Origin of the sequence: Rhizobium sp. BK098 (assembly GCF_014193155.1) — a bacterium.
GTDB lineage: Bacteria > Pseudomonadota > Alphaproteobacteria > Rhizobiales > Rhizobiaceae > Rhizobium.
This window is the reverse complement of the sequence record NZ_JACHYY010000006.1, coordinates 168864-281814: the sequence shown is the minus strand read 5'-3', so window position 1 is coordinate 281814 and position 112951 is coordinate 168864. Positions and strand designations below refer to the sequence as shown.

Annotated in this window: 115 protein-coding genes and 1 pseudogene (2 of these 116 only partly in view); 66 read left to right on the top strand and 50 right to left on the bottom strand. The window is 60.7% G+C overall.

Features of this window, described 5'->3' with window-relative positions; genetic code table 11:
• On the bottom strand, positions 1-31 hold the beginning of the coding sequence (locus FHT73_RS17825) for a DMT family transporter (RefSeq protein WP_183713438.1). Its footprint begins 884 nt before the window's first position; 31 of the gene's 915 nt are visible here — the first part of the coding sequence; its start codon is at positions 29-31; the stop codon falls past the left edge of the window.
• A gap of 108 nt (positions 32-139) precedes the next feature.
• Here FHT73_RS17825 and FHT73_RS17820 point away from each other — a divergent pair, with 108 nt between their 5' ends.
• The gene (locus FHT73_RS17820) at positions 140-631 is read left to right on the top strand and encodes an Lrp/AsnC family transcriptional regulator (protein WP_112609466.1); all 492 of its coding nucleotides are present in this window, start codon (positions 140-142) and stop codon (positions 629-631) included.
• Here the strand turns inward: FHT73_RS17820 and FHT73_RS17815 are convergent.
• Together FHT73_RS17815 and dut are read right to left on the bottom strand one after the other, a co-directional pair.
• Entirely contained in the window at positions 603-1469 is an 867-nt protein-coding gene (locus FHT73_RS17815) for a GNAT family N-acetyltransferase (protein WP_246712151.1), read from the bottom strand. The genes FHT73_RS17820 and FHT73_RS17815 overlap by 29 nt on opposite strands.
• Positions 1470-1495: 26 nt before the next feature.
• On the bottom strand, positions 1496-1966 hold the full coding sequence (dut, locus tag FHT73_RS17810) for a dUTP diphosphatase (protein ID WP_183713433.1): 471 nt from the start codon (positions 1964-1966) through the stop codon (positions 1496-1498).
• A gap of 91 nt (positions 1967-2057) precedes the next feature.
• On the opposite strand from dut, the gene FHT73_RS17805 reads away from it, so the two are divergent.
• The 3 genes from FHT73_RS17805 (at position 2058) to tsaA (ending at position 5329) form a co-directional block, all read left to right on the top strand.
• On the top strand, positions 2058-3641 hold the full coding sequence (locus FHT73_RS17805; protein WP_112336731.1) for a peptide chain release factor 3: 1584 nt from the start codon (positions 2058-2060) through the stop codon (positions 3639-3641).
• Between the two features lie 108 nt (positions 3642-3749).
• Positions 3750-4775, top strand: coding sequence for an iron ABC transporter substrate-binding protein (locus tag FHT73_RS17800; RefSeq protein WP_183713428.1), 1026 nt, complete (start codon positions 3750-3752; stop codon positions 4773-4775).
• Positions 4776-4798: 23 nt separating this feature from the next.
• Positions 4799-5329: a tRNA (N6-threonylcarbamoyladenosine(37)-N6)-methyltransferase TrmO gene (gene tsaA / locus FHT73_RS17795; RefSeq protein WP_112336729.1), complete on the top strand. Its 531-nt coding sequence runs from the start codon at positions 4799-4801 to the stop codon at positions 5327-5329.
• A 52-nt stretch (positions 5330-5381) separates the two neighbouring features.
• Here the strand turns inward: tsaA and betC are convergent, their stop codons facing one another.
• Positions 5382-6896: a choline-sulfatase gene (gene betC / locus FHT73_RS17790; protein WP_183713425.1), complete on the bottom strand. Its 1515-nt coding sequence runs from the start codon at positions 6894-6896 to the stop codon at positions 5382-5384.
• A gap of 162 nt (positions 6897-7058) precedes the next feature.
• Here betC and FHT73_RS17785 point away from each other — a divergent pair, with 162 nt between their 5' ends.
• The gene (locus tag FHT73_RS17785; RefSeq protein WP_183713422.1) at positions 7059-7961 is read left to right on the top strand and encodes a LysR family transcriptional regulator; all 903 of its coding nucleotides are present in this window, start codon (positions 7059-7061) and stop codon (positions 7959-7961) included.
• 10 nt (positions 7962-7971) lie between these two features.
• Here FHT73_RS17785 and otsA read toward each other — a convergent pair whose 3' ends face one another.
• Complete coding sequence (gene otsA, locus FHT73_RS17780; protein ID WP_112609321.1) at positions 7972-9348, bottom strand: alpha,alpha-trehalose-phosphate synthase (UDP-forming); 1377 nt, start codon at positions 9346-9348, stop codon at positions 7972-7974.
• Positions 9349-9395: 47 nt separating this feature from the next.
• The gene (otsB, locus tag FHT73_RS17775; RefSeq protein WP_183713419.1) at positions 9396-10190 is read right to left on the bottom strand and encodes a trehalose-phosphatase; all 795 of its coding nucleotides are present in this window, start codon (positions 10188-10190) and stop codon (positions 9396-9398) included.
• A gap of 549 nt (positions 10191-10739) precedes the next feature.
• Here otsB and FHT73_RS17770 point away from each other — a divergent pair.
• Positions 10740-11555: a class II glutamine amidotransferase gene (locus FHT73_RS17770; protein WP_112336724.1), complete on the top strand. Its 816-nt coding sequence runs from the start codon at positions 10740-10742 to the stop codon at positions 11553-11555.
• Here the strand turns inward: FHT73_RS17770 and coaBC are convergent.
• Positions 11542-12753, bottom strand: coding sequence for a bifunctional phosphopantothenoylcysteine decarboxylase/phosphopantothenate--cysteine ligase CoaBC (coaBC, locus tag FHT73_RS17765; protein ID WP_183713416.1), 1212 nt, complete (start codon positions 12751-12753; stop codon positions 11542-11544). The two genes, FHT73_RS17770 and coaBC, sit on opposite strands and share 14 nt — an antisense overlap.
• A 213-nt stretch (positions 12754-12966) precedes the next feature.
• Between coaBC and FHT73_RS17760 the strand changes: the two genes are divergently transcribed.
• Positions 12967-13413, top strand: a complete 447-nt coding sequence (locus tag FHT73_RS17760; RefSeq protein WP_183713658.1) for an ester cyclase — start codon at positions 12967-12969, stop codon at positions 13411-13413.
• 140 nt (positions 13414-13553) lie between these two features.
• On the opposite strand, the gene FHT73_RS17755 is transcribed toward FHT73_RS17760, so the two are convergent.
• Entirely contained in the window at positions 13554-14318 is a 765-nt protein-coding gene (locus tag FHT73_RS17755; protein WP_183713413.1) for an SDR family oxidoreductase, read from the bottom strand.
• 119 nt (positions 14319-14437) lie between these two features.
• On the opposite strand from FHT73_RS17755, the gene FHT73_RS17750 reads away from it, so the two are divergent.
• Positions 14438-15343 carry a LysR family transcriptional regulator gene (locus tag FHT73_RS17750; RefSeq protein WP_112609333.1) on the top strand — a complete coding sequence of 302 codons (906 nt, stop codon included), beginning with the start codon at positions 14438-14440 and terminating at the stop codon, positions 15341-15343.
• Here the strand turns inward: FHT73_RS17750 and FHT73_RS17745 are convergent, their stop codons facing one another.
• The gene (locus FHT73_RS17745) at positions 15344-16219 is read right to left on the bottom strand and encodes a LysR family transcriptional regulator (protein ID WP_112609335.1); all 876 of its coding nucleotides are present in this window, start codon (positions 16217-16219) and stop codon (positions 15344-15346) included.
• A 98-nt stretch (positions 16220-16317) separates the two neighbouring features.
• On the opposite strand from FHT73_RS17745, the gene FHT73_RS17740 reads away from it, so the two are divergent.
• From FHT73_RS17740 to FHT73_RS17720, 5 genes are all read left to right on the top strand, one after another.
• On the top strand, positions 16318-17601 hold the full coding sequence (locus FHT73_RS17740) for an MFS transporter (protein ID WP_183713410.1): 1284 nt from the start codon (positions 16318-16320) through the stop codon (positions 17599-17601).
• Between the two features lie 15 nt (positions 17602-17616).
• Complete coding sequence (locus FHT73_RS17735) at positions 17617-18003, top strand: VOC family protein (RefSeq protein ID WP_183713407.1); 387 nt, start codon at positions 17617-17619, stop codon at positions 18001-18003.
• Between the two features lie 90 nt (positions 18004-18093).
• Positions 18094-18423, top strand: a complete 330-nt coding sequence (locus FHT73_RS17730; RefSeq protein ID WP_183713404.1) for a metalloregulator ArsR/SmtB family transcription factor — start codon at positions 18094-18096, stop codon at positions 18421-18423.
• Positions 18420-18902: an SRPBCC domain-containing protein gene (locus FHT73_RS17725; protein ID WP_183713401.1), complete on the top strand. Its 483-nt coding sequence runs from the start codon at positions 18420-18422 to the stop codon at positions 18900-18902. Before FHT73_RS17730 ends, FHT73_RS17725 begins: the two co-directional genes overlap by 4 nt.
• Before the next feature lie 5 nt (positions 18903-18907).
• Positions 18908-19312 (top strand): GFA family protein, encoded by a 405-nt coding sequence (locus FHT73_RS17720; RefSeq protein WP_183713398.1) that lies wholly within the window; start codon positions 18908-18910, stop codon positions 19310-19312.
• A gap of 9 nt (positions 19313-19321) precedes the next feature.
• Here the strand turns inward: FHT73_RS17720 and FHT73_RS17715 are convergent, their stop codons facing one another.
• From FHT73_RS17715 to ubiE, 9 genes are all read right to left on the bottom strand, one after another.
• Positions 19322-19990: a hypothetical protein gene (locus FHT73_RS17715; RefSeq protein ID WP_183713395.1), complete on the bottom strand. Its 669-nt coding sequence runs from the start codon at positions 19988-19990 to the stop codon at positions 19322-19324.
• 69 nt (positions 19991-20059) lie between these two features.
• Positions 20060-21721 carry a urocanate hydratase gene (locus FHT73_RS17710; RefSeq protein WP_183713392.1) on the bottom strand — a complete coding sequence of 554 codons (1662 nt, stop codon included), beginning with the start codon at positions 21719-21721 and terminating at the stop codon, positions 20060-20062.
• A gap of 198 nt (positions 21722-21919) precedes the next feature.
• The gene (locus FHT73_RS17705) at positions 21920-22249 is read right to left on the bottom strand and encodes a TfoX/Sxy family protein (protein ID WP_183713389.1); all 330 of its coding nucleotides are present in this window, start codon (positions 22247-22249) and stop codon (positions 21920-21922) included.
• Between the two features lie 18 nt (positions 22250-22267).
• Positions 22268-23368: a DUF917 family protein gene (locus tag FHT73_RS17700; protein ID WP_183713386.1), complete on the bottom strand. Its 1101-nt coding sequence runs from the start codon at positions 23366-23368 to the stop codon at positions 22268-22270.
• Positions 23369-23371: 3 nt separating this feature from the next.
• Positions 23372-24646 carry a Zn-dependent hydrolase gene (locus FHT73_RS17695; RefSeq protein ID WP_183713383.1) on the bottom strand — a complete coding sequence of 425 codons (1275 nt, stop codon included), beginning with the start codon at positions 24644-24646 and terminating at the stop codon, positions 23372-23374.
• Positions 24646-26028, bottom strand: coding sequence for an amidohydrolase family protein (locus FHT73_RS17690; protein ID WP_183713380.1), 1383 nt, complete (start codon positions 26026-26028; stop codon positions 24646-24648). Before FHT73_RS17690 ends, FHT73_RS17695 begins: the two co-directional genes overlap by 1 nt.
• A gap of 26 nt (positions 26029-26054) precedes the next feature.
• The gene (locus FHT73_RS17685) at positions 26055-27638 is read right to left on the bottom strand and encodes an aromatic amino acid lyase (RefSeq protein WP_183713378.1); all 1584 of its coding nucleotides are present in this window, start codon (positions 27636-27638) and stop codon (positions 26055-26057) included.
• Positions 27639-27847: 209 nt separating this feature from the next.
• Entirely contained in the window at positions 27848-29422 is a 1575-nt protein-coding gene (ubiB, locus tag FHT73_RS17680) for a 2-polyprenylphenol 6-hydroxylase (RefSeq protein WP_183713375.1), read from the bottom strand.
• Between the two features lie 62 nt (positions 29423-29484).
• The gene (gene ubiE, locus FHT73_RS17675; protein ID WP_112336705.1) at positions 29485-30261 is read right to left on the bottom strand and encodes a bifunctional demethylmenaquinone methyltransferase/2-methoxy-6-polyprenyl-1,4-benzoquinol methylase UbiE; all 777 of its coding nucleotides are present in this window, start codon (positions 30259-30261) and stop codon (positions 29485-29487) included.
• 142 nt (positions 30262-30403) lie between these two features.
• On the opposite strand from ubiE, the gene mutM reads away from it, so the two are divergent.
• The 4 genes from mutM to dnaA all read left to right on the top strand — a co-directional run bounded on the left by mutM (position 30404) and on the right by dnaA (position 34995).
• Positions 30404-31294: a bifunctional DNA-formamidopyrimidine glycosylase/DNA-(apurinic or apyrimidinic site) lyase gene (mutM, locus tag FHT73_RS17670; protein ID WP_183713372.1), complete on the top strand. Its 891-nt coding sequence runs from the start codon at positions 30404-30406 to the stop codon at positions 31292-31294.
• 35 nt (positions 31295-31329) lie between these two features.
• Positions 31330-32103, top strand: coding sequence for an enoyl-CoA hydratase (locus tag FHT73_RS17665; RefSeq protein ID WP_112336703.1), 774 nt, complete (start codon positions 31330-31332; stop codon positions 32101-32103).
• A 193-nt stretch (positions 32104-32296) separates the two neighbouring features.
• Positions 32297-32572 carry a 30S ribosomal protein S20 gene (rpsT, locus tag FHT73_RS17660; protein WP_015338590.1) on the top strand — a complete coding sequence of 92 codons (276 nt, stop codon included), beginning with the start codon at positions 32297-32299 and terminating at the stop codon, positions 32570-32572.
• An 872-nt stretch (positions 32573-33444) separates the two neighbouring features.
• Positions 33445-34995 (top strand): chromosomal replication initiator protein DnaA, encoded by a 1551-nt coding sequence (dnaA, locus tag FHT73_RS17655; RefSeq protein ID WP_112420100.1) that lies wholly within the window; start codon positions 33445-33447, stop codon positions 34993-34995.
• Positions 34996-35080: 85 nt separating this feature from the next.
• On the opposite strand, the gene gcvA is transcribed toward dnaA, so the two are convergent.
• The gene (gcvA, locus tag FHT73_RS17650) at positions 35081-35977 is read right to left on the bottom strand and encodes a transcriptional regulator GcvA (protein WP_183713369.1); all 897 of its coding nucleotides are present in this window, start codon (positions 35975-35977) and stop codon (positions 35081-35083) included.
• Between the two features lie 155 nt (positions 35978-36132).
• On the opposite strand from gcvA, the gene FHT73_RS17645 reads away from it, so the two are divergent.
• Complete coding sequence (locus FHT73_RS17645; protein ID WP_183713366.1) at positions 36133-37056, top strand: DMT family transporter; 924 nt, start codon at positions 36133-36135, stop codon at positions 37054-37056.
• 101 nt (positions 37057-37157) lie between these two features.
• Here FHT73_RS17645 and hemW read toward each other — a convergent pair whose 3' ends face one another.
• Genes hemW through rph form a run of 4 tightly spaced genes read right to left on the bottom strand, consistent with a single transcriptional unit; the run spans position 37158 to position 40170 of the window.
• Complete coding sequence (gene hemW, locus FHT73_RS17640) at positions 37158-38333, bottom strand: radical SAM family heme chaperone HemW (protein WP_183713655.1); 1176 nt, start codon at positions 38331-38333, stop codon at positions 37158-37160.
• Positions 38334-38369: 36 nt separating this feature from the next.
• Entirely contained in the window at positions 38370-39014 is a 645-nt protein-coding gene (rdgB, locus tag FHT73_RS17635) for an RdgB/HAM1 family non-canonical purine NTP pyrophosphatase (protein ID WP_183713363.1), read from the bottom strand.
• A gap of 11 nt (positions 39015-39025) precedes the next feature.
• Entirely contained in the window at positions 39026-39442 is a 417-nt protein-coding gene (locus FHT73_RS17630; protein ID WP_112336698.1) for a VOC family protein, read from the bottom strand.
• Between the two features lie 11 nt (positions 39443-39453).
• On the bottom strand, positions 39454-40170 hold the full coding sequence (gene rph / locus FHT73_RS17625; protein ID WP_015338597.1) for a ribonuclease PH: 717 nt from the start codon (positions 40168-40170) through the stop codon (positions 39454-39456).
• Between the two features lie 172 nt (positions 40171-40342).
• On the opposite strand from rph, the gene hrcA reads away from it, so the two are divergent.
• Positions 40343-41431, top strand: a complete 1089-nt coding sequence (hrcA, locus tag FHT73_RS17620; RefSeq protein ID WP_015338598.1) for a heat-inducible transcriptional repressor HrcA — start codon at positions 40343-40345, stop codon at positions 41429-41431.
• A 124-nt stretch (positions 41432-41555) separates the two neighbouring features.
• Here hrcA and FHT73_RS17615 read toward each other — a convergent pair whose 3' ends face one another.
• Positions 41556-41990, bottom strand: a complete 435-nt coding sequence (locus FHT73_RS17615; protein ID WP_183713360.1) for a GFA family protein — start codon at positions 41988-41990, stop codon at positions 41556-41558.
• A 213-nt stretch (positions 41991-42203) separates the two neighbouring features.
• Here FHT73_RS17615 and grpE point away from each other — a divergent pair, with 213 nt between their 5' ends.
• Complete coding sequence (gene grpE / locus FHT73_RS17610; RefSeq protein WP_015338600.1) at positions 42204-42845, top strand: nucleotide exchange factor GrpE; 642 nt, start codon at positions 42204-42206, stop codon at positions 42843-42845.
• Between the two features lie 92 nt (positions 42846-42937).
• Here grpE and ptsN read toward each other — a convergent pair whose 3' ends face one another.
• The 6 genes from ptsN to lptC all read right to left on the bottom strand — a co-directional run bounded on the left by ptsN (position 42938) and on the right by lptC (position 48231).
• Positions 42938-43402 carry a PTS IIA-like nitrogen regulatory protein PtsN gene (ptsN, locus tag FHT73_RS17605; RefSeq protein WP_015338601.1) on the bottom strand — a complete coding sequence of 155 codons (465 nt, stop codon included), beginning with the start codon at positions 43400-43402 and terminating at the stop codon, positions 42938-42940.
• An 88-nt stretch (positions 43403-43490) separates the two neighbouring features.
• Positions 43491-44066 (bottom strand): ribosome-associated translation inhibitor RaiA, encoded by a 576-nt coding sequence (gene raiA, locus FHT73_RS17600; RefSeq protein WP_015338602.1) that lies wholly within the window; start codon positions 44064-44066, stop codon positions 43491-43493.
• A gap of 250 nt (positions 44067-44316) precedes the next feature.
• Positions 44317-45876 (bottom strand): RNA polymerase factor sigma-54, encoded by a 1560-nt coding sequence (gene rpoN / locus FHT73_RS17595; protein WP_112609373.1) that lies wholly within the window; start codon positions 45874-45876, stop codon positions 44317-44319.
• 195 nt (positions 45877-46071) lie between these two features.
• On the bottom strand, positions 46072-46860 hold the full coding sequence (gene lptB, locus FHT73_RS17590) for an LPS export ABC transporter ATP-binding protein (protein ID WP_041677789.1): 789 nt from the start codon (positions 46858-46860) through the stop codon (positions 46072-46074).
• A gap of 37 nt (positions 46861-46897) precedes the next feature.
• A complete protein-coding gene (locus tag FHT73_RS17585) occupies positions 46898-47548 on the bottom strand; it encodes an LptA/OstA family protein (RefSeq protein WP_112336694.1) in 651 nt (216 codons plus the stop codon).
• Entirely contained in the window at positions 47545-48231 is a 687-nt protein-coding gene (lptC, locus tag FHT73_RS17580) for an LPS export ABC transporter periplasmic protein LptC (protein WP_112336693.1), read from the bottom strand. The genes FHT73_RS17585 and lptC overlap by 4 nt, the downstream gene beginning before the upstream one ends.
• Positions 48232-48555: 324 nt before the next feature.
• Between lptC and sppA the strand changes: the two genes are divergently transcribed.
• From sppA to FHT73_RS17565, 3 genes are all read left to right on the top strand, one after another.
• Positions 48556-49512, top strand: coding sequence for a signal peptide peptidase SppA (gene sppA / locus FHT73_RS17575; RefSeq protein ID WP_183713358.1), 957 nt, complete (start codon positions 48556-48558; stop codon positions 49510-49512).
• A gap of 26 nt (positions 49513-49538) precedes the next feature.
• The gene (locus tag FHT73_RS17570) at positions 49539-49847 is read left to right on the top strand and encodes an integration host factor subunit beta (protein ID WP_015338608.1); all 309 of its coding nucleotides are present in this window, start codon (positions 49539-49541) and stop codon (positions 49845-49847) included.
• Positions 49848-50014: 167 nt separating this feature from the next.
• Positions 50015-50347 (top strand): LapA family protein, encoded by a 333-nt coding sequence (locus FHT73_RS17565; protein ID WP_183713355.1) that lies wholly within the window; start codon positions 50015-50017, stop codon positions 50345-50347.
• Here FHT73_RS17565 and FHT73_RS17560 read toward each other — a convergent pair.
• Positions 50339-50797 carry a GNAT family N-acetyltransferase gene (locus FHT73_RS17560; RefSeq protein ID WP_183713352.1) on the bottom strand — a complete coding sequence of 153 codons (459 nt, stop codon included), beginning with the start codon at positions 50795-50797 and terminating at the stop codon, positions 50339-50341. The two genes, FHT73_RS17565 and FHT73_RS17560, sit on opposite strands and share 9 nt — an antisense overlap.
• A 36-nt stretch (positions 50798-50833) precedes the next feature.
• Positions 50834-51286, bottom strand: a complete 453-nt coding sequence (locus FHT73_RS17555; RefSeq protein ID WP_183713350.1) for a carbon monoxide dehydrogenase subunit G — start codon at positions 51284-51286, stop codon at positions 50834-50836.
• A gap of 112 nt (positions 51287-51398) precedes the next feature.
• On the opposite strand from FHT73_RS17555, the gene FHT73_RS17550 reads away from it, so the two are divergent.
• From FHT73_RS17550 to FHT73_RS17530, 5 genes are all read left to right on the top strand, one after another.
• On the top strand, positions 51399-52529 hold the full coding sequence (locus tag FHT73_RS17550) for a class I SAM-dependent methyltransferase (protein ID WP_112609383.1): 1131 nt from the start codon (positions 51399-51401) through the stop codon (positions 52527-52529).
• Positions 52526-53386 carry an RNA methyltransferase gene (locus FHT73_RS17545; RefSeq protein ID WP_112399616.1) on the top strand — a complete coding sequence of 287 codons (861 nt, stop codon included), beginning with the start codon at positions 52526-52528 and terminating at the stop codon, positions 53384-53386. The genes FHT73_RS17550 and FHT73_RS17545 overlap by 4 nt, the downstream gene beginning before the upstream one ends.
• A gap of 11 nt (positions 53387-53397) precedes the next feature.
• Positions 53398-53901 (top strand): signal peptidase II, encoded by a 504-nt coding sequence (lspA, locus tag FHT73_RS17540; RefSeq protein ID WP_183713651.1) that lies wholly within the window; start codon positions 53398-53400, stop codon positions 53899-53901.
• Positions 53902-53956: 55 nt separating this feature from the next.
• Positions 53957-56245 carry a PAS domain-containing hybrid sensor histidine kinase/response regulator gene (locus FHT73_RS17535; RefSeq protein WP_183713347.1) on the top strand — a complete coding sequence of 763 codons (2289 nt, stop codon included), beginning with the start codon at positions 53957-53959 and terminating at the stop codon, positions 56243-56245.
• Positions 56246-56476: 231 nt separating this feature from the next.
• Positions 56477-57355, top strand: coding sequence for a GNAT family N-acetyltransferase (locus FHT73_RS17530; RefSeq protein ID WP_112336685.1), 879 nt, complete (start codon positions 56477-56479; stop codon positions 57353-57355).
• Positions 57356-57373: 18 nt separating this feature from the next.
• On the opposite strand, the gene FHT73_RS17525 is transcribed toward FHT73_RS17530, so the two are convergent.
• Positions 57374-58783, bottom strand: a complete 1410-nt coding sequence (locus FHT73_RS17525) for an adenylate/guanylate cyclase domain-containing protein (protein ID WP_112420105.1) — start codon at positions 58781-58783, stop codon at positions 57374-57376.
• A 77-nt stretch (positions 58784-58860) separates the two neighbouring features.
• On the bottom strand, positions 58861-61149 hold the full coding sequence (locus tag FHT73_RS17520) for an NADP-dependent malic enzyme (RefSeq protein ID WP_183713343.1): 2289 nt from the start codon (positions 61147-61149) through the stop codon (positions 58861-58863).
• 113 nt (positions 61150-61262) lie between these two features.
• On the opposite strand from FHT73_RS17520, the gene mutS reads away from it, so the two are divergent.
• The 20 genes from mutS to FHT73_RS17420 all read left to right on the top strand — a co-directional run bounded on the left by mutS (position 61263) and on the right by FHT73_RS17420 (position 83147).
• Positions 61263-64004 carry a DNA mismatch repair protein MutS gene (mutS, locus tag FHT73_RS17515; RefSeq protein WP_183713340.1) on the top strand — a complete coding sequence of 914 codons (2742 nt, stop codon included), beginning with the start codon at positions 61263-61265 and terminating at the stop codon, positions 64002-64004.
• A gap of 28 nt (positions 64005-64032) precedes the next feature.
• Positions 64033-64326: a hypothetical protein gene (locus tag FHT73_RS17510; RefSeq protein ID WP_112336681.1), complete on the top strand. Its 294-nt coding sequence runs from the start codon at positions 64033-64035 to the stop codon at positions 64324-64326.
• A 118-nt stretch (positions 64327-64444) separates the two neighbouring features.
• A complete protein-coding gene (locus FHT73_RS17505) occupies positions 64445-67360 on the top strand; it encodes a [protein-PII] uridylyltransferase (RefSeq protein WP_112409802.1) in 2916 nt (971 codons plus the stop codon).
• The gene (gene murJ, locus FHT73_RS17500) at positions 67357-68958 is read left to right on the top strand and encodes a murein biosynthesis integral membrane protein MurJ (RefSeq protein WP_183713337.1); all 1602 of its coding nucleotides are present in this window, start codon (positions 67357-67359) and stop codon (positions 68956-68958) included. Before FHT73_RS17505 ends, murJ begins: the two co-directional genes overlap by 4 nt.
• A gap of 225 nt (positions 68959-69183) precedes the next feature.
• Positions 69184-69576 (top strand): VOC family protein, encoded by a 393-nt coding sequence (locus FHT73_RS17495; protein ID WP_112609399.1) that lies wholly within the window; start codon positions 69184-69186, stop codon positions 69574-69576.
• Positions 69577-69688: 112 nt separating this feature from the next.
• Complete coding sequence (gene trpS / locus FHT73_RS17490; RefSeq protein ID WP_183713334.1) at positions 69689-70753, top strand: tryptophan--tRNA ligase; 1065 nt, start codon at positions 69689-69691, stop codon at positions 70751-70753.
• Positions 70754-70823: 70 nt separating this feature from the next.
• Complete coding sequence (locus FHT73_RS17485) at positions 70824-71315, top strand: universal stress protein (protein ID WP_075855409.1); 492 nt, start codon at positions 70824-70826, stop codon at positions 71313-71315.
• 117 nt (positions 71316-71432) lie between these two features.
• Positions 71433-71999, top strand: coding sequence for a NifU family protein (locus tag FHT73_RS17480; RefSeq protein WP_183713331.1), 567 nt, complete (start codon positions 71433-71435; stop codon positions 71997-71999).
• A 26-nt stretch (positions 72000-72025) separates the two neighbouring features.
• Positions 72026-72682, top strand: a complete 657-nt coding sequence (gene tsaB, locus FHT73_RS17475; RefSeq protein WP_112413381.1) for a tRNA (adenosine(37)-N6)-threonylcarbamoyltransferase complex dimerization subunit type 1 TsaB — start codon at positions 72026-72028, stop codon at positions 72680-72682.
• A 2-nt stretch (positions 72683-72684) separates the two neighbouring features.
• Entirely contained in the window at positions 72685-73179 is a 495-nt protein-coding gene (locus tag FHT73_RS17470) for an N-acetyltransferase (RefSeq protein ID WP_183713328.1), read from the top strand.
• Positions 73180-73218: 39 nt separating this feature from the next.
• Positions 73219-73647, top strand: a complete 429-nt coding sequence (locus tag FHT73_RS17465; RefSeq protein ID WP_112336673.1) for a Fur family transcriptional regulator — start codon at positions 73219-73221, stop codon at positions 73645-73647.
• A 30-nt stretch (positions 73648-73677) separates the two neighbouring features.
• Positions 73678-74475 (top strand): lysophospholipid acyltransferase family protein, encoded by a 798-nt coding sequence (locus FHT73_RS17460; RefSeq protein WP_112420112.1) that lies wholly within the window; start codon positions 73678-73680, stop codon positions 74473-74475.
• Positions 74476-74536: 61 nt separating this feature from the next.
• Positions 74537-75949 carry a tRNA (N6-isopentenyl adenosine(37)-C2)-methylthiotransferase MiaB gene (gene miaB / locus FHT73_RS17455; RefSeq protein ID WP_112609405.1) on the top strand — a complete coding sequence of 471 codons (1413 nt, stop codon included), beginning with the start codon at positions 74537-74539 and terminating at the stop codon, positions 75947-75949.
• A 30-nt stretch (positions 75950-75979) separates the two neighbouring features.
• Positions 75980-77032, top strand: a complete 1053-nt coding sequence (locus tag FHT73_RS17450) for a PhoH family protein (protein ID WP_015338632.1) — start codon at positions 75980-75982, stop codon at positions 77030-77032.
• 18 nt (positions 77033-77050) lie between these two features.
• On the top strand, positions 77051-77557 hold the full coding sequence (gene ybeY / locus FHT73_RS17445; protein ID WP_183713325.1) for an rRNA maturation RNase YbeY: 507 nt from the start codon (positions 77051-77053) through the stop codon (positions 77555-77557).
• A 25-nt stretch (positions 77558-77582) separates the two neighbouring features.
• The gene (locus FHT73_RS17440; RefSeq protein ID WP_112336669.1) at positions 77583-78752 is read left to right on the top strand and encodes a hemolysin family protein; all 1170 of its coding nucleotides are present in this window, start codon (positions 77583-77585) and stop codon (positions 78750-78752) included.
• A 78-nt stretch (positions 78753-78830) separates the two neighbouring features.
• The gene (gene lnt / locus FHT73_RS17435; RefSeq protein WP_183713322.1) at positions 78831-80432 is read left to right on the top strand and encodes an apolipoprotein N-acyltransferase; all 1602 of its coding nucleotides are present in this window, start codon (positions 78831-78833) and stop codon (positions 80430-80432) included.
• 151 nt (positions 80433-80583) lie between these two features.
• On the top strand, positions 80584-81003 hold the full coding sequence (locus tag FHT73_RS17430) for a helix-turn-helix domain-containing protein (RefSeq protein WP_041677790.1): 420 nt from the start codon (positions 80584-80586) through the stop codon (positions 81001-81003).
• 192 nt (positions 81004-81195) lie between these two features.
• The gene (gene metK / locus FHT73_RS17425) at positions 81196-82449 is read left to right on the top strand and encodes a methionine adenosyltransferase (RefSeq protein ID WP_112336667.1); all 1254 of its coding nucleotides are present in this window, start codon (positions 81196-81198) and stop codon (positions 82447-82449) included.
• Entirely contained in the window at positions 82446-83147 is a 702-nt protein-coding gene (locus FHT73_RS17420) for a tRNA (guanosine(46)-N(7))-methyltransferase TrmB (RefSeq protein WP_183713319.1), read from the top strand. Before metK ends, FHT73_RS17420 begins: the two co-directional genes overlap by 4 nt.
• Positions 83148-83306: 159 nt before the next feature.
• On the opposite strand, the gene FHT73_RS17415 is transcribed toward FHT73_RS17420, so the two are convergent.
• Both FHT73_RS17415 and FHT73_RS17410 read right to left on the bottom strand, forming a co-directional pair.
• Positions 83307-83564 carry a DUF1150 family protein gene (locus FHT73_RS17415; protein ID WP_112336665.1) on the bottom strand — a complete coding sequence of 86 codons (258 nt, stop codon included), beginning with the start codon at positions 83562-83564 and terminating at the stop codon, positions 83307-83309.
• Between the two features lie 158 nt (positions 83565-83722).
• On the bottom strand, positions 83723-84154 hold the full coding sequence (locus FHT73_RS17410; RefSeq protein WP_112336664.1) for an Hsp20 family protein: 432 nt from the start codon (positions 84152-84154) through the stop codon (positions 83723-83725).
• 231 nt (positions 84155-84385) lie between these two features.
• Here FHT73_RS17410 and FHT73_RS17405 point away from each other — a divergent pair, with 231 nt between their 5' ends.
• Positions 84386-85330 (top strand): nucleoside hydrolase, encoded by a 945-nt coding sequence (locus tag FHT73_RS17405; RefSeq protein WP_183713316.1) that lies wholly within the window; start codon positions 84386-84388, stop codon positions 85328-85330.
• Between the two features lie 69 nt (positions 85331-85399).
• On the opposite strand, the gene FHT73_RS17400 is transcribed toward FHT73_RS17405, so the two are convergent.
• From FHT73_RS17400 to FHT73_RS17390, 3 genes are all read right to left on the bottom strand, one after another.
• Complete coding sequence (locus FHT73_RS17400; protein WP_183713314.1) at positions 85400-87745, bottom strand: methyl-accepting chemotaxis protein; 2346 nt, start codon at positions 87743-87745, stop codon at positions 85400-85402.
• A gap of 194 nt (positions 87746-87939) precedes the next feature.
• The gene (locus tag FHT73_RS17395) at positions 87940-88839 is read right to left on the bottom strand and encodes a ribokinase (RefSeq protein WP_112609413.1); all 900 of its coding nucleotides are present in this window, start codon (positions 88837-88839) and stop codon (positions 87940-87942) included.
• A 101-nt stretch (positions 88840-88940) separates the two neighbouring features.
• On the bottom strand, positions 88941-90119 hold the full coding sequence (locus FHT73_RS17390; protein ID WP_183713310.1) for a DNA recombination protein RmuC: 1179 nt from the start codon (positions 90117-90119) through the stop codon (positions 88941-88943).
• Positions 90120-90305: 186 nt separating this feature from the next.
• Between FHT73_RS17390 and def the strand changes: the two genes are divergently transcribed.
• From def to truA, 5 genes are all read left to right on the top strand, one after another.
• Complete coding sequence (gene def / locus FHT73_RS17385; protein WP_183713307.1) at positions 90306-90821, top strand: peptide deformylase; 516 nt, start codon at positions 90306-90308, stop codon at positions 90819-90821.
• A gap of 89 nt (positions 90822-90910) precedes the next feature.
• Positions 90911-91168 (top strand): hypothetical protein, encoded by a 258-nt coding sequence (locus FHT73_RS17380; RefSeq protein WP_183713304.1) that lies wholly within the window; start codon positions 90911-90913, stop codon positions 91166-91168.
• Complete coding sequence (locus FHT73_RS17375; RefSeq protein ID WP_183713301.1) at positions 91165-91587, top strand: type II toxin-antitoxin system VapC family toxin; 423 nt, start codon at positions 91165-91167, stop codon at positions 91585-91587. Before FHT73_RS17380 ends, FHT73_RS17375 begins: the two co-directional genes overlap by 4 nt.
• A gap of 71 nt (positions 91588-91658) precedes the next feature.
• A complete protein-coding gene (fmt, locus tag FHT73_RS17370) occupies positions 91659-92606 on the top strand; it encodes a methionyl-tRNA formyltransferase (RefSeq protein ID WP_183713298.1) in 948 nt (315 codons plus the stop codon).
• The gene (gene truA, locus FHT73_RS17365) at positions 92606-93409 is read left to right on the top strand and encodes a tRNA pseudouridine(38-40) synthase TruA (RefSeq protein WP_183713295.1); all 804 of its coding nucleotides are present in this window, start codon (positions 92606-92608) and stop codon (positions 93407-93409) included. Before fmt ends, truA begins: the two co-directional genes overlap by 1 nt.
• A 16-nt stretch (positions 93410-93425) precedes the next feature.
• On the opposite strand, the gene FHT73_RS17360 is transcribed toward truA, so the two are convergent.
• The 3 genes from FHT73_RS17360 to dapD form a co-directional block, all read right to left on the bottom strand.
• Positions 93426-94025 carry a hypothetical protein gene (locus tag FHT73_RS17360; RefSeq protein WP_183713293.1) on the bottom strand — a complete coding sequence of 200 codons (600 nt, stop codon included), beginning with the start codon at positions 94023-94025 and terminating at the stop codon, positions 93426-93428.
• The gene (dapE, locus tag FHT73_RS17355; RefSeq protein ID WP_183713291.1) at positions 94012-95205 is read right to left on the bottom strand and encodes a succinyl-diaminopimelate desuccinylase; all 1194 of its coding nucleotides are present in this window, start codon (positions 95203-95205) and stop codon (positions 94012-94014) included. Before dapE ends, FHT73_RS17360 begins: the two co-directional genes overlap by 14 nt.
• 158 nt (positions 95206-95363) lie before the next feature.
• Positions 95364-96221, bottom strand: coding sequence for a 2,3,4,5-tetrahydropyridine-2,6-dicarboxylate N-succinyltransferase (gene dapD / locus FHT73_RS17350; RefSeq protein ID WP_112336652.1), 858 nt, complete (start codon positions 96219-96221; stop codon positions 95364-95366).
• Between the two features lie 216 nt (positions 96222-96437).
• On the opposite strand from dapD, the gene FHT73_RS17345 reads away from it, so the two are divergent.
• Complete coding sequence (locus FHT73_RS17345) at positions 96438-97310, top strand: LOG family protein (RefSeq protein WP_183713288.1); 873 nt, start codon at positions 96438-96440, stop codon at positions 97308-97310.
• A 74-nt stretch (positions 97311-97384) separates the two neighbouring features.
• Here FHT73_RS17345 and FHT73_RS17340 read toward each other — a convergent pair whose 3' ends face one another.
• Together FHT73_RS17340 and FHT73_RS17335 are read right to left on the bottom strand one after the other, a co-directional pair.
• Positions 97385-98065, bottom strand: a complete 681-nt coding sequence (locus tag FHT73_RS17340) for an EF-hand domain-containing protein (protein WP_183713285.1) — start codon at positions 98063-98065, stop codon at positions 97385-97387.
• A gap of 113 nt (positions 98066-98178) precedes the next feature.
• Positions 98179-98883, bottom strand: a complete 705-nt coding sequence (locus FHT73_RS17335; RefSeq protein ID WP_132715706.1) for a pyrimidine 5'-nucleotidase — start codon at positions 98881-98883, stop codon at positions 98179-98181.
• 217 nt (positions 98884-99100) lie between these two features.
• Between FHT73_RS17335 and FHT73_RS17330 the strand changes: the two genes are divergently transcribed.
• On the top strand, positions 99101-99871 hold the full coding sequence (locus FHT73_RS17330; protein ID WP_112609428.1) for an isocitrate lyase/phosphoenolpyruvate mutase family protein: 771 nt from the start codon (positions 99101-99103) through the stop codon (positions 99869-99871).
• A 66-nt stretch (positions 99872-99937) separates the two neighbouring features.
• Here FHT73_RS17330 and argB read toward each other — a convergent pair whose 3' ends face one another.
• Positions 99938-100825, bottom strand: a complete 888-nt coding sequence (gene argB, locus FHT73_RS17325; RefSeq protein WP_095433831.1) for an acetylglutamate kinase — start codon at positions 100823-100825, stop codon at positions 99938-99940.
• Positions 100826-100903: 78 nt separating this feature from the next.
• Here argB and FHT73_RS17320 point away from each other — a divergent pair, with 78 nt between their 5' ends.
• The 4 genes from FHT73_RS17320 to FHT73_RS17305 all read left to right on the top strand — a co-directional run bounded on the left by FHT73_RS17320 (position 100904) and on the right by FHT73_RS17305 (position 103026).
• Positions 100904-101137 carry a hypothetical protein gene (locus tag FHT73_RS17320; protein WP_183713282.1) on the top strand — a complete coding sequence of 78 codons (234 nt, stop codon included), beginning with the start codon at positions 100904-100906 and terminating at the stop codon, positions 101135-101137.
• Positions 101110-101649, top strand: coding sequence for a sigma-70 family RNA polymerase sigma factor (locus FHT73_RS17315; RefSeq protein ID WP_183713279.1), 540 nt, complete (start codon positions 101110-101112; stop codon positions 101647-101649). The genes FHT73_RS17320 and FHT73_RS17315 overlap by 28 nt, the downstream gene beginning before the upstream one ends.
• Positions 101646-102359 (top strand): anti-sigma factor, encoded by a 714-nt coding sequence (locus tag FHT73_RS17310; RefSeq protein ID WP_112336646.1) that lies wholly within the window; start codon positions 101646-101648, stop codon positions 102357-102359. Before FHT73_RS17315 ends, FHT73_RS17310 begins: the two co-directional genes overlap by 4 nt.
• A gap of 109 nt (positions 102360-102468) precedes the next feature.
• Entirely contained in the window at positions 102469-103026 is a 558-nt protein-coding gene (locus FHT73_RS17305; RefSeq protein WP_183713277.1) for a fasciclin domain-containing protein, read from the top strand.
• A 73-nt stretch (positions 103027-103099) separates the two neighbouring features.
• On the opposite strand, the gene yihA is transcribed toward FHT73_RS17305, so the two are convergent.
• Positions 103100-103759 (bottom strand): ribosome biogenesis GTP-binding protein YihA/YsxC, encoded by a 660-nt coding sequence (yihA, locus tag FHT73_RS17300; RefSeq protein WP_183713274.1) that lies wholly within the window; start codon positions 103757-103759, stop codon positions 103100-103102.
• A gap of 122 nt (positions 103760-103881) precedes the next feature.
• Positions 103882-104394, bottom strand: a pseudogene (locus FHT73_RS17295) (DUF6428 family protein).
• A 42-nt stretch (positions 104395-104436) separates the two neighbouring features.
• Here FHT73_RS17295 and FHT73_RS17290 point away from each other — a divergent pair.
• From FHT73_RS17290 to arsK, 4 genes are read left to right on the top strand one after another with little or no spacing between them, the layout of a single operon-like run.
• The gene (locus FHT73_RS17290) at positions 104437-104790 is read left to right on the top strand and encodes a metalloregulator ArsR/SmtB family transcription factor (protein WP_112336642.1); all 354 of its coding nucleotides are present in this window, start codon (positions 104437-104439) and stop codon (positions 104788-104790) included.
• 25 nt (positions 104791-104815) lie between these two features.
• Complete coding sequence (locus tag FHT73_RS17285) at positions 104816-105517, top strand: MIP/aquaporin family protein (protein ID WP_112609433.1); 702 nt, start codon at positions 104816-104818, stop codon at positions 105515-105517.
• On the top strand, positions 105514-105942 hold the full coding sequence (gene arsC, locus FHT73_RS17280; protein ID WP_183713272.1) for an arsenate reductase (glutaredoxin): 429 nt from the start codon (positions 105514-105516) through the stop codon (positions 105940-105942). The genes FHT73_RS17285 and arsC overlap by 4 nt, the downstream gene beginning before the upstream one ends.
• Complete coding sequence (gene arsK / locus FHT73_RS17275) at positions 105899-107110, top strand: arsenite efflux MFS transporter ArsK (protein WP_183713269.1); 1212 nt, start codon at positions 105899-105901, stop codon at positions 107108-107110. Before arsC ends, arsK begins: the two co-directional genes overlap by 44 nt.
• An 89-nt stretch (positions 107111-107199) precedes the next feature.
• On the opposite strand, the gene yidC is transcribed toward arsK, so the two are convergent.
• Genes yidC through rpmH form a run of 3 tightly spaced genes read right to left on the bottom strand, consistent with a single transcriptional unit; the run spans position 107200 to position 109563 of the window.
• Positions 107200-109002, bottom strand: a complete 1803-nt coding sequence (gene yidC / locus FHT73_RS17270) for a membrane protein insertase YidC (RefSeq protein WP_183713266.1) — start codon at positions 109000-109002, stop codon at positions 107200-107202.
• Complete coding sequence (gene rnpA, locus FHT73_RS17265) at positions 109002-109403, bottom strand: ribonuclease P protein component (RefSeq protein WP_015338668.1); 402 nt, start codon at positions 109401-109403, stop codon at positions 109002-109004. Before rnpA ends, yidC begins: the two co-directional genes overlap by 1 nt.
• Before the next feature lie 25 nt (positions 109404-109428).
• Positions 109429-109563, bottom strand: coding sequence for a 50S ribosomal protein L34 (rpmH, locus tag FHT73_RS17260; protein WP_041677194.1), 135 nt, complete (start codon positions 109561-109563; stop codon positions 109429-109431).
• 430 nt (positions 109564-109993) lie between these two features.
• On the opposite strand from rpmH, the gene FHT73_RS17255 reads away from it, so the two are divergent.
• Positions 109994-112000 carry a methyl-accepting chemotaxis protein gene (locus FHT73_RS17255; protein WP_183713263.1) on the top strand — a complete coding sequence of 669 codons (2007 nt, stop codon included), beginning with the start codon at positions 109994-109996 and terminating at the stop codon, positions 111998-112000.
• Positions 112001-112160: 160 nt separating this feature from the next.
• A protein-coding gene (locus FHT73_RS17250; protein WP_183713260.1) for a HAMP domain-containing sensor histidine kinase crosses the window boundary here: on the top strand, positions 112161-112951 show its 5' portion. 730 nt of this gene lie beyond the right edge of the window; only the first 791 of its 1521 coding nucleotides appear in the window; it begins with the start codon at positions 112161-112163; the stop codon falls past the right edge of the window.

Below are 112951 nucleotides of genomic sequence, written 5' to 3'. Positions count from 1 at the left end.
TTTCCACCGTGCCGCGTTTAATCTCGTTCATTGCCTTGGCTCCCGTCTATCTGCCCCAATCATATTGCGGTATCTGCGCTGGTGATATAGATTTAGTAAGGTAAATTAGCCAAAAGACCTACGTAAATGAGGTTGAATGATGAGTGCTCCTAATGCGAGCCTTGGTCTCGATGAGATCGATCAGCGGATGCTGGAGGCGCTGGCGCGCAATGCCCGCATATCGCTGAAGGAATTGGCGGAAGCGGCCAGCCTGTCGTCGCCGAGCGCGGCGGAACGTCTGCGCCGACTGGAGGAACGCGGCATCATCTCGGCCTTTACCGTGGATATCGCGCCGGAGGCGATCGGCTATCCCCTGCAGGCGATCGTCCGCATCCGGCCTCTGCCCGGCCAGTTGCATGTCGTCGAGCGGATCATTCAGCAAACGCCGGAATTCATAGAGTGCGACAAGGTCACCGGCGACGATTGCTTTATCGGTCGGCTGGTGGTGCGCTCGATGGGTGAACTCGATGGTATATTGGATAAGATCACCGAGCGGGCCGAGACGAACACGTCGATGATCAAGGCGACGCCGGTCAAGCGCCGCCTGCCGCCGCTTACCGGCTCTAGAATTCCGCCATCGGCGAAAGCATGAGCGGCCCGACAATATCGGCTGCCGCTTTGCCGCGCACCATCAGCATGGTGTAGCCGTCGTAAGGCTCAAGCAATACCTGGCAATCCAGGCGGTCCGGAGAAAAGCAGATCTCGATGCGCTCGGGTTGGATATCGAGCGCTGAGACGATGGTCGCCAGCGAGGGAATGGTAGTTCCCACAATGTCGAGAAGCCAGAAAGTCGCGCCGTCGAACGTCCATGCAGCGACCGTGTCATCCCCAAGCGCCGTCAGGCGGATCGCGGAGTTGAAGGAAGCATTCAGCAGAAACATCTCCATCTGCCTGACAACGGCAAATTGGGCGGAGGCCGGCTGACGGTCTTGCAGGAGCGTCCTGATGAGGCGCAGATCGTCAGGCGCTTCCAGGGAGAGCTGCCGGGCTGACAAATCAGATTTCTGAAGCGTCGGCGTCTGCGCAACGAAGATATGCTGCGGCAGGATGCGAAAGCCATACCGCTCATAGAGAGCCGGCTTGTCGGTGAGCAGCAGATCGAGTTCGTAGCCCTCGGTCGCGGTGTGGGAAAAGGCGCGCTGCATGAGGTCGCGATAGAGGCCGCGCTTGCGCCATTCCGGCCGGACCGCGCCGGATTGATAGCCCGCCGCCTTGACGACCCTGCCATTGATGATCATCGGCATGGAGAAGGCGCTGAAATTGGCGACGCAGCGGCCATCGGCATCGAAATAGCCAAACGGCATGCTTGTCGGGTCCGGGCCGTCAAATTGGTCCAGGATGCTGACATCGATCGAGAATGTATCCTGCAGCAGATCGACAAGCGCATTCCAGGCGGAGGGATCGTCGAAATAATCTTGCCGGAGCGTCAATCCGTGGTCTCGTCCTAGTTCGGACATCACACGCCGGTCGAGCCGAAGCCGCCGGCGCCGCGTGCGGTTTCGCTGATCTCGGAAATCTCGGCGACACGCACTTGGGTGACTGGCGCGATGACCATCTGCGCGATGCGCATGCCGCGCGTGATTTCGAACGGCTCGTCGCCAAGGTTCGCCAGGATCACTTTTACTTCGCCGCGATAGTCGCTGTCGACAGTGCCGGGGGAGTTCAGGCAGGTGATGCCGTTCTTGAGGGCAAGGCCCGAGCGAGGGCGGATCTGCGCCTCGAAGCCATCCGGAACTTCGAAGATGAAGCCTGTGGGAACGAGCGCCCGCTTGCCGGGCGCGATCGTCAGCGTCGCGCCTTTTTCGACGGCTGCGCGCAGGTCCATGCCGGCTGCACCCTTGGTCTCATAGGCGGGCAGCTCCAGGCCTTCGCCATGCGGCAGGCGGATGAGCTTCAGGGTCGGGCTGATATCGGTGTGAATGGTCATGCGGCATTAGTTTGCGCGCGAAGGCCGGAGGTCAATTGCATTTAGGCCTTTGAGTCGCTAGATACGGCGCCAATTCACAGGATTCACACGCATGGCCGAAAGTCTCGCCGAGGCGGTCTCCCGCCGCCGCACATTCGCTATTATCGCTCACCCGGACGCGGGCAAGACGACGCTCACCGAAAAGCTGCTGCTGTTCGGCGGCGCCATTCAGCTTGCCGGCGAAGTCAAGGCCAAGAAGGATCGCATGCAGACGCGCTCCGACTGGATGAAGATTGAGCGCGAACGCGGCATCTCGGTCGTGACGTCGGTCATGACCTTCGAATATGAAGGCAACGTCTTCAACATTCTCGATACGCCGGGTCACGAAGACTTCGCCGACGACACCTATCGCACGCTGACGGCCGTCGATGCGGCAGTCATGGTTATCGACGCCGCCAAGGGTATCGAGCCGCGGACGCTGAAGCTGTTCGAAGTCTGCCGCATGCGCGACATCCCGATCATCACCTTCATCAACAAGATGGACCGCGAAAGCCGCGATCCTTTCGAAATTCTTGATGAAGTCGAAGAGAAGCTGGCACTGGATACGGCTCCGGTCACCTGGCCGATCGGCCGCTCCAAGACTTTCTGCGGCTCCTACCATCTGGCTGACAATACCGTTCGCGGTTCCGATACCGAGGTCGAGGCGACCAAGGTGAACGGCCCGCAGGCAGTCGCCGACCGGTTGCCGGAAAACGAGCGCCAGGCCTTTATCGACGAGACGGAACTGGCGATCGAGGCCTGCCGTCCGTTTGATCGGGACTCCTTCCTGGAAGGTCATATGACGCCGGTCTTCTTCGGCTCGGCGCTGCGCAATTTCGGTGTCCGCGATCTTATCAACGCGCTCGGCGACTTCGCGCCGCCGCCACGTGACCAGGTTGCCGACATCAGAACGGTTCACGCCACCGACGACAAGATGACGGCCTTCGTCTTCAAGATCCAGGCCAACATGGACCCGAACCATCGTGACCGCATCGCCTTTGCGCGTATCTGCTCCGGCAAGCTTGAGCGCGGCATGAAGGCGCGACTGTCGCGCACCGGCAAGCAGCTTGGCCTCACCGCGCCGCAATTTTTCTTCGCCTCGCAGCGCCAGCTCGCCGACACCGCCTATGCAGGCGACGTCGTCGGCATTCCGAACCATGGAACGCTGCGCATCGGCGATACGCTGACCGAAGGCGAATCTCTCGTCTTCCAGGGCGTGCCCAACTTCTCGCCGGAAATCCTGCGCCGTGTTCGTCTTGAAGACGCGATGAAGGCGAAGAAGCTCAAGGAAGCGCTGCAGCAGATGGCCGAAGAAGGCGTCGTGCAGCTCTTCTCGCCGGAAGATGGCTCTCCCGCCATCGTCGGCGTCGTCGGCGCCCTACAGCTCGACGTCTTGAAGGAGCGGTTGATGGCCGAATACGGCCTGCCGGTTTCCTTCGAAATGTCGCGCTTCTCCGTCTGCCGCTGGATCTCGGCCGACCAGCCCGCCGATCTCGAAAAATTCGTCACCCAGCGCCGCGGCGATATCGCCCGCGATCTCGATGGCGATCCGGTCTTCCTCGCCCAGGACGGCTTCTCGCTGCGCTACGAGGCAGAACGTTACCCGGCTATCAAGATGGTCGCGATCAAAGAATATCACGCCGTCAAGGCGGCGTGATCGGTTCGGATGCGTTTCATTTTGGAATAGTGCCGCCGCGATGTTCCATCCGATATAGCGCTATGCCATAGTGCCGCGGGTGATTTCCTTGATCGGAACAGGCATTTTATGATGAGACTTTTTGCGGTTCTTGCTCTGGCCTTCGTCGGCCTGATGCCGGTCGCAGCCGAGGCGCGAATCATCGCCGATGCGGCCGGACGCACGGTGTCTGTGCCTGATAAGATCAATCGCATTCTGGTGGCCGGGCCGCCAGCCGCCGTCCTGGTCTATGTGCTGGCGCCGGAGAAGCTGGTGGGCTGGGTGCATGCGCCCGATGATGCCGCTAAGGCCTACTTGATGCCGTCGGTGCGATCATTGCCGACAATCGGGCGCCTGACGGGCAAGGATGGCGCGATCAGTTCGCAGGCGGTCATCGACGCCAAGCCTGATATCATCCTCGATGCCGGTACGGTCGATCCCACCTACAAGGCGCTGGCCGACAAGGTGCAGTCCGACACGCATATTCCCTATGTCCTTGTCGACGGCAGCTTTGCCCGCACCGCCGATACGCTGCGCGATGTCGGCGCCCTGATCGGCGTCGAGGACCGCGCCAACAAGCTGGCCGATTATGCCGATACGGCGATCAAGGACCTTAACGAAAAGCTCGCGACATTGCCGAACGACCCGCGCCCGCGCGTCTATTATGGCCGTGGTGCCGATGGCTTGGAAACCGGGCTTTCCGGCTCGATCAATCTCGAAATCCTCGATGCTGTCGGCACGATGAATGTCGCTGCCGCTGCCGGCAAGGGTGGCTTGACCAAGGTGACGCCGCCGCAGATCGCCGGATGGAATCCGGATATCATCATCGCCGAGAACCCTGACTTTGCAGCCTCGGTGAAAAGCGATCCGCAATGGGCCGGCATCAAGGCCGTCAAGGACGGCAAGATCTTCGTGCCACCGTCCCTGCCTTTCGGCTGGTTCGATTCCCCGCCTGGCATCAACAGGCTGCTCGGCGTGCGCTGGATGGAGAAGCTCATTTATCCGAAGCTCTTCCGCAGCGATTTTTCCGACGATGTGAAGCAATTCTACAAGCTGCTTTATCAGGTCGATCTGACTGACAATCAGCTGACGGCGTTGTTGAAGGGCATGAAATAACCGCTCTGGTAAGGAAGGCATTCATGGTCCGCGAAAACGAAATTCGCGAAAACGAGGTGGCCGTCGAGCCGCCGGTAGCCTTGGATGCGGGGCTCATCTTCATAGGCCGCATTTCCACGCCCTGGACATCGCGCATGGAAACGCCGCGCCAGGGCCGGCATGATGGCCCGATCTGCCGGATCGAAATCTTCGAGCCCTGGGTGGCGGCGCTGCAGGGCGTGGAGGCCTTCGAGCGCCTGGAAGTTCTCTATTGGCTGGATCGTTCGCGCAGGGATCTCGTGCTGCAGAGCCCGGCTAACAGCGGCAAGGTACACGGCACCTTTTCGCTGCGCTCGCCGGTGCGGCCCAATCCCATCGGCACATCCATTGTCAAGCTGGAAGCGGTCGAGGGGGCCGTATTGCTGGTGCGCGGCCTCGATTGCCTTGACGGCACGCCCTTGCTTGATCTGAAGCCGGATCGCACGCTGTTCAAACCGATCGCGCCGCCGCAGCCCGGAGACTTCCAGACCGGCGACGGCGAGACGGCGCATTACTGCCAGAAGCGCGATGTTTAGAGTGCTTCGTGAAACCGCTCCAAGCTATTGCCATCAGTCCATCATCGAAATCCTACTCGCCTCGCGGATAGCGCTGATTTTCCTCCAGCACGTTGAGGTCCATATGGTTGCGCATGTAGCGCTCCGAAGCCTTCTGCAAGGGCTGATAGTCCCAGGGGTAATAGGCGCCGTTGCGAAGGGCCGTGTAGACCACCCATCGCCGCGCCTGGCTCTCGCGCACGGCAGCGTCGAAGCTTGAAAGATCCCAGCGCTCCATGGCCTGCGCCGTCAGTCTCTCCAGCGTTTCCGCATAGGCCGGGTTGCCTGCCAGATTGGTTAGCTCCTTCGGATCCTCCCTGAGGTCGAAGAGCATCGGCGGGTCCTTTTCGCAAAGGGTCAGCTTGTAATTGCCGTCGCGTAAGCCTACGAGCGGCGCTTCCGAGCCTTCTGCGGCATATTCCATCGGCACGGGGCTGCGGCTTCCGGTTCCACGAGCCAGCGGCGTCAGGTCCTCGCCATCGGTCCAGCGGCGCAGCGATGCGATGTCGATCCCGGCGAGGGCTGCCAGCGTCGGAGTAACGTCGAGAGTCGAGACCGGCTGGTCGATCCGCTTCGGCTGCCAGCCGGGAGCTGCGATCATCAGCGGCACGCGGGCCGAACCTTCGAAGAAGTTCATCTTGAACCAGAGGCCACGATCGCCGAGCATGTCGCCATGATCCGAGACGAAGAGGATAATGGTGTTGTCGGCCATACGGCCGCGCTCGAGCGTGTCCAATATCTCGCCGATCTTTTCGTCGACATAGGAGATATTGGCGAAATAGCCGCGGCGTGCCCGGCGGATCTGGTTCGGCGTGATGTCGAAGGCGGTGTGATCGCAGGCCTTCATCAGCCGCTGCGAATGCGGGTCCTGCCGTTCGAAGGGGATTTCGCCGACTTCGGGATCGAGTGCGGGGCAATTCTCATAGAGGTCCCAGAAGCGGCGCCGCGCGACATAGGGGTCGTGCGGATGGGTGAAGCTGACGGTCAGGCACCACGGTCGTTCGTCATGCCCTCGCGAGAGATCGTAAAGCTTGCGGGTCGCGTGATAGGCAACCTCGTCGTCATATTCCATCTGATTGGTGATCTCGGCAGTGCCCGCGCCGGTGACCGAACCGAGATTGTGATACCACCAGTCGATGCGCTCGCCCGGCTTCGTATAATCAGGCGTCCAGCCGAAATCGGCAGGGTAGATGTCGGTCGTCAGCCGCTCCTCGAAGCCATGCATCTGATCCGGGCCGACGAAATGCATCTTGCCCGAGAGCGCCGTCTGGTAGCCGGCGGCGCGTAGGTGGTGGGCGAAAGTCGGTATATCCGAGCAGAATTCGGCGGCATTGTCATAGACGCGCGTGCGACTCGGCAGTTGCCCGGACATGAAGGAGGCACGGGCCGGCGCGCAGAGCGGGCTTGCCGTATAGCTGTTGGCAAAGCGCACGGAGCGCTTCGCCAGAGCCTTCAGCACCGGAGCATGCAGGAAATCGGCCGGGCCGTCGGGGAAGAGCGTGCCGTTGAACTGATCGACCATGAGGATGAGGATATTCGGGCGGGACATTCGCGTGTTTTCCTTGGAGATCAAAGGCCGGCTGCGAGCCAACGCATTGCGGAAGTGCACATGAGGATAGCTCACTGTTTGTTATTCGATTATTTTATTGAACATCACTAGAGTTCCCACTGTGAAGCAGACATTTTTCGATGGATGCCAAAAGGAAATTTTATGGCTGAACGTCTCGTCGATCTCGGTTGGCTGCGGATATTCCTGGAAGTGGGCCGCTCCGGCAGCCTCTCCGCTGCCGCTGCAGCGCTTGGCCTGACGCAACCAGCCGTCAGCTATCAGATCCGCCGTATCGAAGAGCAGATGGGCGTGTCCCTGTTTCACCGCCAGCATCGCGGTGTTGTACTCTCGCCCGAGGGGCAGCGCCTCTTCGAAATCGTCGAAAACTCGGTCGGCGGAGTCGACAATCTGGTGCGCAGCTTCCGCGTCGAGGCGGAGCGCCCGTCCGTCCGTTTGCGCACCGACTATGCCTTTTCCGCGCTCTGGCTCATTCCCCGCATGCACGCGGTCCGGCTCCTCTATCCGGAAGTCGATATCCAGATCGTCGCCACGCAGCGGCTGGATCGCGGCGCGCCGGAAAGCGGCGATATCGCCGTCTTCTTCGGAACACGCAACGAGTTCGGTTCGGGCGCAACGCTGCTTCTGCCGGAGAAGGTCGTGCCGATCTGTACCAGAGGTTTTGCAGAGCGGCACGGTCCATTCATCGATCCCTCGCAGCTTGCCGGCACCACGCTTGTTCATCTCGATTCAGAAATGCCGTCGCCATGGTTCGACTGGCAGAGCTATCTTGCCGCCTTCGGCGTTGCCCGGGATGCCTATGCTGGCCGCGGCGACCTGCGCTTCAATACCTATTCGCTCGTCGTACAGGCGGCCCTCAGCGAGCAGGGCGTTGCCATCGGCTGGATGGGCCTTGTCGATTCCCTGCTCACAGCGCGGACGCTGGTGACGGTGGGTCCCATGCTGCAGGCGCCGGAGCGCGGCTATTGGCTGTTGCCGCCGGCCGTCGCGAATCCGGAGGCGGAGCGGTTGGCGCAGTGGTTGCTCACCGAGGCCGCCGCCGGATGATCATCATGCTCTATTCCGCCGTAAGATCGGCAAGAAACGTCTCGCACCAACGCGACACGTCATTTTCCAGCAGATAGTCCATCATGCCGCGCCAACGCTCCTGCCGCTCCTGCAGCGGCATGTTGATGGCGCGCGCCAGCGCATTGGCGGTGCCGTCGACATCATAGGGATTGACCAGCAGAGCGCCCTTCAGCTTGCGCGCCGCGCCGGCAAAGCGCGAGAGCACCAGCACGCCGGGATTGTCCGGGTCCTGCGCCGCGACATATTCCTTGGCAACCAGGTTCATGCCGTCGCGTAGCGGCGTCACGAGCCCGACCTTCGCAATCCGGTAAAGGCCTGCCAGGATCGGGCGGCTGATCGAGCGATTGATATAGCGGATCGGCACCCAGTCGACCGTCCCGATCGCGCCGTTGACCCGTCCGGCCTGTTCGGCAACCGCGTTCTGCATCGCCTCATATTCGGGGACTTCCGAGCGGGATTTCGGCGTGATCTGCAGATAGGTGATGCTGCGTTGGTGAGCGGGATTGTTGGTGATGAAACGTTCGAAGGCATCGATGCGCTGCGTGATGCCCTTGGAGTAATCGAGCCGGTCGACGCCGAGAATGAGGTCGCGGCCTTCGATGCTTTGGCGCACTTTCTGCACCATGCTGTGCGACGCTGCTTTGCGGGCGAATTCGGCAAAGCCCGCCGTCTCGATGCCGATCGAATAGGCGCCACCGCGAAAATCATGGCCGTGAGCGCTGAAATGGCCCGGACTTTTCTCGATGCCCATCCCCTCGCGCTTCAGGCAGCCTGCAAAGTTCTCAAGATCATGGTCCGTCTGAAAACCGAGCAGGTCGTAGGAGGAAAGGCCCCGCATGATCTCCTCGTGCACCGGCATGGCGAGCACGACATCGGCCGGTGGCCAGGGAATATGCAGGAAGAAGCCGATGCGGTTCTTCAGGCCCATCTGCCGCAGCTCCGCTGCAAGCGGGATGAGATGATAGTCATGCACCCAGATGATATCGTCGGGTTCGATCAGAGGTGCGAGCCGGTGGGCAAAGAAGCGGTTGACGCGGAAATACCCCGTCATTTCCTTGCGGGCATATTCGGCGAGATCAAGCCGGTAATGACAGATCGGCCATAGCACGCGGTTGGCAAAGCCCTGATAATATTCCTCTACATCGGTCTGGGTCAGATCGGTGAGCGCATAGGTGATGTTGCCGTCCTGCGTCATCCGCAGCGGCTCAGGCTCCGCGTCGCCGCTCGATTTGCCGGACCAGCCCATCCAGATGCCGCCGCGCTCGGCGAGCGCCGCCTGCAGAGCCACCGCAAGGCCACCTGCCGCAGCGGCGCCTTTATGGTCGGGTACGGAAACACGATTAGAAACAATGATGAGTCGACTCACGAATTCTTCCTTTCGAGAAGTCTGGGAGACATCGCCATGATCGAAAATTACTTGACGAGCGTTCCCAGCACGTCCCTTAAACGCGCAGGTGAGCCAATGGATGCACGTGCCAGTGTTTTTCCGTTGGCATCGCCGATGCGTACGGATTGGCCGCCGAGACGATTGGCGGCGGCAAACATCGTCTCGTCGGTCACGTCGTCGCCGATCGCGACCGGACGGCGTCCTTCGAAGGGCATTTCGGCAAGAAACGCCTCGACGGCATATCCCTTGCTGGCGTGGGAAGGGCAGAGTTCGATCACCATCTTGCCGCGCTGCAGGCTCCAGTCGGGACCGGCTTCCTCCAGATGGCGCTGCATGGCTTCGCCGATCTCGGACTCATATGCGAGTGCATGGCGGAAGTGGACCGCGACGGCCGCCCCCTTGTCCTCCACGATGGCGCCGGGCCAGGCTTGGGCCTTGTAGGCGATGGTCTGCTTCATCGCCTGAAAGGCGGGCGGGATATGCGCTCGGCGCAGCCGTCCGGCCGCATCACGCCGTTCTGCGCCATGGAGGCCTGCAACGGGAAAGCGGAAGGGCGCAAAAAGGGGATCGACGAATTCGATGGCGCGGCCGGTGACCAAGGCCAGTGCGCCGCCGAGCTGGCGGGAGAGCGCATGCAGCGTGCCGGGCAGATAGTCGGGCACGACAATCGCTTCCGGCCTTTCGGCGAGATCGAGCAGGGTTCCGTCGATATCGAGGAACAAGGCCCAGTCCTGCGGATACAATGAGAGTGCGGTAAGGGCCGGCTCGTTCAGCGGCCTCGGCTTGGCTTCACCCTGTTCGGGCTGTTCCTGAGAAGACATGCTGGGTTAGCTAAGGCGCTCTTCCCGTTTGGCAAGGAAAAAAACGAACGGCTGAAAATCAAAAGGGGTCGCCTTAGGCGACCCCCCATGAGCTTTGGCCCGTAACTGGCCTGAAGCGGCGAACGCTTCGGGAAGGTGTTGGTCAGAGCGAGGGCTGCCTCGCAACGTTCACAACCATTTCCATGCCGTATACAAAGACCGAAATCTCACTAGACATTGGATCACCTTCCTTTCGTTACGTTTCAGACAAGCTTAACGTAGCTCAAATTTGACTTGATGCAAGAGGCCCGCTCTTGGGGAGCTTCACACTTATTGTCGCTGTGAAATCTGTTACCCGCCGCATCTCGAGCAAGAGTCCTGCCGCAGCGGCCTTCACGACGAAAATGTTGCGATGCGAAACGTGAACGGACGAAGCGTCAAATATCTGTCATCTTGCGCCGCACTGCATGGAAAATTAAGACTTTATTACCCATTCCGCATAAACAATCGTCCAAGATTTGCCATTCTCCCGCGGGACAGGAAGACAGCAGGAATCGGAGTGAGAGACGCATGTGTCGCTGGGCAGCCTATCGTGGAGACCCCCTCTATCTGGAGGAGCTGGTGTCTTCGCCCGCCCACTCCCTGATCGAACAATCCCATTGCGCCACGCGCGCCAAGACGGCGACCAATGGTGACGGTTTCGGCATCGCCTGGTATGGCGACCGGCCGGAACCGGGCCGTTACCGCGATATCCTGCCGGCCTGGTCCGATTGCAATCTGAAGAGCCTGGCGCGGCAGATCCGCTCACCGCTTTTCCTCGCTCATGTCCGTGCGGCCACCGGCGGCGGCACGCGCCGCGACAATTGCCATCCTTTCGTTTTCGAAAACTGGTCGTTCCAGCACAATGGCCAGATTTCCAATTTCGACCGCCTGCGCCGGCCGATGGAAGCCATGCTCGATGACAAGCTCTTCCATGCCCGCAGCGGCACGACCGATTCCGAGCTTCTGTTTCTGCTGGCGATGCAGTTTGGCCTGGCGACGAATCCGATCACAGCGATCGCTCAGACCATCGGCTTTGTCGAAGGGCTCTCGCTGCATTTGACCGGTTCGGTGCTGGTGCGCTTCACCGCGGCCTTCTCCGACGGCAAGTCGCTCTACGCCATCCGCTATGCCACCGACCGCAAGGCGCCGACACTCTATGCCTCGCCCGTCGGCTTGGGGTATTGCCTCGTTTCCGAGCCGTTGAATGACGACGTTGATGCCTGGCGTGAGATTCCGGACGGCAGCGCCGTCATGATCGACGATACCGGTGTCCATGTCACGCCTTTCCAGCCGGAAGAGCGTGCCGCCGGAGAGATCAGGGCGCCGGCTGCTATCCCTGCTTGAACTGTTCCGATATCAGCGCTGCCAGTCGCACCGCCACTTCATCCTTGTCGAGATCGGGCCACTGTTCGACGCCGTGATGGCTGATAATCTTCACGCGATTGCGCGTGCCGCCCATGATGCCGGTTGCGGGTGAGACGTCGTTGGCGACGATGAAATCGGCGCCCTTGCGTTCGAGCTTCGCGCGGGCATTGCTCTCGACATCCTGTGTTTCGGCGGCAAAGCCGATGACCAGTTTCGGCCGCTGCGTGTGATGGCCGACGGTTTTCAATATGTCGGGGTTTTCCGTGAGCGCCAAAGTCGGGATCGACTCGCCCGGATGCTTCTTGATCTTCTGATCGGAAGCGGAGGCGACGCGCCAGTCCGCGACCGCCGCCACCATCACGGCGATATCGGCGGGAAGGGCCGCAAGTACTGCGTCGCGCATCTCATCCGCCCGCTCGACATGCACGACCTTGAGGCCGACCGGATCGGGTATGGTGACCGGACCGGAGACGAGGGTAACATCGGCGCCAAGGGCGGCAAGCGCTGCCGCAATCGCATGGCCCTGCCGTCCAGACGAACGGTTGGCGATATAGCGCACGGGATCGATCGGCTCATGCGTCGGCCCGGAGGTGACGACCGCCTTCTTGCCGGCAAGCGGCTTTGCACCGTTATCCAGCCGACGCCCGGCTGCCGCGACAATATCGAGCGGTTCCGCCATCCGGCCCGCGCCGCTTTCGCCGCTCTCGGCCATTTCACCCGTCATAGGGCCGATGAAGGCAATGCCGTCCCTGCGTAGCGTCTCGACATTGCGCTTCGTCGCCGGATGCGCCCACATCTTCGGGTTCATCGCGGGGGCTGCGAGCACGGGCCGGTCGGTGGCGAGCAATATTGTCGAGGCGAGATCATCGGCCAGCCCGTTGGCCATCTTGGCGAGCAGATCGGCAGTCGCCGGCGCGATCAGCACGAGATCGCAGTCGCGCGCCAGCCTGATATGGCCGACATCCTGCTCATCCTCTCGTGAAAACAGATCGGTAAAGACATGATCGGCGGCCAGTGCGCCGACCGCAAGCGGGGTGATGAACTCCTGCGCGCCCGCTGTCATGACGGGCCGCACACTCGCGCCGCGTTCACGCAGCCGGCGGATGAGATCGAGGCTCTTATAGGCCGCGATGCCGCCGGAGATGATGAGGAGGATGCGCTTTCCTGCGAGAACCATGCCTGAACCCGTCGCCTGTTCTTTTGCTGATAAGCCTAAGCCTTTGGCGTGTCATAGGCAATCGCGGCATTCTCTCATTACGGTTGTGAGCCGTCCTTTCCCGCTATTCCGGCAGACAATCACATCGCCCTCACGCCCTTGTCATTTGCGCGGACCCTTGGCCTCGACAAAGGTGAACACGTTAACGAGCAAAGGAGCAACGTCTTGAAACTGATGAAAGTCGCTGTCATCGCCCTGCCGATCCTGGCCGCTGCCATGCCGGCCTTTGCCGAGCGTGCCTATTCGCCGCAAGAGCTGAGGAACAAGGAGATTGTCCTGGATTTCTACCAGAAGGCGCTGAACGACAAGAACTTCGACGCGGCTTCCAAATATCTCGGCAAGTACATCCAGCATAATCCGATGGCGGCCGATGGGCCTGAAGGCCTGCGCGGTTTCCTAGAGTACCTGAAGAAAAACTATCCGCAGTCGAAGAGCGAGATCAAGCGCGTGATGGTCGATGGCGATTATGTGATCCTGCGCGTCCACGCCATTCGCCAGCCGGGCGATCGCGGCAGCGCCATCGTCGATATCTTCCGCGTCGAGGACAACAAGATCCAGGAACATTGGGATTCGGTGCAGCCGATCCCCGAGAAATCCATGAACAATAATACGATGTTCTGAACGGAAAAGCCGTAAGGGGAATAGAGCCGGCGGCTCATTCAAAGCATTCGAGCGACATGATCCCGCAACCGTTTCCTATGTTACGGGATCATGTCCGCGTTTCGAAGCTGCCGGCGCGATTGCGTCGGCCAAACATTCGATCAGGTACGCGTGATCGACAGGCCGCCATCGACGAGCGAAGCCGTGCCGCTGACGAAGCTCGCATCATCGGAGGCGAGATAGAGGACCGAGCGAGCGATCTCTTCCGGGCCGGCAACGCGCTTCAGCGCATGCAGATTGGTTATGAACGCCTGCTTTTCGACCGTGTCGTTCATGTCGCGATACATATCGGTATCGACGGCACCCGGCAGGACAGCGTTGACGCGCACATTCTGCGGGCCAAATTCGGCGGCCAGCGTCTGCGTCAGGCCGATCAGGCCGGACTTGCTGGCGGCATAGGCGGCAACGCCAGGGAAGCTGACGGTATGGCCGACGAACGTCGAGGTGAAGATCACGGAACCGCCGCCATGCTTGATCATTTCGCCTATCTGGTGCTTGGCGGCGAGGAACGATGCGGTGAGGTTGATCGCCAGCGCTTCGGAAAAACCTGCCTCGGAAACCTCGGTGCTGGGACCGGCCTCGCCGAGCGTGCCGGCGTTGTTGAAAGCAATATCGAGCTTGCCGTAGCGCTCGACAGCAAGGGCAACCAGCGCCTTGTGGTAGTCTTCCGAGCGTACGTCGCCAGCCAAGACGGCTGCTTCTCCGCCGGCGGCCTTGATCTCGGCGGCAAGGCTTTCCAGCTCTGCCGCGCGGCGAGCGCCGACAACAACCTTGGCGCCTTCGGCGGCGAAGAGTTTTGCCGTAGTGCGGCCAATGCCGGAGCTGGCGCCGGTGACGATTGCAACTTTTCCATTCAAGCGGTTCATTGTTCCATCTCCTGTGTGAGGACGTGTCTTTCGGTTTGTCCGATACGTGGAAGATGGCCTTTTCCGATCGTTCGGATTAGTCTTCAAAAAGAGGAATTCGAATTCGGAGTTTCCGAACGATGTTGAAGATCGACGGGATCGTGACGTTCGTGACTGTAGCCGAGGCGGGCTCGATCAGCGAGGCGGCGCGACGGCTGCGTCTGTCGAAATCCGTCGTCAGCGAGCGCCTGTCGGAAATGGAAAAGGCGTTGGGGGCGACCTTGCTTCACCGCACGACCCGCAAGCTGACCCTGACCGAGGATGGCACTGCCTTTCTGCAGCGCGCGACCCGCATCGCACAGGAGGTTCGCGAGGCGGCGGCCGATCTTGCCGAGCGGCGCGGCATGCTGATGGGACCGCTGCGCATTGCAGCACCCGTCACCTTTGGCCGCCTGCATCTGGGGCCGGCTCTCTATCCGTTTCTCGCCGCGCATCCGGAGATCGAGTTGACGCTCGATCTCGACGATCGCCGCGTAGATGCCGCCTCGGACGGTTACGACGCGATCATTCGCCACGGCCTGATTGCCGACTCGCGCCTCGTCGCATGGAAGCTTGCCCGCAGCCGCCGCCTTCTCGTTGCGTCACCGGATTATCTCAGCCGCAACGGCAAACCCGCTTCGCTCTCCGATCTCGAGGGTCATCGCGGTATTTTTTACACCAATCGCGGTGTCGCCGACTGGCGCTTCGAGGGGCCAGAGGGCGCTGTCGTCATCCGTGCCAAGCTGGCGCTGGGCGTGAACAATGGCGATGTCCTCCACGATGCCGCGATTGCCGGGCTTGGTATTGCCTTGCTGCCCGCCTTCATCGCCGGGCCTTCAGCGAGGGAGGGGAGGCTCGTAGAGATCGATGTCGGCTACCGGCCGGAGCCGGAGTTCATTTTTATGGCCCATCCCGAAGGTCGCAATCCCTCGGCCAAGCTTCGGGCAATGGCCGATCATTTGAAGAAGGCTTTTGGCGATCCGCCCTATTGGGAGCGGAGCACGTAACTAACCAATCAGACTCATGAGGTTGGCGATGACGGGCGATCGCTGCGCCTTGAGGCTGGCAAGGCCGAGCCGCGCCACGACCGGCGGCCCATCGATTTGCCGATAGGCGACGCCGTCGAGCTTGATCTGCGCGATCGAAGCCGGAACGATGGAAACGCCCAAGTTTGCGGCGACAAGATTGACGACGGATGGGATCTGCGGCGCTTCCTGTGTCACTACGAGGTCGAAGCCCGCCTCGCGGCAGGCGGCGACGATATCGTCATAGAGGCTCAGCCCCACCATGCGCGGGAAGAGGATGAAGGGTTCGCCCGCGAGCGCCGCAACCGGCACGCGTTCCTTACTTGCCAGCGGATGATGGGCCGGCAGTGCGATCAGCATGGGCTCGTCGGCAAAGCGCTTCAGCCGCACGTCGCGCGGATCCTCCAGCCCTGGGCGAATGAAGGCCGCGTCGATCTCGCCGCGCATCAGCCGCTCCATCAGCGCATTGGTGTTCATCTCGGTCAGCGATATCAGCACTTCCGGCCAATGCCGCCGAAACTCGCGAATGGTTGATGTGACAATGGTGTTGAAGGCGGAAGAGGCGGTGAAGCCGAGCGACAGGCGGCCGATCTCGCCGCGATTGGCGCGCTGGGCGGCGAGCTTTGCCTTTTCAGCCGCATCGACCGCCATTTTCGCTTCCGCGAGAAAGGCCTCGCCGGCCACCGTCAGTTCCGCACCATGCGGCACGCGGTGGAACAGCTGCGCACCCACTTCGTTTTCCAGGTCCCGGATCTGCTGGCTGAGCGGCGGCTGGCCGATACCGAGTTTGGCTGCCGCACGAGTGAAGTTTCCCGCTTCGGCCAGCGCCAGAAAATAGCGAATATGACGCAGCTCCATCGCTATCTCCAAAAGCTATCAAGATCGCCTGTTCCATATATTGGACTAATGGAGCTCGTCTGGCTAGATTCCTGGGCAAGAAAGGTCAGGTGCCACCAATGTTTCGCGCCGCAAGCAAGCAGCAAACCACTGTGTCCGAAGTTCCCTCCCGCCCCGAATTGACGCTCGTCAGAAACGAGCCGCCGACCGAGCCCCGTCAATTCCTGACGCGCGGCACGCCTGCCTTCCGCCGCGCGACCATTGGGCTGTTTCTCTCGGGCTTTGCCACTTTCTCGCTGCTTTATTGCGTCCAGCCGCTGATGCCGATCTTTTCCGAGGATTTCGGTGTCACGCCCGCTGCAAGCTCGCTGTCGCTATCGCTTTCGACGGGCTTCCTGGCCTTCGCGATCTTCGGTGCCGCCGCCGTTTCCGAAAGCCTCGGCCGCCGCAGCCTGATGTTCATCTCGCTGCTTGGCGCGGCCATCTGTACGCTCGTCTGCTCGGTATCGCCAAGCTGGCATATGCTGCTTGCCGTTCGCGCGCTCGAAGGCTTTCTGCTGGGCGGCGTCCCGGCCGTCGCCATGACCTATCTGGCCGAGGAGATCGAACCGCGCGGCCTCGGCGGTGCCATGGGCCTCTATATCGCCGGCAACGCCTTTGGCGGCATGGCCGGGCGCGTGGTGACCGGCACGATCGCCGAATATCTGAGCTGGCGGCCGGCTTTGGCAACCGTTGGTATTCTCGGCCTGATCGCCGCCATCGGCTTCCTTTATCTGCTGCCGCCGTCGCGCAATTTTACCGCGCGAAAGGGCTTCGATGCCGGCTTCCATGTGAAGGCCTGGAGCGGTCATTTTGGCAATGCGGCGCTGCCGCTGCTCTTTGCCATTGGCTTTCTCGTCATGGGCTCCTTCGTAACGGTCTATAACTATGCCGGCTTCCGTCTCGTCGCCGATCCCTATGATCTCAACCAGACCGAGCTTGGATTGATCTTCACCGCCTATCTCTTCGGCATCGTCGCCTCGTGGGCTGCAGGCCTCCTCGGCGATCGCATCGGCCATTTCATCGTGCTGCCGATTGGCGTTCTGATCGCCGCGCTCGGTGCGGCGGTGACGCTTTCAAGCTCCTTGCCGCTGATCATTCTCGGCATCGTGCTGGTGACGATTGGCTTCTTCATGGCCCATTCCGTCGCCAGTGCGCTGGTGGGACGGCTGGCCGATGGCTTCAAGGGGCACGCCTCCTCGCTCTACCTGCTCGCCTATTATCTCGGCTCCAGCATTGCCGGCTCGGTCGGCGGCTATTTCTGGCTTGCCGATGGCTGGAATGCCGTGGTTGCCTTCATCCTGGTCATGCTGGCACTCTGTCTCGCCAGCGCTCTTGCCGTTGCCAGGCTGGCGCGTCGCTGAGCCCAGGAGGCCACCATGATCCGTATCGACCATCTCGATCATCTGGTGCTCACGGTTGCGAGCATCGAGGAGAGTTGCGATTTCTATACCCGTGTCCTCGGTATGGGTGTCGAAACTTTCGGGGAGGGCCGCAAGGCTCTGACCTTCGGCAATCAGAAGATCAACCTGCATCGCGCCGGACATGAGTTTGAGCCCAAGGCTGACCGCCCGACACCGGGTTCGGCCGATCTCTGCTTCATCAGCACCACGCCGCTCGATGACATCATCGCTCACCTGAAGGCCGAGGGTGTTGCGATCACGGAAGGACCGGTTCGCCGAACCGGTGCGACCGGCCCCATTCTCTCGGTCTATTTCCGCGATCCGGACCAGAACCTGATCGAAGTTTCCAACATCGTTTCCTGAGATCGCACGCTGCAGGTGCTGCTTGACATCACTCGCTTGCAGCCTATATTAAACCTATAAGTTAATTAACTGACCGGTTTAGAAAGTCACATGGATACGTTGAGCATGACCCTCTCGGCCCTGGCAGATCCGACCCGCCGGGCGATCTTGGCACGGTTGGCGAGTGGCGAGGCGTCCGTTTCCGAACTGGCCGAACCTTTCGATATGTCGCTGGTCGCAGTCTCCAAGCATCTGAAGGTGCTGGAAAAAGCCGGCCTGATCTCGAAGGGGAGGGAGGCGCAATGGCGGCCTTGCCGGCTGGAGCCGAAGCCGCTCCGGCAGGTGGATGACTGGCTGGAGAATTACCGTCAGTTCTGGAACGACAATCTCGATCGCCTGGAAGCTTACGCGGCACTATTGCAAAAGGGGAGGAAAGAATGACCCCAGCAACTGAGGGCGGCAGCATGCGCCCGCCGCGCGAGATCGTGCTGACCCGCGATATTGCAGCGCCGCGCGCCCTGTTATTTCGCCTCTGGACGGAGCCGGAACATCTGATGCGCTGGTGGGGACCGCAAAACATGACGGCGCCGTCCGTCTCCATCGATCTCAAGGAAGGCGGCGCTTGGCGGCACTGCATTCTTACGCCGGAAGGCAAGGAATATTGGAGCCATGGCCGCTATCTGGAGATCGTCCCGCCCGAGCGTCTCGTCTTTACTTTCGCCTGGGAAAACCAGGAGGGTAGGCCCGAACATCCGATGCAGGTGACCGTAGAGTTTCAAGAACTTGGCGAGAAGACGCGTCTCGTCTTCCGCAAGGTCGAGCTGCCCGACGATACCGAGCTTAGATTGCAGACCGGCGGATGGGAGCAAGCCCTCGATAAATACGTCGCTTACGCAGAAGCCACCTCAAGGGAAGGATGAGAGTGATGAAGAAGACCTATCATGGAAGCTGCCATTGCGGCGCTGTGAGCTACGAAGCCGATCTCGATCTGCGGGGCGGCACCTTCAAATGCAATTGCTCGATCTGCAAGAAGAAGCGCAATTGGCTGGCTGTCGCCACGCCAGCCGATTTCCGCCTGACCTCGGGCGAAGACAGCATCGGCGAATATCAATTCGGCCCGCGGACGCTACATCACCTCTTCTGTAAGACATGCGGCATCAGCTCCTTCAACTGGGGTGAAAATCCAGCCCTCGGCGGCAAGTTCTATGCGATCAGCATTAGCTGCCTGGATGATGCCACCGATAAAGAGCTCGCCTCGCTTCCTGTCGGCTATTTCGATGGCCGCGACGACCGCTTCGATCGGGCGCCGGAAGAAACACGTTATCTCTAGCGCGAGGGCTTAGCCTCTGGTGGCCAGCCAGATCACGTGACGCGCGCCTGTCTTGCCGTTGGCGCGTGTGTTGATCACTTCGGCGGTAAAGCCGCTGTCGCGCAGCCGCCTCGTAAAGCGCTCGTCAGGTCCCGACGACCAGACCGCGAGTACGCCGCCGGGACGCAGTGCATCGCGCGCCGCCTTCAGGCCGGGATAATCATAGAGCCCGTCATTGGCTTCCGATGTGATGCCATCCGGGCCGTTGTCGACATCGAGCAGGATAGCATCGTATGTCGCCTTGCTTGCGCGGATGAGCGGACGCACGTCGCCCTCATGAATGGCAACACGCGGGTCGTCGAGGCAGCCGTCGAAGACTGTTGCCATCGGCCCGCGCGCCCATGAAACGACTGCCGGAACAAGCTCGGCAACCGTAACCTTCGCGTCCGCACCCAGTTCGCCAAGCGCCGCACGCAAGGTAAAGCCCATGCCGAGGCCGCCGATCAGTATGTGTGGCGCCTTCCGGTCCTTGATCTTCTCGCAGGAAAGCGTCGCAAGCGCGCGCTCGGAGCCGCTTAGGCGACTGTTCATCAGCTCGTTGGTGCCGAGCATGATAGAAAATTCCTGGCCGCGCTGCTTCAGTCGCAGCTCGCCGCCGCCGGGGATTTTCGCAGTGTCGAGCAAGGTCCAGGGGATCACGGGCAATTCTCAATTCATCTGAAGTTGCCGGGGACCATAGTCCTTCAATCTCGCCAAGAACAGACGCGCTTATCCCAAACGGATATAGGGCACATCCTTTTTCGCAACTTCGTCCAGCGCTTCCTCATAGCCCGCATCCGCATAGCGCATGACGCCAAGCGCTGTATCGTTGGTCAGAGCATGGTCGAGCCGCTCGTCGGCGGCATCCGTGCCGTCGGCAACCACGGTGACGCCGCAGCTGGTCATATAGCCGGCATAGCCGCCGCCGCCGGAATGGACGACGACGAGATCGGCCATGGACGAGCAGAGCATCATGGCGTCGATCAGCGGCCAGTCGGCGATGGCGTCGGAGCCGTCCTTCATGCCTTCGGTCATGATGTTCGGATGCGCCATGGCGCCGGCATCGAGATGGTCGCGCGAGAAAGCGATCGGCCCCTTCAGCTCGCCGCTTGCAACGAGCTCGTTGACGCGGCGGGCCAGCGCCGTGCGCTCGCCATGGCCGAGCCACGCGATGCGGGCCGGCAGACCTTCGAAGGGCACGTGCTGGCGGGCAAGCTTGATCCAGTTGGTGATGATCTTGTTGTCCGGGAACATTTCCAGCAGCAGATCGTCGATGCGGGCAATATCGCTTTCCTCGCCTGATAGCGCCATCCAGCGGAACGGGCCGATAGCGCGGCAGAAGAGTGGCCTGAGATAAGCTTCGGTAAAGATCGGGATATCAAAGGCGTTCGCAACGCCACCTTCCTTCGCCTGAGTGCGGATCAGGTTGCCGTTGTCGAAGACTTCGGAACCCTTTTTCTGGAAGTCCAGCATGGCCTTCACATGTTCAACGATCGAGGCGCGGCTTGCCGCCATGAGCTGGCCCTGGCCGTCATCGCGCAGGTCTTTGACTTGGGCGAGGCTCATGCCCTTCGGCACGTAGCCATAGACGAGATCGTGGGCCGAGGTCTGGTCCGTGACGATATCGGGCACGATGCCGCGCCGGGCGATCTCGGGATAAATCTCGGCCGCATTGCCGACGAGGCCGACGGAAAGCGCTCGCTTTTCCTTGACTGCCGCATCGATCATCGCCAGCGCGGAATCGAGGTCGGGTGCGATTTCCTGCAGGTAGCCGATTTCCTGGCGCTTCCTGGCGCGCTCGGCATCGATATCGACGCAGAGGATGGCGGCACCCGCCATGCGGCCGGCGAGCGGCTGCGCGCCGCCCATGCCGCCGAGACCCGCCGTCAGCACGAAACGGCCGAAGAGATCGCCGCCGAAGCGACGCTCGGCGATGCGCATGAAGATTTCGTAGGTGCCCTGAATTACGCCCTGGCTGCCGATATATTGCCAGGCGCCGGCCGTCAGACCACCCCAGCAGATCAGGCCCTTGCGCTGCAGTTCGTAGAAGACTTCCGCCTTCGCCCATTGCCCGACGATGTTGCAGTTCGCCATGATGACGAGCGGCGCCTTGTCGTGCGTGCGGATGAGGCCGATCGGTTTGCCGGATTGGATAAGGAGGGTCTGGTTCTCATCCATTTCGGTGAGCGCCTTCACGATGCCCTTGTGCGCTGCCCAATTGCGGGCAGCCTTGCCGAGGGCGGCGTAGACGACGAGATTGTCCGGATCTTCGCCGACCGAGAGCACGTTTTCGAGCAGGCGCAGCAGGGCCTCCTGCCGCCAGCCTTTGGCACGCAGATCCGGGCCGCCCGGAATGGGGAATTTCGGGTGACGTGGATTGGCTTTCGGCATGGATTTCCCTCTTGTTTGATGCCTCCCCTTCTCCCCCTCGGGGAGCAGGTGGCCCGAAGGGTCGGATGAGGGGGCGGCTCGGCAGATACCGTCTTTGCTTACCGCTCAGACGTTCGCTCCTTCGTCGCTCACCCCCTCATCTGTCCTGCGGACATCTTCTCCCGGCTGGGGAGAAGAGGAGTGCTCTTCAATACTCATTCATTTCGGCGGCAAGCCTTCGACAAAATTCAGCGCGGCCAGGAGCAGCCGCTTGCGCAGCATGTCGTTGCCATAGGCCTCCGGCCCGGCGCGCACCCATCCTTGCATTTCCCGACCGCGCGACAGCATGGGTTTGACGTCAGGCTGCTCGAGCGCCCAGGCATCGTTGCCTTTGCCAAGGCGTATCAGCATCCCGTCGTCACGGGCGCCGCACAGCAGGTGACCGTTGAGCAGAAAGGCCCAGCCGCCGAACATCGCCTTCTCGCTGAGCTCGGGGCGTTCCCCGAGCTCTTCTCTCAGCAATTCCTCGAGACCGGCATCACGGGCCATTCAAGCCTCCTGTGCTTTTCAGCCTTTCTTGCCGGCCAGGGCGTATTTGGCGATCTCGATCCCCATCGCCTTCTCGACGGAGGGATAGACCGTGGGGTCGAGTACGCTGGCAGACAGCGGAATGATATCCATCGGCACATGCAGGATGAAGACGTTCATGCCCTCGTGCAGCTGGCCGACGCTCAAAGGCTCGCCTTCCGGCGACAGCGTGGTGATGACGGAAGGGAAGGTCGCGCGCCGTTTGCCGCCGGCATCTTCGACCGCCATGTATTCGTTCATCACATGCATGATGACAGCCTTCTCGCCGGAGCCGACCGTGATGGTGCCGATATCGAAGGCTTCCTTCATGTAGACGACGTCTTTCTTGGTGATCGTACCTTCCGCCAGGATATGGCCGCCGGTCGTCTTGCAGATGGCGTCTATGACGGCGCTGCCGCCCTTCTTTTCCGCCTCGATGATCGCTTCGCCGAGCGAAAGCGCCATGGAGATGCCGCCGAGCGCCGCATGCGTGCGGACGTAAGAGGCGCGCAAGGGGTTGCGGCAGGACGCGATGAAGCCGCCGGACTGGTCGGATGCGGCGCGCAGGATCGGCGAAATCTTCGCCGTCGCACCCTTCACGACGAGCTCGATATAGCGGTTCTCGGCGCGGTTGCCGCCGACGGCGGTCTGGATCATCTGCTCGGGCGAACCCGCCATGCCGATCGAGCCCATGTCGCCCGTCGGATGGGCGCGGATGTCGCCGACCGCGTCCACCACCTTCGTTCCGAGGATCGCCGACGGCAGCCAGCCGTTCAGCGTCGAGGACCGCCCGTTCTGGCCGATGATCAGGCCGGAAAGCTTCTCTCCAAGCTCGTCCTGCAGGAGCTGCACGGCTTTCACGTAGTCGATGCCCTGCATTTCCCAGGGGGTCGTGGAGGCCGGCGCGCCGATGGCAGCCGCCGTGGCGATCCAGTCATTGTCGTTCAATTCCTCGATCCACACCAACTCCGGCTTGCCGACATTGACGGCCGCATAGCCGAGCATGCGGCCGTGATCTGCCCAGCCGCCACCGCCTGCGGCATAAACGGAGCCACCCTTGACGGCCGCTTCCACATCCTTGGCAACGAGTACGCGTCCCATCGGCTACTCCCGGTTCGGTTTGAGGTTCTTGTCCATGTCGCGCACCGCTTCGAAAAGAACGGCAGCACCCATGGCGATATCGTCATTCTCGGCCCATTCCTCGGCGCAATGGCTGCGGCCTTCCTTGCAGGGCACGAAGATCATGGCGGCAGGCGCGACCTTGGCGATCCAGGCTGTGTCGTGGCCGGCGCCTGAGGCCATGCGCCGATGCTTGGCGCCGACAGTCTCGCAGGCGCGCTCGAGCGTTTCGAGCAGCGCCGGAGCGCCCGGCGTCGGCAAGTTGTCGGAGACGCGCACCGGTGGGTTGATCGTGACGCCATAGTCGGCGGCGATGGTCTTCACCTCACCGTCGATCCAGGCCAGGAAATCCTCCATGTCGCTGCGGATTTCGGCGCGGCCATCGATCAGCAGCACGACCTTCGAGGGCACGACATTGGCGGCATTCGGCTCGATGCGGAATTCGCCCACGGTCGCGGCGAAATGGCCCGGCGTCTTTGCCTGCTCGGCGGCGCGGCTCCTGATGTCGAGTACGAGCTGCGAAGCTGCCACCAGCGCGTCGGCGCGGCGATCCATCGGCGTCGTGCCGGCATGGTCGGCGCGGCCTTCCACGGTGATTTCGATGCGGGTGATGCCGGCGATCGCGGTGACGATGCCGATATCCTTGTTCTCCGCTTCCAGCACCGGACCCTGCTCGATATGCAGCTCCAGGAAACCGGCGAGATCAGGACGCTTCTGTGAGAGCAGCACGGCGGGGTCGCCGCCCACCTCGGCGATGCCCTGCGAAAGTGTGCGGTCGCCGCTCACGCGGGAAAGCCATGCCGCGGGGATCTGCCCGGTCATGCCGCGGCTGCCGATACAGGAAACACCGAAGATGCTGACCTCCTCTGCGAGGAAATCGACAATCTCCAGATCATGGTCCAGCTCGATGCCGCGATCCTTCAAGGAGCGCGCGACTTCCAGCGCGGCAATCGTGCCGGCGATGCCGTCGAAGCGGCCGCCATCGGGAACGGTGTCGGAATGTGAGCCGACAAGGATTGTGCCGAGGCCGGGTTTCGTGCCTGCGCGCCGGCCGATCAGATTGCCGGCAGAGTCGATGCGGGTCTCAAGCCCTGCCGCCTTCATGCGCGCCTCGATATAGGCACGTCCTTCCAGAAAGAGCGGGGAGAAGGCGCGGCGCGTCCAGGGATGGCCCGGATCGGTGATCCTTGCCAGAGCATCGATATCCTCAGCGATACGATCAGCGTTTACGGGCAGGTTGTGGCGCTTGGTTTCGGTCATCAGGCTGCATCTCCGGCAAGAATTTGGCGAGGCAAGGGACGGACGAAGTTGCCGAAGCCGGGTTCGGCCAGCACCTTCTGCCCCTCGGTGATCTGCTTGCCTCTAAGGTAGGCGGCGGACACAGTCCAGGGTAGGCGAATGCCGTTATAGGGGCTCCAGCCGACGACGTTGTTGCCGCTTGCCGCCGCGTCGTAAACCATTTCGCGCGGATCCAGCACGACGATATCGGCATCCTTGCCCGGCGTCAGCGCGCCCTTGATATGATCGAGGCGAAAATGCTTAGCCGGGTTCTCCGCCATCAGTTTCGCAGCCCAGGTGAGCGGCACGCCGCGTTCCAGAGCACCCTTGACGAAGAGCGGCACCATGACCTCCAGTCCCGGCACGCCGGACGCATTCGCCAGCATGTCCGGATCGGTCTTGCGGTTTTCCGACCAGCTGACATGGTCGGTCGAGACGAGCCAGACATTGCCTTCCGCCACCTTGCGCCACAAGGTTTCCACTTCGGCACGCGGGCGGATCGGCGGATTAATTTTCGCCTTGCCGCCGAGGCGCCGCACATCGTTTTCCTCGTCGAGCGTCAGGTAATGGATGCAGCACTCGACCGTCGCTTCAAAGCCGTCGCGGCGATAGGCGCGGGCGATGTCGTAGCCGCGGCCGAGCGAGCAATGCACGACATGCGCCGGGCAACCGGTATCCGCGCCGGTCTCGAAGATCGTGTGCATGGCAAGCAGCTCGGTGATCGGCGGGCGCGACAGGCCGTGGGCGCGATAGTCGGTGACGCCGCTTGCCTTGACCTGCTCCATGTAGGTGCGCACCGCTTCGTCGTCCTCGTTGTGGACGCCGGCGGTCAGGCCCGTTGGGGCGATCGCGGCAAAGCAGGCATCGAGCAGGGCAGGCGGAATGCGCGGAAAACGCTTCGGATCGGTCCCGAAGGTGGAGAATTTGAAGGCGGCAACGCCAGCCTCAACCATTTCGGCGATGCGCGCGGGGCCTTCTTCCGGATCGACCGTGCCGTAAAGGGCGAAATCGACGCGCGATTGCGGCGCGGCGTGGTCGATCTTCTTCTTCACTGCCGCTGCCGAGCAGACGAGATTGCCTTCGTCATAGGGCATGTCGACGATGGTGGTGACGCCGCCGGCCGCTGCAGAGCGCGTCGACCAGATGAAATCCTCCTGGTCCTTCTGGGAAAGGGAATGGACCTGCGCATCGATCGCGCCAGGCAGGATCAGCGCCTTGCCGAGCAGGTGCCGCTCACGCGCTGCCGGCGGCACGCCAATGCCGACCTCGGCGATTTTGCCGTCGCGCACGGCGACATAGCCGGCTTCCACGATACGCTCGGGCAGAACCACGGTGCCCTGCAGAACAAGATCGAAATCGGCCATGTGCGTTCCCTCCGCTCGTCGTTGCTTCAGATGGCAATCGTGTCGCGATAAAGCCGCTCTTCGACCCGCTCCAGCGAGCCAAGTGCGAAGAAGTCATCATAGGCGATGATCGGCTTATGCGCGATCAGTTCAGAGACGAAGGCCTCGGAGGCCAGTTCCTCCTCGATCGCCTCGACCTCGGCCGAAAGCGGCCGGTCGACCACATAGAAATCCGCATGCTTGCGCACGACCTCGTAGAGCATGCGTGCCACGCCTTCCGGCTTGTCGCCGAGAATGTCCATCGCCTGGGCCGAGAGCAGGGCTTCCAGGGCCGCCAGGCGCTTCAGCGCGCGCATCTGCCGTTCAAAACGTTCGATGACCAGCGGCAGGAAGGCGGCCTCGTCTTCCATCCCAGCCGCCACGACGAGCGACTGGGCCGAGACCGGATTAGACATGGACAGAACACGTGAGAAGATCTCGCCGGCGAGCTTGATGATGGGGCCGAAGCCGGTCGCGATCTTCCCTTCCGGCACGAGATTGACCGGCAAGCCGCGCCGCTGGCCGTTGCCGAGCAGCACGCAGCGGTTGAATGCGTTGCGGGCGGCATGCGCCATGCAGATGACGGCGGCTTCAAGCAGAATGGTGACATCGAGCGGAAGGGAGCCGCCCGAGGTCATGACGCGGCCGTCGACGATGACGGGATTATCGTCCGAGCGGCCCGTGGCGGCGAGAATCTTGTGGCCTGCCGTCAAAAGGTTTTCGATGACTGCGCCGAAGACCTGGGCAATCATGCGCAGGCTCAGCGGGTCCTGCACATGGGTCGCGACCGGCCATGGCCATTCTTCCGAGGCATTGCAGAGCCATGCGCCGATCAGAGCCTCGCGGGCGGTGCCGACATGGCGCACGGAAATCCAGGGATCGCGCGAAGCACCGAGCGCGCCGGCGGCCATCATGCCGGTCGCGAGCAGTACGCGAATCGACGAGGCGGCATTGCGGGTGGTTTCCGCCGCGGCGGCGAAGCTGACGGCATTGACGCTGAGCGAGGCGAGGCTGTCGCGCGGCAGCATCCTGAGAGGATCTATGCCGGCGGCGCTGAAAGCGTCGGCAGCCTGCATGCGCCGCCCTCGATAGACGGCCTCGCCAACACCGGTCAGCACAGCGCCAATCTGCCCCATCAGGCCGATATCCGCGCAGCCGATCGAACCCGTTCGCCTGACGACAGGAATGACATCCGCGCTGAGCAGCTGCAGATAGGCTTCGATCAGCTCCTGCGAGCAACCGACCCTGCCGGTCAACGCGGTATTGACCCGGATCGCCATGGCATTGCGAACGACCGACATGGAAAAGGGGGCGCCCGTACCGAAATGATGGGCGCGCACGAGGCCGAGATTGAAGGCATCGAGATCTTCAGGAGACCATTCGACATCCTTCATGGCTCCGACACCGGTCGTAGAGCCGTAGACCGGCATCCCCGATTGAATGGTGCTTTCGAGAACGGCGCGTGCCAAGCGTACGCGAGCCATGCCGCTTTCCGATGCCGACGGCAGGACAGTCCCCGCTCCGATCCGCACCAGATCGCTGAACCCAAGGGGTTGTCCGCTGAGCTCGATACCGGCTCTCTGACGCTCCATCTCTGCTGTTCTCCTTTTTTGCGAGGCTATGCGAGCCTTATCGTCAATGGGATATCCCAAATGGCGAACACCTTGATCCGTGCCAGACAGACTGATTTTGAGGCGAGTGCGTACGTTGCGCAACTCTATGTTTGCGCGCGCATATGGCTTCCCGCCCCGGCCGAGCTATTTGGGCCAAGGCGAGGAAGAAGCATCAGAAAGCTTGGCGATCAGCTCAGATGCCAGGCGATATAGAGAAGCGTCAGCGCAATTACCCAAAGCGCAAAGCGGCCGGAGCGGCTGTGCTTGGCCTCGGCCTTGCCGATCGCTTCGGCGGTCTGCGGATCAAATCGCAGGCCGTTTTCGCTCATATGCAGCAGTTCGTGGTGGAATTTCTCGGTCTTCGCCGCAATCTCAGGCGCGGCCTCCGCAAGCTTCACGGCCGCTTTCAAACCGTCCTTCAAATCTGTCATGATCCGCTTCGGGCCGAGATTGGTGCGAATCCAGTCGCCGACCACCGGTTCCGAGGCCTTCCACATGTTGAAGCGTGGATTGAGCATGCGCGATACGCCCTCGACCACGACCATGGTCTTCTGCAGCATCACCAGCTCGGGCCGCGTTTCCATGTCGAAGAGTTCCGTTACTTCGAAGAGCAAGGTCAGAAGCTTGCCCATGGAGATGGTTTCGGCCGGCTGGCCATGGATCGGCTCGCCGATCGCGCGAATGGCCTGCGCAAAACTCTCCGTATTGTGATGCGCAGGTACATAGCCGGCTTCGAAATGCACTTCGGCCACCCGGATATAGTCGCGGGTGATGAAACCGTAGAGGATTTCGGCCAGGAAACGGCGTTCCTTCTTCCCTAATCGCCCGACGATCCCCATGTCGACAGCGACGATCATGCCCGCCGCATCGACGAAAAGGTTGCCGGGGTGCATGTCGGCGTGGAAGAAGCCGTCGCGCAGCGTATGGCGCAGGAAGGACTGGATCAGCGTATCGGCGAGCGCGTTGAGATCGTGGCCGGCCGCCTTCAGCCCCTCGACGTCGGACATCTTCACGCCGTCGATCCACTCCATGGTGATGACGTCGCGGCCGGTGCGTTCCCAGTCGACTTTCGGAACGCGGAAGCCCGGATCCTTTTCGGTGTTTTCGGCGATCTCGGAGAGCGCGGCCGCTTCCAGCCGCAGATCCATCTCGACCTTGGTGGTCTGCTCGAGCGTCTTGGTCACTTCCACCGGGCGAAGACGCCGGCTGGAGGGCATGAACCGCTCCTGCAGCCGTGAAACCAGATACATCGCCTTGATATCGTTAGAAAAGCGCTGACGAACGCCTGGCCGGACCACCTTGACGGCAACGCGCTTGCGGCCCTCTGCCGTCTCGATTTCGGCCGGATGCACCTGCGCTATCGACGCGGCGGCGATCGGCGCGTCAAAGCTGGCGTAGAGATCGTCGATCCGCCGGCCGAGCGAAGACTCGATGGCTGCCGTCGCCGTTTCATGCGGGAAGAAGGCCATGCGGTCCTGAAGCTGCGATAAGTCGTTCGCCATATCCACGCCGACGACATCGGGGCGCGTCGCCAGGAACTGGCCGATCTTCACATAGGAAGGGCCGAGCCGCTCGACCGCTTGGGCAAGCCGGTCGCTGCGCGCCTGGCTCTTCGCCTTCCGGCGGGCGAAGATGCTGACGAAGGACTTGGCGAGGCTGATGGAGGGGGGCAGCCCTTCCGATGGCAGCGCCATGACCACGCCTTCGCGCACGAGCACCCAGCCGACCCGAACAAGGCCGAAATATGCGCTGAAAGCACTCATAGCACCTCAAAGTCCTGACGAGCGGAAACCTTCGGCCGCGTCATGTGGCTCGACATCATGCTTCAGAGCTTCCAGCCGGAGTGCAGCGCGGCGATGCCGCCGGTGTAGTTGGTGAAGCTCACGCGCGAGAAGCCGGCCTCGCGAATCATCGTCGCGAAGTCCTGCTGGTTCGGGAACTTGCGGATTGATTCCACCAGATATTGATAGGGCTCGGCATCGCCGGTGATCGCCTTGCCGAACTTCGGAATGGCATTGAAGGACCAGGCGTCGTAGACACGGTCGAGCAGCGGCAGATCGACTTCGGAGAATTCGAGCACGAGCAGCCGGCCGCCGCGCTTCAGGACGCGATAGGCCTCCTTCAATGCAACATCGATGTGCGGCACGTTGCGGATACCGAAAGCGATCGTATAGGCGTCGAAGGAGTTCGGCTCGAAAGGCAGTTCCTCGGCATTCGCTTCGACGAAAGTGAGGTTGTCGGAGAGTTTCTTCTTCTCGGCACGCTCGGCGCCGACGGCCAGCATCGAGCCGTTGATATCGAGCACCGTTGCATGTGCCAGGCGGTTCGAGGCTTCCACGATGCGGAAGGCGATATCGCCCGTGCCGCCGGCAACGTCGAGCACCTTGTAACCAGGCTCCTTGCGCGGGTTGAGCGCTGATATCATCGCGTCTTTCCAGGCGCGATGCATGCCCATGGACATGACGTCATTCATGACGTCATAGCGCTTGGCGACCTTGTGGAACACCTCGTTGACGAGGCCCTGCTTTTCGCCATCGGCTACTTCGCGAAAGCCATAGGATGTTTCCATGCCGCCATCGGCGGAGGTGCGGCTGTCTGCCATCGGCTCAACTCCGTTACACAATTAAGCGGCGGACCATAGCGAAATCGCGTTTGCCACGCTATCTCATCAGCCAGATCACCAGCCGCAATGCCTTGGGCTATAGCTCAGATCATAAGCGGTTGAAACATAAAGATGGATAGCCATGCCGGAATTACCAGAGGTCGAAACCGTCAGACGGGGCCTTGCGCCTTCCATGGAGGGTGCCGTTCTGAAGGAGTTGGAGCTGCGCCGCAACGATTTGCGCTTTCCTTTCCCGGCCGATTTCGCGCAGGCCGTTGCGGGCCGCGGCATCGCGTCGCTGTCGCGCCGGGCCAAATACCTGCTGATCGATCTCGACGACGGCAAGACGATCGTCGCGCATCTCGGCATGTCCGGCTCGTTCCGGGTGGAGGAAGGTGCTGCGGCCGAGACGCCGGGAACCTTCCATCATCCCCGCTCCAAGGACGAGAAGCACGATCACGTCCTCTTCCATCTGGCGGGTGCAAGCGGCGATGCGCGCGTCATCTATAATGACCCGCGCCGCTTCGGTTTCATGGATCTCGTCCGGCGGGCCGAGATGGCCAGCCATCCCTTCTTCCGTGATCTCGGGCCGGAACCCACGGGCAATGAACTGAGCGCGGATTATCTGGCTAAGCGCTTTGGCGGTAAGGCGCAGCCGCTGAAGAGCGCGCTGCTGGACCAGAAGAACATCGCCGGTCTCGGCAATATATATGTGTGCGAGGCGCTGTGGCGCTCCCACCTGTCGCCGTTGCGCGCCGCCGGCACGCTGGTGATGGATACCGGCAAACCGACCGAAGCGCTGCTGGCGCTGGTCGAGGCGATCCGCGAGGTCATTGCCGATGCGATAGCCGCAGGCGGCTCGTCGCTGCGCGATCATATCCAGACGGACGGTTCGCTCGGCTATTTCCAGCATTCCTTTTCCGTCTATGATCGTGAAAGCCAGCCTTGCAGTACGCCCGGCTGCGGCGGTACGGTCAGTCGCATCGTCCAGGCGGGGCGCTCTTCCTTCTACTGCGCCTCCTGCCAAGGCTGATTGAAGGGCCAGAGCTGATTTAAAGGGAGAGAGAAGTGGCTTACGAAACCCTCATTGTCGAAACACATGGGGCTGTCGGCCTCGTCCGGATCAATCGGCCGCAGGCGCTGAACGCGCTGAACTCAACGGTCCTCTCCGAGCTGAAGCAAGCCTATGCCGCTCTTCATCTTGACGATGCCATCGGTGCGATCGTGCTCACCGGTTCGGAAAAGGCCTTTGCTGCCGGCGCCGACATCAAGGAAATGCAATCGCTCGATTTCGTCGACGCTTATAAGAATGACTTTTTCAGCGGCTGGGCCGAGATTGCCAATGCCCGCAAGCCTGTCATCGCGGCGGTCAGCGGCTTTGCGCTCGGCGGTGGCTGCGAAGTGGCGATGATGTGCGATTTCATCATCGCCTCGGAAACCGCCAAATTCGGCCAGCCGGAAATCACGCTCGGCGTCATCCCTGGCATGGGCGGCTCGCAGCGTCTCACGCGTGCGGTCGGCAAGGCCAAGGCGATGGACCTCATATTGACGGGCCGGATGATGGATGCGGCAGAGGCGGAGCGTTCCGGCCTTGTGGCGCGCGTCGTACCGGCAGACAAGCTGCTCGACGAGGCGCTGGCCGCCGCCGCCAAGATCGCTTCTTATTCCGGTCCCGCCGTGATGATGGCCAAGGAGGCGGTCAACCGTGCCTTCGAAACCACGCTCGAGGAGGGACTACGCTTCGAACGCCGCCTGTTCCATAGCCTGTTCGCCACAGAGGATCAGAAGGAGGGCATGGCGGCCTTCGTCGCGAAGCGCAAGCCAGCCTTCAAGAACCGGTAGGGACCAAGATTCCGGAATTACGCGGGTTTGGCGAGAATCCGCGTTGACGCCGCGGCTCATTCCGGTTATATGCCCGCCACAGTTTGGAAAGCCGCTCTGGTTTTCCGCAATTGCTCCCGCATTGCTGGATGAAGTGGCCATGGGGCCTACGCCGCAACGATGGAGTTTTGTTCGAATTCTAAGAGAGGCATACATGGCCAATACTACCTCGGCGAAAAAAGCGACCCGTAAGATCGCCCGCCGCACCGATGTCAACAAGGCTCGTCGCTCGCGCGTTCGCACGTTCGTTCGCCAGGTCGAAGAAGCTATCGCATCGGGTGATGCGGATCGCGCAAAGACAGCTTTCATTGCTGCTCAGCCGGAACTGGCTCGCGCGGCAAAGAAGGGCGTGCTTCACGCCAACACCGCTTCCCGCAAGGTTTCGCGTCTTGCCAAGCGTGTGAAGGCCCTTTCGGCCCCGACCGCATAATCTTTCGTTAACGAGTCTATCGTTAGTATTAAGCCCGGCCCTCGCGCCGGGCTTTTTGGATTCAGCCAAAAAAATGCCGTATTGCCAAAATTGACTGCTCGATCATGTCAGTGACGTGACAGAAATATACATTTTAAAACAATGGCTTACGGCAGGATATCTCAGCGCTGGGTGATCTGCATGACGCATTGCCGGCTCACAACTGAGTCAAGGGATATTTTATTTTTTTTCTTTTGAAAGCTGTGGGAATCGCGTTCGACAGGAATCTCTTTGATTCAACAGCGATTCTTTTTTGAAGGGCTTGTGACAGTCAAAAATGGCCTCCTGAGTCAATGGCCGCCTCTTAATTTTGTGTAAAATTCATCGTTGATATCTGCCCTCGATCCTGCCTAAATGGATTTCAACAAGGGGCGCGGATTTCACCTTAAACGGCTTCGGCAAACACCGTTACGTATGGCGGTGGAGGTGGTTTTGTCTCTTGTGACGGAGCGGTTCAGTTCCGTTTTTTCAAACAGTTGACGAGTAAGAACCGGAAGCGGCGACGCTTGCGGAACGAGAAAGCTTGTCTGTCCTTTGCGGCCCAAATCATTGGCGCGGCTGCGGGGAGGGGAGAAAAATTGACAGCCATTGGAGTGGTCAATCGGAATACGAGGGCCGATTGATGCTCCGGTTACAGACGCCGAGGCGAATGCTGCTTTAAAGAGCGGTTTTCGCCACAGTGTTCCTGTAAAGCCCGCTGGCCGGGCGTGGCTGATGAACCGGTATGCGGCGCAGCTTGGGACAACGAGCGCGATCGTCATGCCATGGCGAAGAACCAGGGGCGGCAGTGATGTGCTCCCGCCCTATAAAGAGACTTTGGAAGGCGGCACTATATGCAGATACATACGAGAGCGACGGGTGCGTTGGAAAATGGGGACAATGCGCAGGCGTTCGGTGCGGTTTGCTTAGAAGCGGCGGGGGAAAAGGGCGACGTGGCGCGAAATAATTTGTTCGAGCGCGTCAGCGCGCGCTTGAAGGCTCAGGTCGGACCCGATGTCTATGCCAGCTGGTTTGCGCGGCTCAAGCTTCATTCGGTATCGAAGAGCGTCGTTCGCCTCACGGTCCCGACGACATTTCTGAAGTCCTGGATCAACAATCGCTATCTCGATCTCATCACCAGCCTGTTCCAGGCTGAGGATGCCGAGATCCTCAAGGTCGAAATTCTGGTGCGCACCGCAACCCGGCAGGGCGCGAAGCCATCAACCGATGAGCAGCCGGCGGTGCCGGACCAGGCGGCTGTCGCGCCGATCCGTCGCGCCGTCGCCCAGCCGGCCGGTCAGGTTGTTGCCCAGGCCGTGAGTGCGGCTGCGGCTGCGCGGCCGGCAATGGCGGGTTCGCCGCTGTTCGGCTCTCCGCTCGATTCCCGCTTTACCTTCGATACATTCGTCGAAGGCAGCTCGAACCGTGTCAGCTTGGCCGCTGCGAAGACTATCGCCGAAGCTGGCTCCGGCGCCGTGCGTTTCAATCCGCTCTTCGTCCATGCGACCGTTGGTCTCGGCAAGACGCATCTGCTGCAGGCGATCGCCAATGCAGCGGTTCAGAACCCGCGCGGACTGCGGGTCGTCTACCTCACGGCGGAATATTTCATGTGGCGCTTCGCAACCGCGATCCGCGACAATGACGCACTGACGTTGAAGGATTCGCTGCGCAATATCGATCTCCTCATCATCGACGACATGCAGTTCCTGCAGGGCAAGATGATCCAGCACGAGTTCTGCCATCTGTTGAACATGCTGCTCGACAGCGCCAAGCAGGTTGTTGTCGCTGCCGACCGCGCTCCCTGGGAGCTGGAATCGCTCGACCCGCGCGTGCGTTCGCGCCTGCAGGGCGGTGTGGCGATCGAAGTCGAGGCGCCGGACTATGAAATGCGTCTTGAGATCCTCAAGCGCCGTCTCGATGCTGCCCGCCAGGACGATCCGTCGCTGGAAATCCCGGCCGAGCTTCTCTCGCATGTCGCGCGCAACGTGACCGCCAGCGGCCGCGAACTGGAAGGAGCCTTCAACCAGCTTATCTTCCGTCGCTCCTTCGAACCGAACCTGACGGTCGAGCGCGTCGACGAACTACTGGCGCATCTGGTCGGCTCCGGCGAGCCGCGCCGCGTCCGCATCGAGGACATTCAGCGTATCGTCGCACGTCACTACAACGTGTCGCGCCAGGAGCTGGTTTCGAACCGCCGCACGCGCGTCATCGTTAAGCCGCGCCAGATCGCTATGTATCTGTCGAAGACGCTGACGCCGCGTTCCTTCCCGGAAATCGGCCGCCGCTTCGGTGGTCGCGATCACACCACGGTTCTGCATGCCGTGCGCAAGATCGAGGAGCTGATTTCCGGCGATAGCAAGCTGTCGCACGAGATTGAGCTGCTGAAGCGCCTCATCAACGAATAGGCCGGGAATCGGCGTTCACCACACAAGCTACGGCCGGCTTCATCGCCGGCCGTTTCTTTTGGGCGATCAGGCGGGCGAAATACGCCTATGCCGATGGCGTCGTGCGTGAGACCTCAGAAAATAGCCAGGCACGCAGCGCCGCTATTGCCGGCCTTTCCAGCGCACCGGGCTGATAGACAAGGTGATAGGCAAGCGCGCTTGCAAATCCCGTCGGGAATGGCGCAACAAGCGTGCCGTCAGCCAGTTCCTGCTCCACGAAGGAGCGGCGCATCAAGGCGATACCAAGGCCAGCCTTCATGGCGTGGTATGCGCCCATGCCGTCTGTAAAGACCGGCCCATGCATGGCATCTACCCGCGTTGCCCCGACGGCCTTCAGCCAGAGCTCCCAGTCACGCCGGTAGACATCATGGATCAACGTCAGGGTGGCGAGATCGTTAACCGCAGGGGAGGGGCCGAGTGCAGCCGCCATTTCCGGCGTACAGACCGGAACATATTCGTCATCGAGAAATCGTTCGCTTGCCAGTCCCTCATAGCCGCCGAGGCCGTGACGGATGGCAAGATCGATCCCATCCCGCTGGAAATCCATCATGCGATAGGAGGCGCTGATGCGCAGGTCGATATCGGGATGGGCCTCCTCGAAGCGCCGCAGCCGCGGCACCAGCCAGTGCGTGGCGAAGCCGGCTGTGCAGGTAAGGGTCAGCACCGTATCCTTGGAGCGCATTGCAAGAGCCGCTGTCGCCTCGCGGATGAGGCGGAATGCCGTTCGCATCGTCGCAAAATATTCGGCACCTTCACTCGTCAGCGCCAGGCTCCGGGCTCTCCGCTCGAAAAGCCGCACGCCGAGGGTGCTTTCGAGGTCGCGGATCTGCAGGCTGATGGCGCCCGGCGTCACATGCAGCTCATTTGCCGCCAGTGTCATACTGAGATGCCGGGCGGAGGCTTCAAAGGCGCGCAGCGCCGAAAGGGATGGCAGTTGATCCATGATGATTGAGTTCAGCTAAATCATGATTTGAAAAAGACTCGCTTGTCAGAGCCCCTATATAGCGAGATTATTACAGCAATAGCGGTGGTTGGCAATGTTGTCACGATTGGCCACTGATAAGCAAAACTCAATCAGCTGATGCTGGAGATAGTCTCATGCTACAGAAATCCATGGGCGCGGTCGAATGGAGCATGCTGGTGGGGCTATCCATCCTGTGGGGCGGCTCCTTCCTCTTCAACGGCATTCTGGTGCGCGAACTGCCGCCCTTCACTATCGTTACCGCGCGCGTCGCGCTCGCCGCCATCGCCTTGCATGTCATCGTGCGCGCCACCGGCCATGCCATGCCGAAAGACCGCCAGACCTGGCTCGCCTTCTTCGGCATGGGCTTCCTCAACAATGTCATTCCCTTCCTGCTGATCGTATGGGGGCAGACCCATATCGCCAGCGGCCTCGCATCCATCCTCAATGCCACCACGCCGCTCTTTGCTGTCGTCGTCGCCCATTTCCTGACCGAGGATGAGAAGATGACCGGCAATCGCCTGATCGGCGTCATCGTCGGCTTTGCCGGCGTCGCCCTGATGATCGGCCCTTCGGTGCTTGCAAGCCTCGGCTCCAATGTGCTGGCGCAGCTTGCTGTGCTGGGTGCCGCCTTCAGCTACTCGCTGGCCGGCATATTCGGCCGCCGTTTCCGCCGCATGGGGCTGGCGCCGATCATTCCCGCCGCCGGCCAGGTGACTGGATCGGCGATAATGCTTCTGCCAATCGCGCTCTTCGTCGATCGTCCCTGGACGCTGGCAATACCGTCCACCGAGACCTGGCTGGCGCTCGCCGGCCTGGCAATCCTGTCGACCGCCATCGCCTATGTGCTGTTCTTCCGCATTCTGGCAACGGCCGGCGCCACCAACCTGATGCTGGTCACCTTCCTCATTCCCGTCAGCGCAATCCTGCTTGGCGCGCTCATTCTCGGCGAGAGCCTGCAGTCGAAGCATTTTATCGGCATGGCGCTGATCGCGGTGGGTTTGGCGGCAATCGATGGAAGGCTATTCACCCTCTCCTCGAGGGGGAGGGTCGGCACGTAAGTGCCGGGGTGGGGTGCTCCTGTTTGGAACTGAAGACTCAATCGTGCCTTCAGCGATCACCCTCCGCCGCTTCGCGGCGACCTCCCCCTCAAGGGGAGGTGTTAACAGGCGAGATCTGCGACGACCGAGTCGAGAACCAGCATCCCCGCCGGCGTGCAGCGCAGGCGGGAATTGCCGATCCGCTCTATGAAACCGTGTTCCAGTAAAAACGCCTCGCGCTGCGGATCGGGATCGCGCCCGGACAGCTGCTGCCAGCGAGCGAGATCGACGCCCTCCCGCAGCCGCAGGCCCATCAGCAGCAACTCGTCGGCCTGTTCGTCGAAGCCAAGCATTTCCTGGTCAATCATGCCGTGGCCGTCGCGCTCGACCATCTCGAGCCAGCTCTCCGGCTTACGCTCGGTCGCCGTCGCCAGCTTCTGCGGGCCACGCGTCAGGCGGCCATGGGCGCCGGGGCCGATCCCCGCATAGTCGCCATAGCGCCAATAGGTGAGATTGTGCCGGCTTTCGGCGCCGGGACGCGCGTGATTGGAAACCTCATAGGCCGGCATGCCCTCGCGCTCGGTAATCTCCTGCGTCGCCTCATAGAGCAGCGCCGATTGATCGCCATCGGGCACGATCAGCTTGCCGGCCTTGTGCAGGCCATAGAACGGCGTGCCTTCCTCGATCGTCAGCTGATAGAGCGAGAGATGATCGACCGCATAGGAGATCGCCTCTTTTAGCTCGCGTTCCCATTCCTCGACGGTTTGGTTCGGGCGGGCGTAGATAAGGTCGAAGGACATGCGCGGAAAAATCTCGCGCGCCAGTCTGATTGCCTTCAACGCATCCTCGACATTGTGCAGTCGGCCGAGGAATTTCAGGTCGCGGTCGTTGAGCGCCTGCACGCCCATCGATACGCGATTGACCCCGGCGGCGCGGTAGCCTCGAAAGCGCTCTGCCTCGACGCTCGACGGATTGGCCTCCATGGTGATCTCGATGCCGTCAGGCACATGCCAGATCCTGGCAATGGCATCAAGGATCGCGCCCACCGTTTCCGGTTTCATCAGCGACGGCGTGCCGCCTCCGAGAAAGACGCTGGTCACGGTCTTCGGGCCGCTGATCGTCCGCATCGTCGCCATTTCCTTCAGAAAGGCGGCCGCGAAGCGCTCCTGATCGACAGGCTGATGGCGGACATGGCTGTTGAAATCGCAATAGGGACACTTGGCTGCGCAGAAAGGCCAATGCACGTAGACGCCGAAACCGGGCTCGCCGGTATCGGGCAGCAATTGCGCTCCGCGCATCAGATCCTGCGTATCTACGACTTCCACGGGGTTAGCTTACGCCTCCAGGCAGGTTTCGACAAAGATCTTGAAGGCGCGGGCGCGATGCGAGAGCGCCTGCTCGTCGCCGGGCTTCCAGCCATGCTTCTGTTCGGCGCTCATTTCGCCGAATGTGGTCTCGTAGCCCTTTGGCTGGAAGACCGGATCGTAGCCGAAGCCTTGGCTGCCGCGTGGTGGCCAGACGACCGTGCCTTCGACTTCGCCGCGGAAAAGCTCGGTATGCCCGTCCGGCCAGGCGAGGCAAAGGACGCTGACGAAGCGTGCCGTGCGGCTCTCCGGCGCGATGGCGCCGGCCTTTTCCAGGGCGGTTTCGACCTTCCGCATGGCCATCGCGAAGTCACGCGTGCCGTCAGCCGTTTCGGCCCAATTGGCGGTGTAGACGCCGGGATCGCCGCCGAGCGCATCGATCACCAGGCCGGAATCGTCCGAGAGTGCCGGCAGGCCGGAGGCGTTGGCGGAGGCGAGCGCCTTGATCGTCGCATTTTCCTCGAAAGTCGTGCCCGTCTCGTCCGGTTCGATGAAGTTCAAATCGGCGGCGGACTTGGCGGTAAAGCCGAGCGGGCCGATCAGATCGCGGATTTCCTGGATCTTGCCGGCATTGTGGCTGGCGACGACAATGGTCTTGGTGTCGAGCTTGCGCATGTGCTGTCCTGTTATAGGCCCCAGATGCGGGGTTCGGCGCATTCCAGGCTGTTGCCGGCCGGATCGCGGAAATAGATCGAACGGCCGCCATTCGGCCAGTGAAAATCGGCTTCGATATCGACACCGGCTGCCTTCAGCCTCTCGGCCATGGCGCCGATCTCGTTGCCATCGACGCGGAAGCAGACATGACCCTGCCCCTTCGTGCCATGCGGCGGCACGGGCAAGGCACCCGGCTCATGCGGCTTGACCGTTTCCTCGCTGTTGAAGATCAGGAGCACGCCCGGCCCGCAGCGATAGAAGACGTGACGGTTGCCGCCGCGCGAGATCTTTTGCAATCCGAGTATGCCGCCATAAAAGGCCTCGGCTGCATCGAGATCGTCCGCATAAAGCGCGGTTTCAAGGACGCCTCCGAGGGCCGGGTCAGCCATTCAAAATATCCTCAGGCGATAGCCTGCTTCTGCAGCTCCACCAGTTCGGCAATGCCGTTCTTGGCCAGATGCATCAGCGTGGCGAATTCCTCTTCGCTGAAGGGGGCACCCTCAGCCGTTCCCTGGATCTCGACGATGCCGCCCTTGCCCGTCATGACGAAATTGGCGTCGGTCTCGGCCGAGGAATCCTCAAGATAGTCGAGATCGATGACAGGCTGATCGGCGAAGATGCCGCAGGAGATGGCGGCGATGTGATCCTTCAGCACGCGCTCGACCTTCACCATGTTGCGGCTTTCCATCCACTTCAGGCAGTCGTAAAGCGCGATCCAGCCACCGGTGATCGAGGCCGTGCGCGTGCCGCCATCGGCCTGGATGACGTCGCAATCGACGGTGATCTGGCGCTCGCCGAGTTCCTTGAGATCGACGACGGCGCGCAGCGATCGGCCGATGAGGCGCTGGATTTCCTGCGTACGGCCGCCCTGCTTGCCGGCGGCAGCTTCGCGTTTCATGCGCTCGCCCGTTGCGCGCGGCAGCATGCCGTATTCGGCCGTGACCCAGCCCTTGCCGCTGTTGCGCAGCCATGGCGGCGTCTTGTCCTCCAGGCTTGCCGTGCAGAGCACATGCGTATCGCCGAATTTCACCAGGCAGGAGCCTTCCGCATGCTTGGAAAAATTGCGCTCGAACGACACCTTGCGCATCTGGTCGGTTTTTCTGCCTGAAGGCCGCATTCCACTCTCCTGAAAGTTCGTTGACCGCTTCTACGACCCACAGGTCGCTTTTGCAAAGGAAAAGCAGGCTGCAAAGCCGCTCGGCAGCCATGGCGGCATTTTTACCTTTTGCCATTGCTAACTGAATGATTATATTTTGCCCAAGGCTCAACGGAATGGATCTGACAGCGAAATGGTATTCACGACATCGTCGGTCTCGGATGTCATTGCTGCACTGGACGAACGCTCCAAGGAAATCTTCCGTCGCATCGTCGAAGGCTATCTTGAGAACGGCGAGCCATTGGGCTCGCGCAATCTCTCGCGCCTCTTGCCCATGTCGCTGTCGCCGGCTTCCGTGCGCAATGTCATGAGCGATCTGGAAGAGCTGGGGCTCATCTATTCGCCGCATGTGAGCGCCGGGCGATTGCCGACCCAGGTGGGCCTGCGCTTCTTCGTCGATGCTTTCATGCAGGTCGGCGATCTCTCGGCCGAGGACCGCGCCAATATCGACCGGCAGGTGCGCGGCAGCAATCGCGACCAGCCGGTGGAATCGATGATGTCGGAGGCAAGCCGGGTGCTGTCGGGCATCTCGCGCGGCGCCGGTCTCGTCATCACCTCCAAGAGCGATCCGGTTCTCAAACATGTGGAATTCATCCGGCTGGAGCCGACCAAGGCACTCGCCGTGCTCGTCGGCGAGCACGATCAGGTGGAAAACCGCATTATCGAGCTGCCGGCCGGCACCACATCGTCGCAGCTGACGGAAGCCGCCAATTTCCTCAACGCCCATATGACTGGCCAGACCATGCCGGAATTGCGGCGGCAGCTGCAAACTCTCAAGGAAAGCGTGCGCCAGGAGCTGGATAGTCTCTCCCATCAGCTGGTCGAGCGCGGCATCGCCGTCTGGTCCGGCGGCGATGACGACGGCAAGCCGACGCAGCTTATCGTTCGAGGTCATTCCAATCTACTCGCCGAAATCGGCGGCGCGGAGGATCTGGATCGTCTGCGCCTGCTTTTCGACGATCTGGAGAAGAAGGACAGCCTGATCGAGATCCTCAATCTCGCCGAAAGCGGACCGGGCGTGCGCATCTTCATCGGCTCGGAAAACAAGCTCTTCTCGCTGTCGGGCTCTTCGCTGATCGTTGCGCCCTATCGCGATGATGATGACCGCATCGTCGGCGCCGTCGGCGTTATCGGCCCGACGCGGCTGAACTACGCCCGCATCGTGCCCATGGTCGATTATACTGCGCAGCTGATCTCGCGGCTTTCGCGACCTGGAATCTGAGGAGAGGATCTAGAGCAATTCCAGGAAAAGTGCGCAGCGGTTTTCCGTCCGGAATTGCGAGGCAACAAAGAGATAGAGCGGTTCGTGGATTCCGTGGAAAACTGAACCACTCTAGCGGCTAAGGTCAATCGGGAAGCAAGGTTCCTGATCCGCCCATTTCGGCTGGCAAGTCCTTCTGCTTCGGCAGCCCGTCCTTCAGATGCAGCACCGTCGTCTCGTAGTTGACATGCACGCCAGGCTGAAAATCGAGCTCGGGCAGGACGGCCGCGTAGACATCGGTCACGCCCCACGGCGGATGTTCCGTCAGAAGATGACCGCCGCAGACCGTGCACCACTTGCGCACGCTCTTCTCGGTCTTCTGGTAGCTGCCGATCTTGTCCGCGCCTTTGGTGACGTGCACGGCTTCCGGCGGCCAGAGCGAGAAGGCGTTGATCGGCCCCGCCGACCATTCCCGACAGGAGTCGCAATGGCAGTAGCCCATCGCCATTGGCTCGCCATCGACTGCGATTTCCACCGCGCCACAGAAACACTTGCCTGAAAGGGATTTGCCATTAGACATTGATCTCACCTCGCTGTGCTGAGATGTATTTTAGAATACCACTGGTAGGGAGGGCTGAACAGCCGATGTCACAAGCGGCAGCAATGAGCAGGGAGAGGTATTGCCGTCATCGCAAAGCCGTGAATTGGCTGTTCTTCTCGACAAAGCCTTGATTTTTTCCGAGCAAACCTCGATATCGGGCACATCCAAAGACCAAGCAATTCGGAGACCGTCATGACCGACGAAACAACAAAAACCGGACCTGACGCCACGGCGGCTGACACGTCAGCGGATTTCGCGCAGGATGCAGCGGAAACCGTAGATGCGGCCGAGCCGTCCCAGCCAGATCCGGTTGAGCTGCTGAAGGCCGAAAACGGCGAACTGCGCGATCGGTATCTTCGCCTGGCTGCCGAGATGGACAACCTCCGTCGCCGCACCGAGCGCGATGTGAAGGATGCAAAGTCCTATTCCGTGGCAAGCTTTGCCCGCGACATGCTCTCGGTGGCAGACAATCTGCGCCGCACGCTAGATGCCATCCCGGCTGAGGCACGCGCCGGCGCCGATGCCGGCCTTAAGACGCTGATCGAAGGCGTCGAGATGACCGAGCGTTCGATGTTGTCGGCTCTCGAGCGTCACGGCGTGCGCCAGCTCGAACCGATCGGACAGAAGTTCGATCCCAATTTCCATCAGGCCATGTTCGAAGTGCCCAATCCCGAGGTGCCGAACAACACGGTCGTTCAGGTCGTGCAGGCAGGTTTCGCCATTGGCGATCGCGTTCTGCGCCCGGCCATGGTCGGCGTTGCCAAGGGTGGCCCGAAGATTGTCGAAAATGCCGAGCAGGGCGCCAACAGTCCGCTGGATGAAAAAGACGCCTGATCCTCTTTCGGGCACACCAATAAAAGAAAGAGCCGGACGATCTCTGATCGTCCGGCTCTTATTTTTGCCTTGGTCCGATGCGATCCAAGCCGTCAGGCGGCGTTGGATGCCTGCTCCTCGTTGAGGAACGCGTAAATGGCGGAGGCGGAATCGGTGGCGCGGAGCTTGGCGACGAGATCCTGGTCCCGCAGAACGCGGGCGATGCGCGAGAGCGCCTTCAGGTGGTCTGCGCCGGCCCCTTCGGGTGCGAGCAGCAGGAAGACGAGATCGACGGGCTGGTCGTCCAGCGCCTCGAAATCGACAGGCGCTTCAAGGCGCGCGAAAATGCCGGCGATGGATTTGATGCTGGCAAGCTTGCCGTGGGGAATGGCGATACCGTTGCCGACGCCGGTGGAACCGAGGCGCTCGCGCTGCAGTACGACGTCGAAGATTTCGCGCTCGGGCAATCCGGTCAGCTTGGAAGCTTTGGCGGCCAACTCCTGAAGCAGTTGTTTTTTGGAATTTGCCTTCAAGGCGGGGATGATCGCATCTTGCTGTAGCAAATCTGCCAATGCCATTCTCTTTATCCTTCGTGTCGCCGAGAACCGATGACGGGCAAGCGGCGGCCAGCTGCGATGATGCGCGGCCGCCGCTTATCTTCTATTCTCAGCCTTTGATATTGGCTGCGTCGATCCAGCCAATGTTGCCGTCCTGACGGCGGTAGACGATGTTCAAGTGCTCGTTGCCGGGGCTGCGGAAGAGCAGCAGCGGTTCGTCGGTCATGTCGAGTGCCATCACGGCAGTCGCCACCGACATGGTCTTCAATTGCTTCGTACTTTCTGCGACGATCGCTGGCGCGAAATCGGCAGGAATTTCCTCATCGTCATCTGGAATGCCGTCCATGACCGTATAGGCGACTTCCGCCTGCCCGTTCACATGGTTGCCGGCCTGATGGTCCTTGAGTTTGCGCTTGTAACGGCGCAGGCGCTTTTCGATGCGCTCGGATGCTGCATCGAAAGCAAGCTGCGGGTCCATGGCTTCGCCTGCAGCATGCAATACCACGCCGCTATCGAGATGAAGCTTGCAATCGGCCGCGAAGCGCGAACTGGACTTGTGTACAGTTACCTGACCTGAATACCCCCCGTCGAAGTATTTGGTCACGGCCATACCGATCTGGTCTTCTATCCGCTGGCGGAAGGAGTCACCAATTTCCATATGTTTACCGGAGACACGCACACTCATGGAGTTTCCCTTCTTGTAGTGGTTATTGCGCGTATCAGTTTACGCCAAGCCTCAAGCTCATCCAAGCACTTCACGCAGTCAAAGGCAAATTGCGTATATCGACCGCCTTTTGGATGGTGGGGATAAGTTTCATGGTCGTGCTGTCCTGCAGCGATTGCGGCGGGCTTCTAGCCCTGCCGCATGGGAAAGTCAACTGCGTCTTAACGGACTGTTAGGAGTTCGGCAGCCTGTGGTTGAGGGTAGCCGCCCGTCAGAAACCGGAAACTTTGGCCAGAGCCCGCTTCTCCCGGCGCCGTTGCACGGAGGAGGGGATGTTCATGGCTTCCCGGTACTTTGCAACCGTGCGGCGAGCAAGCTCTATCCCGCCCTTCTTCAGCGTATCGACAATATCGTCGTCGGACAGAACCGCATCCGGGCTCTCGTTCGTGATCAGCAGACGGATCTTGTGACGTACGGCTTCGGCGGAATGGCTGTCGCCGCCTTCGACGGCGCCGATCGAAACCGTGAAGAAATATTTGAGCTCGAACAGACCACGCGGCGTCAGCATGTATTTGTTCGAGGTCACGCGGCTGACCGTCGATTCATGCATCTTGATGGCGTCCGCCACAGTTTTCAGGTTGAGCGGCCGCAGATGGTCGACGCCATGCAGCAGGAACGCGTCCTGTTGCCGCACGATCTCGCTTGCCACCTTCATGATCGTCTTGGCGCGCTGGTCCAGGCTGCGGGTCAGCCAATTGGCGTTCTGCAGGCATTCCGATAGGAAGGCGTGGTCCTGGCTGGTCTTGGTGACGGAGGCGAAATAGGACTGGCTCACCAAGACCCGCGGCAGCGCATCGGGATTGAGCTCCACCAGCCAGCTCCCGTCCGCAGAGGGACGCACGACGATATCGGGCATGATCGCCTCCGATATCTCGGTCTCGAAACCGCTGCCCGGCTTGGGGTTGAGCTGACGGATTTCCGTCATCATGTCGAGCAGATCTTCCTCATCGACACCGCAGACCCGCTTCAACGTCGCAAAATCGCGCCGCGCGAGCAGTTCAAGGTTTTCGATCAGCCGCTCCATGGCGGGATCGAAGCGATCCTTCTGCCGAAGCTGGATCGCCAGGCATTCGCTGAGGCAGCGGGCAAAGACACCGGGAGGATCGAGCTGCTGCAGGGTGTCCAGAACCCGTTCCACATCGGCAAGCGTGGTGCCGAGCCGTTCGGCCGTTTCGTTGAGCTCGGCGTGCAGATAGCCGGTGTCGTCGAGCTGGTCGACAAGATGCTGGGCAATCAGCCGATCGGCCATGGCGGGAAGCGAAAATGGGATCTGTTCGTTCAGATGATCGCGCAGCGACACCTGGCCGGCGACGAAATCGTCCAGGTCATAGCTCTCACCGGCTTCCCCCCCTGGCATGGACTTCCATTGGCTGAGCAGCTCCGGCGCATCGGCGCGCTGCGGGCTACCGTCATCAGGAAAGATATCGCCGAAATTGGTGTCGAGCTCGTCGCTCAGCCGGTTGGCATTGCCGGTATTGTCACTCTCATACCAGTCGCTCGCAAGGTCGCCGGCATTGCGTTCGGAGCCATCTTCGCCATGGGTTTCCTCCATGGTCTCAAACCGTTCGTCCTTCGGCTCACGGTCGCTGGTACTGCCTAGATCCTCGTCATTTGACGCAAATTCCAGCAGCGGATTCTTCTCGACTTCCTGCGCGATGAATTGGGTGAGCTCGAAATGCGTCATCTGCAGCAACTGGATGGATTGCATCAGTTGCGGTGTCATCACCAGGCTCTGGCTTTGGCGCAGGAAAAGATTGGCCGATAATGCCATGGCGGACGCGGGACTCCCCTTGAACTCCTCGGGAATCCGCGTCTTTTATCACTAAAATTCTCGCGAAATTCCAACTGGCCCAAAAATTGCTTTTTTATTGGATTTGGTCAAGCGGAACTGTGAAGCCGAAGTAAATTTCCGGCGCGCGGTAGCATCCGCTAATATTGGCGGATCGGAAGATGGCATTTCAGCCTATCAGAGGCTGAAATTGTCACCCAGATACAGCTTGCGTACTTCAGGGTTGCTGACGATATCGTTCGCCCTGCCATGGGTCAGCACCTCACCCGCATGGATGATGTAGGCACGGTCGATCAGGCCGAGCGTTTCGCGAACATTGTGGTCCGTGATCAGCACGCCGATTCCGCGTGCAGTCAGATGATGCACAAGGTTCTGGATATCCGCGACCGAAATCGGGTCGACGCCGGCGAAAGGCTCGTCGAGCAGCATGAAGGTCGGGTCGGTCGCCAGCGCACGGGCGATTTCGAGGCGGCGCCGTTCGCCGCCCGAAAGTGCGATCGCCGGCACCGTGCGCAGATTGCGAATGTGGAATTCCTCCAGCAATTCGTCGATCTTGCGCTCCCGCTTCGTCTTGTCCTTTTCATGGACCTCGAGCACGGCGCGGATGTTTTCTTCCACGGTCAGGCCGCGGAAGATCGAGGCTTCCTGCGGCAGATAGCCGACGCCGAGCCGCGCACGGCGGTACATCGGCATTGACGTGACGTTGTTGCCGTCAATTTCGATCGTGCCCTCATCGACCGGCACCAGCCCGGTGATCATGTAGAAACAGGTCGTCTTGCCGGCGCCGTTCGGCCCCAGCAGGCCAACAGCCTCGCCACGCCGTACCACCAGCGAAACGCCATTCACGACGCGACGCCTGCCGTAGGTCTTGGTGAGGCCGCGGGCGATCAGCGTGCCTTTATAGCGTGCTTTGTCGGCGGCCGGTGCGCCGGATGCCGCAGAAGACGGCCCGGGCACGCCGGGCAAGGTGGAGGTTGTCGATGTCGTCACGAGGGGACCGGTATCAGTTTTTCTTTTGTTGTTGCTGCACTTGCTGCGACTTCGGGTCGAGCTGGATCTGGACGCGGCCGCCACAGGAATCCAACTGGGCTTCGCCTGTCGCCATGTGCACGGTAAGCTGGCAGCCGGTGAAAACGTTCGGCCCGTCAGTCAGAACCACTTTCTTGCCCTTGAGGATGGCAAGCTGGTTGGTCATGTCGAAGGAGCCGTCCTCCGCCGTTGCCGTCTGCGTTCCGGAAACGAGGTAGACCTTGTCGTTGACCAGAATGTGGTCGATGTTGGCATCGCCAGACACCAGCGACTGGTTCTGTTCCTTGGCGGCCTTCGCGACCGGATTGTCGGGCTGCTTGGCGTCACCCGCCTGCTTCTTCTTGTAGAAGACCGTCATCTTGCCGGCCTGCATGGTCGTCGTGCCCTGCACGACCTTGACGTTGCCGGTGAAGACGGCCTGGCTTTCCTGGTCGTGGATCTCAAGCTTGTCGCTTTCGATCTGGATCGGCTGATCCTTGGAAAGGGCAAGGCCCGGCATCGAACTGGTCGTCGACTGTGCGCCGGCCTCGGCGGCGGCGAAGAATGCTGCGGCGCCAAAGGCACAGAGAAGGCCTGCCTTGCGCAAGCCGGAATTGAAAATTGAATTAGGCCAATACTTTGTCATGAACCGCCCGGCTTCTGTTGGCTATCTGAATTATGGGAAGTGGCGGGTTCGATGTTCATCCGAACCTGCCCGTCGAATTCGATTACGCTCCCCTTATCCGTCATCTTGAGCGAACGCGCAACAACCGACATACCGCCTCGGCTGATTGCGACCTGATCCTGGCTAGAAAGGTCTCCCTTCTTCACGTCCAGGAAGGCGGTCTTGAATTCTGCGTGCAGGCCGTTGTCCATAATGATGGTGAAGGGTTCGGTAAGCTTCAGTGTATCGGCCTGGCGATCGAAATCTGCGCTTTGGGCCGTGACGTGGGCGATCACATCCGTATTGACCGGCATGGATGCCTTGATGGTCTTGAGCGTGATCATATTCGGGTTCTTGATATCCTGCAGCGCTTTTTCGGCAAGTAGCGAATAGCTGATGCCATCCTTGTTGCGGCCGGATATGGCAGGGCGCTCCATGACCACCTTGCCATCCTCGATCTTAGCACCCTCGATTCGGATGTCGGCGGGCAGATAGGCACGGATGACCGAGACGACGATAAACAGGAGCGAGACCACGACGGCGGCAAGCGGCAATAGCACTCTCAGCCGCTTCACGCGGTTAGAGTGGAAAATCGCGTCTTTATACGCGTTCCGTTCCGGCACCGAGCGCATTGCCTCGCCGGGGGGCTCGATCGTATTGAGCATGCAACTGGTCCGTCTTCTATGATCCGGAAAACCGCATTCACGCTATGCGAGGCTGTGCCAAAAAGCCTATCGGATCGTTTCGCATTATTGCACTGGCTTGCCAATATGGATTTTTTCCTGCCATGGGCGAATTTTAGCAGAAAAATATGCCATCGGCCGGTTTCATCAGGTCGGGCGATGTCCTATCTGATGAACGACAGAGCGACGTCCCGCCGACGACATCGAAAACGGGAAACGCTTTTCTCTGAGGATTGTGCCCGTTTCAAGGTGTCATACATCCGGTTTGTAGCGCTTTCAATTTGTTGCGGGGAGAAATAAGGCGTGATGGATAGTTCTGCAATCGCGGATCGGCGACAATTGCGCCGCAAGCTCGGTTTCTGGCGCATTGTTGCCGTTTTGCTCCTGGTGGCATTGGGCTTTGCGTTTTATCGCTTCGTCTCTGCCGATTTGCCCGATGCGCGCGGTCCGCAGATCGCCCGCGTCAAGATTTCCGGGCTCATTCAGGACGATCCGGAACTTCTGGAGCGGCTGAAGAAGATCCGCGACAATGACCAGGTCAAGGCGCTGATCGTGTCGATCTCCTCGACGGGCGGAACGACCTATGGTGGCGAGCGTATCTTCAAGGCGATCCGCGCGGTCGCCGCCAAGAAGCCGGTTGTGTCGGACATTCGTACCGTCGCAGCCTCGGCTGGCTACATGATCGCGACGGCCGGCGACGATATCGTTGCGGGCGATACCTCCATCACCGGGTCGATCGGCGTCATCTTCCAGTACCCGCAGGTCAAGGATCTGCTCGACAAGGTCGGCGTTTCGCTCGACGAGATCAAGTCGGCGCCGCTGAAGGCCGAGCCGTCGCCCTTCCATCCCGCCAGCGAAGACGCTAAGAACATGATCCGCAATATGGTCATGGACAGCTACGCCTGGTTCGTGGATCTGGTTGCCGAGCGCCGCAAACTGCCGCGCGACGAAGTACTGAAGCTTGCCGACGGCAGCATCTTCACCGGCCGCCAGGCGCTGCAGAACAAGCTGATCGACACGCTCGGCGGCGAGGAAGAAATCCTAGCCTATCTCGAAACGCGCAAGGTCAAGAAGGACCTGCCGATCGTCGATTGGAAGCCGGAAGACAAAACTTCGTCCTTCTTTTGGCCGGGTGCCGCTTCCTGGTTGCTAAATCGCCTCGGTTATGATGATTTTATCAAAGGAGAGAGCCTCCAGAAAATCATGACCGATAAGTTGTTTCTTGACGGCCTGCTTTCTGTTTGGCAGGGTGCAGCCAATTGATAAATCAATGATTTAAGGGGATAGCTGTGATTAAGTCGGAACTGGTGCAGATTGTTGCCGCCCGCAACCCGCATCTCTATCACCGCGACGTCGAAAATATTGTCAATGCTGTCTTGGATGAGATCACCGATGCGCTCGCAGCGGGAAACCGAGTTGAGCTTCGCGGCTTCGGTGCCTTTTCCGTCAAGAACCGGCCTTCACGCTCCGGTCGCAACCCACGCACCGGCGATACCGTCTTCGTCGAGGAAAAATGGGTTCCCTTCTTCAAGACGGGCAAGGAATTGCGCGAGCGCCTGAATCCGGGCGCCGGCGACGATGAGGAAGACGACAACTGATCGGGCCATTCCGGCCGAGTTTCCCCAAATGCGCCGACGAAAATAGTTGTAGGACATGATTGTGCCGCGACGCGGTGGCACTTGAATTCAGCCGCCTCTTTTCTATTCTGCGGCTGAAGGTGGCTTGGGTGCGTGGCACTCATGGCCGCGGATAAAGGAGCTGCGCAATGGCCAAGAAGATCGTCAATCTGCTGATATTGCTGCCGCTCGGCATCATCCTCATCATATTCTGCGTTGCAAACAGGCAATCCGTCACTTTGGCGCTCAATCCTTTTCGGCCGGAGGATCAGGTGCTGTCGTTGAATGCGCCCCTGTTCGTGCTGTTGTTTGTGGCGCTGATCCTCGGCATGATCGTCGGTGCCGCAGTCACTTGGGTCAATCAGGGAAAGCATCGCAAGCGCGCGCGTAACCAGTCGCGAGAAGCAGTACGCTGGCAGGCTGAAGCCGACAAGCATCGCACGCGCGTCGAAGAGATCGCCGGGCAGCTGCCGTCAAAGTGAAGCGGCATCGCCAAGCCGCATCTCTTTATAATCCCCTTCCGGCGACGCGCCGTCGCCGATGATCTCGAAGCCGAGCATCCTGTAGAACGCCATGGCGCGGATGTTTTTGACCAGGCATTTCAGCCGATAGCGGCGCCCCGGCCAATCCGGCAGTGCGGCCAGTAGTGCCTTGCCCGCGCCACGGCCCTGGAATGCCGGCAGGATATAGAGCATGTGGATGAAGTCGTCCGGCTCCCAAATCGCGGCGAAGCCGGCGACCGTGCCATGCTCATCTTCGCAGACGAACAGTCGCTCGCCATTCGTGTGAGTGGCGAAGTCTTCCAGTGTAAAGCGATCGGGGTCGACCCAGCGGAATGTCTCGCGGCGGACCTGGAGGTAAATCTCCGCGAGCGTCTGCATATCCTGTTCGCGTGCGGGCCGGATGGCCCATGTCTGAGATTGCAATGTCATGATCGACTATATGGGCGCCAAATATGCGCTCGGCAATCAGTCGCCGGACTGGCCATTGATCGCCGCGGTGAAATCGGAAAAAAACTGCTGTGCCAGCTTCTTGGCGCTGGAATCGACCAACCGCGAACCGAGCTGGGCGATCTTGCCACCGACTTGCGCCTTCGCCTCGTATTGCAGGATGGTCTCGTCGCCGTCTTCCTTGAGCACGACGTCTGCGCCGCCCTTGGCGAAACCGGCAATTCCGCCCTTTCCTTCGCCTGATATCGTGTAGCTTTCCGGCGCGTTGATGTTGGAAAGCTTGACCTCGCCGTTGAAGGAGGCGGAAACCGGGCCGATCTTCAGCTTTACGGTCGCGGTCAGTTCCGTCGGCGAGATCATTTCCAGGCTCTGGCATCCCGGGATACATCGCTTGAGGATCTCCGGATCGTTCAGTGCCGCCCATACGGCGTCCCTGGGTGCCGCGATCCGCTCCTCGCCGGTCATGTCCATGCGCAATCCTCCCAATGTGACATTTTGTGCATGGATCATCGCAGATCGGAAAGCGCTTTGCCAAGTGGCTGCCAGATGCTATTTGCACGCACATATCAATTTTGAGACAAGTATGGTGAAACATAGGGAAAGCCGGCCCGGCCAGAAAAGTGCGGGCGGTCTCGGGGCAAAACCCCGGCGCGACATATCAGGCAAGCCGCCGGCAAAGCCCGCGCATGCTTCGAGGCCAGCCAAGCCTTCGCCCCGTCATGGCGAACGGGTAACCGAGCCGCGCGATGCGGCGACCGCTTCCACAGCGCCGGAACGTCCGCTGATTGCGCGAACCGGCGAGCGGCCGACGGAGCGCGTGCCGGTGATCCTCGAGTCACTCGGTGCCGGCGATTTCCACCTGATCGACAGCGGTAATGGCCTCAAGCTCGAGCAGTATGGACCGTATCGCATCGTTCGGCCGGAAGCACAGGCGCTGTGGCCGCCATCGCTCGCCGCGCATGTCTGGGACAATGCCGATGCGATCTTCACCGGCGATACCGATGAGGACGGCATGGGCCGCTGGCGCTTTCCGCGCGAAGCGCTCGGCGAGACCTGGCCGCTGCAATTGCTCGGCGTCGATTTCCTCGGCCGCTTCACCGCCTTCCGACATGTCGGGGTCTTTCCGGAGCAGATCGTGCACTGGGCCTGGATGAAGGAGCAGGTCGAGGCGGCGAAAAGGCCGCTCAAGGTCCTGAACCTTTTCGGCTATACCGGCGTCGCCTCCCTGGTGGCAGCCGCTGCCGGCGCAGAAGTGACCCATGTCGACGCCTCCAAGAAGGCGATCGGCTGGGCGCGCGAAAACCAGGCCTTGGGCCGGATGGAGAAGCTGCCGATCCGCTGGATCTGCGAGGATGCAATGAAGTTCATCCTGCGCGAAGAGCGGCGCGGCAATAAATACGACATCATCCTCACCGACCCGCCGAAATTTGGCCGGGGCCCGAACGGCGAGGTCTGGCATCTATTCGAACATCTGCCGCTGATGCTCGATATCTGCCGCGAAATCCTGTCGCCGAAGGCGCTCGGCCTCGTGCTGACGGCCTATTCCATCCGCGCCAGCTTCTACTCGATCCATGAGCTGATGCGCGAGACCATGCGCGGCGCCGGCGGCGTGGTCGAATCCGGCGAGCTGGTCATCCGCGAGGCCGGCCTTGACGGCCGCACGCCGGGCAGGGCGCTTTCCACCTCTCTCTTCAGCCGCTGGGTGCCGAAATGAACCAGGATTTCCGCAATGACGGCCCACGCAAGGTCGGACAGGTCAAGGAGGTCACCTCGCTTGCCAATCCGATCGTCAAGGACATCAAGGCGCTGACGGTCAAGAAGTCCCGCGAGGAAAGCGGCGCCTTCCTGGCCGAAGGGCTGAAGCTCGTCATCGACGCGCTCGAACTCGGCTGGACGATCCGCACGCTGGTTTATGCCAAGGCCGCCAAGGGCAAGCCTCTCGTCGAGCAGGTGGCCGCCAAGACGGTAGCGGCCGGCGGGCTGGTGCTGGAGGTCAGCGAAAAGGTCATCGGCTCGATCACCCGCCGCGACAATCCGCAGATGGTAGTCGGCGTCTTCGAGCAGCGCTGGCAACAGCTTCGGGACGTCAAGCCGAAGGCCGGCGAAACCTGGGTAGCGCTCGACCGCGTCCGCGATCCCGGCAACCTCGGCACGATCATCCGCACCGCCGATGCGGCCGGCGCTTCCGGAGTCATCCTCGTCGGTGAGACGACTGATCCCTTTTCGCTGGAAACCGTACGCGCCACCATGGGCTCGGTCTTCGCCGTTCCTGTCGTCAAGGCAACACCGGAAGAGTTCTTGGCCTGGAAGAAGAAGGCTGAGGTTTCCGTGGTCGCCACCCATCTGGCTGGCGCGGTGGACTATCGCACCATCGATTACAAAAAGAAGCCCGTCGTCATCCTGATGGGCAACGAGCAGTCCGGCCTGCCGGATGCCCTGGCGAAAGAGGCCGATGCGCTCGCCCGTATCCCGCAGGCCGGCCGTGCCGATAGCCTCAATCTGGCGGTCGCGACGGCAGTCATGCTGTTCGAGGCCCGCCGCCATATCCTGACCCTGAGCGAGACCCGATGACCGATAGCGAGATCCACGAACAGCCGACTGCAAAGCCAGCCCTGTTTTCGCGGCCCCTGCCAATCCTGATCTTTATCGTGGTTGCCGTTGTTCTCGACCAGGCCATCAAGATCATGGTCGACAACTGGCTTCCCTTACAGGAAATGGTTCCGGTCATCCCGATGCTGGCCCTTTATCGTACCTATAATCTCGGCGTGGCCTTCTCGATGCTGTCGGGCATGGATGGCTGGTTCATCGTCGGGATGCGGCTCGTCATCGTCGCCTTCGTGCTGTGGCTCTGGCGACGCACGCCCGATCACCGCTGGCTGGCGCATACGGGCTTTGCCCTGATCATCGCCGGCGCTCTCGGCAATCTGCTCGACCGCTTTCTCTACGGCCACGTGATCGATTACATCCTCTTTCATACGCAGACGTGGTCTTTCGCCGTCTTCAATCTTGCCGACAGCTTCATCACCGTCGGCGCAGGCTGCGTCATTCTCGACGAGCTTCTCATGCCGAAAAAGGCAAAAGCGTAAAATTCTATCGAATCCCTGAAGGCATCGGGAAGACTGCCCATGATAGCCAGACGGCATGAGCACTCTGGCAGATCTGCAGGAAAAGCTTGCCGCCGCGGCAGTTCAGGACCAAACGGGACCGAGCGAAGGGCCGGCCGCCGACGAGTCGTCGCTTGTAAAATCGACAGTACCGCGTGAGGCGGGGCAGCAATCGCCACCGCTCGCGCAGGCCCGGTCGTTGCTGGGCCATTGGCTGAATGGTGGGGGTCTTGTCGCTGGGGCAGCCTTTCTGGTGATTGGCTTTACCGGAGGTCCGCTGCTGCTCGCGGGCCTGTTTGGCCTTGTGGCCCTTGCGCTTGCCGCCGTCGGCATTGTCAAAGCCCGAGGCGCTGCAGGCGAGCCTGAGATTGCCGCTGCCGATGCCAACGAGAGCGAGCATGATCGCTTGTGGGAGCACAGGGAAAGCGCCAATCTCCTTGCCACCGTCCATGATGCGCTCGGTGATATCACCGTCACACGCAGCATCGACCGGCGGATTATGCATGCCAATGCCACATTCAGCCGATTGACCGGCAGGCCGCATCCGGAGGGCCTGACGCTGGAAGAGACCGGCCTCGTATTCCGTACCGTCACCGGCGCGAAGCATCAGGATGCGGAAATCGCAACGCCCGAGGGGCGGCGCATTTTTGCCTGGCACGATGTCATGTTCCGCGATGCGACGACTGGGCAATTATGCATACAGAGCATCGCGCGCGACGTGACGGAGGAGCGGCAGGTTGCGCGCCTGCGCGAAGACGCCCGATTGAAGGCCGAGTATAACAGCGCCGCCAAATCCCGCCTGCTCGCCACCGTCAGCCATGAGATCCGCACGCCGCTGTCTGGCATTCTCGGCATGAACCATCTGCTCGCCCAGACGCCATTGACCCTGGAGCAGGCAAATTACCTCACCGGCATTCGCCAATCGGGTCACGCGCTGGTGCAGCTGGTCGAGGACCTCCTGGATTTCTCCACGATCGAAGTCGGTCGCTTCCAGTTGCATCCACGGCAGGAGGCTTTGCGGCCGCTGCTGGAAGGCGTCATCGAGATGCTCGCCCATCGCGCCCATGAAAAGGGCATAGAAATCGCTGCAAGCGTTGCGGCCGATGTTCCGGAGAACTTGGAGTTCGATCCTGCTCGGTTGCGCCAGATCCTGTTCAATGTCATCGGCAACGCGGTGAAATTCACCCAGACCGGTGGCGTTCTTGTCAGCGTCGATCTCGATGGCCGGGATTTGACGATATCGGTGCGCGACAGCGGTCCCGGTATGACCGAGGAGGAGCAGGCCCGCGTCTTCGGCGAGTTCGAGCAAGCCGGCACCACGGTGGAAAGAAGCGCCGGCACTGGTCTCGGCCTTGCCATCTCCGCCCGCATCCTGCGAGAATTTGGCGGCGGCCTCAGCGTCGCGAGCGAGCGCGGCAAGGGCAGCGAGTTCGTCATCTCCTTCCCGGTCCGCCTGGTTGCCGGAGAGAACGGACACGACCGGCGCAATACCATGCTCAGAGGCTCTCGTATCCTGCTGCTTGCCCCCGAAGGCGCGGCAAGTACGGCCATCATGCGGACCATACAGACGCTCGGCGGCCGCTGCCGGTTAATCGGTCCCGGCGACATGGACGATCTTCTGCCATCCTTCCCGATGGGCGAGGGCGGGGTGTGGACGGATCTCATCGTCGATCATCGCATGGCGCCCTGGTATTTCAGCGAGGGAAATGCGCTTGCGGTGCCCCGGCTGCGCAAGATCTTCCTGGTCAATCCCGAAGAGCGTAACACCCATCCGCTCGACCTTTTCGACGCCTGGCTCATCCGTCCGCTGCGCGAACAATCGCTGATAGACGTGCTGAGGGGCCGTATGCGCGGCATGGAAAGGCGTGAGGCACTGATCGAGGCGGTGTCCGAGATCGGCATAACGACGCCGGAGGCGGAGGACGATCGTGCGCTCGATATCCTGCTGGGCGAGGATGACCCGGTCAATGCGATGCTGGTCCGGGCCATGCTCTCCAAGGCTGGCCACAGGGTCCGCCTCGTCGAGGATTTCGATGGCCTTCGAGCCCGCATCGAAAAGCCCGAAACACGGCCAGAGGTGCTGGTGACGGATTTCAACATGCCGGGCGGCACGGGCGCGGCCGTGCTTGCGCAGTTGCGGGCCCATGAACGCAGGCATGGCCTTCCTTCGCTGCCGATCGTCGTGCTGACCGCAGACACCCGCGATTCGATCCGCCGTCAGGCACTTCTGGCCGGAGCCGATGCCGTCATCGTCAAGCCGGTCGATCCAGAGAAGCTGAAGACAGTGCTGAAAGGCCTGTCCCGATCGGTTTTCGAACGCGCCTAAAATTATTTTCGATCTTCGAGTGAAGAACAAGAAAGCCGGCTCATCAATGTTCGATAGAGGGCGGCGAGAAGGTTCAACTTGTGGCATTTGCCGCCGCTAAGTTGGGGACGGCGCGCCTATTCGAAAAATTGCAATGGGCACGGTTCTTGCATTTAGCAAGGCTGCGTGTCACTTTCCTGTCGCACGAATTTGGTTTATGGCGCTATATCGGCCCGTAGGGGGAGAATCGCCATGTCCATCGAAATCTTGAATCGCGAAGCTCAGGGCGAAATGGTTCAGTCTTCAAAGGCAACGGTTGAGCCGGTTGCCAGCGATGTGCTCGGACGCATCGGAAATCTCGAAACGCGCCTTGCCCGCACGGCGCGCGAAATCGATGCCGCTCAGGCCGTACGCTACCGCGTTTTCGTCGAGGAGATGAACGCGCAACTTCCGGCTGACGCCATGCGTCGTCAACGCGACGTCGACAGCTGGGACGCCATTTGCGACCATCTTCTGGTGCTGGATCGCTCGATCGAAGGCGATCCGGAGGACCAGATCGTCGGCACCTACCGCCTGCTGCGCCAGGAAGTGGCCATGGCAAATGGCGGCTTCTATTCGTCATCGGAATTCGACATCGACGCGCTGCTTGCCCGTCATCCCGATAAGCGTTTCATGGAACTCGGCCGTTCCTGCGTGTTGCCGGCATACCGGAACAAGCGCACGGTGGAATTGCTGTGGCAAGGCAATTGGGCCTATGCGCTGAAGCACGGCATGGGCGCGATGATCGGTTGCGCCTCCTTCCCCGGTGTCCTGCCGGAACAGCACGCGCTCGCCTTGTCCTTTCTCTATCACAATGTTGTCGCCAAGGATGACTGGGCCGTCGGTGCTCTGCCGTCGCTCGCCCGGACCATGGACCTGATGCCGGTCGAAGCCGTCAATCCGAAGAAAGCGCTGATGGCGATGCCGCCGCTGATCAAGGGATATCTGCGCCTCGGTGCCATGGTCGGTTCCAACGCCGTTGTCGACCACGCCTTCAACACGACCGATGTGCTGATCGTACTGCCGATCGCCAGCATCTCGGACCGCTACGTCAATTATTACGGCGCGGATGCGGGTCGCTTCGCAAGCTGAAAAATCTCAAGATAGGTCTCAGGGGATCGCAAAAATATCGATCGCATCGGTGATGCCGCGAAGCGCGACATGATGCGATTGCGGCGTGAGGCCGCGTCTTGTCATCAGTTCGGCAGCGCGAGGATGATCGAGCACCGAACTGGTGGCGAAGATTTCGCGTGATGTGGCGAGATGCTGGACGCGGGATGCGATATTGACCGTCTGCCCGAAATAATCCTGCCGTTCGTTCAGGCTCACGGCGATGCACGGCCCCTCGTGGATGCCGATTTTCAGGAGAAGGTCATCGTTACCGCGCTCATTGTTGAGGCTGAGCATAGCCTCGCGCATCCGCATCGCCGCAGTGAGCGCCCGATCCGGCGTCGGGAACGTCGCCATGACCGCATCGCCGATCGTCTTGACGACGGCACCCGCCTCCGCCGCTACGATCTCATGCAGGATGCCGAAATGGGTCTTGACCAGATCGAAGGCAGCGAGATCGCCTACCCTTTCGTATAATTCCGTAGAACCGCGCAGGTCGGTGAACAGAAAGGTGAGGCTGGTGATCTTCAGCCGCTGATCGATGTCGATCGTATCCGTGCGATAGATGTCACGGAAGGTCTGGTTGGAAAGCAGGTGCTTGGCGGTCAGAAATGGCCGGCGCTGTCCAAGCAGCGTGTGCAGAGCCTCGTTTGCCACGCAGATCGACGGCAGCACGCGAAGGTCCGTGTGGTTCTCCATCTGGATGCGCAAGGGACCGGGCCGCAATTCGATTGCTTCGCTGTGCCGGTGCATGCGATCGAAAACGATTGAGAGGGTCTGCCGTTCCTTCGTCGGCTCTCCCTTCACATCGAGGAATTGCGCTGCATGCGTGACAGGCTCGAAGATGATGGTGAATTCCGCCGGCAATTGAAGCGATATCACCGCTTTCTCGCCGGGGGGCAGCTCGAGCGATTCCAGAACGAATTGATCGACTTTTTCTTCATATCCCTCGTCGGGAAGGTCGATACCCGAGCCCCAATAGATCTGACGGAAATATTCAAGGGGCGGCAGGTCGTGCGGATTGTGCGCTTCTATGTGGCGCACGCGCGGACTGACGGTGAAGGTGACTTCCACCATCTCATCAAGCGTCGGCTCGTAGCCGGCGGCGCAAAGCGTGCAGTTGTAGGTGTCGCTTTGCACGGTTTTCAGCGAAGTATTGGCATCCAATACCCCGCCGCAGCCGGGGCAAAGAACATTCCACGACATCTCGAACAGGCCAAGGCGCGACGCATGCAGGAAGGCATTGATAGTCTGCTCTTCATCGAAGCTATGGTCGGCAGCGAAGGCGAGCGCATTCACACGGTTAAGCTTGCGGTCGGGTGCCTCAAGGACGAGCCGCTCGATAGCATCGACAATGTCAGGCTGCGCTGAATGGCGCAGCACTCCGAACAGGACCTGGGCCTCACTCATCTCGCCATTTTACACCGAATTGACGCCGGAGCCCATCACCTTTGTTGGATCGCCGGCTCAATTTCATAAGGTAGCGTCTACGACCCCGCACCATAGGCCGCGATAGCGGCCATATTGACGATATCGGAATCCTTGGCCCCCATCGATGTGATCTGCACCGGCTTGTCGAGGCCGACGAGCAGCGGGCCGATGACGGTGGAGCCGCCGAGCTCCTGCAGCATCTTGGTGGAGATCGCCGCAGAGTGGAAAGCGGGCATGACAAGCACGTTTGCCGGTCCGGATAGCCGCGAGAAGGGATAGAGGCTTTCCATGAGCTTGCGGTCCAGCGCCACATCGGCGGCCATTTCGCCGTCGAATTCAAAATTGACGTAGCGCTTGTCGAGAATATCAACCGCTTCGCGCACCCGCTCGGAGCGTTCGCCGGGGGGATGTCCAAAGGTGGAGTAAGCGAGCATGGCGACGCGCGGCTCATAGCCCATGCGCCGTGCGAAGCCGGCAGCTTCCTCGGCGATATCGGCCAGTTCTTCCGAGGTCGGCATGTCATGCACGGCGGTATCGGCGACGAAGACGGTGCGGCCGCGCGCAAGCACGATCGATATGCCGATGACCCGGTGGCCCGGCTTGGCGTCGATGCAGCGGCGCACGTCGCCGAGCGCGGTCGAATAGTTGCGGGTGACGCCCGTCACCATGCCGTCGGCATCGCCCAATGCGACCATGCAGGCGGCAAAGTGATTGCGGTCGTTATGGATCAGGCGGGTCACGTCACGATGCAGGTAGCCCTGGCGCTGCAGCCGGGCATAGAGATAATCGATATAGGCATCGCCCCGCTTCGAGATGCGAGCATTGACGATCTCGAGGCCGGGGCGGTTGAGATCGATACCGGCGCGTTCGGCGGTCGCCTGGATCAGATCTTCGCGGCCGAGAAGGATCGCCGTGCCGAGCCCCTGATTGGCGTAGGAGAGGGCGGCGCGCATGACCTGCTCCTCTTCCGCTTCGGCAAAGACGATGCGCTTCTGATGTCGGCGCACTCGTTCGTAGAGCTGCGCCAGCGTCGAGGCGATCGGATCGCGCCGGGCCGAGAGTTCGCGTGCATAGGCTTCCATGTCTGCTATTTCGCGGCGCGCTACGCCGCTCTCGATCGCAGCTTTTGCGACAGCTACGGGGATTGCCGAGATAAGGCGCGGGTCGAAGGGCACGGGGATGATATATTGCGCGCCGAAGCGCGGCCTTGCGCCCTGATAGGCGGCGACCACATCATCGGGCACGTCTTCGCGCGCAAGACTGGCCAAGGCTCTCACGGCGGCGATCTTCATCTCGTCATTGATAGTGGTGGCGCGCACGTCGAGCGCACCGCGGAAGATATAGGGGAAGCCGAGGACGTTGTTGACCTGGTTCGGATAGTCCGAGCGCCCCGTCGCCATGATGGCGTCGTCGCGGATGCGGGCGACTTCCTCCGGCGTGATTTCCGGATCGGGATTGGCCATGGCGAAGATGATCGGCCGGTCGGCCATGGAGCGGATCATGTCTTCGGAGAAGGCATCCTTCTGCGACAGGCCGAACACGACGTCGGCGCCTTTCATCGCTTCCGCCAGCGTGCGCTTGTCGGTCTTGACCGCATGAGCCGACTTCCACTGGTTCATACCCTCGCTGCGGCCCTGATAGATCACGCCCTTCGTGTCGCAAAGGGTGACGTTCTCCGGATTGAAGCCCATCGACTTGATCAGCTCGATGCAGGCGATGGCGGCAGCGCCCGCGCCGTTGCAGACGAGCTTGGTGGTCTTGAGGTCGCGCCCCGTCAGCTCCAGTGCGTTGATGAGGCCGGCGGCGGCGATGATGGCGGTGCCGTGCTGGTCGTCATGGAACACGGGGATATCCATGAGCTCGCGCAGGCGCTGCTCGATGATGAAGCAGTCGGGTGCCTTGATGTCTTCCAGATTGATGCCGCCGAAGGAGGGGCCGAGATAGCGCACGCAATTGATGAATTCGTCGACATTCTCGGTATCGATCTCGAGATCGATCGAATCGACGTCGGCGAAGCGTTTAAAGAGGACCGACTTGCCTTCCATCACCGGCTTGGACGCGAGCGCGCCGAGATTGCCGAGGCCGAGAATGGCCGTTCCGTTGGAGATGACGGCGACCATATTGCCGCGCGTGGTATAGTCGTAGGCGGTGGCCGGATCGGCAGCGATCGCCTTCACGGGGACGGCGACCCCGGGCGAATAGGCAAGCGAAAGATCGCGCTGGGTCGCCATCGGCTTGGTCGGGTTGATCTCAAGCTTGCCGGGACGGCCGTTCCTGTGGAAGTCCAATGCTTCCTGATCGGTGATCCCCGTTCCCTGACGCGACTTGCTCTTGCTCTCAGCCATTGTTCCTCCAAACCTCCTGTGGGCGACCGGTCCCTCTTGCCCGATAGCTGTTGTCTTCTATAGCGGCGCGCGGATAGGGTGACACCTCATTTTTTTGGAAAAACTGCACCTCCGTGAACGAACGTATTAACGCCAGCATCGATGCTTTCTCGGCCGCCGAGCTTGCCTCGGAGGAAAGCCGCGCCTCGGCTACTCCGATGATGGAGCAATATATCGAGATCAAGGCGAACAATCCCGGTTCGCTTCTGTTCTACCGCATGGGCGACTTCTACGAGCTGTTCTTCGAAGACGCCGTCGATGCCTCGCGTGCGCTTGGGATCACGCTGACGAAGCGCGGTCAGCACATGGGACAGGATATCCCAATGTGTGGCGTGCCTGTTCACGCCGCCGATGATTATCTGCAAAAGCTGATCGCCCTTGGCTTCCGCGTCGCCGTCTGCGAGCAGGTGGAAGATCCGGCTGAGGCAAAGAAGCGCGGCGGTAAGTCGGTGGTGCGGCGCGATGTCGTGCGCCTGGTGACGCCGGGCACGATTACCGAAGAAAAGCTGCTTTCGCCCTCCGAATCCAACTATCTCATGGCGCTCACCCGCATTCGCGGTGGCGCCGAGCCGCAGCTGGCGCTCGCCTGGATCGATATTTCGACTGGTGTCTTCCGCCTTGCCGAGACGGAGGCGTCAAGGCTGCTCGCCGATATCCTGCGCATCGATCCGAGAGAGCTGATCCTGCCGGATACGATGTTCCACGATCCGGAATTGAAGTCTGTTTTCGACATCCTTGGCCGTACGGCAGTCCCGCAGCCGGCTGTGCTGTTCGACAGCGCCAGCGCTGAGGGCCGAATCACCCGTTACTTCGGCGTGTCGACGCTCGATGGGTTCGGCACCTTTAGCCGGGCCGAACTGGCCGCCGCTGCCGCCGCCATCGCCTATGTCGAAAAGACCCAGCTTGCCGAGCGGCCGCCGCTGGGGTTGCCGGAGCGCGAAAGCGGCGCCTCCACGCTCTTCATCGATCCCGCCACCCGCGCCAATCTGGAGCTGGTGCGCACGCTCTCCGGTGATCGCAACGGCTCGCTCCTGAAAGCGATCGATCGCACCGTGACCGGCGGCGGCGCACGCCTCCTCGCCGAACGGCTGATGTCGCCGCTGACCGACCCTCAGCGCATCAATGAGCGTCTGGATTCAATCGGCTTTCTGACCGAGGAGCCGTCGCTGTGCAGTGATCTGCATTCGGCATTGAAGCATGTGCCTGACATGCCGCGCGCCCTGTCGCGCCTCGCACTCGATCGTGGCGGCCCCCGCGATCTCTGGGCGATCCGTCAGGGCTTGGCAGCCGCAACCGACGTTGCCCGCATGCTCGGAACTGCACTTCTGCCGGAAGAGCTGAAGGCTGCATTGACCGGGCTCGCTGCCTTGCCCGCCGACCTTGAAGCGATGCTCGCCGCGACACTTGCCGACGAGCTGCCGTTGCTGAAACGCGACGGCGGTTTCTTGAGAGAAGGGGCGAATGCCGAGCTCGACGAAGTGCGGGCGCTCCGCGATCAGTCGCGCCGCGTCATAGCGGGCCTGCAGCTGCAATATGCCGAGGATACCGGCATCAAGTCGCTGAAGATCAAGCATAACAATGTGCTCGGCTATTTCATCGAGGTCACAGCCGGCAATGCTGGTCCGATGACGGATACAAGCGAAGCCAAGGCGCGCTTCATCCATCGCCAGACCATGGCGAATGCCATGCGTTTCACCACGACCGAACTTGCCGATCTCGAAAGCCGCATCGCCAATGCCGCTGACAAGGCACTGGCGATCGAGCTCGAGGCCTTCGACCGTATGGTCGCGGCCGTGGTGGCTGCTGCCGAGGCGATCAAGGCGGGCGCCCGCGCGCTGTCGGTGATCGATATTGCAGCCGGCCTTGCGCTCCTTGCCGAGGAGCAGGCCTATTGCCGACCCATCGTCGATGGCAGCCGCATGTTCGCCATCGAGGGCGGTCGCCATCCGGTGGTGGAGCAGGCGCTCCGCCGTCAGGCCGGCGGTCCGTTCGTCGCCAACAATTGCGATCTCTCGCCGAAGTCCGGCGGCAAGGATGGCGCCATCTGGCTTCTGACCGGCCCCAACATGGGCGGTAAATCGACCTTCCTGCGTCAGAATGCTTTGATCGCCATTCTCGCGCAGATGGGCTCCTTCGTGCCGGCCGCTTCCGCCCATATCGGCATCGTCGATCGGCTGTTCTCGCGGGTCGGCGCTTCCGACGACCTGGCCCGCGGCCGCTCGACCTTCATGGTCGAGATGGTCGAGACGGCGGCAATCCTCAATCAGGCGACGGAACGCTCGCTTGTTATTCTCGATGAGATCGGTCGCGGCACTGCCACCTTCGATGGCCTTTCCATCGCCTGGGCAGCCGTCGAGCATCTGCACGAGGCCAATCGATGCCGCGGCCTCTTCGCCACCCATTTCCATGAACTCACCGTGTTATCGGAGAAGCTGGGGCGGCTTTCCAATGCCACCATGCGCGTCAAGGAATGGGATGGCGACGTCATCTTCCTGCACGAGGTCGGGCCGGGGGCTGCCGATCGCTCCTACGGCATTCAGGTGGCGCGTCTTGCCGGCCTTCCTGCCTCGGTGGTGGCGCGTGCGCGCGATGTCCTGACGCGGCTGGAAGATGCCGACCGCAAGAATCCGGCAAGCCAGCTCATCGATGATCTGCCTCTCTTCCAGGTGGCCGTCCGCCGGGAGGAGGCAGTTGGCCGGCGCGAGCCGTCCAAGGTCGAGGAGAGGCTTAAAGCGCTGGATCTTGACGATCTGACGCCGCGTGCCGCTCTTGACGTGCTCTATGAACTGAAGAAAACGCTTACCAAAAGCAGCTGACCACAGGCGATATTCCAAGGGCAATATGATGTATCTCGAAGTTCTTCTCGCCGAAGTCCGCATTCTGGGTGAGCGCTTCTCTCCGATCGCCGCGCGCGGCAAGATTTGCGGCGAGGGAGAGCCCCCGGATTGTGGCTCCGATCGCGGCCTGCTCGATATTACGCTGTCCTGCAGCCGCATCTCCGATATTTGCTCGAAGATCGCCAAGGCCGGTTATTGGGAATGCGAGCGCGAAATGGTGACGCAGATCGGCGCCCAGTCGCGAAACATATTATATAGCTTGAACGAGCTCAGACGGGCGCTTGAGCCGGCAAGGCCCTAAAACCGCCGGCTTCTGCGTCGATTGCCGTCACGCTTCGTCAACTTTGGCCCGGTAGAAATCATGGAAAGACCAGGCCCAGAATGCCTGTGTTAATCGCGGGTCAAAGAGGCTATAGCGCATGCAGACGAAAAAACAGGCGCGCCGGCAACGGGCCGCGGTCAGCGAAGAGAAAGCCGATCGGCAGAGCATGGAAACGCATCATATCGATTTTTCGACCATTCTCGATGTATCCGCGCTGAAGGCGGAGTGCGAGGCTCTCGCCAAACGCGGTCTGGACAAGAATGAAGAGCGCTCCGTGCTGCTGGCGCTGTTGAAAAAGGCAAGCCAGGATGGACGGGAAGAAGCACGGCAATTGCTGATGGCCGACGGCAGCGGGCTCAATTGCGCGCACCGGATTTCCTGGCTGCAGGACCAGATCATCACCGTCATCTACGATTTCACCGTCCGCCACGTCTATCCGAAGCAGGCAGGCGCCTTCTCCGTCACCGCCGTCGGCGGTTATGGCCGCGATACGCTGGCGCCGGGCTCCGATATCGACCTTCTCTTCCTTTTCCAGCCAAAGCCGGCGAGCGAGACGCACAAGGCGGTCGAATTCATTCTCTATATGCTTTGGGACATGGGCTTCAAAGTTGGCCACGCCACGCGCACGGTCGAGGAGTGCATCCGAGAGGCCAAGTCCGACATGACGGTGCGCACCGCCATCCTCGAAACCCGCTATATCTGCGGCAATGTCGCGCTGGAGCGCGAGCTGCAGGCGCGCTTCGACAAGGAAATCGTCACCAATACCGGCCCGGAATTCATCGCCGCCAAGCTCGCCGAACGCGACGAGCGCCACCGCAAGGCCGGCGACACCCGCTATCTGGTCGAGCCGAACGTCAAGGAAGGCAAGGGTGGCCTGCGCGACCTGCACACGCTGTTCTGGATCTCGAAATATTATTATCACGTGCGAGATCCCGCCGAGCTGGTGAAGCTCGGCGTGCTCTCGAAGCAGGAATATCGTCTCTTCGAGAAGGCCGAGGACTTCCTCTGGGCCGTGCGCTGCCACATGCATTTCTTGACCGGTAAGGCGGAGGAGCGGCTTTCCTTCGATATCCAGCGCGATATCGCCGCAGCCCTCGACTATAACGCCCGCCCGGGCCTTTCGGCCGTCGAGCGCTTCATGAAGCACTATTTTCTTGTCGCCAAGGATGTCGGTGATCTCACCCGCATTCTCTGCGCCGCATTGGAAGACCAGCAGGCGAAGGCCACTCCGGGCCTCACCGGCGTCATCAGCCGTTTTGCCAACCGCTCGCGCAAGATCCCCGGCACTGTCGAGTTCGTCGAGGATCGCGGCCGCATCGCGCTTGCCAATCCCGATGTCTTCAAGCGCGATCCGGTCAGTCTCATCCGGCTGTTCTTCGTTGCCGATATCAACGGCCTCGAATTCCATCCGGATGCGTTGAAGCGCGTCACCCGCTCGCTGAGCCTGATCGACAACGATCTGCGCGAAAACGAGGAGGCGAACCGGCTTTTCCTGTCCATCCTTACCTCGAAGCGCGATCCAGCGCTGATCCTGCGCCGCATGAACGAGGCCGGCGTGCTTGGCCGCTTCATTCCGGAATTCGGCAAGATCGTCTCGATGATGCAGTTCAACATGTATCACCACTATACTGTGGACGAGCATCTGATCCGCGCCGTCGAGGTGCTGTCGGAGATCGACAAGGGCAAGGCTGAGGATATTCATCCGCTCACCAACAAGCTGATGCCCAATATCGAGGATCGCGATGCTCTCTATGTCGCCGTCCTGTTGCACGATATCGCCAAGGGCCGCGAGGAGGACCATTCGGAAGCCGGTGCCGCAGTTGCACGCAAGCTCTGCCCGCGCTTCGGCCTTTCACCGAAGCAGACGGAGCTGGTGGTTTGGCTGATCGCGGAGCATCTGACCATGTCGATGGTCGCCCAGACGCGCGACTTGACCGACCGCAAGACCATCATCGATTTCGCTGACCGGGTGCAGTCGCTCGACCGGCTGAAGATGCTGCTGATCCTGACCGTCTGCGACATCCGCGCCGTCGGCCCTGGCGTCTGGAACGGCTGGAAGGGTCAGCTGCTGCGCACGCTCTATTATGAAACCGAGCTGCTGCTGTCAGGCGGTTTCTCCGAAGTGTCGCGCAAGGAACGCGCCGAAGCTGCCGCCGAAGCGCTGGAACACGCACTTGCCGATTGGAGCCAGAAGGAGCGCAAGGCCTACGTCAAGCTGCACTATCAGCCCTATCTGCTGTCCGTGCCGCTGGAAGATCAGATCCGCCATACGCAGTTCATGCGTGAATCCGACAAGGCGGGCAAGGTCCTCGCCACGATGGTACGCACCGACAGCTTCCATGCCATCACCGAGATCACCGTGCTCTCGCCCGACCATCCGCGTCTTTTGACCGTGATCGCCGGCGCCTGTGCCGCGGCCGGAGCCAACATCGCGGACGCGCAGATCTTCACGACATCGGATGGCCGCGCGCTCGACACCATCCATGTCAGCCGCGAATTTCCCGACGACGCCGACGAACTGCGTCGTGCCGCCACCATCGGCAAGATGATCGAGGATGTGCTGGCCGGCCGCAAACGGCTGCCGGAGGTCATCGCAACGCGGACGAAGAACCGCCGCAAGAACAAGGCTTTCGTCATCCCACCGTCTGTCATCATCACCAATAGCCTCTCCAACAAATTCACGGTCATCGAGGTCGAATGCCTCGACCGCCCCGGCCTGCTGTCGGAAATCACCGCCGTTCTTTCGGACCTGTCGCTCGATATCCAGTCTGCCCGCATCACCACTTTCGGCGAGAAGGTCATCGATACCTTCTATGTGGCCGATCTGGTGGGGCAGAAGATTTCCAACGAGAACAGGCGAGCCTATATCACCGCCCGTCTGAAAGCCGTCATGGCCGGCGAGGAGGATGAAATGCGCGAGCGCATGCCCTCCGGCATCATCGCGCCCGCCGCCACGCGCGGCGTCGCCGTCGAAAAGTCAGACACCGAGAAGAAAGCCGGTTCAGCCGCATGAGCCTAGTCAAGAAATTCATCACCGTCGGTGGCGCGACGCTCGGCAGCCGCATCTTCGGCTTCGCCCGCGAAACCTTGATGGCAGCCGCCCTCGGCACGGGGCCGATGGCAGACGTCTTCTACGCCGCCTTCCGCTTTCCGAACCTCTTCCGCCGGCTGTTTGCCGAAGGTGCCTTCAATGCAGCCTTCGTGCCGCTCTTTGCCAAGGAAATCGAGGCGCACGGCATCGAGGGCGCCAAGCGCTTTTCGGAAGAAGTCTTCGGCGTTCTCTTCTCGGTCCTGCTGCTGATCACCATCGTCATGGAACTCGCCATGCCGCTCCTGGTGCGTTGGGTCATCGCGCCCGGCTTTGCCGACGATGCCGAGAAATTCGACCTGACGGTCCGGTTGGCGGCCGTGATGTTCCCCTATCTCATGTCGATGTCGCTGACGGCGATGATGAGCGGCATGCTGAATTCGCTGCATCATTTCTTCGCCGCCGCCGTCGCTCCGATCTTCCTCAACCTGGTGATGATCAGCGCGCTGTTCTACGCGATCTATTTCGGTGCCGATCCGCTGACCACCGCCTGGTACCTGTCCTGGTCGGTACTGGTGGCAGGCGTACTGCAGCTGGCCGTCGTCTATATCGGCGTGCGTCATGCGGGCATCAGTATCGGCCTGCGCTTTCCGCGCTTCACGCCCAATGTCAAGCGGCTCCTGCTTCTTGCGATTCCAGCGGCCATCACCGGCGGCGTCACTCAGATCAATCTGGTGATCGGCCAGGCAATTGCCTCGGGCAAGGAAGGCGCGATCGCCGCCCTGCAATATGCAGACCGCATCTACCAGCTGCCGCTCGGCGTCGTCGGCGTCGCGGTCGGAATCGTGCTTCTGCCGGAATTGGCGCGTTCGCTGAAGTCGGGCCATATCAAGGAAGCCGCCAATATCCAGAACCGCTCGATCGAATTCGTGCTGTTCCTGACGCTGCCGGCCGCTGTCGCCCTATGGCTGCTCTCCGACGACATCATCCGCGTGCTTTACGAGCGCGGCGCCTTTAACGCGAACAATACAACGCTGGTCGGCTCCATCCTTGCCATCTTCGGCCTGGGCCTTCCGGCTTTCGTTCTGATCAAGGCCTTGCAGCCCGGCTTTTATGCCCGCGAAGATACGAAATCGCCGATGCGCTACACGGCGGTCGCCGTCGCCGTCAATTCGGTGCTGTCCATCCTGCTTTTCCCGGTGCTGGCCGAACGCGGCATTGCGCTCGCCGAGGCGGTTGCCGGATGGCTGAACGCTGTACAGCTCTTCGTTACGCTCTATCGCCGCGGGCATCTTGTCTGGGAATGGTCGCTGGTGCGCCGCACCGTCATGCTGCTCGTCTCCTCCGCCGTCATGGGCGGCGTCATCGTATATTTGTCTCATCGGTGGGAGCCGCTTCTGGGGTCCGGCGCGACGCTGCTCACCAAGACCGGCGTCCTGGGCCTGCTCATATTGATTGCGATGGCGGTTTATTTCATTGTCGCCTTCCTGATCGGCGGCGTGGATTTGGGCATGGTACGCCGCAATTTGAAGCGCAAGCGCCCGGCGCCAGCGTCGGATGCGAAGGCGGTGAACGGGGAATAACAAGGCTCCTTCGCCCCGCAATGCGGGGAGAAGGCGGCAAGTCGGATGAGGGGCTTTCACCGATGTTCCCGCCGAAATAAAATATGCAGGCACCGCCATATTTGTGGCTGGCCAAGATAGTCTGCCCAAGCCGAACGTTTGTATATGGCCCCTCACCCTCACCCTCACCCTAGCCCTCTCCCCGCAAGCGGGGCGAGGGGACGATTTTGCCAGAAGCGGAGCCCCATGCCCCAATCCCTCTTTCTCGTCGCCCTCGTCATCGATGATTACGACTGTGCCAAAGCCTTCTATTGCGATGCCCTTGGCTTCGAGTGCTTGGCTGACGAGGTGCAGCCGGAAGGTAAGCGCTGGGTTGTCGTCAGGCCGAAAGGCACCGAGGGCGCCGCGCTATTGCTCGCTCAAGCCGCCAGCGACAGCCAGCGCGCAGCGATCGGCAATCAGACCGGTGGCCGCGTCGGCTTCTTTCTCAAGACCGATGATTTCGCCCGCGATCATGCCGCGATGAAGGCAAAGGGCGTGCGTTTTCTGGAGGAGCCGCGCCATGAGGTCTATGGCACGGTGGCCGTCTTCGCCGATCCCTATGGCAACACCTGGGACCTGATCCAGCATTCTTCGTGAAACTCTGTCACATGGCCTCTTGATCCCCGCCGATCCCGCGTGCATAAGCCGCTCGAAACCAGGGGTCGAGTGTGAGCTCGCCCAGGCCCTCCACAAGCCTTTTGAGGACGACATGACCGAATTCAAGCCGCTCGTATTCTCCGGCGTTCAGCCGACCGGCAACCTCCACCTCGGTAACTATCTTGGCGCGATCCGCAAGTTCGTGGCCCTGCAGGCCAACAACGACTGCATCTATTGCGTCGTCGACATGCATGCGCTGACCGCTCAGCTCGTGCATGAGGACATGCCGAACCAGACGCGCTCGATCACCGCGGCCTTCCTTGCCGCCGGCATCGACCCGGAAAAGCATATCGTCTTCAATCAGTCGGCCGTGCCCGGCCATGCCGAGCTTGCCTGGATCTTCAACTGCGTCGCCCGTATCGGCTGGATGAACCGCATGACGCAGTTCAAGGACAAGGCCGGCAAGGACCGCGAGCAGGCCTCGCTCGGTCTTTATGCCTATCCGAGCCTGATGGCCGCCGACATTCTGCTCTATCGCGCCACTCATGTTCCGGTCGGCGACGACCAGAAGCAGCATCTGGAGCTGACCCGCGACATCGCCATGAAGTTCAATCTGGACTACATGGAGCATATCCGCCGCACGGGCTACGGCATTGACATATCAGTCGGCGACGAGCCGGTGCATGCCTATTTTCCTATGGTCGAGCCCCTGATCGATGGCCCGGCGCCGCGCGTCATGTCGTTACGTGACGGCACGAAGAAGATGTCGAAATCCGACGCCTCGGACCTCTCACGCATCAACCTGCTCGATGATGAGGAAAACATCTCCAAGAAAATCCGCAAGGCCAAGACAGATCCGGATGGCTTGCCGAGCGAAATCGCCGGTCTCGCCGGTCGTCCGGAAGCCGACAATCTGGTGGGCATCTACGCAGCCCTTGCCGACAAGTCGAAGGCGGAGGTTCTCTCCGAATTCGGCGGCCAGCAGTTCTCCGTCTTCAAGCCGGCGCTGGTCGATCTCGCCGTACATGTGCTCTCGCCGGTCACGACGGAAATGCGCCGCCTGATGGCCGATCCCGGCCATATCGACGCCGTGCTGCGCGATGGCGGCGCCCGCGCCCGCGCTCGCGCTGATGTGACCATGAAGCAGGTTCGCGATATTATCGGCTTTCTCTATTGATATCGGCATGCAGGCCGCCGCCTGAATCGGGGGCTTGCAAAACGTCGTCTTCGGGTGTCAGAATCGCCGCATGGTTTCAAAACGTCTCTCACGGCTCGAAGGTCATCGCCGCAAGTTCATGGCGGTCATCGACGGCACCCCAGAATGCCAGCGTGCCGTCCATTATGCCGGCCGGCGCGCCAAGAACTCCAATGGCGGCCTCGTTCTGCTTTATGTGATCCCCGAGGGCGACTTCCAGCAATGGCTTGGGGTCGAGGAGATCATGCGGGCTGAAGCGCGCGAGGAGGCCGAGGCAGCAACCGCAAAGGCGGCGCAGGCCGTGCGCGAAAACATCGGCATCGATGCGGAAATCGTCATCCGCGAGGGCGCTGCCGCCGAGCAGATCAATGCCGTCATCGAGGATGACCGGGATATCGCTCTTCTCGTGCTTGCCGCCGGTTCCGCCAAGGAAGGTCCCGGCCCGCTGGTGTCGTCGATCGCCGGTCGCGCAGCTGCCTTTCCGATCCCGGTGACGGTGCTTCCGGACACGCTGAGCAACGAGGAAATCGACGCTCTGAGTTGATGGATCGACGCCATTTCTTGAGAAACATTCTCTTGAATAGAATGGCCAAAAGGCCTATTTTCTTTTGAAATATTCTAAAGTCGGGACAGGGTTTTCGCCCGCCGCATGGAGATCAAGATGTTCATTCAGACCGAAGCGACGCCGAACCCCGCGACCTTCAAGTTCCTGCCGGGCAAGGTGGTGATGGAAAACGGCACGGCCGAGTTCCGTAGCGCCGAGGAAGCCGAAGCTTCGCCGCTGGCTGCCCGCCTTTTCGAAATCCCGGGCGTCATCGGCGTTTACTTCGGCTACGACTTCATTTCCGTTTCCAAGGAAAATCAAGAGTGGCAACATCTGAAGCCAGCCATTCTCGGTTCGATCATGGAGCATTTCATGTCCGGCAAGCCGGTCATGGGCTCGGCGTCGGTTCTCTCCGAAGTGCAGGATGCCGGCGGCGAATTCTTCGATGAAGGCGATGAATCGATCGTGCTGACCATCAAGGAGCTGCTGGAGACGCGTGTTCGTCCGGCCGTTGCCCAGGATGGCGGCGACATCACCTTCCGCGGCTTCCGTGACGGCAAGGTCTATCTCAACATGAAGGGTTCCTGCGCCGGTTGCCCGTCCTCGACGGCGACGCTGAAGCATGGCGTGCAGAACCTGCTGCGCCATTTCGTGCCCGAAGTTCAGGAAGTCGAAGCCGTTTAATATTCAGGCTTTTCGGAAAATTTGACATGATCGTACTGGCGCTCGACACGGCAGGTGTGGATTGCGCTGCCGCTGTGTATGATAGCGGCAGTGATTCTGTGATGGGGGAGGTCACGGAAACGATCGGACGGGGGCATGCCGAGCATCTGATGCACGTTGTCGACGGAGCGCTGGCGAAAGCCGGCGTAGCGCTTTCGGCGATCGAGCGTGTCGTCGTGACCGTCGGCCCCGGTTCCTTCACCGGTATCCGCATCGGCGTTGCAGCCGCACGCGGATTTGCACTTTCCCTCAATGTTCCAGCAGTCGGCATCACGACCCTCGAGGTCATGGCCGCGACCGCCAGAGCACAGAATCCGGGCAAGTCGGTTCTGGCTGCCATCGATGCCAAGCGCGAGGAGATCTATCTCCAGAGCTTCGGTGCCGATGGCAACCCGCTGGACGAGGCTCGGGCCGTGACGATCGACGAAGCGCGGGCAATCGCCGGCGCCTTTGATGGTATCGTCACTGGAACGGCCGTCGCCCGGTTGAGCGACGCGCCGCCTGCGGAGCGGCCAGACGCATTTCCGATTGCCATCGTCGCCCGGCTGGGCGCTGGCAAGCCTGCCGGCGAAAAGCCGAAGCCGCTTTATCTTCGCGGACCCGATGCCAGACCGCAGGCCGGATACGCAGTTGCCAGGCAATAGACATGCTCGAATCTTATCTGACCTTGAAAGCCGAATACGAAATCGTCCCGATGGAACTGAAGGATTGCGCCGAAGTGGCGCTCCTGCATGGCGAACGGTTCCAGCGGGTTTGGGACGAGACTGAATTTCAGGGTCTCCTTTCTCAGGAGACCACCTTCGGCTTCGTCGCCCGCCAGACCAACGCCATCCTCAAAAAGGCGCTTCCAGGCTTCGTGCTGGCTCGGCATGTGGCGGGCGAGAGCGAAATCCTGACGATCGCCGTCAACGCCAAACTCGGACGCTCCGGCCTTGGCTGGCGCCTCATGCAAGCGGCTTTGCGTGAAACCCGCAATCGCGGTGGCGAAACCATGTTTCTCGAAGTCGACGGCAGCAATCAGCCGGCCCTCGGCCTTTATCGCAAGCTCGGTTTCGAGACGGTCGGTGAGCGCAAGGCTTACTATGTCGGCGAAAACGGCCAGAGGTCGACGGCGCTTGTCATGCGCCGCGTTCTTCGCTAGTCCCTTGTCACAGTCCCAACAGACCGAAGACAGCAATCGATGGATGATGCCGTAAAATCCCTGGAGGAGCTTTGCGCCGAGCGTGGCATGCGCATGACGGACCAGCGCCGGGTCATTGCGCGCATCATCGAGAGCTCCGGCGATCACCCGGATGTCGAGGAGCTCTATCGACGCTCCGTGCAGGTGGATGCGAAAATCTCGATTTCCACGGTCTATCGCACGGTAAAGTTGTTCGAGGATGCCGGCCTTCTTGCCCGACACGATTTTCGCGATGGCCGCTCCCGCTACGAGACCGTGCCGGAGGAACATCACGATCACCTGATCGACCTGAAAAGCGGCGCGGTAATCGAATTCCATTCGCCGGAGATCGAGGCTTTGCAGGAACGCATTGCCCGTGAACATGGCTTCAAACTCGTCGACCACCGGCTGGAGCTTTACGGCATCCCGCTGAAGAAGGACGAAGGTTGACGTGAAGGCTTTCATGCAGGAGCGCGCGATTTGATGACCTGGCTGCGCATCGGCTGTGCCGCCGTGGTCATTGGCGTCGTCAGCGCGGTGATGCTGCCGCTGCAGATCCTCTGCCTGCGCTTTGACTGGAAGCTTCGGCGCTATCTGCCGCGCTACTGGCATCGCATCGTCTGCTATTGGCTTGGTGTGCGCATCCACGTGGTCGGCAAGATGGAGACGAGCCGGCCTCTGATGCTGGCGTCCAACCACTCGTCCTGGCTCGATATTCTCGTGTTGTCGGCGGTTGCTGACGTCTCCTTCATCGCCAAGTCCGAAGTGCGGGACTGGCCGATCTTCGGACTTTTCGCACAATGGCAGAAGAGTGTCTTCGTCGAGCGCGAGCAGAAGCGCAAGACCGGCGAGCAGGTGAATGAGATCGCCGACCGCATGGCAGACGGCGAAATCATGGTACTGTTTCCCGAGGGGACGACCTCGGACGGCAATCGGCTGCTCGAAGTCAAATCCTCGCTGTTCGGTGCTGCCGCTGCCGCCCTGCCGAAGACGCCGGATGCCGTCGTGCATGTCCAGCCGGTCGCGGTCGCCTATACCCGCGTCCATGGAACGCCGATGGGCCGCTACTATCGCCCGCTGACGGCGTGGCCCGGTGATATCGAGCTTGTGCCGCACCTGAAGGGCATCATCCAGTGCGGTGCCATCGATGTCGACGTCTGTTTCGGCGAGGCGGTGGATTATCGCGCCGGCACCAATCGCAAGGAAGTCAGTGCCACTATCGCCAAGCGGATCCGCAATATGCTTGCCAGCCGCCTGCTCGGGCGCGAGATCGCCTGATTTCCAGGTGATTCCAACTTTTCCATTTTCTCCGAAGGCAAAAGCCACTACATAGCGGCCCATGACAAAGGACAGCCTGACCCTCGACGCCCCGGCGACCGACACTCTGCAGCTCGGCCCCCGCGACGGCTCCAACAGCCGCAAGGTTTTCATCAAGACCTACGGCTGCCAGATGAACGTCTATGATTCCACGCGGATGAGCGATGCGCTTGCCCGTGACGGCTACGAGCCGACCGAGGACATGGAAGAGGCCGATCTCGTCCTTTTGAATACCTGCCATATCCGTGAGAAGGCGGCCGAAAAGGTCTATTCCGCGCTTGGCCGCCTGCGCGAAATGAAGAAGCGCAAAGCCGCCGACGGCCGCGAGATGATGATTGGCGTTACCGGCTGCGTTGCTCAGGCCGAGGGCGAGGAAATCCTGCGTCGCGCGCCTGCCGTCGATGTCGTCATCGGTCCGCAGACCTATCATCGCCTGCCGGACGCGCTGCGTCGCGCCAAGGAAGGCCAGCGCGTCGTCGACACGGAATATGCGATTGAGGACAAGTTCGAACACCTGCCGATCGCAGAGAAGGCGAAGATCCGCGCCCGCGGCGTCACTGCCTTCCTGACGGTGCAGGAAGGCTGCGACAAGTTCTGCACCTTCTGCGTCGTGCCCTATACGCGCGGCTCCGAAGTCTCCCGCCCGGTCTCCCAGATCGTCGAGGAAGCCGAGAAGCTGGTGGATGGCGGCGTTCGCGAGATCACGCTGCTCGGCCAGAACGTCAATGCATGGCACGGCATCGGCCCGAAGGGCGAAGCCTGGAGCCTCGGCGATCTCCTCTATCGCCTCGCTCAAATCCCCGGTCTCGCGCGCCTACGCTACACGACCAGCCACCCGCGCGACATGGATGATCGCCTGATCGGTGCCCATCGCGACCTGCGCACGCTGATGCCCTATCTGCATCTTCCGGTTCAGGCCGGCTCGGATCGCATCCTGAAGGCAATGAACCGACGGCATACGGCGGCTGAATACCTGACGCTTATCGAGAAGATCCGTACTGCACGCCCGGATATCGCCCTTTCTGGTGACTTTATCGTCGGCTTCCCGGGGGAGACAGACCAGGATTTTGAGGATACACTGAAGCTTATCGAGGAGGTGAATTATGCACAGGCCTTCTCGTTCAAATATTCGACGCGGCCGGGCACGCCCGGTGCGGAGCTGAAGGATCAGGTGCCCGAAGAGGTCAAGACCGAGCGGCTGGAGCGATTGCAGGCGTTGCTCCTGCGGCAGCAGCATGCGTTTGCGGAGGCTTGCGTCGGCAAAACAGTGGATATCCTTCTGGAAAAGCCGGGCCGGATGCCGGGCCAGTTGATTGGACGCTCCCCTTGGCTGCAATCTGTGAATGTTGATGCAAAAGCATCGCAAATCGGTGACATTATAAACGTACGAATCACCGGAACCAGCACCAACAGCCTTTTCGCTGAATTGCTCTAGGTTCCGGACGGACCAAAGGAGCCGCACCGCTTGAACGGACAGGAATTGGTTTCTTCTTCATCGCGCCAGCCCCGCATCGCGAGCGACGCCAATCACTTCACCCTGACGTTCGAAAACAATCGGTTCGCCAGCGAACTTTTCGGGCAGTTCGACCAGAATCTGAAGCTTCTGGAGGAGCGCCTCGGCATAGATGCGCGCGCTCGCGGCAATTCCGTCGTCATAACAGGCGATGTGCTGGCCACCAATCAGGCGCGCCGCACGCTCGATTACCTCTATGACAAGCTGCAAAAAGGCGGCAATGTAGAGCGTTCCGATGTGGAAGGGGCAATCCGCATGGCGGTTGCCGCCGACGATCAATTGACGCTGCCGACCATGGAGAGAAAAGCCAAGTTGACGATGGCGCAGATTTCGACGCGCAAGAAGACGATCATTGCGCGCACGCCGACGCAGGATGCCTATATGCGGGCACTGGAGCGTTCCGAGCTCGTCCTCGGCGTCGGCCCTGCCGGTACCGGCAAGACCTATCTCGCCGTCGCGCATGCTGCCCAGCTCCTGGAGCGCGGTGCGGTGGAAAAGATCATCCTGTCGCGCCCGGCCGTCGAAGCCGGCGAGCGCCTCGGCTTCCTGCCCGGCGACATGAAGGAAAAGGTCGATCCCTATCTACGCCCGCTCTACGACGCGCTTTACGACATGATGCCTGGCGACAAGGTCGAACGTGCCATAACGGCAGGCGTCATCGAGATCGCGCCGCTCGCTTTCATGCGTGGCCGCACGCTTGCCAATGCCGCCGTCATCCTCGACGAAGCGCAGAACACGACATCCATGCAGATGAAAATGTTCCTGACGCGTCTCGGCGAAAATTCGCGGATGATCGTGACGGGCGACCCAAGCCAGATCGACTTGCCGCGCGGCGTCAAGTCCGGCCTGGTGGAGGCGCTAGAGCTGCTGAACGGCGTCGAGGGCATCACCATCGTCCGCTTCAAGGATACGGACGTCGTCCGCCATCCGCTGGTGGCGCGCATCGTCCGGGCCTATGATTCCACCTATGCCGCAAAGGCAGAGGAAAGCGATCCGCAGATCTGATCTGCGGCCCGAAAGCTCATGGCCGAACTCGACATACAGATCAGCGTGGAGGAGGGCGATTGGCCTTCCGAAGAAATATTGCAGTCGCTTGCCGAGCGCGTGCTGGGCGAAGCTGTAAATTATCTCAAGAAAAACGAGAAGCAGCCATTTCCAAAAATGGCGCCCGAATTGTCGCTGGTTTTCACCGACGATGCCTCGATCCGCGAGATCAATGCGGAGTGGCGCTCTCAGGACAAGGCGACGAACGTTCTTTCTTTTCCAGCTTTTCCGCTTGAACCCGGCGGCATGCCCGGCCCGATGCTGGGCGATATCATCATCGCCAGGGAAACGGTGGAGCGTGAGGCGGTGGAACTCGAAAAGAGTTTTGACGACCATCTTACGCATTTGATGGTGCATGGTTTCTTGCATCTCTTCGGCTACGACCATATGAATAATAGCGAAGCCGAAAGAATGGAGGGGCTGGAGACTCGCATTTTGGCTAGTCTTGGCCTATCTGATCCCTATGCGGGACAAGACCCCATTTGATCTGAACCCTGTCTGACCAGGAACAATGAGCGACTTTACGACGAGATCGGCCCCCGAGGCCAAAGACGGAGCCGATGCAGCCTCCTCCGACGAGGTAGGCAGTAGTAGCAACGGCAAGCGATCCCATTCTTCCTTTTGGGCACGTGCCGCGCGCATTTTGCGCCCGGCACAGGATTCCGCCCGGTTGCGCGAGGACCTTGCCGACGCGCTGATGACCAACGCGGCCGGCGACGACGCCTTCTCCGCGGACGAGCGGGCGATGCTGCACAATATCCTGCGCTTCCGCGAGGTGCGCGTCGAGGATGTCATGGTGCCGCGCGCCGATATCGAGGCCGTGGACCAGAATATCACCATCGGCGAGCTGATGATCCTCTTCGAGGAAAGCGGCCGTTCACGCATGCCCGTCTATGCCGATACGCTGGATGATCCGCGTGGCATGGTGCATATCCGCGACCTGCTGTCCTATGTTGCCAAGCAGGCTCGCAACAAGCGCCGCAGTGGCAGTGCTAAAACGGCGGCCGCCGCAACAGCAGCACCTGCGGCCGAAAAGCCGGTGCGGTCCGCCAAGCCAAATTTCGATCTTTCGCGCGTCGATCTGCAGAAGACGCTGGCTGAGGCCGGCATCATCCGCAAGATCCTCTTCGTGCCGCCCTCGATGCTCGCCTCCGACCTGCTGCGCCGCATGCAGGTCAACCGCACGCAGATGGCCCTCGTCATCGACGAATATGGCGGCACGGACGGTCTGGCCTCGCATGAGGACATCGTCGAAATGGTCGTTGGCGATATCGACGACGAGCATGATGATGAAGAAGTCATGTTCAAGCGCGTCTCCGAGGACGTCTTTGTTGCCGACGCCCGTGTCGAGCTGGAGGAGATCGCCGCTGCGATCGGCCCTGATTTCGATATCGCCGAGCAGGTGGACGAGGTGGATACGCTTGGTGGCCTGATCTTCTCCGCGCTCGGACGCATTCCCGTGCGCGGTGAGGTGGTGCAGGCGCTTCCGGGTTTCGAGTTTCATATTCTCGATGCCGATCCGCGCCGCATCAAGCGGGTGCGCATCACACGCAAGCGTCATGCCGTCCGGCGTCGTCCAGCAAAGCTCGAGGGCGAAGCGGGAACGTCTGAACGCGGCTTGCTGGCCCACGAAGCGATCGCCGAGGAAATGCCAACCGAACGCAATGCCGCCAGCCAATAAATGGCGCTTCAGCGGGACAAATCGCTGCTTTTTTGAAAGACTGCCGCCAGTTGATTCGCGATTGGACGGAGCTGGCGCATGGAATGGCTTTCGGGCAAGGTGATCCTCGTCTGGGGTTTCAAACGTGCGTTGCTTGCAATCCTTGCTGGAGCCATCGGGGTGCTGGCGCTGCCGCCCTTCGGCTTCTTCGCGGCGATGTTCATTTCTTTCACGCTGCTGGTCTGGCTGCTGGATGGCGTTGCCGCCGGCCCGGATAGCGGTCTGCTCGGGCGTCTATGGCCGGCTTTCTTCACCGGTTGGCTGTTCGGCTTCGGTTATTTTGTCGCCGGCCTCTGGTGGCTCGGCCACGCGCTGCTGATCGATGCCGACGAGTTCGCCTGGGCCTTGCCGCTCGCGATCCTCGGTCTTCCCGCCTTCCTGGCCGTCTTCTACGGCGTTGCGACCATGCTTGCCCGCATCCTGTGGTCCGATGGCATGGGACGCATCGCCGCGCTTGCCTTCAGCTTCGGCATTCTAGAATGGCTGCGCAGCTTTCTTTTCACCGGCTTTCCCTGGAATGCCATTGGCTATGGCGCCATGCCCATTCCGCTGATGATGCAATCGGCGCATGTGATCGGGGTGCTCGGGGTCACCGTGCTTGCCGTCTTCGTCTTCGCGGCACCGGCATTGCTCGGCACGCGCCAGGGCCGGGTGCCGGGGCTCGGGCTTGCCGTTCTCATCGTTTCAGCCCATTTCGGCTATGGCTATTATGCACTGAGCCAGCCGGCGGCGCCGCTGGCGGGCGCCAAGACGGCGCCTGTCGTGCGTATCGTCCAGCCTTCCATCGACCAGGAAACCAAGATGGACACCGCCGCCGATCGTGCCGCCATCTTCGACAGGCACCTGGCACTTTCCGTGCAGCCGCCTGCCAATGGCGGCAAGCGGCCTGACATCATCGTCTGGCCGGAAACGGCCGTGCCCTTCATCCTCACCGACAATCGCGACGCGCTCGCCCGCATCGCCGATCAGCTCGATGACGACCAGATCCTGATTACCGGCGCCGTCCGCATCGAAGATATGGGACCCGGCGTGGATCCGCGCTATTATAACTCCATTTACGTCATCGATGGGCGAGGTCAGATCATCGGGGCCTCCGACAAGACCCATCTGGTTCCTTTCGGAGAATACGTCCCCTTCGAACATATCCTCGGCTATCTCGGCATCGAAAATGTCATCGAACTGCCGGGAGGGTTTTCAGCGGCCGCCAAACGGGAATTGCTGAGCATGCCGGATGGCCTGAAATTCTATCCGCTGATCTGTTACGAGATCATTTTTCCGAACGAGATGACCCCGGAGATCAGGCAGGCCAACGCCATCCTTAACGTTACGAACGACGGCTGGTTTGGCGATACGCCAGGCCCATACCAGCATTTCCTGCAGGCAAGAGTGAGAGCGGTGGAGCAGGGATTACCGCTGATTCGGAGCGCCAATACTGGTATTTCAGCATTTGTTGATGCACACGGACGTCTGCTTTCTGGTATCGATTATAACCAGCAAGGCTTTATTGATGCTACTCTGGGTGGCGCAACCGTTTCGCGCATCGACGATAAGGCCAGAAAAACATACTTTTGGTTGATCATCGCTGTGGCCGGTATGGTCGCTGCGATTTCGCGCATGGGTTTTATTTTTAGGGTGAATTGACCAAAAAACCCTAAAATTGCATAGTGCTAGACATCCGCCTTTTGAACGTAGACTGGAGGCCTTGGGGGCATCGGCTGCAACGTAGCGTTATAGGGGTGGAGAAGGGTACCGGGTGGCAGGTCCTGAATTCAACCTATGTTAGGGTAAAATGATGATAGAGAATAAAAAGAAGCCGAACCCCATCGACATTCATGTCGGTAGCCGCATACGCCTCCGCCGCACGATGCTTGGTATGAGCCAGGAGAAGCTCGGCGAAAGCCTCGGAATTACGTTTCAGCAGATTCAGAAATACGAAAAAGGCACCAATCGCGTCGGCGCCAGCCGCCTCCAGAACATCTCCAGCATCCTCAATGTCCCGGTCTCCTTCTTTTTCGAGGACGCGCCGGGTGAGCACGCAGCCGGTGCCGGCGGCATGGCCGAAGCATCCAGTTCCAACTACGTCGTCGACTTTCTGTCCTCTTCCGAAGGATTGCAGCTTAACCGCGCCTTCGTGAAGATTTCCGATGGCAAGGTCCGACGCAAGGTTGTCGAGTTGGTCAAGGCACTCGCGGCCGAGGCTGACGCTGAGTAAGCAGTACTTCGAAAGCAAGCGAAGATCGAGAAAGTCGAGAGGCGGCCGTTTTGGCCGCCTTTCCCCTATTTAAGGCAAAATTTTATCACTTTGGCGGGGATATAAAGATATATTTATGTCCTTGTGCGACTTGTTTTTCACGCCGGAGACGAATATCAAAAGCAGAGATTTGTTCTTTGAGGGGAATCCCGTATGCGCGCGAATTATCTGTTTACGAGTGAGTCTGTTGCCGAAGGTCACCCGGATAAAGTTTGTGACCGCATTTCCGATGAAATCGTCGATCTGGTTTACCGCGAGGCCACAAAGACCGGCGTGAACCCTTGGAGCGTGCGCATTGCATGTGAGACCCTTGCCACCACCAACCGCGTCGTCATCGCCGGTGAGGTTCGTCTTCCGCCGAGCCTGATGAAGAAGGACAAGGACGGCAACGACGTCATCAATCCTTCGAAGTTCAAGGCCGCCGCCCGCCGCGCCATCAAGGATATCGGCTACGAGCAGGACGGCTTCCATTGGAAGAAGGCCCGCATCGATGTGCTTCTGCACTCGCAGTCCGCCGATATCGCCCAGGGCGTCGACAATGCCGCCGACCAGCAGGGTGACGAAGGTGCCGGCGACCAGGGCATCATGTTCGGCTACGCCTGCAAGGAAACGCCCGACCTCATGCCGGCGCCGATCTACTATTCCCACAAGATCCTGCAGCTGCTCGCAACCGCCCGCAAGAAGGGCGATGGCGAAGTCGCCAAGCTCGGGCCTGACGCCAAGAGCCAGGTGACGGTTCGCTATGTCGACGGCAAGCCCTCCGAAGTGGCCTCGATCGTGCTGTCGACCCAGCATCTCGACGACAGCTGGGATTCGAAGAAGGTACGCGCCGTCGTCGAGCCCTATATCCGCGAAGCGCTCGGCGACCTGAAGATTGCCTCCGACTGCAAGTGGTACATCAACCCCACGGGCAAGTTCGTCATCGGCGGTCCGGACGGTGATGCCGGCCTCACCGGCCGCAAGATCATCGTCGATACCTACGGCGGCGCTGCCCCACATGGCGGCGGTGCTTTCTCGGGCAAGGACACGACCAAGGTCGACCGTTCCGCTGCCTATGCTGCGCGCTACCTTGCAAAGAACGTCGTTGCCGCCGGTCTTGCCGATCGCTGCACGATCCAGCTCTCCTACGCGATCGGCGTTGCCCAGCCGCTGTCGATCTATGTCGACCTGCACGGCACGGGCAAGGACGTCACCGAGGATCAGGTCGAAGCGGCTATCCGCAAGAACATGGACCTTTCGCCCACCGGCATTCGCCGTCACCTCGACCTCAACAAGCCGATCTACGCCAAGACCTCGGCTTACGGTCACTTCGGCCGCAAGGCCGGTCGCGACGGCTCCTTCTCCTGGGAGCGTACGGACCTGGTGAAGGCTCTCAAGGAAGCCGTAAAGCTCCGGGAAGCCGCATGATCGATACCGAGCGCCGGTCGCGGGCGACGGAAGCATTCTTCGGCCGCCGCAAGGGTAAAGCCTTGCGCGGCCAGCAGGCCCAAAAGCTGGAAGCATTGCTGCCGCAGTTCATCCTCGATCTTTCCGCCCCGGCGCAGCAGCCGCTGAACGATCTCTTCCCGGTGCCGACCGAGCGTCTGCGCTTGGAGATCGGTTTCGGCGGTGGGGAGCATTTGATCCACCGGGCGCTGGAGCAGCCGAAGACCGGCTTTATCGGCGTAGAGCCTTTCGTCAATTCGATGCAGAAGCTGCTTGCGAGCGTCGACGACGCTGGCGCGCGCAACATCCGTGTCTACAATGACGACGCGACGCAGGTGCTGGATTGGCTGCCTGACGCCTGCCTGGACCAGATCGACCTGCTCTATCCCGATCCCTGGCCGAAGAAGAAGCATTGGAAGCGCCGCTTCGTTTCGCAGGTGAACCTTGCCCGCTTCCATCGTGTCCTGAAGCCCGGGGCGCTCTTCTGCTTTGCCTCCGACATTGACACCTACATCAATTGGACGCTGCAGCATTGCCATGCGCATGGTGGCTTCGAATGGACTGCGCAGAATGCTGCCGACTGGCTGACGCCCTATGAGGGCTGGCCGAGCACGCGCTACGAGGCCAAGGCCAGGCGCGAAGGGCGCTCGTCGGCCTATCTGACCTTCAAGAGGGTCTGATCGCTCCAATTGCGGGCGAGAATCTCAAATTGAAATATTCGCATCATCCCTTGAGGACCGCCGTTTTGGGTGGTCTGGATCATGCGCGCATTGCCAGGAGGGGCCGGTTCGATGCGGTCCTTGCGGGCGGTGACGTTCACCGCCAGACGACGCTCAAGGTCAGTGCAGGCTGACCGTCTTCAATTCGTCTTCGGCAGCACGATAGAAGGTGCTGGATCGATTGTCCGTAAGCAGGATCGGCGTACCGTCGGCGCCGAAAAGCGCCCACAGATCGACATCCGGATCGATATCCGGCGCTTCCGGGAAGCAGCGGGATACTTCGGACCAATCCATTTTTCTGATATAAGCGACCTCGCCGGTGCCGATATTGGCAAGTTCGGATGGGGTCAGGCGGGCGTTAGCTTCTTTCAACAACATGCTCGTACCTCCAGTATGAGGAACCAACGGCTCCAGAGCATGATGACCAAAAGTGTGAGCGGCTTTCGGGTGACGTCGTGCTCTAGTTCTTTGATTCTAGAGCCGATTCGGATTTCAGGTTGATTCGGCCTGAAATCATCCGGCTCTAGGCCGTTGTTCTACTGTGAGACCGAAATGTTAATTTTCTTTACCACGCGGTTCGGTTCCGGCCGAATGAGATCGACGGAGAGCAGCCCGTTCTTCAGTGTGGCGCCGAGCACCTGCATGCCGTCGGCAAGGACAAAAACACGCTGGAACTGCCGGGCTGCGATGCCCCGGTAGAGATAGTCTCGCTCGCCCTGTTCCGTCTGGCGTCCGCGGATCAGCAGCTGGTTCTCTTCCGTGGTGACGTCAAGCTCGTCTTCGGAAAAACCGGCGACCGCCAGCGTGATGCGCAGACGTTCTGGCTCGCCCGACAGGCGATCCGCGCGCATCCGTTCGATATTGTAGGGAGGGTAACCGTCGCTGACCTTGGAAATTCGCTCAAGCGTCTTTTCCATAGTGTCGAAGCCCAGAAGCAGCGGGCTGGCAAAGGGAGTCGTCCGGCTCATCGTCTCAAAGTCCTTGGGTGTCAAGCGACCGTTCCGGACCTGATCTTCAGCACCCGGTTGTCCCTAATATGGGAGTACGCGCCTGCGAGTGCAAGCCATGAGGTCTTCGCATTTGCGAGATCGAAATCCATGGTGAAAAATGGTTTTGTGACATGGCGAGCGAGCGCTTGACAAAGCCGGACCGGACCCGCGACAAAGCCTGTCGATCTGTACCGGAGGAAAGTTGAAGACATGACCGAACCTAGAAAAATCATCATCGATACCGACCCCGGTCAGGACGATGCCGCGGCGATCTTCCTCGCCTTCGGCAGCCGTCAGGAGATCGACGTGCTTGGCATCACCACCGTCGCCGGCAACGTGCCGCTGCGGTTGACGAGTCGTAATGCCCGCATCGTCTGTGAGCTCTGCGATCGTCGCGACGTCAAGGTGTTTGCCGGCGCTGATGCACCGCTCAAGCGCAAGCTGGTCACTGCCGAACATGTGCATGGCAAGACCGGCCTTGATGGTCCGGAACTTTCCGAGCCGACGATGGAACTGCAGCCGGGCCACGCCGTCGATTTCATCATCGATACGCTGCGTAGGGAACCGGAAGGCGCCGTGACCCTCTGCACGCTCGGCCCGCTGACCAATATCGCAATGGCGTTTCAGAAGGCGCCTGACATCATTGGTCGCGTGCGCGAGCTTGTGATGATGGGCGGCGGCTTTTTCGAGGGCGGCAACATCACGCCGGCCGCCGAGTTCAACATCTATGTCGATCCGGAGGCGGCAGACGTGGTGTTCCGTTCGGGCGTTCCCATCGTCATGATGCCGCTCGACGTCACCCACAAGCTGCTGACGCGCCGGGATCGCGTCGAGCGCATCGCCGCAGTCGGCACGCCGCCGGCCAAGGCCATGGTCGAAATGCTGCAGTTCTTCGAGCGTTTCGATATCGAGAAATATGGTTCGGACGGCGGTCCGCTGCATGATCCGACTGTTATCGCCTACCTTCTGAAGCCCGAGCTCTTCAAGGGCCGCGAATGCAACGTGGAAATCGAAGTGACGTCAGAACTGACGGTCGGCATGACCGTCGTCGACTGGTGGCACGTCACCGACCGCGAGCGCAACGCCAAGGTCATGCGCGATGTCGATGCCGACGGCTTCTTCGCGCTACTGACGGAACGCTTCGCCTGCATCTGATTAGGCTCCATCAGAAAGGCCGCCGGATCGCTCCGGCGGCCTTTTGATTTCACCCCCAGCGGGATTAGCTCAGAATTCCTCCCAATCGTCCTGGGCAAGCGCCGTGGCACCCTGTGTCTGCGGAACTGCTCTGCGTGCCGGTGCGCTAACGGGTGCTGCCGGCCGACGCGGGGCTACCGGAGCCCGCATCTGCTGGGCGGTCGCCCGCAATGCGCTGGCATTCTCCTGGGCGGCACGTGCGGTGCGGAAGCGCGCAACGAGTGTGCGAAGTGACTGGGCTTCTTCGGCAAGGGCAACGCTCGAAGCTGTGGTTTCCTCTACCATCGCGGCATTCTGCTGGGTTACTTGATCCATCTGGTTCATGGCCGAGTTGATTTCCTTCAGACCGATCGCCTGCTCGCTGGCGGAAGCGGAGATCTGGCGGATCAAGCCGTTGATCTCCATAACCTGCTGGGCGATCTTGTGCAGGGCATCGCCCGTGCGGCCGACCAGATCGACGCCTTCCTTGACCTGTCCGGCCGAGGCATTGATCAAAGTCTTGATCTCCTTTGCGGCATTGGCCGAGCGCTGAGCCAGCTCGCGCACTTCCTGTGCGACAACGGCGAAGCCCTTGCCCGCGTCGCCCGCACGCGCCGCTTCGACACCGGCATTGAGCGCGAGAAGATTGGTCTGGAAAGCGATCTCGTCGATGACGCCGATGATGCGCGACACTTCCTGCGACGATTGCTCGATGCCGTGCATGGAGGAAATGGCCTTTTGCACGATCTCGCCGGAATGCTCGGCATCCTGAGACGCCGCATTTACGCTGCTTGCCGCCGTGCGTGCGTTTTCGGCGCTGGAGTTGACCTGCGCGGTCAGCTCGTTAAGGGCTGCCGCCGTCTCTTCGAGGCTGGCCGCCTGCTGTTCGGTGCGGCGAGCGAGATCCGAGGCGCTGTTGCTGATTTCGCCGGTGCCGCTGCCGATATTGCCGACGCTGACATTGACGGTATGAACCGTCTCCTCAAGGCTCGCCAGCGCAGCATTGAAGTCCTGCTTGAGCTGGGCATATTCGCCGGGGAAATCGTCCGTGATCCGCTGTGTGAGGTTGCCCTTGGAGAGCTCGGCGAGGTTATGGCCGAGAATGCTGACGATGTGGCGCTGGAGGGTCACGCTCTCGTTGCGTTCGCTCTCCGAGCGGCGGCGTTCACCTTCGGCAGCCAGGCGCTGGTCGTTGGCTTCACCTTCGAGGCGCTTGGTGTCGGCAAGCGCAAAGCGGAACCCTTCCAGTGCCTTGGCGACTGAACCAACTTCGTCTGCACCCGCCTGGCCGGCGACCGGTTCGGCATAATTGCCGGTGCTGAGGCGATTGACGCTTGCGACGAGACCGGCGAGCGGCTTCTGCACGAAACCGCGCACAGCGACGTAGAGGGCGAGCATGACGGCGGCAAGCACGAGAATGCCGGCAAGGATCATCATATAGGTCTGATCGCGTACCGGTGCTGCGATTGCGCTATGCGGCACGTCGATGAGAACGACCCAGGTGGCGTTGAGGCCGGGAACGGCGAAAGGGTAGACGACGCGGTCGAATGCTTCGCCGCCATTTTCAGAAAGGTTCTTGAGGACGCTTGAAGAAGAGGTGGTCAGTGCCGCCTTGATCACATCAGCGCCGGAACCGTTATAGTCCTTCATCAGCAGGTCGACGCTCGGTGCCACCAGCCACTTGTTGTCCTGGGAAACCAGCAGCACGCGGCCGGTGCCGAAAGGCTGCATCTTCTGCAGCTTCGTCGAAAGCGAGCCGAGAGAAATGTCGACGCCTGCGACACCGATCAGTTTGCCGCCCGATATGACGGGATAGGCGATCGAGCTCATGGTCGTGGGAACGTCCGTGCCCTGTGCGAGATAGGGCGGCGTGATCGCGCCCTTGCCGCTGTCGGCGGCAAGCTTCCACCAGGCGGCGCTGTAATCATTGTCGAAGGTCGAGAACTGGATGCCGCCATCCTTGGTCTTCGACCAATAGGGCGTGAAGGCGCCCTTGTCGTTGACGGCCTGATCCTTGTTGTTGGCAAGTTCGGTCGTCTTGCCATCCAGCGCGCCGAGCTGCTCACAGAACCAGCTGCCGAAGGCAAAGGCATTCTGCTCGACATTTGCCTTGAGGATATTGATCATGCCCTTGCGGTCGAAGGTATGACCCTCGTGGCCGCGGCCGATGATGGCGGCCATGGAGCGGGCGGCACTCGCCAGTTCGCCGACATTTGCGGCGATCTCGTTGGAAATGGACTTGGCCTCGGTATTCGCCTGATCCATCGTCAGCGTCTCGACGCGATCGCGGGTCTGGGAAATCAGCAGAAAATTGGAAACCAGCAGAACGAGTGCGATCGCCAGCCCGGTGACCAAGATGAGCTTGGCCGCAAGCGACTTCATGCGAAAGATGAACATCATTTCCTCGAAAAAGCGATGCGTCGGATACACATTATCCGAATGCAAGGTCGGCGCAGGATGGCCCTGTCATGGAGCCGCCGTTAAGATTCCTGCCGCAACCGGAAGGCTATGAGCGCCAGGCCAGAGGAGAATGATATGGAAGCGCAAAAATTTAATTAATTGCGCTTCCCGATGCGTGGGGAATTTTAGCTTTAAAGCTTTTCGGCGACTTCACTGGCAACCGGAATGGACGGCTGTGCGCCAGGCTTCAAGCAGGCGAGCGAACCGGCGACGGCAGCCCGACGCAGGCTGGCGTGGAAATCCAGGCCTTGATCGAGGCTGGCTGCAAAATAACCGCAGAAGGTATCGCCGGCGCCGACGGTGTCGACCGGCTCGATCACGAGACCCTTGGCGCGCGCGAGCTCGCCGTCGCGAATGGCGATGACACCATCGCCGCCAAGCGTGACGATCAGCGTCTGGCCGGTTTCACCATGTAGGCGAACCAGGGCTGCCTCGCGCTCGGAAGCCGACATGTTGTCCTGGCCGGCCAGTCTCTCGAATTCGGTTTCGTTTGCGATGACAATATCGGCAAGGCGGCCGAGGCGGGCAGCTTCCGGGATCAGCGGCGCCAGATTGAGCACGGTGCGCACGCCCTTTGCCTTCGCGGCGTTCAGCGCCGTCTCGACGGCCGCGACCGGAATTTCGAGCTGAAGCATCAGCGTATCGCCGGCCCTCAGAGCAGCGACGGCGGCCTCTGCGTGTTCGGCGGTGTTCGTACCATTGGCACCCGGCACAACGGCGATCATGTTCTCGCCGTCACCCCCCACGAGGATGAGAGCCGTGCCCGTCGCTTCGGATACCCGCCGGACGGTGGAAAGATCGGTCCCTGCCGTATCGAGCAAGGCAAGCGCAGGCTCCGCGAAGGCATCATTGCCGACCGCCCCGCTGAGGCGGACCGTTGCGCCGGCGCGGCGTGCGGCCAGCGCCTGGTTGGCGCCCTTGCCGCCGGCGGCCGTGGAGAAGCCGTTGCCGGCAACCGTTTCGCCCGGCTTCGGCAAACGATCCGTGGTGGCGATGAGGTCCATATTGATGGAGCCAAAAATAGTGATCATGCAATGTCCTGCCCTGGGTGTTGCGCCTGCATGATCCTGCCAGAAGGCTGCCTTTGTCTTTTCGGATCATGCATCGAGTGGGCGCGACACTGCCGAAGCGATCAGTCTTCGTCAACTACCCTAAGCTTGAGTTGGCTTGTGCGGTTGTCGACAGGTTTGGGCCGTTCTTCCGTGCGCGCCTTGGCAGGCTCTTTCGCTGCCTCGAATTCCAGCGCTTCTATCCGCTCGCCGCGCCTCGCCAGCTTGTCGGCCGAGGTGACGATCATGTCGACATCCTTCTGCGCCATGGCGAAATGCCCCTGCAGCTTGCGCACCCGCTCGTCGAGGCGTGACAGGTCGTCCATCAGATGAGCCACTTCGCTCTGGATGACATGAGCCTGCTCGCGCATCCGCTGATCCTTCAGGACAGCTTGGATGACCTGGATCGACAGCATCAGCAACGATGGTGAGACGATGACGATGCGCGCGCGCTGGGCCTTCTGCACGATCGCCTCGAAATTCTCGTGGATCTCGGCAAAGATCGACTCGGACGGCACGAAGAGAAAGGCCGTATCCTGCGTCTCACCGGGGATCAGATATTTTTCCGAGATATCGCGGATATGCAGCTCCATATCCCTCCGGAACTGCTGTGCGGCGATCTTGCCATGTTCGGGGCTGGCAGCGCTACGGATGGCGTTCCACGCCTCCAACGGAAACTTCGCGTCGATCACAAGCGGCGGCGAGCCGTTCGGCATGCGCACGGTACAGTCCGGTCGCGAACCGTTGGATAGCGTTGCCTGGAACGCATAGGCACCCATCGGCAACCCGTCGGCGATGATGGTTTCCATGCGCGCCTGTCCGAAGGCGCCGCGCGTCTGCTTGTTGGAAAGAATGGCCTGCAGGCCGACGACATCCTTGGCCAGCGTCTGGATATTGGTCTGGGCGGCATCGATGACGGCGAGCCGTTCCTGCAGGCGGCGCAGGTTTTCATGCGTCGAGCGCGTCTGCTCGCCGATCGTTGCCGTCACCCGCTGCGACATGCCGTCGAGACGTTGGCCGATGGCCTGATTGAGCTCCGCCTGTCTGGAGCCGAAGACTTCCGCCATGGTGGCAAGCCGCCCCTGCATCTCAGCCTGCGACCGCAACAATGCTGCCATCGTCTGCTCGGCGTCGAGTGCGTCGTCTTCCGCCCGTGCTTTGCTGCGGACGAAAAGGACGATGACTGCGATCGTAAGCAGGATAACGAGGCCGGTCAGAACCTGGACCGTGGAAATGGCTTGGCCGAAGATGATGAAGGACATGAAACCTGGCGCGCTGATGAAGTTCTTATGGGCACCATAGCAAAACCATCGCGAATATCCAGATCAAAACGTGAACATAATTTCTGGGTCATTTGCGCTGATCCGGATGACCATCGTTGAAAAAACACTGTCTCACCGCCATCTTGGCGATTCCATCGCACAACAAGATGCGTTATGGGAAACGTCATGACGATCAAGCCACTCATCATTTTGCCCGATCCGCTGCTCCGCCAGGCTTCCAAGCCCATCGAGCAGATCGATACCGAAATTCAGCGCCTCGCCGACGACATGCTGGAAACCATGTATGACGCGCCGGGCATTGGCCTTGCTGCGATCCAGATCGGCGTTCCCCGCCGCATGCTCGTCATCGACGTCGCGCGCGAGGGCGAAGAAAAAACGCCACTGGTCTTCATCAATCCGGAGATCGTCGCGTCTTCGGATGAACGTTCGGTCTATGAGGAAGGCTGCCTCTCCATTCCGGATTATTATGCAGAGGTGGAGCGCCCGGCGCGCGTCACCGTCAAGCATCTGGACCGCAACGGCAGGGAGCAGCTCACCGAGGCCGACGGCCTGCTTGCGACCTGCGTGCAGCACGAGATCGACCATCTGAACGGCGTGCTCTTCATCGACTATATCTCGCGCTTGAAGCGGGAGATGGTGATCAAGAAGTTCACCAAGGCCGCCAAGGCCAAGGCTCTTTGATCTCCAGCCGTTGAAAGATCGGCCTAAAAGCCCTATGATATCATTGATATCAAATGGAGGCGCGAATGGCTGATATATTGGTCAGAGACATGTCCGAAAGCTTGAAGCGAGAGCTTAGCGACGAGGCGAAGCGCTCTGGTCACAGTCTCTCGGAAGAAATTAAGATTCAGGTTCGAAAAGGCCTCAATGCTACGCGATCGGAGAATGCTGCAAAGGCTGGCTCGACGCTCGGCCAGCTGCGTTCTGCGTTCGTCGGCCTTGCATTGAGCGACGAAGAACATCGCGACTTCCTGTCTGCCACAGATGAGGCCCGCCGTAGAGAGGCGGAGCGCCGTAGCTCTGAATGATTGTTCTCGATACGAACGTGGTTTCGGAAATCACAAAGGCGAATTTATCTCCAAACGTCGGTGAATGGTTTGAGCGGCAGGAGATGGAGACCCTGTATCTCTGCTCTCCCGTTCTAATGGAGCTGTCCTATGGCGCAGAAAAGGTGCTGCTGGGGGATCGATCAAAACGATTTTTCGAAGGCCTCGACTCTCTCATGGGACATCACTTTATGGGGCGTATCTTGCAACTGGATCAAGACAGCGCGCTGTTAACGGGCCGCATTCGCGCCCGTCGCGAGCGCTCGGGACATCAGATTTCCGTACAGGACGCCATGATCGCCGCCATCTGCCTTGCGAATGGTGCGACATTGGCGACGCGCAATACAAAAGACTTCGAGGGGCTTGATCTCAAGCTCATAAACCCGTTTGAAGGCGGCTAGCATTGGACCCGATGGCATGTGCCGCGGCCGCTGGGTCATTCTAAATCTGATATCTTAGCCGGATGGATCGCATGTCGCTCAACATCATCTTCATGGGAACGCCCGAATTCTCCGTGCCGACATTGCGGTCCCTGATCGATGCCGGCCACAAGATTCGTGCCGTTTATACGCAACCGCCGCGCCCCGGCGGCCGGCGCGGGCTGGATCTGCAGAAGTCGCCGGTGCATCAGGCAGCCGAGTTGCTCGGCCTGCCGGTTTTCACGCCGATTAATTTCAAGGACCCCGAGGAGCGCCAGCGCTTTCGCGATCTGGATGCCGATGTTGCCGTCGTCGTGGCCTATGGCCTGTTGTTGCCGGAAGCGATCCTCACCGGGACACGTCTCGGCTGCTACAACGGCCATGCCTCCCTGCTGCCGCGCTGGCGCGGGGCTGCCCCCATCCAGCGGGCGATCATGGCCGGCGACAAAAAAACCGGCATGATGGTGATGAAGATGGACAAGGGGCTGGATACCGGCCCGGTCGCTTTGACACGCGAAGTCGAAATCGGCGACACCATGACAGCGGGCGAGTTGCATGACAGGCTGATGCTCGTTGGCGCAAAAGCCATGGCCGAGGCGATGAACAAGCTGGAACATGACGAGTTGCCGTTGACCGCGCAGCCGTCCGAAGGCGTTCTTTATGCCGCCAAAATCGATAAGGGTGAAACCCGTATCGATTTCGGCAAGCCCGCAGCCGATGTCCATAATCATATTCGCGGCCTGTCGCCCTTTCCCGGCGCCTGGTTCGAGGCCGAAATTGCTGGCCGCCCCGAGCGTATCAAGGTGCTGGGTTCGGAATTGGCAGAAGGCAACGGAGCTTCCGGTCAGATCCTGACAGATGATCTCGTCATTGCCTGCGCCTCCAGCGCCATCAGGCTGACGAAGCTGCAGAAGGCCGGCGGCAAGCCCTTGGCGGCAGCCGACTTCCTGCGTGGCACGCCGATCGCGCCGGGCACCGTGCTCGCCTCGGAGCAAGCCTGATGCCGCGTTACAAGATGACCGTCGAATACGACGGCATTCCCTATGTCGGCTGGCAGCGTCAGGACAACGGCCCCTCCGTGCAGGGCGCAATCGAAGGCGCCATCCTGTCCTTGACCGGCGAGACCGTTTCGATCCGCGGTGCAGGGCGTACCGATTCCGGCGTGCATGCCATGGGGCAGGTCATGCATGCAGATCTCTCGAAGGAATGGAAGGTCTATACGCTGCGCAATGCGCTCAATGCCCATCTGAGGCTTGCCGGGAACCGTATTGCCATTCTCGATATCGTCGAGGTCGACCAAAGCTTCGACGCGCGCTTTTCGGCCATCCGCCGCCACTATCTCTATCGCATCATCGCCCGCCGTGCGCCTCTGGCTTTGGAAGCCGGGCGCGCCTGGTGGGTGCCGAAGGATATGGATCACGAGGTCATGCATGCCGCCGCTCAGACCCTTGTAGGACGGCATGATTTCACCACCTTTCGCTCGGCGCATTGCCAGGCAAATAGCCCGGTGCGCACGCTCGACCGGCTGGATGTGACGCGCAGCGGCGAGCTCATCGAGATCCGTGCCACGGCGCAAAGCTTCCTGCACAATCAGATCCGTTCTTTCGCCGGCACGCTGAAGCTTGCGGGCGAGGGTAAATGGACGCCCGACGATGTGCGCGCTGCGCTCGAGGCAAAGGATCGCAAGGCCTGCGGCCCTGTCGCCCCACCGGATGGGCTATATTTCATGCAAGTGGATTATCGCGATGGCGCCGGTTTGCCTGGCGAGGGCGAAAATGCCGATGATGGCGAGGATCTGTCGTAGTCCCTCTGCGATTGCCTCAAACAGGCGGATAGACGCCGAGGAAGCGTTGCAGAAAATCCGTCAGCAGCATGGTCGGGATCAGCAGCACCAGCGTCAGTGTGCCGATAAAGAGCGGATGCGTGCCGCAGATCATTCGAAGCATGCGTGCCAGCGAAAAGATGATCGTCCCCATCAGGACAAACCACAGCAGCGCCGCCAATCCACTGGAGCCAGGCACGAAGGCGATTAGGGCGATAAGCAGCGCATTGAGATAGGACGTCGGCACCCCAAGCCAGTTCACCACCACGACGATCGGCGTGAACTTCTCACCGACACGGAAAAACAGCAGCAATACGCCGGCAAGAACCAGCGGGATCAGCCAATTCGCCGCCTCGACCAGCGCCAGCCTCAGGAAAAAGGGGAGGCCCGTCGCTGTTTCCGGCGGCATGGCACGCAGATAGGCCTGCTGCCACCACAGCCAGGAAATGCCGATCGAGGGGAGGCTCCAGAAAATCGCCCAGAAGGAGCGCAGCATGCCGCGGTCTGAAATATCCAGATACTGGAATCCGCGCGCATCCATCCGGATCAGCAGCCACAGGCCGGACAGGTAATACTGGACTTCCTTAAAGCTCGGCATTCTCGAACCAGCGCTGGATGAAGGTCTGGTAGATCCCGGTCAGCGTTTCGAGATCCGAGAGCGCCACACGCTCGTCAATCATATGCATGGTCTGGCCGACAAGCCCGAATTCCACGACGGGGCAGTAGTCCTTGATGAAGCGCGCATCCGACGTGCCGCCGGTGGTCGACAGCGCCGGCCTTTGACCGGTGATGTTTTCGATGGCGGAGGAGAGCGAAGCGATCAGCGCATTGTTGCGCGTCAGGAAGACCTGGCTCGGACGCTCCGACCAGACGATATCGTATTTCGTCGGCGGACGTCCGGGCCGCAGCGTCTGGTCGGCGGCTGCCGCATCCAGGCGCGCCAGGATTTCGGCCTTCAGCGTATCGGCCGTCCAGGTGTCGTTGAAGCGGATGTTGAAGGCAGCGGTTGCCTTGGCGGGAATGACGTTGGTCGCGGTATTGCCGACGTCGATCGTCGTCACTTCGAGGTTCGACGGCTGGAAATTGTCCGTGCCGGCGTCAAAGGGCGGGTCGAGCAGCGCTTCCGTCAGTTTGATGATGCTGCGCACCGGATTGTCGGCAAGGTGCGGATAGGCAGCATGACCCTGGACGCCGTGGACGGTGATGGTGCCGGAGACCGAGCCGCGGCGGCCGATCTTGATCATGTCGCCAAGCCGGTCGGGGTTGGTTGGTTCGCCGACGAGCGATGCGTCCCATGTCTCGCCGCGCTCGGCGGCCCATTGCAGCAGCTTTACCGTGCCGTTGATCGCCGGTCCCTCTTCGTCGCCGGTAATCAGGAAGGAGATCGAGCCGGCGGGCTTGCCATGCTTCTCGATATGACGCGCAACCGCTGCCACGAAGCAGGCAATGCCGCCTTTCATGTCGACGGCGCCACGGCCGAAAAGCTCGCCATCGGCGATTTCGGCGGCAAAGGGCGGATGGCTCCAGGAAGCGGCATCGCCGACCGGCACGACATCCGTATGGCCGGCAAACATCAGATGCGGTCCGTCCGTGCCGAGCCGCGCATAGAGATTTTCGATATCGGGCGTCCCCGGCTCGCTCGCCGTCACGCGCTCGATCTTGAAGCCGAGCGGTGCCAGCATATCGGTAAGCGCGGTCAGCGCGCCCCCCTCGGCAGGCGTGACCGAAGCGCAGCGGATCAGGGTCTGCAGGTTTGTGATGGGATTCGTAACAGTCATCGGAGGCAACTTATCCGGCGGGAAATGGCAAAGCGATGGCAAAGGGTCGGCGATGAGCCGAAAATCTTTGCCGCGATTCCAGCAATCGCACAGGCATGCTCACCCGGCAAGCATGAGGGAAGCGCGATATGGCAACCGCGCTTCCAAAATCTTGCAGATCAGTCGCGCAGCAGCTCGTTGATACCGGTCTTCGAACGGGTCTTTTCGTCGACGCGCTTGACGATGACCGCGCAATAGAGGCTGGGAGCCGGCTGGCCGTTCGCCATGGTGTTACCGCTCGGCAGCGCGCCGGCGACGACGACCGAGTAAGGCGGAACTTCGCCATAGGTGATCTCGCCGGTGGCGCGGTCGACGATCTTGGTCGACTTGCCGATGAAGACGCCCATGCCGAGTACGGAACCTTCGCGGACGATGCAGCCTTCGACGACTTCGGAACGGGCGCCGATGAAGCAATTGTCTTCGATGATGGTCGGGCCGGCCTGCATCGGCTCCAGCACGCCGCCGATGCCGACGCCGCCGGAAAGATGCACATGCTTGCCGATCTGGGCGCACGAGCCGACTGTCGCCCAGGTGTCGACCATGGTGCCTTCGCCGACATAGGCGCCGAGATTGACGAAGGACGGCATCAGGATGGCGTTGGGGGCGATATAGGCGGAATGACGCACGACGGCGTTCGGCACGGCGCGGAAGCCGGCTTCGCGGAAGCGGTTTTCACCCCAGCCTTCGAACTTCGAAGGAACCTTGTCCCACCAGGTGGCGCCGCCGGAGCCGCCTTCGACGATCTTCATGTCGTTGAGACGGAAGGAGAGCAGAACCGCTTTCTTGAGCCACTGGTTGACGGTCCAGTTGCCGTCGGCACCACGTTCGGCCACGCGAACCTTGCCGCTATCGAGGAGATTGAGCGCCGTCTCGACGGCGTCGCGGACTTCGCCGCGCGTCGACGTGTTCACATTGTCGCGATTGTCGAAGGCAGCCTCGATGGACTTTTCGAGGGAAGCGAGGTCGTTAGCGCTCATGGGAATTCCTTACAACGTCAGGGCCTATCGTGATTTCCGGATAAGGGTCCGGAAGCGGTCGATTGGTCCTATAGCATGGATGCCGAAAATGGAATGTCTTTTCCGCGCCGATTGAGCTTGGATTCAAGGCGTTGTAGGGGCATATGCAAGAGCTTGGCTATTTCCGTTCTCGGACGGAAAACGGGCCGTCATGATCGATTTGAAAGGCATGAATAGATGAGCAAGGGGAAGAACGGCAGGCTGAGGCGCAAGGACGGGGTCTGGGACCCGTTGAAGACGAGCTCGGCGGACAAGCAGCGAGCCGAGTCGGTGCCGCGCACGCCGCAGTCGATGTCGCCGTCCTACCGTCTTGCCTATGCCGATGAGGATTTCCTTTGCCGCGAGGAGCTGCGGCCGATCCGCCTGCAGCTGGAGTTGCTGAAGACCGAAATGTCTTTGGCCGAGCGTGGCATAAAATCAACCGTGGTCATGTTCGGCGGCGCGCGCATTCCCGCCCCCGGCGCCAATGCCTGGGCTGCCCGCAACGATGTGCAGCGCGCCAACCTGGAAGCCGCATCGGTCTACTACGAAGAGGCACGCAAGTTCGCCCGCCTTTGCTCGCGTTATTCCGCCGGCTTCGACTTCCATGAATATGTCGTCGTCACCGGCGGTGGTCCCGGCGTGATGGAAGCGGGCAATCGCGGCGCGGCCGAAGAAGGGGCTCCCTCGATCGGCCTCAACATCGTCCTGCCGCATGAGCAGGCGCCGAATGCCTATGTGACGCCGGAGCTCAGCTTCAACTTCCATTATTTCGCGATCCGCAAGATGCACTTCATGGTGCGCGCCAAGGCGGTCGCGGTGTTCCCAGGCGGCTTCGGCACGCTCGACGAGCTGTTCGAATGCCTAACGCTCATTCAGACCGGCCGCATGGAGCGCCTGCCGCTTATTCTCTTCGGCGAAAAATTCTGGCGCAACATCATCAATTTCGAGGCGCTGGCCGAGTTCGGCACTATTGCGCCCGACGATGTGAACCTCATCAGCTTCGTCGATACCGCCGACGAAGCCTGGAAGATCGTTGCCGATTTCTACGAACACGACAACGGTCACTGAAAACCGAAAGCCCGCCATCGCTTGGGCGAGGGCGGGCTTTCGTTCATGGGTTTATTGCCGGCGGAGCGATCGGCTTAGAGCAGCGGTCGGCCCGGCATGTCGTCAAGGTTGACGACGCCATCGTGGTTGCGGTCCAGCCGGTCGAAGAGCTTGTTCATGGCGTCTTCGGCTTCCTTCTTGCTGATCTGTCCGCTTTGATCGGTATCGGCAAAGCGGAAGATCATCGCTTCATGCATGAAGCGGCCATGCGGTCTGTGATGGCGATGGCCTTCGCCGCTCTTGTCGTTGTCATTGTCGTTTTGAGCCTGGTCGGCCGGCGCCTGGTTGTCTGGGGCCTGATTACCCTTCACCTGATTGCTTTGTGCCTGGTCGCCGCCTTGCGCCTGGCCATTTTGGGCCTGATCGCCATCGGCCTTGGCGTGTTCGGCCCGCCACTGCTTCATCTGCTCCTGGCGGTAGGCGCGATATTCGCCGGGGGTGATTTCGCCGTCGTGGTTGACGTCGATCTGGTCGAAGATCTTGTCGACGCCTGCCTTGACCTCATCCTTGGTGAGCTTCGTGTCACCGGGATTGCCGAATTCCTTCAGCATGCGCACGTAAAGGACTTCAGGCGAAATATGCGGTCTGTGCCAGCGGCCGTGATGATATCTGCCCCCACGGTCACCATCATGCGAAGCGGCGAGCGCCACCTGGGCGGCACCGCCGAGAAGCAGGGTTGCGGAAAGTCCGGCCAGAAGAAGTTTTTTCCCGTTCATCGCTTTTCCTTTCGTGTCGAGGAATGGGTAAACGATACGGTTGGCGGTCAAAAACGGCCAATTAAACCTCTGTAAGGCGCATGAAACTTTCGTAACCCCGTTCTAATGAATGGTTAAACCAGCGCCTTCAGGAAAGCGGTGAGGTCGTCGGTCACGTAATCGATGTGATCGTCTTCGCCAGTCGTTCGTTCCCACCATTCGACGATCGTCGTCTCGAGATTTTGCGGTACGAGAAGCACGGTCTTCATGCCGAGCGCCTTGGGCACGGTGAGGTTGCGCGGTAGGTCTTCGAACATGACCGCCTTCTTCGTATCGACGCGATGGAGGCTCATGAACTTGTCATAGGTGCTGCCGGCAGGCTTCGGCACGTAGTCGGCAGCGACGATATCGAAAATGTCGTCGAAGCCGTCGAGGATGCCGAGTGCGCCGGCCGTCGCCTGGGCGTGTTTGACGCTGCCATTGGTGAAGATGAACTTGCGTCCCGGCAACGCCTTGATGGCGGCGGCCAGCTCCGGCTGCGGCGTCAGCGCCGAATAGTCGATCGCATGCGCCTTTTCCAGGAAATCGTTGGGATCGATGCCATGATGGATCATCAACCCTTGCAAGGTCGTCCCGTGCTCGAGGTAATATTGCTTCTGCAGCTTGCGAGCGTCTTCACGCTCCATCTGCAGCAGGGTCGATACGTAAGCCGTCATGTTCTTGTCGATCTGTGCGAAGAGATCGACATGATGCGGATAAAGCGTGTTGTCGAGATCGAACACCCAATCGCGGATGCCGGCAAAATCTGAAGGTTCGGATAGCGTTTTTGTCTGGTTCATGCCCGTCTTATGGCACGCACGGTCGGCACGGGGGAAGGAAAATATTCATGCTGCTGCATCCCCGGCCATGGGGGGAGATTGCCGTGCGATCCAATGCCGGCTATGATTTTACTATTGATTTCCGGGGTTTTACGCTATTTGCCATGGGAGGGAGAGCTGACGCTCTTTATGGTCGCGGAGGGGAAATCGCCCGACTGGGCTTTTCGGAGGGGATGCGATGGGTCAAGTGGAAAAGGCGCAGGAATTTGCGCGGCTGCACAAGAAGGGCGAGCCGCTGATCCTTTTCAATATTTGGGATGCCGGCTCTGCCAAGGCCGTCACAGAGGCTGGCGCGAAGGCGCTGGCGACGGGTAGCTGGTCGGTTGCCGCCGCCAACGGCTTCGGCGATGGCCAGGCCATTCCGCTATCATTGCTGGCGGTCACCGCCAGGCTGATTTCGGTGACGAGCCCATTGCCGCTGTCGGTCGATTTCGAGGGCGGTTACGCCGTCGAACCCGAGGAGGTCGCCGCCAATGTCGAAAAGATCATGGATCACGGCGCCATCGGTATCAATTTCGAAGATCAGGTGATCGGCGGTCAAGGCGTTCATCCTATCGAGGTACAGGCGGCACGCATCCGCGCCATCCGCGAAATGGCCAATCGCCGGGAAATGCCCTTGTTCATCAACGCCCGCACCGATCTTTTCCTGCAGGAAAGCGATACGGCACATCATCAGCTCCTGCTGGACGACGCCTTTCAGCGCGCCGACGCTTTTGCCGAGGCCGGTGCCAGTGGTTTCTTCGCGCCGGGCCTGGTCGAACCCGATCTGATCGGCGCTCTTTGCGAGCGCTCGCCCTTGCCGGTCAACATCATGGTGCGCCCGGCGACGCCTGATAACGAGACGATGGCAAAACTCGGCGTCAGCCGCATCAGCTATGGGCCGGCTCCCTATCGTTCAGTCATGGGAATGCTGAAAAGCGAGGCCGAAGCGATCTACCGGCCGTCCTGACACTGCTGTCGGCACTTCGCAATCACATTTGCGGAGCGCCTGAATTTTCTCGATGAGTGCGCCCTATCACGGAACGATAAGCGTTCCCGCACCGTGCTCGGTGAAGATTTCGAGCAGCACGGAATGGGCCGTCTTGCCGTTGAGGATGACGACGCCCTGAACACCGGCCTTGATGGCGTCGATGCAGGTCTCCACCTTCGGGATCATACCGCCGGAAATTGTGCCGTCGGCGATCAGGGCATGGGCCTGGGCGACGGACAATTCCTTGATGAGCTGGCCCTGCTTGTCGAGCACGCCGGGAACATCCGTCAGGAACAGCAGGCGGGTCGCGCTCAGCGCTCCGGCGATCGCGCCGGCAAAGGTATCGGCATTGATGTTGTAGGTCGCGCCGTCGCGGCCGGGGGCAACAGGGGCAATGACCGGGATCATCTCGGACTTGGCAAGCAGGTCGAGCAGCGTACGGTCGACTTCGACCACTTCGCCGACGAAGCCGAGATCGAGCACGCGCTCGATGTTGGAGTCCGGGTCTTTGATAGTCTTGCGCGCCTTTTCGGCAAAAACCATGTTGCCGTCCTTGCCGCAAAGGCCGATCGCCCATTCGCCGGTCTGGTTGATCAGCGCGACGATTTCCTTGTTGATCGAGCCGGCGAGTACCATTTCGACGATCTCGACCGTCTTCTGGTCGGTGACGCGCAACCCGCCTTCGAACTTCGATTCAATACCCATCTTCGTCAGCATGGCGCCGATCTGCGGGCCGCCGCCATGGACGACGATCGGGTTGACGCCGGACTGCTTCAGGAGCGCGATATCGGCCGCAAAGGCCTTGCCAAGCTCGACATTGCCCATGGCATGGCCACCGTATTTCACGACGATGGTCTTGTTTTCGTAACGCTGCATATAGGGCAGCGCCTGTGCGAGCAGGTTGGCTTGGAGTTCGCTTTGGGCTTCGGACATGGTGCACCCTTCGAAATTGTTCGCGGGCCTTTTATCTCAAGTTTTTGACAGAGGGAATAATGATCTCGGCAATAAAACATGTCGCGCGAAAGTGCGCAGCGGTTTTGCGGCGATGACATACATAAAATCAATTACCTGAACGCGAATGCCTATCTGAAAGATCGCGCTGTGCTTTCGTTGACGCTATGTCACATCAGCGTCGCCGAAATTGATGGTGCAGACGCATTTGCCGAAGTGATGTTTTCTTCTAAAGATGGTGCAGGCGTTGTACCCCGGGGATTTGGATGGCGAATGAGGAGACGGAAGCGCTGATCGGCCGCGTCGCCATGCGCGATCAGAAAGCCTTTGCCGCGCTCTACAAGCGTACCAGCCCGAAACTTCTCGGTGTTTGCCTGCGTATCGTCGGCAACAAGACAGATGCGGAAGAGGTTTTGCAGGAGGTCTATATCAAGGTCTGGCAGCGAGCCGAACAATTTGCTGTTGCGGAAGGGCCCGCGATGCCCTGGCTGACGGCAATAGCGCGCAATCGAGCCATCGATTTCGTGCGTGCCCGCAAGCCGGTAGCCGATGAAATAGATAGCGCCTACGATCTCGCCGACCTGGAACCCGGCCCCGAAGAGCAAGCAATCGTGAAGGGGGAGGGAAGGCGGATTGACAGGTGCATGGAAGAGTTGGAAGCTGATCGCGCGCGGGCTGTCCGCAGCGCCTATGTCGAGGGCTTGAGCTATCAGGAGCTCGCCGACCAACACGCTGTACCATTGAACACGATGCGCACCTGGCTGCGTCGAAGCCTGATCAGACTGAGAGAGTGCATGGACCGATGAGTACGCCCGATCAAAGCAAGGGAGGCCGCTCCCGCGACGAAGTCCTGGCCGGAGAATATGTGCTTGGCGTGCTCTCCCTGGAGGACCGGCAGAAGGTCGAGCGCCGGATGCGCAGCGATCGCCAGTTTGCTGCCATCGTCAGCCGCTGGGAACAGAACCTCTCGGAATTCAATGAGGAATATGAAACGGTGACGCCCTCTTCTTCGGTCTATCCGAAGATCGAGAAGCGGATTTTCGGTGACGTGGCATTCGGTGCCCAGCTCTGGAACTCCCTTTTGGTCTGGCGCTCGATGGCCTTCGGTTCGCTATTCTTGGCGGCCGGCGTTCTCGTCTTTGCCATAACCAATGAAGGTGCCCTGCGCGGAACATCGGGCAAGCAATTGACGGCATCGCTTTCCGGTCAGAATAGCCCGATCACGCTCCTCGCCAATTATGACGTTGCCAATGGGCGTTTGAAGGTGACGCCGGTGGCTGCAGGCAAACCGGAAGAAAAGTCGCTGGAGCTCTGGCTGATTCGTGGCAGCGATCCGGCCGAAGCGCTTGGCGTTCTGCCGCAGGGCGGCGATGGTGAAATCGTCCTCCCGCCGGAGCTTCACAGTAAATTGACGGAGGGCGCAATCATCGCCGTCAGCGTCGAGCCCTTTGGCGGTTCGCCGACGGGCAAGCCGACGGGCGATGTGGTCGCTTCCGGCACGATCCATTTGCCCTGACGAATTTCTGCTCGCAAAAAGCGATCCAAGCTGAAACTGTTTGAAAGCCCGCTCCGTATCTTCTTCCGACCCCGCCCGATCGGGGCAATAGAGAGGAAGAGGAGACGTTATGATCAAGACCGTATTTCGCATTGCTGCCGCAGCCGCAATGTTATCCGCTGCGAGCAGCCTTGCCTATGCCAAGGACCCGATGGTCGGTGGTGCTGCGATGTATGCCAGCAAAAACATCATCCAGAATGCCGTGAACTCCAAGGACCACACGACCCTGGTCGCTGCCGTGAAGGCGGCCGGTCTCGTTGATACGCTTGAAGGCAAAGGCCCGTTCACCGTCTTCGCACCGACGAATGAAGCGTTCAAGCAGCTGCCGGCCGGCACCGTCGAGACGTTGCTGAAGCCGGAGAACAAGGAGAAGCTGGTCAAAATCCTGACCTGCCATGTCGTGACTGGTGATGACATGGCGGCGGCCATCCAGAAATGGGCAATGAGCAAGGGCGGCGAATACGATCTGAAGACTGTCGGCGGCTGCACGATCAGGGCTATGGCCAAGGGCGGCAAGCTGACGCTCGCCGATGAAGCGGGCGGCACCGCTCACATCACAATCGCCGACGTCAAGCAGTCGAATGGCGTAATCCATGTCGTCGACAAGGTGTTGTTGCCGAAGATGTGATCCTCATCGGCAACAGGCCGTCGTCTCCTGATACGAGGTCAGGGGCGGCGGCCTCATTGTATCGATGCGGTCTTCAAACCTGGATGCCGACTGTCAGGCCAATGGCTTCGCGCAATTCCTGAAGGCCAACGCCCTTTTCCGAAGACGTCGCAAGAATTCCGGGATAGGCGGCCGGGCGCTTGCGGATTTTTTCGGCGGTATCAGCGAGCAGCTTCGGTATGCCCGCCTCCTTGATCTTGTCGGTCTTGGTCAGCACGATCTGATAGGAAACGGCGGCCTTGTCGAGAAGGTCCAGAACCTCCGCATCGTTCTTCTTGATACCGTGGCGGCTGTCGATCAACACATAGACGCGCTTCAGCGTCGTGCGCCCGCGCAGATAGTCGAAGACCAGCTTCGTCCAGGCATCGACCTGATCCTTCGGTGCTTCGGCATAGCCGTAGCCGGGCATGTCAACCAGAGCCATCGGCGGCAGATCGCCAGCCTCGCCGGAAAAGCCGTCGGGAACGAAATAGTTGAGCTCCTGTGTGCGTCCTGGCGTATTCGACGTGCGCGCCAGTCCCTTATGCCCGACCAGAGCATTGATCAGCGAAGACTTGCCGACGTTGGAGCGGCCGGCAAAGGCGATTTCCGGCGGCCCTTCCGGCGGCAGAAATTTCATCGACGGCACGCCGCGAATGAAAATCCACGGACGCCCGAAAAGCGGCTTGTCGTCTTTTGTCGTCTGGTCTGCCATTCTCTCGATCTTTGCTTGGTTCCGTGGATTGGCTTCAAGCTTTTGTCCGCGAAAGTCAAGTTTGGATCGGCATTTGGCTTCGTGCTGCCGAGCTTCGGTGTCGGCCAAGGAGCCGGTAATGACTAGCCACAGCACTTGGCAGCATTCGCTGATCCACAGCAGATTGCCGCTTGGGTCTGTTCTGCCAGCCACCGGTCACGTGGTTTGCAGCTGGCTGCGCGGGCAATGAGCTCGATATAGATGGCATCGTCGCCGATAACAGGAGTTGATGCGCCGTAGAGCTGCATCGGCTGCACCCCGTCGCTCACCTCAAAGGTCAGCCTCGCGGAGCCGTCGAGCTGCACGTGCTCGGAAACTTTGCGGATGATAGCGGCGAATTTACCCGCCGGCATATGCGTGCGGTTGCCTTCATCGATATCCCAAAGCTGCACGAAAATCTCAGCCTATGCTTCCGGGTTGGCCCCGCAGTCCAATGCTGAAAACTGCCCGGCCTTAACTTCTGTGACGTGATAGCCCGGCCTCACCGGCCGACCGTCATAGCGGAATACAAGGGGCAGATCGCCGGCAACGGCCAGAGTCTCAAGCAAAAGGCCGAGGTTGATATCCGAAGACCGGGTCTTGTCGATCGCATTCATTTGATGTACTCCATATTTCAATAGTTCAAGGATTATTGAAATATGGATGAAGGTCAAGCCCTCGCTTCGTTCGGCGCACTCTCTCAAGAGACCCGCCTGCAGATCGTCCGCATGCTCGTCGTTGCCGGTCCTGATGGGATGGCTGCGGGCATGATTGCAGAGAAGCTCGAAGTATCGCCCTCGAATGTTTCGTTCCATCTGAAAGAACTGGATCGAGCCGGCCTCATCGGCCAGCAGCGGGAATCCCGCTCCATCGTCTACACCGCCAATTACGATGTGCTCGGAGGCCTTGTCCGCTTCTTGATGGAAGACTGCTGCGCGGGGCATCCGGAGGTCTGCGCGCCGGCGGCGCAAGTCGCCGCCTGCTGTGCGCCGGCTGTGAGAAACGTTCCATGAATATGCTGAGCCGGGGACCGAAACCATGACATCTTTTCCGCTTTCGCGCCGCCTTGTCTCGGAGGCTCTAGGCACGGGCCTTCTGGTCGCGACAGTCGTCGGTTCGGGTATCATGGCGGACAGGCTGACGAGCGATGCGGCGCTTGCGCTGCTCGCCAATACGCTGCCCACGGGCGCGATCCTCGCCGTGTTGATCATCGTCCTCGGTCCGATATCCGGCGCTCACTTCAACCCGGTGGTATCGCTCGTCTTTGCGATACGCCGCGAGCTGACCGCGATGTCGGCTTTGGGCTATGTCGTCGCGCAGATCCTTGGCGGAATTGCGGGGACGATCCTCGCGCATGCCATGTTCGAACTGCCGTTGCTACAGGCCTCGACAACCATCCGCAGTGGTGGCGCGCAATGGCTGGCCGAGGTGACGGCCACCTTCGGCCTCGTCTTCGTCATCCTCTCCGGCCTGCGGTTTCGCGCCGACGCCGTATCATGGCTGGTCGGCCTCTACATCACGGCTGCATACTGGTTTACCGCTTCTACCTCTTTCGCCAATCCGGCTGTCGCAATCGCCCGCTCGCTGACGAACACCTTCGCCGGCATCCGTCCTGTCGATCTGCCGGGTTTTATCGTCGCGGAAATCCTCGGCGCATTGCTGGCACTGACGCTTGCGAACTGGCTGCTGATAGATGCCCACAATCCTCAAACTCTCGCTGAAACGGAAACCGTCCCATGACCATGGATGTTACGATCTATCACAATCCCGACTGCGGCACCTCGCGCAACACGCTGGCATTGATCCGCAATGCCGGCATCGAGCCGACCGTCATCGAATATCTGAGCAATCCGCCGAGCCGCGATGATCTCATCAAGATGATTGCCGATGCGGGTTTGACCATCAGGCAGGCGATTCGCGAAAAGGGCACGCCGTATGCCGAGCTCGGCCTCGACAATCCAGACCTGACCGATGCCCAGTTGCTAGATGCTATGCTGAAGGATCCGATCCTGATCAACCGGCCGTTCGTCGTCACGCCCATGGGCACGCGTTTGGCTCGTCCTTCGGAAGTCGTCCTGGATATCCTGCCCGATACGCATAAAGGCCCGTTCACCAAGGAAGATGGCGAGCAGGTTCTCGACGCCGACGGCAAGCGCCTTGTCTGAACGCGTGCCGCTTCATGCCGTGTTTGCGCTCGGCGTTACACAAATCATCGGTTACGGCACCCTCTATTACAGTTTCAGCATACTTGCGCCCGATATGGCCATGCAGTTCGCATGGTCGAGCGAATGGGTCTTTGGCGCACTGTCGGTCGCGCTTCTGGCAGGCGGCCTTACCGCGCCGTGGCTGGGTGTGCTGTTCGACAGGATCGGTGCCGCACGGGTGATGACGATCGGCTCCTTCGTGGCGGCCGCAGCTCTGGCCGCTTGTGCCCTAGCGCCTAACAAGGCGGTCTACGTCGTCGCACTCATTGCGATCGAGGTTTCCGCCAATCTGGTCCAGTATGGCGCGGCCTTTGCGCTGCTTGTGCAAGTCCGACCACAGGTCGCTTCCCGCAGCATCACCTATCTGACGCTGATTGCCGGGTTCGCCTCGACAATCTTCTGGCCGACAACCACGGCACTCCATGCGCATCTCGCCTGGCAGAACGTCTATCTGGTTTTCGCCGCCCTCAACCTCTGTATCTGCCTGCCAATCCACGCATGGTTGTCGCGTCAGGGATCCACGCAGGGCGCGAAGGCGTCGACTGTCGCCGCGCGCGTCGAGGGGGTGTTGCCACCTGCCCGCCGCCGCCTTGGCTTTGCGGTCATGGTTATGGGTTTTTCGCTGATGTCGCTCGTCAGTTCGGCCATTCTGGTGCATCTGGTGCCACTGTTGTCTGGTCTCGGTCTCGGCGCGACCGCCGCTCTTGTAGGGACATTCTTCGGCCCGTCGCAGGTCGGCAGCCGCCTCATCAACATGGTGTTCGGCAAGAACCTGCCCGCACTCCATCTGGCCGTGATCGCCTCGATGCTGATCCCGGGCGGAGTGCTGGTGCTTCTGCTTTCTGCCCCCTCCGTACCCGGCGCCATGGCCTTCGCGATGATCTTCGGCATGGGCAACGGCCTCCTCAGCATCGTCACCGGCACGCTGCCTCTGCATCTTTTCGGCAGCGATGGCTACGGAAAGCTACAGGGGAAGATGATGGCGGCACGGCTGATCCTTTCAGCTCTCGCCCCGTTCGTCCTGGCCTTCGCGATGCAGAATATCGGTATCACGCCGTCACTCGCCATCGCGGCCGCTCTGGGTGGGCTTTCAATCGCTGCTCTATCTTCCATCGCAGCATTGCGATGACCGTTATTGGCGGCACATCGGTGCCGGAGTTCGCCGATGGCACCTGTCGCCACAAAAGAAAAAGCCCCACCGAAGCAGGGCTTTTGTCGTCATTTCGATGGCGCCGGTTTTCGTTTGAAGAGGCCCTTCAGATTGTCGAAGAGCTCCACCTTCACGCCATGGCGCTTCATGATGATCGACTGCTGGATGACCGAGAGGGTATTGTTCCAGGCCCAGTAGATCACGAGACCGGCCGGGAAGCTCGCCAGCATGAACATGAATACCAGCGGCATCCAGTTGAAGATCATCGCCTGGGTCGGGTCCGGCGGCGTCGGGTTCATGCGCATCTGGAAGAACATGGTGACACCCATGATCAGCGGCCAAACGCCGAGATGCAGGAAGGTCGGAGCCGCAAACGGCAGCAGGCCGAAGAGGTTGACGATCGAGGTCGGATCCGGGGCCGAAAGGTCCTGGATCCAGCCGAAGAACGGCGCATGGCGCATCTCGATGGTGATGTAGATCACCTTATAGAGCGAGAAGAAGATCGGGATCTGCAGAAGCACTGGCCAGCAGCCCGCGATCGGATTGATTTTCTCTTCCTTGTAGAGCTGCATGGTCGCCTGCTGCAGGGCCATGCGGTCGTCGCCGAACTTTGCCTTCAGCTCCTCCATCTTCGGCTGCACGCGCTTCATATTCGCCATGGAGGCATATTGCCGGCTGGCGAGCGGGAAGAAGAGCGCCTTGACGACGATGGTGGTGCAGAGGATGGCGACGCCGAAATTGCCGAAGTAGCGGAAGAAGAAATCCATCAGCTTGAACATCGGCTTGGTGATGAAATAGAACCAGCCCCAGTCGATCAGGCGGTCGAAGCGCGGGATCGAGTAGCTGGTCTCATAGCGGTCGATGACCGGGACTTCCTTGGCGCCGGCGAAGACCAGGTTCTTCAGATCCTGCGACTGGCCGGGAGCGATGGTGACCGCATCCTGCTTGTAATCGGCCTGATAGCGCGGAGTGCCATCGGAAAAATGCGAGAAGCGGGCGTCATAGGCCGTCGACTGCGGCGGCACGATGGTCGCAGCCCAGTACTTATCCGTCATGCCGAGCCAGCCGCCGGTCGCCTTCGCGGGCGTCGTGGCTTCCTTTTCGGTCGAGGCGTATTTGGTTTCGATCAAACCGTCATCGCCGATGACGCCGATAAAACCTTCATGCAGGACGTAGGCGGAAGGCGTCTCGGGCTTGTTGTAGCGCGTGACGCGGCCGTAGCTCGACAGAGAAACTGGAGCCTGGCTGGCGTTGGCGATCTTGTCTGTGATCGTGAACATATAGCGATCGTCGACGGAGATCGTGCGGCTGAAGGTGATGCCCTTGTCATTGGTGTAGGAGAGCGTCACCGGCGTCTTGTCGGTCAGCTTGTCGCCGCTGGTAAGCTTCCACATGGTCGAGGGGCCGGGGACTGCGCCCGTCGCGTCGCTGCCGACATAGCCGAGTTCTGTGAAATAGCCGTCCTTGGTGTCGGCCGGGCTGAAGAGCGTGATGATCGGGCTGCTCTTGCTGACGGTCTCGTGGTAGGCCTTGAGCTGGAGGTCGTCGAAGCGCGCACCTTCCAGATTGATGGAGCCGGCAAGCGCGGGTGTGTCGATGGTGACGCGCGACGAAGCGGTCTTGGCGACGGACTGCTCGAGGGTGAGAACCGTCGGCGCCGTTTGACCACCTGCGGGCAGCGAACCGTTCACGGCGGCACCCGTTGCGGGCGACTGCGTCGTCTGGGCTTGCTGCGCCTGCTGGTGCTGCTTGGCGGCCTGCTCGGCCTGACGCTGCGCCTCGAGGCGTGGGTTCATATAGAAAAACTGCCAGCCGAGAACAATCAGCACAGACAGTGCAATTGCAATGAAGTAATTGCGGTTGTTTTCCATCATACTTTCCTGGAGCGGTCCTTTTCCGACCGCCGGTGTTTCGGCCTGGTTTCGATGCGGCTTACGAGTTCGCTCGCCAGTTTTTCGAAAGGCGCGGTCAGCACCTCGCGTCGCGCGACAACCACATAGTCGTGTCCGGGCTGCATTGCAAATCCGGCGTGAAGCCGCACGGCTTCTTTCAGCCTGCGCCGCATGCGGTTGCGCTCCACCGCGTTGCCATGTTTTTTGGTAACGGTAAAGCCGACGCGGGGTTCGGCGTCGGCGGTCTTGCGGTCCAGCATTTCGATGAGGAAGAAGCTGCCTCTGCGCTTCTCGCCTTCGCGGACTGCAAGAAACTGCGGCCGGCTTTTCAGCCGCCCGACAGTCTTTTTTGGTCGTTCATTCGTCAATTTGCCCGCCATCCTGGATTATCGGGCACTTCGGCCCTTAGGCCGAAAGACGCTTGCGGCCGCGGTTACGGCGAGCGGAAAGAACCGCACGGCCGCCCTTGGTGGCCATGCGCGCACGGAAGCCGTGGCGACGCTTGCGGACAAGCTTGGATGGTTGGTAGGTACGCTTCATTTATTTAAACACCGCGGAGTGCGGCCCTTCTTGAGTTTTGCTTTACAGCAAGGAGCGTTGTTGATTATGGCGAACGGACTTGGCCCGCAAATGCAGGCTCCATGACCGGACGTGCGCGGGCTTATACGGATCAAGCCTCCGGAAGTCAATTATATGGGTGCAGATTCCTTTAAGACAGGCAATTTTAAGACAGGCAATTTCGCGCGATCGGCGGCGGCTGATTGCCGTCTGGCTGCTGCTCCCGAGGAGTACGCGCAACCTTGAATATAAATTGCATAACTTCTAAAATATACGGATAGTATAGTGAAGAATGTCGGGCGCTTGGATTAAAGATAACTCAATATAACATTAATGATTTTAGCCGATATCTAGCTTTGTGCGGTAAAACCCATCGATTTATGGGGGATGGGATCTGCGCCGGAGGGGTATTGTGAAAATTCGCGGCAAAATCAATCTGCTTGTATCTGTCATGGCCGGGGCGGCGCTTATGATCGGCGTCACTGCGCTCTATGCGTTGCATCAATATGACCAGAAATTACAGAGCTACGAGCAGACGGCGAGCCGCGCTTACATGGGCGAGCGCCTGAATCGTTACGTGACCGCGGTCGTGATGGAAGCGCGGGGCATTTATGCCGCCGCTGCTGCAAAGGATTCCAAACCCTTTGCCGATGGGCTGATGGTCGATCTCGACGAGATCGACAAGGTGCTTGCAAGCTGGGCGCCCCTGGTGCCGGAGATGCAGCAGCCGGAATTCACCAAGCTGCAGGCCCGTGCCCAGGAGTTTCGCGCCTTTCGCACGGAAACGGCCAGGCTCGGCGTGACCGATGGCCCGGATGCCGCCGGCAAGCAGGGCAACAATGAAGCGAACCGCGCCAATCGCAAGGCTTTTCAGGCTGAGATCGATGCGATCGTCCAGACCGACAAGGCCGAGCTTGCAAAGGCAGAGACTGAGATCGCAGCCTTTCATAGCAGCGTCCTGTGGGTCGTCCTCGGAATCATGACTGCCGGTATTGCGGCGGGCGTCGGCCTTGGCGCCTATATCGGAACAGTCCATCTGAGCCGTCCGATCCGCAAGGTGACCGATGCGATAAAGAATGTCGCCAACGGCCATTTCGATATCGAGGTGCCATTTGCCGGCCGGAAGGACGAAATCGGCGAGATGGCGGCGGCCGTCGACGTCTTCAAGGAAAACGGCAAGGCCGTGCGCCGCATGAATGCCGAGGAGGCGGCGTTGCGCGCAAAAAGCGACGAGCTTCAGTCGAGCATGTCTCTCGCAGTCTCTGCCGCCGCGGCCGGCGATTTCAGCCACCGCATCGAGAAGGACTATGGCGACGTCAACCTCAATCGTTTCGCCGGCAATGTGAACGAGTTGCTTGTGAGCGTCGACACGGGTATCGGCGAGGTCCGCCGCGTCATCGCGAGCCTGGCTGACGGGGATCTGACCCAGGCAATGAAGGGCAATTTCCAGGGCGCCTTCGCCGAACTGCAGCAGAACGTCAACGCGACATTCGAGACGCTGAAGAGCACCATGAGCGAAGTGCGTGAGACCACAGGCTCGATTAATTCCAATACCAACGAGCTCCGTCACGCCAGCGACGACCTTTCCAAGCGCACGGAACAGCAGGCGGCTGCTCTGGAAGAGACCTCGGCAGCGCTCGACGAGATCACCTCCGTCGTTCAGAATTCGACGGAACGGGCGCGCGAGGCGAGCGTCATGGTGAGCGAAGCCAAGGACGACGCGGCTCGCTCCGGCACGGTGGTTCGTAACGCGATCGACGCCATGGGACGCATCGAGCAGGCATCGCGCGAGATCAGCCAGATCATCGGTGTGATCGACGACATCGCCTTCCAGACCAATCTACTGGCGCTCAATGCCGGCGTAGAGGCCGCACGCGCCGGCGATGCGGGCAAGGGCTTTGCCGTCGTTGCCCAGGAAGTGCGTGAGCTCGCTCAGCGCTCCGCCACCGCGGCGAAGGATATCAAGGCGCTGATCGGCAAGTCCGGCGGCGAGGTGCAGGTTGGCGTCAAGCTCGTGCAGGCAACCGGTGAGGCGCTGTCCTCCATCGAAGCCCGCGTGCTGAAGATCAACGATCACATTCACTCGATAGCGACAGCGGCACGCGAACAGGCAACGGGCCTGTCGGAGGTGAACAAGGCCGTCAATCAGATGGATGAGGTCACTCAGCGCAATGCCGCCATGGTCGAGGAGACTTCGGCCGCGACCCATCGGCTGGCGGCCGAAGCGGATGGCCTTGTCCAGCTCGTCTCGCGCTTCAAGGTGGACGCAGCCAATGTTTCCGCTCCCGTTACAGCACGCGCCGAGACGCATCGCCCGGCCGCATCGCCGGCCCGACGCATGATCGACAGGGTCGCGACCGCCTTTGGCGGCGGGGCGCTTGCTCCGGCCGCAGCGGCGCCAGGCTGGGAAGAGTTCTGATCCGTCAGATATGAGGCCGGCTGCAGCGCCCGAGCGTCGCTGCCGGCTTTCGCCTTCTGTCAAAATCCCGAGCCGATTGGAAAAAGCTCCACAATCGCCTATTATCTAGTTTCGATCAGGTCGCATCAGATCGCTTTTTAAGCGAAGCGGGACAAGTGAAATGGACAGTGGGCAGGACAAGGATGCCGTAAAGGACGGCAAGGTCGAGAAAGGCCGCCTGTCCCAGCTTTGTCGTCCCACAGGTATTTTCGGCGGCCTTTCCGGCAAGCTCCTCATCCTCACTGTCGTTTTCATTTCGATGGCGGAAGTGCTGATTTTCGTCCCTTCGGTCGCCAATATGCGGCTGCGGTGGCTGCAGGATCGGCTGAACACCGCCGCTGCCGCTGCCATCGTCATCGACGGTCTGCAGCCGGCTGAACTGCCGCGTGCTCTGCAAAAGGAGACGCTGATGGCGACGGGCACGCGGGCCATCGTTCTGCGCAAGGACGGCACGTCGCGCCTGCTGGCTACAGCCGAGATGCCGGCCGCCGTCGATGAGAAGTATGATCTCAGCGACGTGTCCCAGCTCACCGCCATCAAGGATGCGCTCGATACGCTGCTCTTCGGTGGCAATCGCATCATCCGCGTGTTCGGTCCGGTTGGCGGCGATGCCAATACGGGCATCGAGGTGGTGCTGAAGGATACCCGGCTGCGCAATGCGATGCTTGCCTATTCGACCAGCGTCTTCTTCGTCTCCATTCTCATCTCGCTGTTCACCGCAACGCTGATCTTCTTTGCGATCAACCGCATGATGATCCGCCCCATCCGCCGCCTGACGGACAGCATGCAGGCCTATTCGGACGATCCGGAGGATCCAGGCCGCATCCTAGTTCCCGAGAGAGGAGGCGACGAGCTTGCCGTGGCCGGCCGCCATCTCGCCTCCATGCAGTCGCAACTGCAGAAGACCCTGAA

Coding starts and splice junctions, on each gene's coding strand:
- FHT73_RS17820 (WP_112609466.1), top strand. CDS start 140: ATGAGTGCTCCTAATGCGAGCCTTGGTCTCGATGAGATCGATCAGCGG.
- dut (WP_183713433.1), bottom strand. CDS start 1,966: ATGACCATTCACACCGATATCAGCCCGACCCTGAAGCTCATCCGCCTG.
- FHT73_RS17805 (WP_112336731.1), top strand. CDS start 2,058: ATGGCCGAAAGTCTCGCCGAGGCGGTCTCCCGCCGCCGCACATTCGCT.
- FHT73_RS17800 (WP_183713428.1), top strand. CDS start 3,750: ATGATGAGACTTTTTGCGGTTCTTGCTCTGGCCTTCGTCGGCCTGATG.
- tsaA (WP_112336729.1), top strand. CDS start 4,799: ATGGTCCGCGAAAACGAAATTCGCGAAAACGAGGTGGCCGTCGAGCCG.
- betC (WP_183713425.1), bottom strand. CDS start 6,896: ATGTCCCGCCCGAATATCCTCATCCTCATGGTCGATCAGTTCAACGGC.
- FHT73_RS17785 (WP_183713422.1), top strand. CDS start 7,059: ATGGCTGAACGTCTCGTCGATCTCGGTTGGCTGCGGATATTCCTGGAA.
- otsB (WP_183713419.1), bottom strand. CDS start 10,190: ATGTCTTCTCAGGAACAGCCCGAACAGGGTGAAGCCAAGCCGAGGCCG.
- FHT73_RS17770 (WP_112336724.1), top strand. CDS start 10,740: ATGTGTCGCTGGGCAGCCTATCGTGGAGACCCCCTCTATCTGGAGGAG.
- coaBC (WP_183713416.1), bottom strand. CDS start 12,753: ATGGTTCTCGCAGGAAAGCGCATCCTCCTCATCATCTCCGGCGGCATC.
- FHT73_RS17760 (WP_183713658.1), top strand. CDS start 12,967: ATGAAAGTCGCTGTCATCGCCCTGCCGATCCTGGCCGCTGCCATGCCG.
- FHT73_RS17755 (WP_183713413.1), bottom strand. CDS start 14,318: ATGAACCGCTTGAATGGAAAAGTTGCAATCGTCACCGGCGCCAGCTCC.
- FHT73_RS17750 (WP_112609333.1), top strand. CDS start 14,438: ATGTTGAAGATCGACGGGATCGTGACGTTCGTGACTGTAGCCGAGGCG.
- FHT73_RS17745 (WP_112609335.1), bottom strand. CDS start 16,219: ATGGAGCTGCGTCATATTCGCTATTTTCTGGCGCTGGCCGAAGCGGGA.
- FHT73_RS17740 (WP_183713410.1), top strand. CDS start 16,318: ATGTTTCGCGCCGCAAGCAAGCAGCAAACCACTGTGTCCGAAGTTCCC.
- FHT73_RS17735 (WP_183713407.1), top strand. CDS start 17,617: ATGATCCGTATCGACCATCTCGATCATCTGGTGCTCACGGTTGCGAGC.
- FHT73_RS17730 (WP_183713404.1), top strand. CDS start 18,094: ATGGATACGTTGAGCATGACCCTCTCGGCCCTGGCAGATCCGACCCGC.
- FHT73_RS17725 (WP_183713401.1), top strand. CDS start 18,420: ATGACCCCAGCAACTGAGGGCGGCAGCATGCGCCCGCCGCGCGAGATC.
- FHT73_RS17720 (WP_183713398.1), top strand. CDS start 18,908: ATGAAGAAGACCTATCATGGAAGCTGCCATTGCGGCGCTGTGAGCTAC.
- FHT73_RS17710 (WP_183713392.1), bottom strand. CDS start 21,721: ATGCCGAAAGCCAATCCACGTCACCCGAAATTCCCCATTCCGGGCGGC.
- FHT73_RS17705 (WP_183713389.1), bottom strand. CDS start 22,249: ATGGCCCGTGATGCCGGTCTCGAGGAATTGCTGAGAGAAGAGCTCGGG.
- FHT73_RS17700 (WP_183713386.1), bottom strand. CDS start 23,368: ATGGGACGCGTACTCGTTGCCAAGGATGTGGAAGCGGCCGTCAAGGGT.
- FHT73_RS17695 (WP_183713383.1), bottom strand. CDS start 24,646: ATGACCGAAACCAAGCGCCACAACCTGCCCGTAAACGCTGATCGTATC.
- FHT73_RS17690 (WP_183713380.1), bottom strand. CDS start 26,028: ATGGCCGATTTCGATCTTGTTCTGCAGGGCACCGTGGTTCTGCCCGAG.
- FHT73_RS17685 (WP_183713378.1), bottom strand. CDS start 27,638: ATGGAGCGTCAGAGAGCCGGTATCGAGCTCAGCGGACAACCCCTTGGG.
- ubiB (WP_183713375.1), bottom strand. CDS start 29,422: ATGAGTGCTTTCAGCGCATATTTCGGCCTTGTTCGGGTCGGCTGGGTG.
- ubiE (WP_112336705.1), bottom strand. CDS start 30,261: ATGGCAGACAGCCGCACCTCCGCCGATGGCGGCATGGAAACATCCTAT.
- mutM (WP_183713372.1), top strand. CDS start 30,404: ATGCCGGAATTACCAGAGGTCGAAACCGTCAGACGGGGCCTTGCGCCT.
- rpsT (WP_015338590.1), top strand. CDS start 32,297: ATGGCCAATACTACCTCGGCGAAAAAAGCGACCCGTAAGATCGCCCGC.
- dnaA (WP_112420100.1), top strand. CDS start 33,445: ATGCAGATACATACGAGAGCGACGGGTGCGTTGGAAAATGGGGACAAT.
- gcvA (WP_183713369.1), bottom strand. CDS start 35,977: ATGGATCAACTGCCATCCCTTTCGGCGCTGCGCGCCTTTGAAGCCTCC.
- FHT73_RS17645 (WP_183713366.1), top strand. CDS start 36,133: ATGCTACAGAAATCCATGGGCGCGGTCGAATGGAGCATGCTGGTGGGG.
- hemW (WP_183713655.1), bottom strand. CDS start 38,333: ATGCGCGGAGCGCAATTGCTGCCCGATACCGGCGAGCCCGGTTTCGGC.
- rdgB (WP_183713363.1), bottom strand. CDS start 39,014: ATGCGCAAGCTCGACACCAAGACCATTGTCGTCGCCAGCCACAATGCC.
- FHT73_RS17630 (WP_112336698.1), bottom strand. CDS start 39,442: ATGGCTGACCCGGCCCTCGGAGGCGTCCTTGAAACCGCGCTTTATGCG.
- rph (WP_015338597.1), bottom strand. CDS start 40,170: ATGCGGCCTTCAGGCAGAAAAACCGACCAGATGCGCAAGGTGTCGTTC.
- hrcA (WP_015338598.1), top strand. CDS start 40,343: ATGGTATTCACGACATCGTCGGTCTCGGATGTCATTGCTGCACTGGAC.
- FHT73_RS17615 (WP_183713360.1), bottom strand. CDS start 41,990: ATGTCTAATGGCAAATCCCTTTCAGGCAAGTGTTTCTGTGGCGCGGTG.
- grpE (WP_015338600.1), top strand. CDS start 42,204: ATGACCGACGAAACAACAAAAACCGGACCTGACGCCACGGCGGCTGAC.
- ptsN (WP_015338601.1), bottom strand. CDS start 43,402: ATGGCATTGGCAGATTTGCTACAGCAAGATGCGATCATCCCCGCCTTG.
- raiA (WP_015338602.1), bottom strand. CDS start 44,066: ATGAGTGTGCGTGTCTCCGGTAAACATATGGAAATTGGTGACTCCTTC.
- rpoN (WP_112609373.1), bottom strand. CDS start 45,876: ATGGCATTATCGGCCAATCTTTTCCTGCGCCAAAGCCAGAGCCTGGTG.
- FHT73_RS17585 (WP_112336694.1), bottom strand. CDS start 47,548: ATGACAAAGTATTGGCCTAATTCAATTTTCAATTCCGGCTTGCGCAAG.
- lptC (WP_112336693.1), bottom strand. CDS start 48,231: ATGCTCAATACGATCGAGCCCCCCGGCGAGGCAATGCGCTCGGTGCCG.
- sppA (WP_183713358.1), top strand. CDS start 48,556: ATGGATAGTTCTGCAATCGCGGATCGGCGACAATTGCGCCGCAAGCTC.
- FHT73_RS17565 (WP_183713355.1), top strand. CDS start 50,015: ATGGCCAAGAAGATCGTCAATCTGCTGATATTGCTGCCGCTCGGCATC.
- FHT73_RS17560 (WP_183713352.1), bottom strand. CDS start 50,797: ATGACATTGCAATCTCAGACATGGGCCATCCGGCCCGCACGCGAACAG.
- FHT73_RS17555 (WP_183713350.1), bottom strand. CDS start 51,286: ATGGACATGACCGGCGAGGAGCGGATCGCGGCACCCAGGGACGCCGTA.
- FHT73_RS17550 (WP_112609383.1), top strand. CDS start 51,399: ATGGTGAAACATAGGGAAAGCCGGCCCGGCCAGAAAAGTGCGGGCGGT.
- FHT73_RS17545 (WP_112399616.1), top strand. CDS start 52,526: ATGAACCAGGATTTCCGCAATGACGGCCCACGCAAGGTCGGACAGGTC.
- FHT73_RS17535 (WP_183713347.1), top strand. CDS start 53,957: ATGAGCACTCTGGCAGATCTGCAGGAAAAGCTTGCCGCCGCGGCAGTT.
- FHT73_RS17530 (WP_112336685.1), top strand. CDS start 56,477: ATGTCCATCGAAATCTTGAATCGCGAAGCTCAGGGCGAAATGGTTCAG.
- FHT73_RS17525 (WP_112420105.1), bottom strand. CDS start 58,783: ATGAGTGAGGCCCAGGTCCTGTTCGGAGTGCTGCGCCATTCAGCGCAG.
- FHT73_RS17520 (WP_183713343.1), bottom strand. CDS start 61,149: ATGGCTGAGAGCAAGAGCAAGTCGCGTCAGGGAACGGGGATCACCGAT.
- FHT73_RS17510 (WP_112336681.1), top strand. CDS start 64,033: ATGTATCTCGAAGTTCTTCTCGCCGAAGTCCGCATTCTGGGTGAGCGC.
- FHT73_RS17505 (WP_112409802.1), top strand. CDS start 64,445: ATGCAGACGAAAAAACAGGCGCGCCGGCAACGGGCCGCGGTCAGCGAA.
- murJ (WP_183713337.1), top strand. CDS start 67,357: ATGAGCCTAGTCAAGAAATTCATCACCGTCGGTGGCGCGACGCTCGGC.
- FHT73_RS17495 (WP_112609399.1), top strand. CDS start 69,184: ATGCCCCAATCCCTCTTTCTCGTCGCCCTCGTCATCGATGATTACGAC.
- trpS (WP_183713334.1), top strand. CDS start 69,689: ATGACCGAATTCAAGCCGCTCGTATTCTCCGGCGTTCAGCCGACCGGC.
- FHT73_RS17485 (WP_075855409.1), top strand. CDS start 70,824: ATGGTTTCAAAACGTCTCTCACGGCTCGAAGGTCATCGCCGCAAGTTC.
- FHT73_RS17480 (WP_183713331.1), top strand. CDS start 71,433: ATGTTCATTCAGACCGAAGCGACGCCGAACCCCGCGACCTTCAAGTTC.
- tsaB (WP_112413381.1), top strand. CDS start 72,026: ATGATCGTACTGGCGCTCGACACGGCAGGTGTGGATTGCGCTGCCGCT.
- FHT73_RS17470 (WP_183713328.1), top strand. CDS start 72,685: ATGCTCGAATCTTATCTGACCTTGAAAGCCGAATACGAAATCGTCCCG.
- FHT73_RS17465 (WP_112336673.1), top strand. CDS start 73,219: ATGGATGATGCCGTAAAATCCCTGGAGGAGCTTTGCGCCGAGCGTGGC.
- miaB (WP_112609405.1), top strand. CDS start 74,537: ATGACAAAGGACAGCCTGACCCTCGACGCCCCGGCGACCGACACTCTG.
- ybeY (WP_183713325.1), top strand. CDS start 77,051: ATGGCCGAACTCGACATACAGATCAGCGTGGAGGAGGGCGATTGGCCT.
- FHT73_RS17440 (WP_112336669.1), top strand. CDS start 77,583: ATGAGCGACTTTACGACGAGATCGGCCCCCGAGGCCAAAGACGGAGCC.
- lnt (WP_183713322.1), top strand. CDS start 78,831: ATGGAATGGCTTTCGGGCAAGGTGATCCTCGTCTGGGGTTTCAAACGT.
- FHT73_RS17430 (WP_041677790.1), top strand. CDS start 80,584: ATGATAGAGAATAAAAAGAAGCCGAACCCCATCGACATTCATGTCGGT.
- metK (WP_112336667.1), top strand. CDS start 81,196: ATGCGCGCGAATTATCTGTTTACGAGTGAGTCTGTTGCCGAAGGTCAC.
- FHT73_RS17420 (WP_183713319.1), top strand. CDS start 82,446: ATGATCGATACCGAGCGCCGGTCGCGGGCGACGGAAGCATTCTTCGGC.
- FHT73_RS17415 (WP_112336665.1), bottom strand. CDS start 83,564: ATGTTGTTGAAAGAAGCTAACGCCCGCCTGACCCCATCCGAACTTGCC.
- FHT73_RS17410 (WP_112336664.1), bottom strand. CDS start 84,154: ATGAGCCGGACGACTCCCTTTGCCAGCCCGCTGCTTCTGGGCTTCGAC.
- FHT73_RS17405 (WP_183713316.1), top strand. CDS start 84,386: ATGACCGAACCTAGAAAAATCATCATCGATACCGACCCCGGTCAGGAC.
- FHT73_RS17400 (WP_183713314.1), bottom strand. CDS start 87,745: ATGTTCATCTTTCGCATGAAGTCGCTTGCGGCCAAGCTCATCTTGGTC.
- FHT73_RS17395 (WP_112609413.1), bottom strand. CDS start 88,839: ATGATCACTATTTTTGGCTCCATCAATATGGACCTCATCGCCACCACG.
- FHT73_RS17390 (WP_183713310.1), bottom strand. CDS start 90,119: ATGTCCTTCATCATCTTCGGCCAAGCCATTTCCACGGTCCAGGTTCTG.
- def (WP_183713307.1), top strand. CDS start 90,306: ATGACGATCAAGCCACTCATCATTTTGCCCGATCCGCTGCTCCGCCAG.
- FHT73_RS17380 (WP_183713304.1), top strand. CDS start 90,911: ATGTCCGAAAGCTTGAAGCGAGAGCTTAGCGACGAGGCGAAGCGCTCT.
- FHT73_RS17375 (WP_183713301.1), top strand. CDS start 91,165: ATGATTGTTCTCGATACGAACGTGGTTTCGGAAATCACAAAGGCGAAT.
- fmt (WP_183713298.1), top strand. CDS start 91,659: ATGTCGCTCAACATCATCTTCATGGGAACGCCCGAATTCTCCGTGCCG.
- truA (WP_183713295.1), top strand. CDS start 92,606: ATGCCGCGTTACAAGATGACCGTCGAATACGACGGCATTCCCTATGTC.
- FHT73_RS17360 (WP_183713293.1), bottom strand. CDS start 94,025: ATGCCGAGCTTTAAGGAAGTCCAGTATTACCTGTCCGGCCTGTGGCTG.
- dapE (WP_183713291.1), bottom strand. CDS start 95,205: ATGACTGTTACGAATCCCATCACAAACCTGCAGACCCTGATCCGCTGC.
- dapD (WP_112336652.1), bottom strand. CDS start 96,221: ATGAGCGCTAACGACCTCGCTTCCCTCGAAAAGTCCATCGAGGCTGCC.
- FHT73_RS17345 (WP_183713288.1), top strand. CDS start 96,438: ATGAGCAAGGGGAAGAACGGCAGGCTGAGGCGCAAGGACGGGGTCTGG.
- FHT73_RS17340 (WP_183713285.1), bottom strand. CDS start 98,065: ATGAACGGGAAAAAACTTCTTCTGGCCGGACTTTCCGCAACCCTGCTT.
- FHT73_RS17335 (WP_132715706.1), bottom strand. CDS start 98,883: ATGAACCAGACAAAAACGCTATCCGAACCTTCAGATTTTGCCGGCATC.
- FHT73_RS17330 (WP_112609428.1), top strand. CDS start 99,101: ATGGGTCAAGTGGAAAAGGCGCAGGAATTTGCGCGGCTGCACAAGAAG.
- argB (WP_095433831.1), bottom strand. CDS start 100,825: ATGTCCGAAGCCCAAAGCGAACTCCAAGCCAACCTGCTCGCACAGGCG.
- FHT73_RS17320 (WP_183713282.1), top strand. CDS start 100,904: ATGTCGCGCGAAAGTGCGCAGCGGTTTTGCGGCGATGACATACATAAA.
- FHT73_RS17315 (WP_183713279.1), top strand. CDS start 101,110: ATGGCGAATGAGGAGACGGAAGCGCTGATCGGCCGCGTCGCCATGCGC.
- FHT73_RS17310 (WP_112336646.1), top strand. CDS start 101,646: ATGAGTACGCCCGATCAAAGCAAGGGAGGCCGCTCCCGCGACGAAGTC.
- FHT73_RS17305 (WP_183713277.1), top strand. CDS start 102,469: ATGATCAAGACCGTATTTCGCATTGCTGCCGCAGCCGCAATGTTATCC.
- yihA (WP_183713274.1), bottom strand. CDS start 103,759: ATGGCAGACCAGACGACAAAAGACGACAAGCCGCTTTTCGGGCGTCCG.
- FHT73_RS17290 (WP_112336642.1), top strand. CDS start 104,437: ATGGATGAAGGTCAAGCCCTCGCTTCGTTCGGCGCACTCTCTCAAGAG.
- FHT73_RS17285 (WP_112609433.1), top strand. CDS start 104,816: ATGACATCTTTTCCGCTTTCGCGCCGCCTTGTCTCGGAGGCTCTAGGC.
- arsC (WP_183713272.1), top strand. CDS start 105,514: ATGACCATGGATGTTACGATCTATCACAATCCCGACTGCGGCACCTCG.
- arsK (WP_183713269.1), top strand. CDS start 105,899: ATGGCGAGCAGGTTCTCGACGCCGACGGCAAGCGCCTTGTCTGAACGC.
- yidC (WP_183713266.1), bottom strand. CDS start 109,002: ATGGAAAACAACCGCAATTACTTCATTGCAATTGCACTGTCTGTGCTG.
- rnpA (WP_015338668.1), bottom strand. CDS start 109,403: ATGGCGGGCAAATTGACGAATGAACGACCAAAAAAGACTGTCGGGCGG.
- rpmH (WP_041677194.1), bottom strand. CDS start 109,563: ATGAAGCGTACCTACCAACCATCCAAGCTTGTCCGCAAGCGTCGCCAC.